The organism is Pseudoalteromonas sp. GABNS16E, from assembly GCF_028598715.1.
Classification (GTDB): domain Bacteria; phylum Pseudomonadota; class Gammaproteobacteria; order Enterobacterales; family Alteromonadaceae; genus Pseudoalteromonas; species Pseudoalteromonas atlantica.
Map to the genome: position 1 here is coordinate 1 of NZ_JAQREZ010000002.1, position 115,343 is coordinate 115,343.

Here is a 115,343-nt window from a genome sequence, read left to right on the forward strand (position 1 = left end):
TTTCGAATTTACCTTGTTGATACCAATGCTTAGCCATCTTCTTAAAGGATTGTTCGACAGCGTTGGTTCCTAGGCGCTGTCGAGCCTGAACCATCGCACTGGGTGCAACAAGCGGTGCTTTACCTGGTAGTGCAATATCCATCTTAGTCGCAATATTCCACACTGACTCTTGCCTAAAAAGACTCATCCCCATGACGCACCACATCACAGATTCAAGAGGTAAGCGACGCTTTCTGACGGTTGCGACTCCCGCTTCAACAAAAGCCTCATCAATAATAGATGGATCTAGAAGTGATGAGAGTTTTTCAAACGAATGAAATTGGGTACTGGCATTAAATGCGGTGTCTAAAGCTGTTTTAATATTCATAAAAAAATCCGATGGCAAATGCTCATCGGATTCTTACATCTATAGAAGATCGGTCAACTGATCATTAAAATATTTCTTAACTGATCGGCATTAGGGTTAATCCCCGTTTAAAGTGGCTTTTTAAGCACTTGAGTAAACTGTTCAATAAGTGCAAGTTCACATAATTTGTAATCAATAGCGGCTTGGCTGGCATTTGGCAGTTTTAATATGTAGCGCCATTGGCAGCTTGCTTCAATATACTTTTGGTGGTTGTCGACGCTGCGCTTAAACAACATCAGTATTTGCGTATTTCCGCTTTGCTCTTCTAATTTAGTGAGTTCATATTTACGTTTTTGAACCCAAGTACCCTGATTGTATTTAGCCTGATTTATTTGGGTGTCTAAACACTGCGTATAGCGTTTAGTTTGGCTTGGCGTTGCGCTTTGCTCAAGCGTACACTGTGCTTGCGCACTGACATTAGCACTTAGTGCTAATAGGCTCGCAAGTGTGATTAAAAGGCTATTTTTTATCATTGTAATTAAACTCTAAAATAAATTGTGCGCCGCCCAAGGTGTCCGACTTATTAATCGTTAAGTGTCCGTTATAAGATTTAACCAAGTCCGAGACTATCGCCATACCAACACCGTGGCCGCTTTCGTAAGTATCAAGGCGGGTACCACGGGTTAATAAAGACTCGCGTTTATCCTCGGGTACACCGGGTCCATCGTCACTAATGCCTATGCACAGTGTTTTACTTTGAATGACTTGTATTTCTACTTGTGAGCGACACGCTTTACAGGCGTTATCAATTAAATTACCCAGTAATTCCATTAAATCTGTTTGGTCACCTAAAAAGTAATCTTTATCGGTCACGGTACAATTAAATATAATGTCTTTATCGCGGTATACCTTGGCCATTGCACTTAAAATAGAATCAACCACAGGTTTAACTGGAGTTTGTTTTTTCCATGTATCTGAGGCGCCAGTAGCTGCACGCTTTAACTGATGCTCGATCATCACATTTATTCTATCAAGTTGCTCTTGGGCATCGGCATCATTAGCAAGCGGGCTTGATTTTAATACTGCAAGGGGGGTTTTTAATGCATGTGCTAGGTCACTTAAAGAGGCTCTGTAGCGCTCTTTTTGACGTTGCTGCGACTCTAGTAATAAGTTTAGGTCTGATTTAATTGTTTGCAGCTCTACAGGGTATAAGCCTCTAATTTCTTGAATATCGCCCGACTCAATGGCTTTTATTTCTTTATCAAGACGTTGTAACGGCCGGCCGCTCCAAATAAACCCAATTGCCATTAAGCCGGCAATCGCTATACCCATTATAAACATCCAATCGACTAGTGTTTGCTTAAAGCCATCCATTAACCTTAGCAATGCATCGTTTCGTTTAAGTAATATAAAACGTGCCTGCTCAGATTGGTCAATATTATTTAAAATGACTGTTAGGCTTAACTGCCAGTAAACCGCATTGTTGTAAACCACACGTCTAAAGTCGGCCGCACCGGCTTTAGGCTCTATGTACTCGGGTTTAAAGTTTACGTTTACTGCCGACTCTGAGTGCCACACAGGTACATCATCGCGGTAAATCATGGCGTAGGTATCTGAATTTAAGTTATTTAGCTCAGGCGTTAAAATTGTGCTGGGCATAATAATGCCGCGCTCAGTAAAGTCGACTTCAGAAATAAGGGAGTATAAGTGGGCTTCTAGATTTTTTTCGGTGGTTTCGACTAATGAGGCGTAATACGCTTTACCAATCGAGTAAAACAAAATAGGCAGTGCCACCAATAAAACAAAGACAAGGATAAATCCTTGCCTTATTTTAAGCGATATTTGCGATGCTACCACTGACTTTTAAGCCTGTAACCACGCCCACGTAGTGTTTCTACTGGGTTTAATGTGCCTTCAGGGTCTAATTTTTTACGCAGACGAAGTACAAATACTTCGATAACGTTAGAATCAAGATCGAAATCTTGGTCGTAAATGTGCTCAGTAAGTTCTGATTTAGAAATTACTTTTTGCGGGTTAACCATCAAATACTCAAGTACTTTGTACTCATAAGCCGTAAGGCTAAGTTCTTTGTCGTTAACCCAAACTTGTTGTGAGCGAGTATGAATTTTAATTGGACCCGCTGTCATTTCAGGGTTTGCTTTACCCGCACTGCGGCGAATAAGTGCGTTACAACGCGCAATTAATTCTTCAACATGAAACGGCTTGGTTAAGTAGTCGTCGGCACCTGCATCTAGGCCTTCAACTTTGTCTTGCCAGCGGTCGCGCGCCGTTAAGATTAAAATAGGGATTGTCACGCCTTGTGCACGTGCTTTATTGATTAGCTCAATACCGTCAATTTTTGGTAAGCCTAAATCAACCACCGCCATATCTAGCGGGTACTCTGTAATATGGAATAGGCCAGCTTCGCCATCGTGACATAAATCAACACTGTAACGTTCTTTCTCTAAAGCATTACGTAGGTTGTCTGCTAAGTGTAAATCATCTTCTATAACTAAAATTCGCATTTGCTAATCCTTTTTCACTTCGCCGGTTTTTTTATTTATATGTAAATCAACGACGTGGCCGTCAGATTTGAGTATACGTACAGTATAAAATTTTGCTTGTTCTGTAATTTTTAAGGTTTTACCGTCAGTTTCTTCTTTTGCAAGTATTACGGCTTTCTTTTTGCTGATCTCAGTTTTTTTAACTGCTTTGGTAACAGTCGAACTTGCGTGTACGGCGCCACTGACGCTAATACAGGCAATTAAACCAAGGGTTAATAATACACGCATGACGGGAACTCCTAGATCAAACCCAGCTATTCTAATTAACTAAGCTACTAAAACTCAAGTAAAAACGTCCAATATGCGCTTTTACGTTCGCCAGCTTAATTAATTAGCAGTGAACCAACCCTGAATTAAATAACGTTTTAAATTCAGGGTGTTCGTTACGCTGGTAATACTTTTTTATATGGTTTTACAACGGTGTTTGCGTAAACGCCGGCTGCAACGTATGGATCAGAGGCTGCCCATTCACGTGCTTTTTCAAGTGAATCAAATTCGGCAATGACTAATGAGCCTGTAAATCCAGCATCTTGCGGGTCTTCACTGTCGATTGCTGGCAGTGGGCCGGCAACAAGTAAACGGTTTTGAGAGTCAAGTTCGCTTAAACGTGCTAAGTGGGCGGGGCGGGCTTCTTTTCTAAGCGGTAAGCTGTTTTCAACGTCGGTTGAATAAATCATGTACAACATAGTAATTCTCAAAAAAATGTTAAGTTTAATAACGCAAATACTAGCACAACGTTGATAGTTGGTGAACAAATTACCGTTAAAGCTAGGTTTACAGTTATTAATTATTTTTAGTGTGTAATTGCTTGAAAAGCGCGGCACAACACTGGTAGAGTCGCTTGAATAACTTAAAAATAACAAGGTTAATACATGAGCAATAATAGAGAGCATTTTAGCTCCCGTCTTGGCTTTATACTTGCTGCAGCAGGTTCGGCAGTGGGTATTGGCAACTTAGTAGGTTTTCCTGTGTCGGCAACTAAAAATGGTGGTGGTGCATTTTTACTTGTATACGCTTTGTTTGTTGCTTTTATTTGTTTACCGGTAATGATGGCTGAAATGGCCATGGGTCGTAACGCGCAAAAAGATCCACTTGGTTCGTACAAAGCGCTGGCAAATAACGACAAAAAATGGAAGTTTGCAGGCTTTTTGGCTGTATTAACGCCGTTTATGATTGCCGTATTTTACATGGTTATTACCGTGTGGATTTTTGGTTACTTAAGCCAAACCGCCATGGGTAATTTAGATGCATTGGCAGATCCGAGCCATTTTGGCAGCTTTATAAATAGCTACACCGTTTTTGGCTACATGGCTGTGGTCGTTATTATAGTTAACCTTATTTTATTGGGTGGGGTTAAACAAGGCATAGAAAAAGCCGCTAAGTTTTTAATGCCGGCTTTATTTGTTATGTTGCTTGCCCTTGTAGCGTATGTATTAACGCTTGATAACGCCATGGCTGGTGTTAAATATTATGTTATTCCTGACTTTTCTAAAATGAGTGCCAGCGTGCTTAATGGTGCACTAAGCCAAGCGTTTTTCTCACTATCGCTAGGTATGGGCATTTTAATGACGTACGCCTCTTACATATCTAAAAAAGATGATATTGTTGGCAGTGCTAAAATGGTAGCTATTACCGACTCATTAGTGGCATTTGTTGCCGGTTTAATGGTGTTACCGGCAATATTTAGTTTTGATCCTAATACTGACCCAGCCGCGCTTTCTGACTCGTCTGTATCGATGATATTTGTATACTTACCTAAAATTTTATTAGCACTACAAAATGACATTGGTTACTTTGGCGCGTCTGCAGTGGCGTTTTCGTTCTTTTTATTAGTGTTTTTTGCTGCGATTACTTCGCTTGTATCAATTGTAGAAGTACCTACAGCGACCCTTAGCGACCGCAAAGGGATCAGCCGTAAAAAAGCCTTAGGTATTTTAACGCTAGCCACCGGTGTGTTAACTATATTATGTACTATGTCGTTTGGTATGGTTGATAGCCTAACGTCGTTTACTAGTTACGGCAGCGGTAATAAAAGCTTTTTTGATATTGTTTATGATGTATTTTACGACACTATATTGCCACTGAATGGTTTAATGGTGTGTTTATTTGTTATGTACCGCTGGAAAAAAGCGCGCCTAACAGATGAGCTAAGCCAAGGCTCACCAAATTACGCCGGTAGCTTTATGGAGAAATACGTTAACTTTTCGCTTTCTACGTTTATTCCGGTTATTTTATTAGCCATATTTATTAACACAGTAGCGACTAAGTTTTTTGCCTTTAAGTTATTTGGATTTTAGGCTAAAAGAAAGTTTTCAAAAGCCGCGTATTAACGCGGCTTTTTTGTGTTTAAAATAGCGGCTTAGCTTGTTAGCTGATAGCTCCTGAGTCTAATGAACTGCCAATCCCCAGTGTAAACATCCACAATCCCCATAAGCTATGCTCTATTACACACACTATGGTTGAGCGGCTTTGCGCGTAGGTAAACGAAAATAATAACCCGCCTAAAAATGCTAAGCCTACAGCCACCCAATTGGCATACACAATATGGGCAAGGGCAAACACCGTTGCGCTTACCACTATACGCACTCTTTTTTTGGGCATAATGCGTTTATAGCGATGAAAAAAGTAGGTTCTAAAAATTAGCTCTTGTGGTAATACCGACAGCAGCGGGTATAGAAGCAGTAAAAGTAACCAGTTATAAAATGAGTGCAGCGGCATACTAAACCAGTTTTCTTGGTGAATAATGCCGTAAAACACGCCTGAAAAAAGCGCTCCTAAAAAAAAGAAACTAAATAAACGTCGCTTTACCGCAGAAAACTGCCCCATGCTTGTGAGTCTAAATCGCTTAAAGTGAGGGTCGTTCAGTAATAACATGCAGCACACACTCATTAAAACAATCAGTGCGGGTATTAGCCAGTTAGCTAGGTAACTACGAAGGGTAAAGCCTATTAAAGGCAATAAAACAAATATTAGGGTAAATTCAAACCAGCGGTATTGATTGGCGTTCAAGGTCGTCTCTGATTGATTTTTTTTACACGCTATCAAGCAAAGACGACATTTTTATGACGAAGGTGTTTTACTTTGCGGGTTCTTCTTCATCAGGGAAGTACTTATACAAAGCAAAAATAGTGATTAAAATACTCACAAAGGTAATGGCCATTAAGCCAAACACTTTAAAGTTAACCCAAAAATCGAGTGAGAAATTATACGCAATGTAAATATTCAGCACTGCAATACCTGCGGTAATGGCAACCCACATTAAGTTAAGCTTATTCCACACCGGCTCAGGTACTTCAATCGCCTGTTTAGAGTCGTTGGCGTTTTCGAGAATTGAGCTAAGGGCTTTTTTAACAAGATTTTTATTCAGTACGTAACGGCTAATTAATAAGGTAAGGCTTAAGCCGGCATAAATTAACGTGGCTTTCCATTTTATATACTGCTCATCGTGGAGTACTAAGGTTAATGTGCCAAACACCGCTGCAATAGCAAAAAATAGCCATTGGCGGGCAGGTACATGGCCGTGCTTAAAGTAGCTATACGCAACTTGAATAAGCGTAGTGACCATTAAAAGGCCTGTTGCCCAGTAAATATCAACTAATTTAAATACCGCAAAAAATAATATTAGCGGGATGTATTCAATCAATGCGTGCATATACTACCTAAATTATACAAAAAGAAGTCAGGGAAGTTTTTACCACATAACACTAGGCAACTACAAGGTTGACTTGTTGCCCTGTAAGCCTTAGCCTGCGTGGCTTTAATTATCCATCATCATATTCCCACGCTTAACCAACACTGATTAAGTGTGCATTTAGGAGCCTACAATGAACAAAGCACAACTTGTTGCCCAAATAGCAAAACGCAGTGAACTAACAAAAAAAGACACACAAGCAGCCCTTACTAGCTTACAAAAAGTAATTACTAAATCGTTATCTGTAGGCGACCAAGTGCAAATTAATGGATTTGGTACATTCGCTTTAAGCTACTACCCAGCGCGCACTGGCCGTAACCCACAAACAGGCGAAAGCATTGAAATAGAAGGCGCTAACAAGCCCGTATTTAAACCAGCCAAAGCATTAAAAGATCTCCTTTAAATAGCAACTTGCATTGACCGGTACCAGTGACCAGTACCAGCGACTAGTTCCTGCAACCAATACTTGCTAAGCCCGGTTACCTTTTTAGGTTTAGTTAGCGCTATTAATCATAAAATTATAGTTCGGCGCACCCCGCTAATAGGGTGCGTCTACAAAATAAATCCCCAGCTTTTAGTTAATGCCTAACTACTTAATCTTGTAAGCAAAGCTTGTGTGCTGGTTTTTAATACGCACTTTAAATTAAGCTATGTAGATTGTTCAAACCCTCTAAATGATTTACATAGCTTTGATAGCTTTAATTTATATAATCCATAATTTTCAAAAGGTTAAATTTGGCATCGCTTATGCTTTTAATAGGGTGATTGAAACATTTTATTAAACGCAATAAGGAGATCTATATGTCTACATTACAAACAAGCACTCGTTTACAAGGTAAAAAAATTGCTATTTTAGCCACCGATGGCTTTGAGCAAAGTGAGCTATTATCTCCACGTGATGCTTTACTTAATGCTGGCGCCGATATCGATATTGTGTCGGTAAAAGAGGGTGAAATCACCGGCTGGGATGAAGATAAATGGGGCGACAAAGTAAGCGTAGATAAACTTGTTACAAATGCCAGTGCCAGCGATTACGATGCGCTTATGCTGCCAGGTGGCTTATTTAACCCAGATACGTTACGCCAGGATAAGCACGCAAAAGCGTTTATAGATGGTTTTTTTGGCGCCGAGAAAAACAAACCCGTTGCAGCTATTTGCCATGCCCCTTGGTTACTTGCCGAAATTAATAAATTACGCGACCGTACCGTTACATCATTCCCAAGCATTAAAAGTGATTTAATCAATGCTGGTGCAAACTGGGTTGATGAAGAGGTGAGTGTAGACCAAGGTTTAGTAACAAGTCGCAGTCCTGCAGATTTAGAAGCATTTAATGCAAAATTTATTGAAGAAATTTTAGAAGGTAAGCATCAAGCTCACTAAGTGTAGAGCTTAATAAAAAAGGGCATTTTAAATGCCCTTTTTTAAGGCGTAAATTTTAAGCTTTTACAGTGCGGTGGCCGCTTTCATATCAGCTACAAACGCTTTTAACTGCGTTGTCATCGCGTCTAAATCATTTAGGTTGGCCTCAATGATTTTAACAACGGCTGAGCCTGAAATAGCACCAGCTGCGCCGGCGTTTAGAGCGGCTTTTACATCATCGGGAGTAGAAATACCAAAGCCTAATAAAGCAGGGGCTGCATGGTATTCTTTTAGCTTAGTTACTATGTTACCCGCTGGCATTTGCGCTTTAGTATCAGTGCCGGTAACACCCGCACGCGATAATAAATACGTGTAGCCACGGCCGTAAGATGCACATTGGCGCAGAGTATCGTCATCGGCATTTGGTGTGGCAATAAATATTGGGTCTACACCGTTTGCCATGGCTGCTTTTCTAAACATTTTAGACTCATGAAGTGGTACATCAGCAACTAAAATAGAGTCTACGCCCGCTGCTTTAGCATCTTTATAAAATGTTTCTAAACCGCGTTTAAACACAAGGTTTGAATACAATAATAAGCCAATTGGAATATCTGCATTGTAATCGCGTATTTCTTTAATAATATCAAAGCAATCTTGCGTGTTAATGTTTACATCGAGAGCGCGAATATTCGCCGCTTGAATAACTGGGCCATCGGCGATTGGGTCCGAAAACGGAATACCTAGCTCCAGTGCATCCGCGCCGCCATCGATTAAGCTTTTAATAATGGCAATACTTTGCTCTTTACCTGGGTCGCCAATGGTAACAAATGGTACAAATGCACCTTGTTTTTGCTCATTAAGTGCAGCAAAGGTTTTACCGTAACGATCTGTATTTAACTGGCTCATAGTTGACCTCCTTGTGATAAAACACTGTGTACGTGGGTTAAATCTTTATCGCCACGGCCACTTAAGTTAACCACCAAAATGCTTTCTTCTGTTTGCTCTTCGGCGTATTTAAGCGCATAAGCAAGGGCATGGCTTGATTCAAGAGCTGGAATAATACCTTCGTTTTTAGCCAGTGCTTGGAACGCGTCAAGCGCTTCTGTATCGGTAATACCCACATATTGAGCACGGCCTGTTTCGTGTAAAAACGCGTGCTGTGGTCCAACTGCTGGGTAATCAAGACCGGCAGATACTGAGTATGACTCTTCAATTTGACCATCGTCGTTTTGCATAATGTACGTATAGGTACCGTGCAAAATACCTTTAGTACCTTTACAAATTGTAGCGCCGTGCTCGTGGGTATCTAGGCCTTTACCTGCAGGCTCTACACCAATAAGTTTTACACTAGGCTCGCCAATAAAGTCAGTAAACATACCAATGGCATTAGAGCCACCGCCAACACAGGCTAGTACGGCATCTGGTAAGCGTCCTTCTGCTTTTAGTACTTGTTGTTTAGCTTCTTCACCAATGATTTTTTGATACTCTCGTACAATTGTTGGGAATGGGTGAGGACCCGCTGCGGTACCAAGTAAGTAATGAGCGTCTTGGTAGTTTGCAGACCAGTCACGTAGCGCTTCGTTTACCGCATCTTTTAATGTGCCAGAGCCAGCGGTTACCGGAATAACCTCTGCGCCCATTAATTTCATCCTAAATACGTTAGGCTGTTGGCGCTCAACGTCTTTAGCACCCATATAAATGCGGCATTTTAAGCCAAGTAATGCACAGGCTAGGGCTGTTGCCACGCCGTGTTGGCCCGCTCCAGTTTCGGCAATAACTTCTTTTTTACCCATACGTTTAGTTAGCAACGCTTGACCAAGTACTTGGTTGGTTTTGTGTGCGCCGCCGTGCAGTAAATCTTCACGTTTTAGGTAAAGTTTTACTTTAGGGTTTTTAATTAAATTACGCGTTAATGTAAGCGGCGTAGGGCGACCGGCATACTCGTTTAATAATTTTGTAAACTCAGCCTGAAATTCAGGGTCTTTTTGTGCTTTGTTAAATTCGTTCTCTAACTGCTTAAGCGCAGGGACAAGTAGCTCAGGTACAAACATACCGCCAAACTCGCCAAAATAAGCTGGATTTTGCATTATAACCTCAATAATTTCTGATGCTTGTAAAAGCATTTTGTAATTTGATAGGGCACTTTTTACCCGCAGATTCTTCAACGCCTGAATTTAAATCAAGGCCTAGGGCGCCTTGAGAAAGCGCGTCTTTTATATTGTCTGGATTTAAGCCACCCGCTAGCGTAAAGGGGGTTGTTGCGTCGCGCAGTACTGCCCAATCAAATGCTTTACCTGTACCACCGGCTTGTGTATCGCTGTGGGTATCATAAAGATGGCGGTCTACGCCCGTAGCTGGGGTTGGCAATGTATCTTTAATTGCCTGTGCTTTCCAAATTTCACAACCTTTAGGTAACTGTGTACGTAATGCGGCAATGTAATCGTCACTTTCTTGACCGTGTAATTGTACTGCGGCAAGTTTTAGTTCGTGCGCGTATAGTACCACTTGCTGCGGGCTTGCATTAACAAAAACACCGACAAATTTAAGTGGCGCACTTTGGCTCAGCTCAATCGCACAATCTAAATCAACATAACGAGGCGACTTAGGGTAAAAAATGAGTCCACCGTACACTGCGCCGTTGTTGTAAGCGGCCTGTACGTCTTGTGCTCGGGTTAAACCGCACACTTTGTTATCACCTAAAATCACTTTTTTGCAGGCTTGTTCTAAATCGCGCTCAGCCATTAAAGAACTGCCAATTAAAAAGCCATCACATAATGGCGCTAGGCGTTTAACATCTTGATGAGTGTAAATACCTGACTCTGAGATAACCACGTTATCTTGTGGGATGAGTTTACGTAGCTTTTCGGTGGTTGCTAAATCAGTGCTTAAATCGCGAAGGTCACGGTTATTAATACCAATAATTTGCGCATCAAGTGCAAGGGCACGGTGCACTTCTTCTTCGTTACTTACTTCGGTTAATACCGACATGTTAAGCGAGTCGGCAACTGCATGTAGCGCTTTATATTGTTCATCATCAAGCACTGAAAGCATTAGTAATATAGCATCGCCGCCATAAATACGTGCCATGTAAACTTGGTACTCATCAATAAAAAAGTCTTTACAAATAAGTGGTTGCTCTACTTGGCTACGTACAAACTCTAAATAATCAAAACTACCTTGAAAGTATTTAGTATCTGTAAGTACGCTCATGCAGCTGGCGTATTTTTTATAAACAGAGGTGATCTCGGTTAAATCAAACGGCTCTCTTATTAGCCCTTTTGAAGGAGATGCTTTTTTACATTCTAAAATAAACTGCGTACCCGGCTTTGCTAACGCTTTATAAAAGCTGCGGCTGGTTGGCACTGCTAGGTGTTTAAAGCTCTCTAGTGGGCGCGCGGCTTTACGCTCTATTAGCTCTTGTTTTTTATCAGCAACAATTTTGTCTAATACATTAGCCATGACTTACCTCAATAATTGCATTTAATGTGTTCATGGCTTTGCCTGAACTTAGTAATGTTTGTACCTGTTGTGCGCCTTCTTTTAATGACTGTACTTTACCGCTTAGGTATAAAAGTGCAGCCACATTGACCACGATTGCAGCATTGTGCGCATCACTGCCTTTACCTTGTAAAATAGCAAGGCTCGCATTTGCGTTGTATTGTGGGCCTTCACCGGCTAGTTGTTCAAGTGAATAGTTTGCAAGGTCAAAGTCGCTTGGGTTTAATGTGTACTGCGTTATTTCGCCATTGTTTAGCTCAACTACGTTAGTTGGGCCGTGCAGGGCTATTTCATCAGTGCCAGAACCATGCACTATCATCGCGCGCTTAGTGCCTAATGTTTTAAGTGTTTGCGCCATTGGCATACATAAAGACTCATCGTAAACACCCAGTAATTGCACGTGTGGTGCAGCAGGGTTAGCAAGCGGGCCTAAAATATTAAAAATGGTACGTGTTTTAAGCGCAGTACGTACGCCCATCGCGTGGCGTACACCACTGTGATAATGCGGTGCAAACAAAAAGGTAAAATGGGTTTGTTCAAGGCACTGTGCAGCCTGTGCTGGGCTCATATCAATATTAATGCCCAGTGCTTTTAATAAATCAGCAGAGCCCGAATTACTCGATACACTGCGATTACCATGTTTTACCATATTAATACCCGCGGCAGCTGCAACAATCGCAGCGGTAGTACTAATATTAATCGTGTTTGATCCATCGCCCCCGGTGCCGCAGCTATCGGCAAGTTGCGTGCTAGCGGTTGGAAATGCAACGGCGTTTTCTCGCATTGACGCTGCAGCGCCGGCAATTTCATCGCTTACTTCGCCTTTTATTTTAAGGCTGATTAGCAATGCAGTGAGCTCTATTTCGCTCATGTTACCTTGCATTATTTGGTTAAATAATGCGTTTGATTGGGCATAGTTTAACGACTTGCCTTGAATAAGTTGCTCAATAGCGTATTGAACATTTATGGTCTCTTGTGATTGGGTACTCATAATGTCCTCTATTAGTTGGTGCGCGTTAAGTACGCAACACTTTGTTGAAGTAGCATTGCACCATTTGGCGTAAGTATTGACTCAGGATGAAATTGATAACCTAACGCTTTATCGTCGTGGTGATATATGGCCATAGGAATATCGTCAAATTGTGCAATTACCTCAATATTTTCAGGTACCTTGGTTGCCATTAATGAATGATAACGTGCTACGGGCATGGTGTTGCCCATTCCTTCAAACACCGGGTGCGGGTTTAAATTAATGATTGATGACTTACCATGTACGGTTTCGCCCGCGTGGCCGATTACTCCGCCATAACTTTGTGTAAGTGCTTGTTGCCCTAGGCAAATGCCCAGCATGGGAAAGTGGCCTTTAGCCAGTTCGATTAATTCCATTAAGCAACCTGCATCACTGGGTGCACCAGGTCCTGGCGAAAGCACTAATAATACTTGCCCAGGCTCTTGGCGCATTTTATTAAAAATAACCTCTGCGCTTATGTTATTTCTGTATACCACAAGCTCACAGCCCAGCATGGTTAGTTCATCAACAAGGTTGTAGCTAAACGAATCAAAGTTATCTAAAAAGTATATTTTCATTGGGTTTGCTGTGCTCATTTTATACCGCCTCATAAGTCGATTTTATGGCGGTGATCACCGCTTGGGCTTTAGCGCGGGTTTCGTTAGCTTCGGCTTGTGGATCAGAATCGTAAACGACACCTGCACCAGCTTGCACATACGCGGTATTATTTTTAACAAACGCTGAGCGAATAACAATGCAGCTATCCATTGCACCATCGCCTGTTAAATAGCCTACTGCGCCACCGTAGCTGCCACGGCGTTTGCCTTCGGTTTGGCGTACAAGTTCGGCGGCACGTACTTTAGGAGCGCCTACCAGCGTGCCCATGTTCATACACGCTTGGTAAGCATGTAGTGCATCAAGCTCAGGCTTTAATGTGCCCACCACGCGAGAAACCAAGTGCATTACTTGCGAGTAGCGGTCTACTTTTAATAGCTCTTTTGCATGGCGCGTGCCGGCTACACTAATGCGTGCTACATCGTTACGGGCTAAATCAACTAGCATTAAATGCTCGGCACGCTCTTTTTGATCGTTTCTTAGTTCAAGCTCTATACGGCTGTCTAAATCTGGGTTGATTGTGCCATTGGCAAATTTTCCACGAGGGCGAGTACCGGCAATAGGGTAAACTTCAACTTGATTGCTTTGTACTTCGTATTTAAGCGCAGACTCAGGTGAGGCGCCAAATAAAGCAAATTCTTCATCGCGCATATAAAACATATAAGGGCTTGGGTTTTGCTTTTTAAGCTGGCTATATGCGTGCAACGAATCAGGGCAGGGCAGTGAAAACGTACGCGAAGGCACAACCTGAAAAATATCACCATCAACGATGTTCTTTTTAAGCTTAACCACTTGCTCGCAGTAAGTTTCATCGCTTATATCAACATTTACATCGCAGGTGCCTGTTTGCATAGGCGCACTAAACTCTTCTGCTTTATCGCATAGGGCATTTAATCGTTCTAGCTCTTTACCTACTTCAAAACAATTAGCGTGTACGTCTGGGCCATTAAACACATTACCAATAAGCTCAGTGGTTTGTTTTTGATGGTCGATAACCACTAAGGTTTCGGCTAAGTAAAATACGTAGTCTGGGCAGGTGTTTTCGCCATCGGGTACGTCGCTTAGCTGCTCAAAATTAGCCACCATGTCGTAGGCAAATACACCGCCTAAAAATACCGAAAACGGGTTTTCGGTGGTGCTTTTGATACTGTTTATACAGGTGCGTAGTGCGCTAAATGCATTATCGGCAACCAGTTTACTTGCCTCGTCAATGTCATTAGAGCCGCCTTTATAAACAAGATTTAGGCTTGTGTCGGTTAAGGTTGCATCGCAGCTTTGTACATTGGCTCTTAAATATGGCAGTAACTGTTTACCGTTATTAGATTGAGCACTTACCGTGACGGTTTTACCTTGGCAAACAATGCGCAGCGCGCAGTCAACTAAAATTAAGCTTTTAACACTGTCTTTAGAATCAATCTCGGCTGATTCAAGCAGTAGCGAATTAGGCTTATCAAGTGCTGCATAAAGTGCAAGTGGGCTACTAATGTAGTCGCGCACTTGCGTTATGCTAGTAACTTCGCCTGGTGTGGTAGTTATATGACTAAAAATCAAACCTCATTCCCTCAAAAAATAAAACCCCGCAATGCTTTTGCAATGCGGGGTTTGAATAACGATATCTAAATTACAAACAGATCATTACCGTCCCGCTATATCAGGCGCCACCACCAACGATGTGTAAGAGTAAGACCGTTATTCATGTTTTTTTGCCTCAAAATAAAAAATTAAATACGTAAAATTTAGTTATAAAAAAACCCGCATAGTTGCGGGTTTTGAATATTTGCTAGACACGACAATTCATCACCCAAAAATTATGAGTGCCACCACCAAATAGTGTGTTGAATTGAATTGATCATTTTTATTAATTCTTAATGTGTCTTAAAGTGGCTACAGTAAAACGTATTTAGCGCTTTTGTGTCAAGTGTTTATTTAAAACAATTTAGTCAAAAAAGTTGTTATACTTATATAAACATCTATTACCCTTAAATTTAAGCAGTTTTCTTTTGATAAAATACGATTTACACAGCCATACAACGCATTCAGACGGACATTTAACAGTTGAGCAATTATTAAACCGCGCCGTAGAAAAAAACATTGATGTGTTTGCGATAACCGATCACGACACTGTGGCTGCTATTACGCCGGCAAAAGCGTTTATCGAAACAGAAAACCTACCGCTTAAGCTTATATCTGGCGTAGAAATTTCTACCAAGTGGGAAAGCTTTGAAATACATATTGTTGGGCTAAATATTGATATAAATAACAATGCCCTTACATCATTGTTATCGGCGCAGCAGCAAAAGCGTGATGAACGCGCCATTGAAATTGGCAAAAGGCTGGCAAAAAACGGTTTTGATGGCATTTACGAACAAGCCAAGGCGCTGGCAGAAAACGCCCAAATTACCCGTGCACATTTTGCGCGTGCATTGATTGAAAGAGGCGTAGCTAAAAATTTTCCTGGGGTATTTAAAAAGTACTTAGGGCGCAGCAAAACAGGTTATGTTCCAAGCAATTGGTGTGATATGCAAACAGCCATTAGCGCCATTCATGCTGCGGGCGGGGTTGCAGTACTTGCACACCCAGGGCGTTATCAAATGTCTAATAAATGGTTACGTAAGTTACTTGTGCAATACAAAAGTGACGGGGGCGATGCCATGGAAGTTGCGCAGCCGCAGCAAGCGCCTACTGAACGCCAATTTTTAGGGCAATTGAGCCAAGAGTACGGTTTACTGTGCTCGCAAGGTTCTGACTTTCATTTTCCAACTAGTTATTTAGAACTAGGTAAAAACTTATACTTACCCAAAGACTGCCAAGGGGTTTGGCAAGTGTGGGAAGGGCAAGAAGGAGTATTATCATGAGTCAATTAATTCATATTCACCCAGCAAACCCACAGACACGACTTATTAGCCAAGCGGTTGATATTATTAAACAGGGCGGAGTTGTTGTATACCCAACAGATTCAGGCTACGCGATAGGGTGTAACCTCGGTAATAAGCAAGCAAAAGAGCGCATTGAGCGTATTCGTGGAATAGAAAAACACCATAACTTTACGCTGGTATGCCGTGATTTATCTGAGCTGGCAACTTATGCCCGTGTAGATAACCAAATGTTTAGGCTTATTAAAAATAATACGCCAGGGCCATACACCTTTATTTTTAAAGGCACAAAAGAGGTGCCAAAGCGGTTATTAAACGATAAGAAAAAAACCATTGGTATGCGCGTTATAGAGCATCCAATTGCATGTGCATTACTTGCAGAGCTTGGGGAGCCGTTAATGTCGTGTTCGTTAATTTTACCAGGAGAAGAGTTCACAGAATCAGACCCAGATGAAATCTTAACGCGTTTAGATAAACACGTAGATTTAATTATTGACGGCGGACACCTTGCAGAACAAGCAACCACGGTTATTGACCTATCAGAAGATGATATTCACATTTTGCGTGTAGGGTGTGGCGATACCAGCCCGTTTGAGTAACCTTGGTGAGTGATACAACACAGGGCGAAAAAAAGACTCAAAGTGAGCCAGTGCAGCAAAAGCTGCCACTGGCTTTTTTGCATGGCAAAGCCGTTGTAGATAAACCTGAAGATTTATACATTCCGCCCGATGCACTTGAAATTATTTTGGAAACCTTTGAAGGCCCGCTTGATTTACTGCTGTATTTAATAAAAAAGCACAAGTTAGATGTGCTCGAACTCTCTATTTTTAGCATTACTGAGCAATATGTCAGTTATGTAGAAATGATGAGTGAGTTTCAGTTAGAGCTTGCCGGTGAGTACTTAGTAATGGCAGCGTTATTGGCACAAATAAAATCGCGTCTGTTATTGCCTGTGCACGAGGAGCTCGAAGAAGAGGAAGACCCCCGCGCAGAACTGATCAAGCGTTTACAAGAATACGAGCAGTTTAAAAAAGCAGCCGAAAATATAGATGCCATCCCCCGTGTAGGCCGTGATATTTTTGTCGCACATGCAACTATGCCGGTTATTGAAAATACCGCTCAAAACCTGCCAGAGCTTGAGTTAAAAGATTTAATGTTAGCACTGAGCGACGTGATGGCGCGCGCCAAAACATTTGAGCATCACAAAGTGACAGCAGAAACCCTCTCTACCCGTGAGCGGATGAGCAAAATTTTAGCCCAGCTGAGTAACGCAAAAAAAGCGCTGCCGTTTAACGATTTATTCACCCTTAGTGAAGGGCGAAGCGGTGTAGTGGTTAGCTTTATTGCTATGCTTGAGCTTATAAAAGAAGGCTTAATTAGCTGTTTGCAAGTCTCACCTGATAGCCTAATTTACATAAACCTTACTGACACACCAAATAGCTAATTAGTAAAACTGTAGCTCAAGTTGTATGTGCGTATATGCACAGATGCTGTTTGTATACGCTATTTTAGTTTTTCTTCACCCTCTATATTCTTAAATTATTGAATTTAGAGGAACCCACATGTTTAAAAATACGCCCACATCTTATGGCCTTATTGCCATTACTTTACACTGGTTGATGGCTTTTACCGTGTTTGGTTTATTTGGCTTGGGCTTATACATGGTTGAGCTAACCTATTACGACAGCTGGTATAAAGGCTCACTGGATTTACATAAAAGTATCGGTATAACGCTCGCCGCAGTGCTTATTTTTAGAATTTTGTGGCGTGTATTCAGCCCCAAACCTCGCCCCCTTAGTCAAAATAAAACAGTAAACCACATTGCACATACCGCGCATATTGTTATGTACCTAATTTTAGCAGTCATTGTAGTGGCGGGATATTTGATTTCTACCGCCGATGGCAGAGCAATCGCCGTTTTTTCGATATTTAATGTACCTGCTTTGGATTATAGCTTTGATGGACAAGCCGATATTGCCGGAAAAATTCATTACTACGGTGCGTGTACATTAATTGGCTTGGCTGTTTTGCATGCACTGGGGGCATTAAAGCACCACTTTATTGATAAAGATAAAACCTTAACAAGAATGATCAAACCAAAGGAATACTAACATGAAAAAAAGACTAGTAAGTGCAGCTCTATCGGGTGTAATGATGTTATCGGCCACTGCAAATGCAGCAGATTATGTAATTGATACGCAAGGGGCGCATGCATTTATTACCTTTAAAATTAAGCATTTAGGCTACAGCTGGCTGCACGGGCGATTTAACCGTTTTGATGGCAGCTTCAGTTACGACGCTAAAGCGCAAACAGGGTCTAATATTTTAGTAAATATAGATACAGCAAGTTTAGACTCTAACCATGCTGAGCGTGATAAACACTTACGCGGTAAAGACTTTTTAAATGTGGATAAATACCCAACAGCAACATTTAAAAGCACCAATGTGAAATTTACCGATGATGATACAGCCACAGTAACGGGCGACTTTACTTTACATGGCGTAACTAAACGCATTACGTTTAAAATGGATAAAGTGGGTGAAGGGCAAGACCCTTGGGGTGGCTACCGTGCTGGTTTTGAGGGCGAAACCAGTTTAAAACTGACCGATTACGGCATTGATTATAATTTAGGCCCAGCGTCTACCCATGTTGATATTGGGCTGTCTATTGAAGGTGTGCGTAAATAATAAAGTGTAGATTAAATTAAAACGCCACTTTAGTTAGTGGCGTTTTTGTTTTTAGTAGCGTGAATTCTTGATTCTAATAAGGGTTTTAAATGTGGGGGTAACCAGCGTAACATTACTTGATGGTATTGCTCGGTTTGCTTAATTTTTTTTAATTGCTCATCTAATAGTTGAATATTTTTAGCTCCTTGCTCATTTTTAGTGCAGCCAATATAGCCATAACTTAACGGTGGCGCTTCAACAATCGCTCGCTGAGTTAGGTTCTCTTCAAAGTACATAGATTTAGCTAAGTAATGGTGCTCACTTGGGTAACCTAATAAAATATCTAAGCGCTTTAAATTAAGCATATAGGTAAGGCTGGCTAAACTATTTCGCGTTGGGCGAATAACAATATCAACATCGGGGGTGTTATTTATTACATTGTCGAGTTGCTCGCCGTATGAGCGGTTCATAGATACACCTAACGTGAGCTTTTTTTCTGCTAGTAAATCCTGCAACGACACCGGCTCTGAGTTAGGCACTTCTAGTGAATGCGCCAAACCTTTATGCATAGCAATGGAAGGTGAAAGGCCCGTGGTTGAGCTTTGCTCACTAAAGTGAATAAACTTTTCTCTAAATGCATTTTTATAAAGTGATAGGGCACAATGTGTGGCTGATTTATTGGCTAGTTCTTGCGTTACTTTGCCAGAGGGGATAACAAGGCGATTAAACGTGATGTGCTCAAGTTGTTGCTCGAGTAAGGTTATAACACTTTCATCACGCCCCTGGTGTTGGTATTTTCCATTTAAAATGTAATAGGGCGCAAAGTCGTGCGTTAGCCAGTTAATCGTGTGGGCGTAACTGACTGAAGAAATGCTTAAATATAAGGTGATACACAAAAATGCACGGAGCATTACTACAACTACCTAAAACAATGAAAGTATCGCTATTGTAGTCAATTAAGTGCAACAAAGTAAAATGCCAGCTACAAAGCTGGCACATTTTATTAACATTAACTGCTTAAGCAGTTAATTGCTCGCAATGATTAGTTGGCTTTTAACCATTTTACAAATTCGCGCGCTTCGCTTGCTTTTTGAAACATTGCGTTTTTCAAACCTTGTGTATCACTAAAAATAACACGTTGTTTGTTTACAGAAATTGATTGCACCGGATGGGCAATTTGGATCATAGATCCATTGTATTTATAAGACATAATAAAACTCACTTTATTCTTGTTATTTACTCTGCGCTATTTTTTTATAGCCAAATGCAGTTAATAAATTAACGATGTTGTGTTTAGCTTCATTACAGTGTTGACGATCTTTATGACACTTTTGCGATGATATTAAAAAAATCATCAAGGTATTAATAGGGGTTCTCGCCGTACAATAACTTAGCTTTAAAATATACGTTTTGCGGGGCTTACTGGATCAGGGTAAAAAGGTTAACCGCGGTGGTTTTTTAAGACCAGAGAGGAAATATAACCTAAATAAAAAATGTGTGCAAGCTATTTATTTAAAAATTATTTATACTTAATTTTATCAACTGCTTAAACGCATGGATTTTAACCCTAAAAAGGTAAGTATGAATTACATAATAGTCAGCGATATTTATGGTTTAACAGTACCTTTAGTGAGGTTGTTAGATATTATGCAAGCCAATACAGAGGTTATAGACCCCTTCAAAGGAGAACTGCAACCCCTTGATAGTGAAAAGTATTATTATAATAAATTTATAAATGACTGTGGCCATGACAATTACGTAGCTAAGCTCTTAAATGTGTTTAATAACCTTACAGAGCCAACAGCCTGTATAGGGTTTAGTGCAGGCGCAAGTGCCGCGTGGCGCGCACAGTTATTAACAGGCAATCCACACCTAAAAAAGCTGATTGGCTTTTACCCTTCACAAATTAGAAATCATTTAGATATTGCGGCAAAAGTACCTTGTACGTTTATTTTTCCACATACCGAAATGCATTTTAATGTAGATGAAGTGATAAGTACTTTAGCCAGTAAAAGCCAAGTTACGTGTAACAAAACACCGTTTTTACATGGTTTTATGAATGCTTACTCAACTAATTACAATGTAAAAGCATATGATGAGTATTGCGCACTTATTAAAAGCACTTAAAGTGTATTTAACTGCGTTTTAGTAATAACAGGAAAGTCGGTACGCGTATTATATTGCGCGTACAAGGTAGTAAAAATACTACTGCGTGAGAGCTTATCTAACTCTTTTATGAGCGTTTTAGCACTTGTGCGCGCAGCTCTGCAGCATAGTTGGTATTGTTTTATTATAGCGGCAACGCTTTTACCTTGTTTTTGAAGGGCTAAATCGGCTTCTACAAAAAATGCTGCCCCTGTCCAATAAACCCGCTGTTGTGCACGTTGCTTCCACATATCACTTGAAAGTTTATTAAGTGGCTGCTGCTTTGTTTTAGTTTGTAAGCGTGCTCGCTCAAACCCTGCGTTTAGGCGCTGAAAAAATTGCGCTTGGCTAATGACACCGCTGTTGCGCATTATTACGTTTTGCATGTAACTGGCAAACCCCTCGCTTAACCAAAAGCCAGAGTAAGGCAGTAGTGGTAAATATAAATGAGAGAGCTCATGGTAAAGCGTCCAATCTTTTGTAAATGCATTTAAACTTGCGTAGCGGTCAATATGCAGCTCTAATCCATCGGGATTATTTCGTTTTACGCTAGCCCATGGCACGGGTTCAAAAGCAAAGTATTGTGGCTTTAAATAAATAGGGAGGGTACTTTGTTGCAATGGGCCTAAGGTATTTTGTGTTTTTTTAAGGCTTTGATTTACCCAAGTAGCTACCGTTTTTTGACCCTTAGCAGTCAGTGCGTCTAAATTATGTATAACCACATCAACAGCTGAGGCTTTTAAAGAGCACATTAATAGCAATAACAGCCAAAATAACTTCATTTATACCTCCTAAATACGCGCTTATTACGCGCTTAATACTAGACCCACTATTTACGTAATTAAGCACATGTTATTCGTTATTTTTTTAACTAATATCAATTATAAAAAGCAAATTGCATACATGCTCAATCAAGCATGATTTAATCAGGTAACACTATTTTTAGTATAGGTATTAACCATGGCTTATCAGCATATTAAAACCCCTGAGCACGGACAAAATATTACTATTGATGCTAAAGGCCAATGGCATGTGCCTGTAAATCCTATTATTGCTTATATTAATGGTGACGGGGTTGGGCAAGAGGTCACACCGGCCATGCAGCATGTGGTGAATAATGCCATTACACACTGTTATGCAAAGGAGCGAAAAATTCACTGGATGCAAGTATATAACGGCGAGCAAGCAGCAAAGTTATATGATGGCGATTGGTTCCCAGAGGAGACGATTAACGCAGTACGTGCGTGTAAAATAGCAATTAAAGGGCCCTTAACTACACCTCTTGGCGGCGGTTTTCGCTCATTAAATGTGGCGCTAAGGCACGAAATGGATTTATTTGTAAATATGCGCACTGTTAAAGGGCTAAGTGCGTTGCCATCGCCGTTAAAAAATCCATTTTTAACTAACATAACAGTGCTGCGTGATAGCAGCGAAGATGTATATTCAGGAATAGAGTGGCAAGCTGGCAGCGTAGAGAGCGAGAAAATGCTCGACTTTTTATGTGAAGAAATGGGAGTAACGCGCCTAAGGTTTTCTCAAGAGTGTGGCATTGGTATAAAAAATATATCTAAAGAAGGCTCCGAGCGCCTAGTACGCTATGCAATTAATTACGCCCTTAAAAATAACAGCGAATCGTTAACGCTTGTACATAAAGGGAATGTACTTAAATTTACCGATGGTGCCTTTAAACGTTGGGGGTTTGCCTTAGCCCAAAATGAGTTTAACGCTACCCCACACGAAAACGGACGCTGGCTTGAAATAGCACGCGCTAATAAATCGCCTTTAATTATTAAAGAAGTGATAGCCGATAACATGCTGCAACAATGTTTAATGAACCCAGAGCAATTTGATGTGGTAGCAACCACAAACCAAAATGGCGACTTTTTAGCAGATATGCTCAGCGCACAAGTTGGCGGAGTGGGCATTATGCCGGCTGCTAATTTAAATAACGATGTGGCATTTTTTGAACCAACTCATGGTACGTTTGAGAGAATAGCAGGGCAAAACAAAGCAAATCCAAGTAGCAGTATTTTAAGTGCCGTTTTAATGCTTAAGTTTATGGGCTGGGATGAGGCAGCAACGCTGATTGAACAAGCGCTCGAACAAGCACTCAAAAGCGGTAATGTAACTTTTGATTTAGCGCAAAATATTAATAACTCGACAACCCTAAGCTGCAGTGACTTTGCACAAAAGGTTATCGAGTATTTTTAAGCAACTCCATTATTAGGCCGCTGTGGCTGTTTTTGCCTTGTGTACACATGGGCGATTAGTAAGCTGTGCAGCGCGGTGGTAAATATCGTGTGCGTTAGGTTCATCGCACTGAGTACCACTAAGCGTATCCATTAATGCAACTACAATAATAGCCGGTACTTGGCAGCAGTATTCATCAAGTACTGCCTCGGTTGTTTGTGCATCTACATGGCAAAGCGGGTGGTTTTTACGCTGATACGCATGCAGTAGCGTATCTACTTCTAAAATGTCATCTGGTTGGTGCTTTGTTTTACGGCATTTACAACCAAACTCATCAACCAAGGTAGCAAGTGCTTGGTATGTCTCAGCGGCATTGGTTTTAGTGCATAACTGTTGGGTAATAAACTGATGTAAATTAGCGTCAATAAATAACCCGTCTTGTTGTGTGAAGCTTGATGTTGTCATAATCATTACTCTTAGTTTGTTGGCTTAACTTCACTTTAGCGCTAAGTGTATTATTAATGAAATTGTTGTTTTCAATAACTGACATTGATTTTATCAATAGTAAATGACAACAAACCAAAAACCACTTAGCATGCTTAATTAAAGTGGTGCAAAAACCTATAAAAATGCACAAAACTGGGACACACTAAATAATAATTAAAAGCATAGTTTAATTAAGTATTTGATTTTAAGTGTTTTTTTATTTTTGTGGTGGGTTGGCATCAAGGTTGCTAAATATAAAGGGTAGGGTTCACTCCTATTTCTACGATTTCAAAAGCGCCATGGTATTTTCCCAAAGTTGAATACCATGGCGCTTTTTTATTTTTAAAAGAGCAATGCGCATATAATAGTTGTGATAAAAACGACAAAATAAAGTTTATGATGCCAGTTTTTCTTATAATTTTTACGATACTGTTTGATCATAATATCAACATCTTCTTTAGGAAAAACATGTTCACACCGATAGCACACGTGCATTCCCTTTTTAATAAATGCGCCACATTTTATACATCTATAAATATAGCTAAGGCGGCTTTCGCATAGGTAAGGATATTCTTTTTTATTTTTCATAATTGTTATTTTTGAGCGCTTTGTTTTGTTTTACTATCGTTTCTATACCGTGCGCGACGGTTATACACCCTAAGCCTATTGCACCAAAAATAAAAAAATAGAATTTTTTAGGGCTCGATTCGATAGAAGCAATTACCCGTTCCCCTCCTTTATTATGTATAACGCCATCATTATAAGTAAAGTAGCTCCATAGAATGAAAAACAAGCCTAGTAAAATAGTTACGTATGCTTTGGTTTCTTTCTTTGAGTTTTGCTCTGTTATTTCTAATTGCTTTATAACCTTAGGGTCCACTCTCTTTGGGTTGTTTAGCTCTTCTATTAGATGTTTGTATCTTTGCGGGTATTTGTTTGCATCAATAGTTTCAAGTGCTTCATGTAATTCTTTAAGTGAATAATTAGAGTAATCAATGTTGATAGTGATTTTCCTTAAATCTTTTTTAATACATTTTGAGCTGTAATCAGAATTTTAAATTAAAGAAAATTACTAACTACCTATCCGCAATTGTTTTAGCAAACTCAAGCAACTCACGGCGTAACCACTGGTGTGCGGGAGCATGGTGAAGTAGTGGGCTCCATATCATTTTTACCTCAATAGGGACTATTTGAAACGGTACTGGGCTAATGACTAAATCGGTATGCGTGGTTAATAATTTAGCCTGCCTGCGCGGTAAGGTGGCAATAAGTTGCTCTGATTGGCATAGCAAACTTGCAATCATGTAGTGGCGTGTAAACACCCGTATTTTACGTGTTTGTTCTAGCTGCCAAAGTGCTTCATCAACCCAACCTAGTTTTTGCTTGCCTGACTTATTGGTAACGGCAGCTTCTGGCCCCCAGCCAGCGCGGTTTACCCAAACATGTTCTTTTTGCAGATAATCATCAAGGCTTGAGTGCTGTAAAAAGGTATTTTTAGGGTGGGTTAAACAGCAGTAATTATCGCGCCAAACACTGGCTTGATGAAACGAGCGAGGCAAGCCATTAAAACGGTTTATGGCTAAATCAATAGTGCCTTTTTCCATATCTTGCAGGTTTACATCGCTTGGACTCAGTACATCAAAATTAACCCCCGGGTTTTTAGATAACTGCTCAGTAATAAAGGGGGCAATTAAGGTCGACTCCATGTAGTCGTTTGCCATTATTCTAAAAGTCACCTCTGCCGTTGCTGGGTTAAATTGCTCACTGGGCTGAGTAATCGCCTCTGCCATTTTTAAAAGAGACTCTATTTCAGGCTTTAAGCTAAGTGCTTTGCTGGTGGGGGTCATAGAGCCTGCGGCACGCACAAGTAGTGGGTCGTCAAATAAATCACGTAATCGTTTAAGTGCGTTACTCATGGCAGGTTGTGTTAGTGCGAGTTTGTTAGCCGCTTTTGAAACACTTTTTTCATCAATGAGCACATTTAAGTACACTAATAAGTTGAGATCGACGTTACGTATATTCATATGATCAATTTTATTTATATGCTTTATTAATTACCTAAATTAAAGCCTGCTTGCTAAGGTGTAAACAATTAATAAAAAATAACCGCTATAAGTGGTAAAAATAAAAGTGCTGTAACCATGTCAAAATTGTTAACTAATCAAACCAATAATGCGCTACAGCAAGTTATTGCTACTAAGTTAGCCCGCGCTGTTTTTGCAGGCTTTGAAGCAATGTTTGCGCAGTTTTTAAATATTACGCTAGGTGCGCAAAGCCGGTTTGAACAACAAAAATATCACAATGTGCAAACTGCCATGCGCGAACGCTTACAAGTGTACGAACGTGAAGTAAAAAATGTCAGTGAAGCTGTGAGAGTTATTGCTTACGCTGAACTGACTTGTCCGCAAACATGGCAACTAGCTAAAAATATATACGGCGATATGGTGCAAAATCATGAAAACAAACCCATAGCGCATACCTTTTTTAATTCTACCTTTGGTGCTATTTGGGACGATAAAAAAATTCGAACCGTACATTTGTTTGTATTAAAAGCAAAATACAGAAGCGAGCCGCGTTCGTATGAAAACTTAGTTAGGAGAATATCGTTTAAAGATGGGTTTAACCATGCTGTAAAAACGCTCATTACCCGCCAAGCATTTAGAGTACCTTTTAGTCAACTAAACGCCGATTTACAGGCATTGCAAACAACGTTAATGGCCGGTGCAAAGCAGCAATGTAAACAAGTGTATGAGCTTATAAATTTAAACGACGGGTTTATAGAATACGCAAATTCATTATTTTTTAGAAACAAAGCCTGCTACTTAATAGGGCGCTGTATAGCTAAAAATGGCGATAATATGCCTTTTGCTATCGCCATATTAAATACTAATAAAGGGTTAAAGCTTGATGCCGTAATGATGGGCGCCGATCAGTTAAGTTTGCTGTTTGGTTTTGCTCGTACCTATTTTATGGTTGATACCGATCAACCCGCGCGCTATGTAGATTACTTAAGCGTGCTGATGCCACATAAAAAACGCTTTGAGTTATTTAACGCCATTGGCTTTATTAAGCACGCTAAAACAGAGTTTTATCGTTACAAAGTTGATACCACTAAAAATAGCCCTACTAATTTTAAATACGTGACAGCCCCAGGTACTCCCGGCATGGTTATGCTGGTATTTACCATTGAAGGGCTAGACTACGTTTATAAAGTAATAAAAGATAAATTTAGTGCACCAAAAACAGCCACCAAAGCGCAAGTAAAAGCCAAGTACAACTTTGTAAAGCAAGCCGACCGCGTAGGACGCTTAGTAGATACACACGAATTTAGGTATTTAGCGTTCGACCTCAGCCGCTTTAGCGACGAGTTACTTAAGCAAATGAAATCACAAATTGGCAGCAGCATGGTTATATCGAGTAAGGCGCTTATTTTAAAGCATGTGTATGTTGAGCGAAAAATGACGCCGCTTAATTTATACATTAATCACTGCTCTAACAAAGCATTACAACAGGTTATGACCGACTACGGTAAAGCGATTAAAGACTTAGCCGGCGCAAATATATTCCCAGGCGATATGCTAATGAAAAACTTTGGCGTAACCCGTTGGGGGCGCGTTGTTTTTTACGACTTTGATGAAATTTGCCCATTGACTGATTGCCACTTTAGAGATGTACCTAGTGCACAAAACGACCTAGAGGAGCTAAGCGCCAACAGTTATTTTGATATAGCAGAAAACGATATTTTCCCCAGTCAGTTTAAGGTGTTTTTTAGCGCAAACGAAACGGCATTTAACTATTTTAACTGCGAACATAACGAACTGTTTTTAGCCGATTTTTGGCAAGCTTGCCAACAACAAATTAAATCAGGCTTTTTACCTGACGTATACCCTTATAAACAAAGCTGGCGGTTTAAATAAAAATAACTAACCCCATGTCTAGCTAGGGCCTGTTTATCTTTCGAGGTTAAATTTGCAGCCGTCTGTTTGGTAATTAGGCAAGGCAGAGCCTATGTAGTGTGGTTGTTCCCCATAAATAGGCGATAACGTAGCATAAATGCCAAACAGGCGCTGCCCGAAGGGTTTCTGCCTAGGGGCCATTGACTCTTTGTTGCCTACATGGATGTAGGTAAGGGGCGTGAGCAGGACGCGGAAGCTTTGCTTGGTTTTTACTTAGCCCACTAGGTTACAAACCTCGCGCCGCGATTAAATGGCCCCTAGATTGAACAAATTTTAATCCTGAAAGGTTATCAGGCCCTAATTAAAAGGCTAAATACGGAGCATTAATGAAATATATTTCTCATGAGGGTGGCACCCTTGCATTTAGTGAAACCGATAAACCGGTTTTAAAAAGCCACGAAGTGCTAGTAAAAGTGTCTGCTATAGGTGTAAATCGCGCTGATTGCATGCAGCGCCAAGGTAAATACCCAGCGCCAGCTGGGGATAGCCCCATTTTAGGTTTAGAGTGCGCAGGCACAGTGGATGAGCTTGGTTTTGATGTTGATAAAAGCTGGCTTAATAAACGTATTTTTAGCTTGTGCGCAGGCGGGGCTTACAGCGAATACGTTGCCATAGATGCTAAACAATTAATGGTATTGCCAGATGATTTAACCATGGTTGAAGGTGCAGCTATTAGCGAAGTGTACCTAACAGCATTTGGTGCGCTTTTTGAACTTGGTAAATTACAACAAGGCCAAACAGCGCTTATTCATGCAGGGGCAAGTGGTGTAGGCGGTGCGGCTATTCAAATGGCTAAAAGTGCAGGTGCAACGGTGGTTATTACTGCCGGCTCAGATGAAAAATGCGAGCATGCAAAAGCCCTTGGCGCCGATCATGCCATTAACTATAAAACAACTGACTTTGTAGAATATATGCAAGCAAATGAGCTTTTAGCAAATGCAATTGTAGATCCTGTTTCGGGCAGTTATTTAAATAAAAATGCGGCTATTGCTGCCATGGATTGCCAAATTATTATGCTCGCTTTTTTAGATGGGCGTTTTGCTGAGGTTGATTTTGCAGCGCTACTACGCAAACGTATTTCGTTTCATGCATCAACACTTAGAAACCGTAGCATTGAGTTTAAACGCCAATTACGCGATGACTTAGTTGCGCGTTTTTACAATGATATTGCTACTAAAAAGTACGACTTTAACGTGTATAAAACACTACCGTGGAGCGATGCAAACGAAGCGCATGCTATTTTAGAGCGTAATGAAAATGCCGGTAAAGTGGTATTACTTGTAGAATAACCACCCAATGTAACACTGAGGCGTGTGTTGGCGTTGTTAATGCATGGCTCAGCTAATATAATTTAGTAAATATAAAATACGTACAAAACACACAAGGTTAAAAATGAACCCAATACTAGCAATACTTAAAGAGCACAATGTAAGCGACGAAAAAGTAAAAGCATTGTTCGAGGCCTTTACACAAAACCCAATGATGGCAATGGCATTAGTACAAGAGCTTGGTATTCCGCCTGAAAAACTACAGCAGTTAATGGCCGTGGTTATGACTCAGCCGCACTTAATTAAAGAAGCCACCGACGAACTCGGCCTAGACTTTGAAAAAGTAAAAGAAGCGAAAGACAAGCTAAACCAACAATAAGCTTCACAGATTACTCCTTACCAAGGCATAAGCCTTGGTAATTCTACCTAAAATCACCACACTTTTTGTTACATTATTCATTGAACTGCTTGGTATTAAGCTAGTCATACTATTACTTATGATAGGTAGGGACTAGGTATGAAGCCACTTTATAAATTTTGGAAAAATAACCGTTCGTTAATTTTATTTATTGCGCTGATGAGCGTGTTTAGAAGCGCAGTTGCCGATTGGTATGAAGTACCGACAGGCTCGATGAAACCCACCATATTAGAAGGCGACAGAATCTTAACCGATAAAATGGCTTATGATATACGCATCCCTTTTACGCATATTCCTTTAGTTAAATTAGCCGACCCACAAACAGGCGATATTATTGTATTTGACTCACAAGCTGCTGATAACCGGTTAATTAAACGCGTAATTGGTGTGCCAGGCGATACGGTAGCGCTTTATAACAACGAGCTAGAAATTAATGGCGTTAAACTTAAATACAATAACTTGCAAAGCAATATTGATTCTTTAGATAAAATAGAAGATTTAAATGGCCACAAACACACGATTCGTGTTGCGCATACGCCTTCACAGCTATCGGGTTTTAATAAAATAACTATTCCTGAAGATTATTATTTAGCAATGGGTGATAACCGCGACCACAGTGCTGACTCGCGTGTTATTGGTCTAATCCCCCGCAGCGAACTACTTGGCAAAGCAGAGCGTATTATTGTGTCGCTTGATTACGACGATTATTACTTACCTCGTAAAAACCGCTTTTTAAAACCCTTACTTTAAGGGGGTTTGTGCGCTAACCACACGCCAGATTTTAATCGCTTAGCTCTACAATTTTTTGCGCAATATTATAAAGCGAGCAGTGCGAGTCCATTGCTTGCTTTTGCAACTTTTTATGAGCTTGCTCTTCGCTAAGGCTTAGCTGCTCTATTAAAATATACTTTGCCTGATGTATTATTTTTTGCTCTGTTATTACCCGTTTAGCATCAACTAAAGCCTGGTTTATTTGCTTAATATGTTGGCTTTGCTCCATGATTAGGTCGTACATGCTTTTATTACTATTGAGTTTATTAGCAGCGGTATTTTGGGGGGTATTTTGTTTAAACGCGAGTTGGCCGTCGGTCATTGGCATGTATTGTTCTTCAAGGCTGCTTATAACCTGTTTATTTGAATTTAAAGTGCGCTGCGCCTGAGCAATTTGCATTGCTGCAGAGTCAATAAGGTAGTCGCTGAGGTTTTGCTCAATTTTGTGCATAATATCGATACGCGTTGTTGTTACCTCGTACCACACCTCACTAAGCTGAGAAAGCGGCTGCGCATTTTCGTCATCTAGATTTTGTAAAAGCCCGCGTAGCTGATCCACCTGCTTATTTACGGGGTGATCAGTTAACGAGCGATAGCATTTTAATACGTGTTCGTCGGCGTATTCGTTAAAAAACGTAAAGCTGTGGTGCTGTTGTTGAACAAAATGAGCAAGCTGTTGTTTTTGCTCCACGGTAAACTTACTTGACGCAAACGCTTGCGCGCCACAGGCACGTTCTTGTCCGGCGTATTCTTTACCTTGCATAAAATTAAAATATGCCACTAACAATCGTGTAACGCGCGGGTCGCTGGCGCCATCGGCGGCTTCTAAAATTATATTTAGCAAACACGAAATAAGCTGCGTATACGATTGAGTTGCATGCACAGGGGTAATTTTTTGATTTGCTATTTGTTGTCGCAGCTCTGGCAGCGCCTCTAACGATTGCAAACTATGGGTAATTAAATTGTACAAACGGGTGTGGCCCGTGTCGGCGTTATCGGTAATAAAGGTCGTTTTAATTGAGTGGTAAAACTGCGTTTGTGTTTGCTCTGTTAAGCTAATTTGTTGTTTTAACTGCGAAGCAAAACGTTTGCGGTTAGAGGCTAAATAAATATTGCTCATTCCGCGCTCTTTTTGTAACTGATGTATAAAGTCGCCCAGTTTAGTAAGCGATGCACAGCTTTTTTGAAGCTGTTTTAAGGCATGAATTTCTTGGTATTTTGCTGCTAATAAAAACTGTTTTATGAGAGGATTGCTCGATAACATAGGACTTGTTCCACACTTTTTTGTATATAAAGTGCAACCACCGTTCCAATCATTTAAAAAATTCTCGATTGAATTTAAAATTAAATTAAAACAGCCGCTTAAAGCCATACTTGTTATTTGTTCCCATTTTAACTTATCTGTCCTTATTACAGGAATAAACCTTTTTGGTGCAAAAATAGTTGTTTTTGCACTCGATTGCGCCCTTCATGAACGAGGGGAAAAAAGTGTTTACTCTGTAAACTGCACAGAGCAAACACCAGAGGGGGAATTTATGCGTTGCTACATTGCAGCAACGCTGGGCTGATAGCCATTTGATGATTTATTACCTCGCCAACCATAATTAGCGTAGGGCCCGTTAATGTGTGCACCGCACTCTCGCTAGTAATTTTCTCAAGCGTGCTGGTTATTATTTTTTGCTGGTTGGTGGTGGCATTTTCTATCAATGCGATAGGGGTTGTTTTAGGCCAGCCAACCGATTGCAAACCAGTACTTAATGCGTTTAATCGTCCTAATCCCATATAGACGACTAGCGTGGGGTTATTAGAGCCTTGTACATAGGTGTAGTTGTGCCAATTAGGGAGTTTATTAGGATCGGCAAATTGCGCCGTTAAAAATGTAACACTTCGAGCCACATCGCGAGCAGTAAGCGGTATACCAGTATAAGCCGAGGCTGCACACGCGGTAGTAACGCCCGGGACAATGGCAAAATTAATATTGTGCTCTGATAGGGCGTTGGCTTCTTCATTAATGCGCGCAAAAATACTCGGATCGCCACCTTTTAAACGAACAACTTTAAACCCTTGTTGTGCGTATTTTACTAATAAGGCACTAATGGCAGCTTGTGGCATAGAGTGCTTGCCTGCGCGTTTACCTACATACACTCGCTGCGCATGTTTAGGCAGTGTATTTAAAAGCGCTTCACTAACTAGGCTGTCGTACAATACCACGTCGGCTGCTGCAATCAGGCGCTGCGCTTTTACAGTTATAAGCTCAGCATCGCCCGGGCCTGCCCCTATTAAATACACGTGGCCGTTTTTTTGATGTTTAGCTTTGTGCTTTGCATCTTGAGTTTGTTTATTAATAAACTTGTTTAGCCATGGGCTGTCAATACCCGAAAAATATGAAAGAACACTCATTTTATTGCTCCTTATGCTAATGCTGTAATGGCTTTTGGCTCAGCGCTAACAAAGACATTGCTATTGTCTATTTTGGCTTCAAATACGGGGAGCTGTATTGCCTCTGCTTCTAGGCACTCGCCGGTATTTAAACAAAAATGTTGCTTATACAAAGGGGAGGCCACTACTAATTTTCCATCAATAGAGCCAATAATGCCGCGCGATAGTACATTGGCTTTGCCTATCGGGTCGTAGTTGCTAATGGCTAACACAGGCTCACTATTTTGTGGAACATAAAATATGGCCACTTGCTGGTTGTTTACTAATGCGCATACGCCACTATTAGCAACTAGGTCGTCGGTTGTTCCAATTTTATGCCAATACATCAGCTTGCTCCTGCTCAATTTCCATTACGGGGATACGGTTTGTCGAATTTTGCTGGTTACGTTTTTCAGACTCTGTTGCGGGGCGAATTTGGTTGCGCTCTTGTACAAATAAAATATTGCTATCGGCATCTGGGCTATTAATAAATTGGCGGAACCGTTTTGAGGCCTCTGGACTTTCAACTGCTTTTTTCCATTCGCAGGCATAAGTTTTAGTTATAAGCGCCATTTGCGTTTCAAGCTCATGGCAAATACCTAGGCTGTCGTCTATTACTACGCTTTTTAAATAATCTAACCCGCCTTCTAAATTTTCCATCCACACTGAGGTGCGCTGCAGTTTATCGGCGGTTTTAATGTAAAACATGATCACGCGGTCAATGTATTTAATGAGTGTTTCGGTATCTAAATCGGTAGCAAATAAATCAGCATGGCGCGGGCGCATACCGCCATTTCCACATACGTATAAGTTCCAGCCATTTTCGGTTGCTATTACGCCTATATCTTTGCTTTGTGCCTCAGCGCATTCGCGAGTACAACCCGATACGGCCATTTTAAATTTATGCGGGGCGCGTAAACCTTTGTAGCGGTTTTCAATTGCAATCGCGTGGCCAACACTGTCTTGTACGCCATAGCGACACCACGTACTGCCAACACACGATTTAACGGTTCTGAGCGATTTACCATAAGCGTGACCGGTTTCAAAACCGGCTGCAATAAGTCTTTCCCAAATAATAGGGAGCTCTTCAAGGCGTGCGCCAAATAAGTCGATACGCTGCCCACCGGTTACTTTACAGTACAGGTTAAAGTCTTTGGCAACTTGGCCAATAACAATAAGTTTGTCGGGGGTAATTTCGCCACCCGCTATACGGGGAACGACAGAGTAAGAGCCATCTTTTTGCATATTTGCAAGGTAAGTGTCGTTGGTGTCTTGCAGGCCAACATGAGCGGGTTCTAAAATAAACTCATTCCACGTTGAAGCTAAAATAGAGGCCACGGCAGGTTTGCATATTTCGCAGCCGTGATGACCGCTGCCATGTTTAGCGAGCAAATCATCAAAAGTTTTAATGCTTTCTACTTTTACTAAATGCAGTAACTCTTGGCGCGAAAAAGCAAAGTGTTCACATACATGGTTGTTAACTTCAACCCCACGGCTTTCAAGTTCACTGTCGACTACCGATTTTAATAATGCGGCACAACCACCACAGCCGCTGGCGGCTTTGGTACAAGCTTTAACTGCAGATAAATCGCATGAGCCGCCATCAATTGCACCCACAATGTCGCCCTTGCTTACATTGTGGCACGAACAAATAGTGGCGGTATCGGGCAGGGCATTTCCCGCTAAAACAGGTGCTCCTTCGCTATCAGGTAAAATGAGGCACTCAGGGTGTGCGGGTAATTCCATGTCGTTTAACATGTACTGCAACAGTGTGTCGTAATCGCTAGTATCGCCAACAAGCACTGCGCCTAATAACTTGTTGCCTGCCTCATTTAAAATAATTTTTTTATAACAATCACGAATAGGATCTTGATAAATTAACTCTTTGCAATCGGGGGTTTTAGCGTGGGCATCGCCAATTGAGCCTACCTCTACCCCGAGTAGTTTTAATTTTGTGCTCATATCGGCGCCTAAAAACTCAAGTTCGCCGCCTGTAAGTTGGCTTGCAACCACGCGAGCCATATTATATCCTGGGGCGACTAGGCCAAAAAGCTTTTTGTCCCACAAGGCACATTCGCCAATAGCATATATATCTGGGTTTGATGTCTGGCATTGGTTATTAATTACAATGCCGCCACGTTGCCCTAATTCAAGTTCGGCCACTTTGCCAAGCTCATCGTATGGGCGAATACCGGCCGAGAACAAAATTAAGTCGGTTTCTAAAAACGTGTCATCTGAAAAATTTAATCTGTAACGGCTCGTTTCGCCTTTTACTATTTCGCTGGTGGCTTTAGCGGTATGCACGCTTACGCCCAATTTTTCAATTTTGTTTTTTAACAGCGTGCCACCTTGTTCATCAAGTTGTACCGCCATAAGTTGGGGTGCAAACTCAACTACATGAGTATCAAGCCCAAGTTGCTTAATTGCATTGGCTGCTTCAAGCCCTAACAAGCCGCCACCTATCACTACGCCACTTTTACTTTGTGCAGCGCTAGCTTTTATTTGCTCTAAATCTTCTAGGGTACGGTAAACCAAGCAATGGGGTTGGTCATTCCCTTTAATTGGCGGCACAAACGGGTACGAGCCTGTTGCTAAAATAAGTTTATCGTAACTAAACGTATCACCAGTTTGAGTGCTAACTACCTTGTTTGTTTTATCTATTTCATTAACCCACTGGTTAGTATGCACATTTATATTTAACTGATGATAATTATCAAAGGTGGTTAGGGCTAAATCGGCGGCTGTTTTACCATCAAACACGCTGGATAAGTAAACACGGTCATAAGCTAAATTTGCTTCTCCACACAGTACGGTAATGTGCGCGTTAGCGTCGCTTTGGCGCATTTGCTCTACAAAATGGTGCCCAACCATCCCATTACCAATAATGAGTATTTTTGTTGGTGTTTGCATTGGTATCCCCTCAATGACGGTTTAATTTAAAAACAAAAAAGCCCGCCACAGATACAAATTAATGCAACTGCGAGCGGGCTTCTTTGCCTGTGGTCATAACAACCTAAATGTGTGTCGTTTTAATAACGAACGGTATGGTTATAATATAAGCAAAAACGCGGCCATTTTTATAAGTATCTGTTTTTTAATAGCTACATTACTTTTAAATTGTTTTACTTACACATATTTGAGTTGTTTTGGTGCGGTACTAGCACTATGGGAGTGCACAAAATGAGGCTACAATGTGCTGTTTAGTCAACAAAAGTGCATTTTGTGCCGTTAACTAATAACGAGGGGTAGGCGTTTAGGCTATAAATAAAAAATGCGCTTTGTTATTTTGAGATAAAAATAACAGTGAGCGCATTAATACTGTAAAGCGGCTTTACTTACTTTGTTTTGCCAGGGTTTCTACATCGGTATCTTCAACAGGTTTAAAGCTGCCCGTTGCTTCATCGTAGGTTTTAATTTCTGCAGATTCTATATCATATACCCAGCCGTGTAGCTTAACTTGACCAGTTGCAATTTTTGCAGCCACAGCAGGGTGTGTTTTTATATGCTGTAGTTGTTGTACTACGTTTTCTTCAATTACTAAGCCTAGGTGGTCGTTATTGTTTAGCTCTGCGCAACCGCATTTTTCTTTTACAACTTCAGTTGCTACGCGGCTGTGGCCAAGCCACTCTTTAACGTGCGGTAAGCTTGATAAACCTTCAGTATTTATAGCGCCTTTCATTGCGCCACAATCCGAGTGCCCACAGATGATAATGTGCGATACGCCCAGTGCAGCCACCGCAAATTCAATTGAGGCTGTCATACCGCCGGTTTGATTACTATGTGGCGGGATAATATTGCCCGCGTTACGACAAATAAATAATTCACCGGGTTCAGTTTGAGTCACTAAGTTAGGATCGATACGCGAGTCGGCACAGGTGATAAATAACACTTCTGGATTTTGACCATTGGCTAGTTTTTGAAACGCTGCTTTTTTTGATGGGTAAACTTCTTTTTGAAACTTAGCCACGCCCGAAATAATATGTTCCATGTACAACTCCTATTGGTGTAATTTAATCGTGTTATTTATAGCTTTATTCGCCTGACAAATTAGCGCCATTATAACTTTGTTCTTATTTTTTTTGTACTGTTTAGCCGTTTAATAAATTTCATGTAATTTAATTAAATGCTGCATAAGGGGCGGTAGGTTATCAAAGTCATTACTGGCAAGTTTTATAATGAATAAACGTGGATAGGGATTTGTAAGGTTATTTAAATAAATTGGCAAAATAGGGAAGATAGGAGCGTGTTAAACGCCCCTATTAAATTAGAGTGTATTAAAAGTCATAGTTAAAGCTTAGAGTAAGCCTTCTACCATCTAATACAACGCCATAAGTCTCGTTGGTAACTACACGGTCTGTTACGTTATATAAGCCAGCCATGAGTTTTAAGTCATCAGTAATCCAATAACGTGCACCTATATCCATCATGGTGTAACCGGGTGTACCATCACTTAGGCTGGTACGACTTAAGTAGTCGGTTGTTTCGCTACGATAATTTACACGGCTCCATAAATTTACAGTATCGCTGGCATCCCAATTTAAGCTAATGTTAGCCATGCTCTTTGGTATTTTATTTAAAGGTTCGCCTGCAAAGTCACCGGTTTTTTGCTCAGAATCAGTGTAAGAATAGTCGCCTTTAACACGTAAACTTTGGTTAATACGGTAGCTTATCGTTGCTTCTAACCCTTGCATCTGCGCTTTTGAGATATTTTTTTGCGTACTTAAAAACTGATAGGTATTGCCACTGAATTCACATTGGTAGTTTTCAAAGTCATTCCTATCAATATTTGCGCTAACACAGTATCTATCTTCTGCAATTTTATCATCAAAGTTTGTCTGATAAAGCGTTAAGCTAGTGGATAGACCTACTTTGGGGTCGTTATAAATAAAACCTACTTCGTAGTTTACGCTGGTTTCAGGCTCTAGATCAGGATTACCTATGATCAAGGCACGTGAAATCGATGTCCCATCTGCAGATAAATTAGGCGACCCGCCGCCACCAGTACCGCGTCCAAAGCCAGCTGTGGCTTGAGAGAGTGAAGGTTGCGTATACCCTGTAGAAACACCCCCCTTAATAGTAAAATTATTAGTGGTATGCCAGTTGGCATACAGGCGGGGTGACCAATGCGAGCCAAATTGCTCATCGTTATCGTATCTTAAGCCGGTTGTTATGGCTAAGTCGTCAATAAAGTTCCACTCAACCTCTGTGAATAAAGCACCAATCCACCGATCTACCGTGTCACTTGCAATAGCAACATTAGCATCAAGTAAACCGTTGGTTTCATCAACGAGCTCTTCTGTTTTATAGCGTGCGCCAACAGTATAAATGTGCTTATCGCCTGCGTAAGTTGCCGAACTATTTAGCGTGATCACTTCTTCTTTTTTATCTTCATTTTGAACACGTTCCGATAAGTCTTGTTGAAGATACGTATTTGTAGTTAGCTTGCCATAATTACCATTATGAGTAACCACATACATTTGCTTCTCATATTCGTATTGAGACCCTTCGGCATCAGCCGCAATAGACTCACCTGGCGTATGCTTAAAATCAATGTTTGATGTATTGTAAGCTATGCTCATTCGGTTTTTAGCATTTACAGCCCAATTAAATTTTACACCTAATTGCGTTGTATCCGAATCAGGGCGGCTTGCAGCAGAGTCGCCACCGCCTGAATAACCACTTTCATCGGTATGCTGTAAAGACCCTGTAAGCTCAACGCCTAATACGTCTTTTATTAAAGCGCCGCCCAGATAAAAGTCACTATTGTACTCATCATTACTTACATCATTCATCGATGAGGTATAACTGGCCGCCAAACTGCCTGACCAGTGTTGAGGGGCTGCACGGGTAATAATATTAATTACACCCCCCATTGCCTCTGAGCCATAAAGCGATGACATAGGGCCGCGAATAACTTCTACACGCTCAATCATTGCAAGCGGCGGTATACCAATTTGTTTGCCTCCATCGGCACCGTTGGTATTAACAGAGCGTCCCGCTGAAATAGGGCGGCCATCAACAAGGTATAGGGTGTACTGATCATCCATACCGCGAATACTAATATCTTGCATATTACCGCCACCACTGACGTATACGCCGGGTATATCGCGAACAGCATCCACCACAGTGGTATAAGACTGTTTACGTAACTCTTCTTGTAATATGACAGAGATAGAAGCAGGGGCGTCTATAATTTTTTGTTGGTAACCGGTTGCTGTTACAACCATTGTTTCCATTTCGTTGTTATTTTCTGTGGCCGAAGCTCCCATGGCTAAAGGGATAAAAATAGCCAAAGGTAACTTTTTACAGGTCAATGGTGCTTGCTTAAACAATGAGCGGTTGCACATTAAAATGTTCTCCTTTACGTGTAGACCTTTATTTATAAAGTGCAAATGATAATTCTTATTGTTATCATGTAAAGGGAATTGAATGGAACAATGTGTTGCAAAAGCCGCAACACATTGCACTCGTTTGTTTATGACAAACAGGTTTAACTGAAGGTGTAAGCCTGTTTTGTATTTCAAACGTTGCAGGAGGTTATAGTGTTACAGTTTAAAGAATTACATAGTTTTGTGTCTGTTGTCAGTTCGGGCAGTTTATCAAGTTCTGCAAAAACGCTTCAGTTATCTAAATCTACTCTTAGCCGACACCTAAAAAATTTAGAGCAAGATACAGGTTATACTTTATTAAAAAGAATGCCTAAAAGCTTAGTCCCTACGGAGGCAGGGCTGCGTTTTTATAGTTATTGCGAGCAAATACTTCGCATTGCTAATGAGGCCAAACATGAACTAGCTACACTTGATGAAAAGATACAAGGTGAGGTGGTTGTGTATGTTGATAATGGTTTATTAAGAGGTTGGCTTGGCGATTTGGTTGCTCAGTTTTTAACGCGCTTTCCTGATGTGAGCGTGACTTTAAAAACAGATATAAAGGCAAATTCAAATCAGTGGCGAGATCATATTTTACTTTGTATGGGCTCTCTCCCAGAGACCAGCCAACGCCAAGAAAAACTCTGCATGTTATGGCAAGGAGTATTTGGTAGTAAAAAGTATTTTAGCCGTAACGGCTACCCACAATCACCGGAAGATTTGATAAACACACAATGGCTTCAATTACTTGGGAATAAAAGCGAGCAGCTAGTGATGACTGATCAGCGTGGGACGACATTAAGTGTGCCAGTTCCTTCGTCACGTATTCAGTCTGATCAGCTAGTGTTACAGGGGGATGCAATAAGCCACGGGCATGGGCTGGGTTTATTACCGTTGTGGCAAGCCAGCATGCGGCTAAATGCTCATCCTGGGTGTTTTGAGCGTTGTTTAAACGACTGGGTAGCGGATCCACTGCCTATTCGGCTATGTTACCCATTTGGTAAATTAGCGAAAAAGCAACGCGCCTTTATAGATCATATTAAAGGTAATTTACCTAAAGCCTGGAATACTGAAATATGCCAAAGTATGTAATAGTAATCAGAGTATGTTGAGCTTTTAAGTTAACTTCTCATCTGTCTGTTTGGTATTTAGGCAAAGCCGAGCTTATCTCGTTATTCCCTATAGATAGACGCTAACGTCGCATTAACACCCAACAGGCGCTGCCTAAAGGGTCTCCCTGGGGACTATTTACTCTTTGTAACGTGGCTTTTGCTTAATCCATCATGTTACAAAAATCGCGCCGTGATTAAATAGCCCCTAGTTTAAACAAATTTTAGTCCGCAAATATCAACAGACCCTCATAAACGCGAAGAAATGTCTTAGTGTTTTAGAAACTGCAACGCAAAAAACCGCTTTTATACCAAATCAAGCAAATGCGACTCATTATCATTTTCGGGTGTGCGTGATAGCATGGCTTACCAATTACCTATACTTACACAAAAGGAAATAGTAATAATGTACGGTCAATTTTTAAATATACTTATAATTTTAGTGTTCGGATTTTATTCAGTGGCAAGTTTTGCCAACTACCCTTTAACAATAGAGCATGCAGGAAAGAAGCCTGTTGTTATAAAACAAAAACCTAAAAAAGTGGTTGTTTTTGATTTAGGTGTACTCGATACCTTAACAGCGCTTGATGTTGAAGTAACCGCTGTAGCTAAGGGCGTGTTCCCGGATTATTTGGCAGGTTATAACACCTGTGATAAAGCAATAGCGGGTAGTTTATTTAAACCCGACTATGCAAAGCTCAAAGATATAAAACCTGACCTTATTATTGTGGGTGGCCGAAGCAGTAAGGCCCTTGATAAATTATCGGGTATTGCGCCAACTATTGATTTAACCGTTAATGCCGATACCTTTGTGCCTAGCGTTAAAAGAAATGTTTTATTACTGGGCAGTATTTTTGATAAAAAACAACAAGCAAAGTCACTGTGGGAAAAGCTAAACAGTAAAATCCTAACTTTGCAGGCTAAAGCAAAAAATAAAGGTGCAGGGCTAGTTTTATTTACCGTAAAAGATGTGTTTATTGCACATTTACCTGGCGATAGGTTTGGTATGGTGTATGACCTATTAGGTATTCCAAGCGTTGGTAAAATTAATAAACAAACCGATAGCAAAGCAAATAAAAAGCAAACTAAAGCACAAAAAGCCAAACATGCTGCAACCCTTACAAAAGCATACATAGAAAAAAAACCTGATTGGTTATTTATACTCGACAGAGGGCTAGCAACCGCAGGACAAAGTAATATTAAGCAAGCATTATCTAGTTCACCTTATATAAAAAATTCCAACGCTTGGCAAAAAAATCATGTTTATTATTTAAATCCAACACAGTGGTACGTAGTTACTGGTGGATACACGAGTGTACTTAACACGGTTAATGATCTAAATACACTATGGTAAGTAACAAACCCAAAAGCGAACACTATTAACTCAGCATACTTTGAGTTTATGGGCTGATTTTAAGTTATACATGCGCTGATCCGCTAAGGTTAAACACTCGGTATGGCTTTGGCACTCATCGCTAGATGCTATGCCATAACTAATACCTGATTGCGGCCATTGACGCTGTATAGTGTTATGTAATGCGGTGAGCTTTTGGCTGAGCGTGGTTTTTAGCTGGGGGAGGTGTGATTTGTTTTTGACTTTACATAACAAAATAAATTCATCGCCCCCGGTTCTAAATACGGTGCCGTCTTGCGCTAGATGCTGTGTCATTAATTTTGCTGCATTAATTAAAAACGCATCACCTTTGGCGTGCCCAAGCGCATCGTTTATTTTTTTTATTCCATCACAATCTATAAACACAATGATGTAAGCACTATGTGCAAGTTTAATCAGCTCATCATTTAATAGTAGTCGGTTGCCAACTTGGGTTAGAGGGTCAAAGCGAGATTCATGTAACAAGGTACTAAATTCGTGCTGTTTTAACTTTAGCCACTCAGACAAAGACAGCACAATACACACACAATCTATTGCTAAGGCTAACAGTACAAGTATTTCTGATGAGGTCGCATTTATTAAATCAAAATGAAACGCAACGTATACTACTAATGACAGGCTATAGAGCATATTTCCAAATAAAAAATACTTGGCTCTAAAATCGTTCAGGCTAAGCATAGCAAACCCGGTGGTTAAGCTAAGCATAACCCATACAGCTGCTAAAAAGTGCGCGATATAAAACACTAAATAAAAGGGCATAAATAGGCTGCAGATACCGCATACAAATGCGCTAACGGTAAAGTATTTTAAAGCACTCCCAAGCTTATTGGCTTTTTCTTTATCGAAGTTAAACAGGTAGTAGGTAAATGCTGCTGCGCAACTTACAGCAAAGGCAAATAAATAAATACCTAAGTAATGTTTATTAAAAGAGGGGCTGGCATAAATTGTATTTACAGCGCCCGAAGCAAACGCCCAGCCAAGACCGTGCAAACCGACATACCCAGCACAAAACAAGGCCACTTTTTGCTTTACTCTTAAAAACATTACAAAGGCCATCATTGCTAAAGTAAGCATGATAGAAATAGCAATAAGGCGTAATGAGTTTATATAAAACTGATGATGCAAAAATGCACCTTCGCTTAAAATACTTAAATCAACCGGCGTTGGATAGTGTTTGGCTTCTAAATATATCCATAAATAGCCACTGCTTGGCGCATAGAAGGGCAGTTTAAATGCTTGTCCATGCATTAAAATAGCCGGTTGATTAACGTGAGACTGCGAAAAATCAGCAAGCTTAACTATATCTCCCTGTTCGGTTTGCCAATAGGCTAAACCAACGTCGATAAAGTTGGCTTGCGGCAGCACATACCAATCTCCAGTGGTGGGGTTATTTAGCGCAATTTTTGTTACTACAGCGCCACTTTTACCGAGCAGGTTACTCGTTTCACTAGCGTTTTTATAAGATGTAATTACTTGCTGTGCAGAAGGAGGCGCATTGAATGCTGTGACAGGGCGCCACAGGTTATCATCCTCTAGGGTAATGTTGTTATTAAGTGTATAAGCATATGTTAGCGGGCTAAACAAAGCACAGAAAAAGAATACTGTTAATATACCAACCCGCACCATACCTAAACTCACTTTAAAAACCCACTAAGCGATTATAATCAAATTGTAAACAAATAGTATATAAATCAAACAAAATTATCGCCTTTAAGTAATGGCTTAATTTGGCTTTAAATATCGAACTGCATTAATAAATAAGTAATACGAGGGCGTTTTTGTTTAAACGAATTTATAAACACCGCGGGTGTTTGCAGTATTAGTTAGGATTTAAGTTGGGTAGCGCGCTAACCAACTGAGTTACAGTCGTACAAATAGGGATTCTTAAATATAATTTATTCAAAGAAGTCAGAATAAATTTGGTACGACTGGGTGGATTCGAACCACCGATTTCGGCGTGGGCATAGAGAGTAGGTAGCGCTCTAACCAACTGAGCTACAGTCGTACATATAGTATCTTAATTATATTTATTAAGAGGGGAGAATAGTTTTGGTACGACTGAGTGGATTCGAACCACCGACCTCTACCATGTCAAGGTAGCGCTCTAACCAACTGAGCTACAGTCGTACAAATAGTAACTTAATTATATTTATTCAAAGGGGAGAATAAATTTGGTACGACCGAGTGGATTCGAACCACCGACCTCTACCATGTCAAGGTAGCGCTCTAACCAACTGAGCTACGGTCGTATTACCTAATTAAGATGCGATAAATTTAATTATCAGCGGCCGCTAATATATAGCGTGGTGAGTGGTGAATCAAGCAAGTTTGTTGCTTTTACGTTTATTTGCCGTTTTTTTATTCATATTGGGCTGATTTCACACGTTTTGTAAAAGTTTTGCCACCAGGTAACGTGTTTTTTGGCTGAGCCTTTAAGCTGGTTTAGTAGATTGTTTTGTGAATCAAGCGCTATCAAAGTATTTATTTGCTTATTTGTTATGGCTTGGTTAAACCACAGTTGGTTATACAAAGGTAAAAGTGTTTCAAGGTAGCCTGCTAAATTAGCCTGATAAGGCTGTATTTCTTTAAGGAAATACTTTTGAAACACGTTATTGACGATAGTGGCTACTTTTTTATTTTTTCCTGCTGGGCATATTTCATCAATGGATTTTGATTCAATAAATTGCGTGGCTAAATTATTAAACGCTATTTGCAGCCGTGCAGAATAAATGAGTAATTGGTTAAAACGGTACTTATTAAGCTGCTCTAACGCGTTAAAAATGTCTGCGGAGTTAATTTTTAAGTAATGTTTATTGAGTATGTGTTGTTTTATGAGTGCAAGCTGCTGCATGGCCGCTACCGTGTCGCTAAACCCTGCCGGGGAAGCAGAAAGCTCTGCGCTGGTAGCTTGCCACGTGTTTTTTAGCTCAAATTCGTTATACAACATTAAATTAAAGTAGTGGTTTAGTGTTTGCTCTTTATGTGTTTTTGCTTTTAACAAGGTTTTATAAATTGCTGAGTCAGGCTTAAGCGTGCTTAAGCACTGCTGTGCATTTTGCACAAACTCTATTTGATACTTTAAAACACCGGCATGTCCGGCTGTTTTACCTAGCTGATTGTTGTGCTCACTAATAAGTAAGCTGAGCTTACAATGGCTTAAGCTTGCAAGTTCAATCAAGCTTATGGTGGTGGTGTTTAAAAGCGTGTTAGTGGGTAAAAGCAGGCTAATTGCTACAGGTTTACTTAAACTTGGGGCTTGGGTTTCAAGGGGATTACTTAAGCGTGCTATGTATGTGTGATAAGTGTTGCTGGGCGCTTTTGAACACCCAGCAAGCACGGCGCAACACACAGCTAATAAACAACTTAACCATGTTTTGCTTGGTATTAATGTAAGTGCTTTTTTATACAAATGGCGCCTGCTTTAATCGCTTATTAACGGTGAACATAAGCCATACAGCAGCTACGGTTAAACCAAAAATAATACCTATCCAAAAACCGTGCGGCCCCATGGCGGGCACAATTAAATCTGTTCTTCCCAATACGTAGCCTAAAGCAAAACCGATTAACCAGTAAGATATAAACGTTATATACGATATAGGCTGTGTGTGTTTTAAACCTCTTAAAATGCCGTTCGCAGCGACTTGAAGTGCATCAGGTATTTGATAAATACATGCCAAAATCATAATTGAGGTCGCTAATGCAATAACGGCTGGGCTGTCGGTGTAAAGTTGGCTTATTAAATCGCGGCCAATAAAGGTTATAAAAGCTAAAAATAACGCAATAGCAATGGCTAAAATGTAGCTGGTTGATATAGCAGTTTTTAATTGGCTTAAATGGTTTTGACCAAATAAATTTCCAATACGAATACTAATGGCGATAGATAAGCTCAGTGGCATCATAAATAATAACGCGGTCACGCTTCCCGCAATTTGATGACCCGACACAGCAACAGCACCTAAGTGTGCAATAAATAAAGGTATACACGCAAATAGCGTAATTTCAAAAAAGGTGGCCAACGAAATAGGTATACCTAATTTAGTAATAATTCCAATGGTTTTAATATTGGGCTTTTCAAAATTTGCCAGCAGGGCTTTTGCATCGATTTTTTTACTAAACTGGCAATACGTTACTTGTGCAACAGCCATTACAGTTAGTACCAATGCCGTAGCAATGCCACAACCAGCGCCGCCGTAGGCTGGTAAGCCAAATAAACCATTTATAAAAATATAGTTAGCCGGAATATTAACGCCAAGGCCCAGTAAACTGATATAAAAAGCGGGTTTTGTCATCCCCATGCCTTCGGTCATATTTCGATAAACGGTAAAAATTAAAAAGCCAAAGGCTCCCCATTTCACAAAATGGATATAGTCGTACGCGAGGCTTGCGATAGCGGGGGTTGTATCGAGTTTTAAAATCACTATATCGGCTAGGTTGGCTATACCAAAACCAATTGCGCTTAAGATAGCGGTTAAATACAGAGCTTGCTGAAAATAATGGCTAATGCCTTTTTTATCATTAGCGCCCGCAAATTGGGCAATAATACCGGTTAACGCGAGCAAAATACCTTGCAGTGCCAGTAATAACGGGTTCCATATACCGGTTGCAATCGACAGCGCAGCCAAATCTGTTGGGCTTACTTGGCCTGCCATAATGGTGTCGACCACTGACATTAAAACGAGTGTTACTTGTGCTAAAAATACAGGTACGGCAAGGGTGATTAAACGTTTGGCTTCCCAGCTACTAAAGGTCATAAAAACAGCTATTTGATAAAACAGGGCGCAATTGTAATCGATTGTGTTTCAAATAAAAATCACTGTTGTGAATGATTTTACGAGTTGATACGTTAAACTAGCACTTTGTAATAATTTTAAGTGATTTTATGTTTACAGGAATCGTTCAAACTCAAGCTACTGTTGTATCTACCACGCACACAGAAGGGGTTTTACGTTTAGTTGTATCGGTAGGTGATGAATACGTTAAACATTTAGATTTAGGCGCGAGCATTGCAATTAATGGCTGTTGTTTAACAGTGGTTAAAGTTGAATTAAGTAACCACGATGTAGTGGCACAAGTACATTTTGATGTAATTGATGAAACACTATTACTAACTAATTTAGGCAAGCTTGCACTAGGTAGCTTAGTTAATTATGAGCGCTCAGTAACCTTTGGTACTGAATTAGGTGGGCATATTGTGTCGGGGCACATACACTGCACTGCCCATATCGGGCAAATAGTTAAGCAACAAAATAACTGTAAAATTCAGTTAAGCTTACCTACTAAATGGCAAAAGTATGTTTTGTACAAAGGCTTTGTAGCAATAAATGGCGCAAGTTTAACCGTGGGCGAAATTGACGAGCAGGGGTTTTGGTTACACCTGATCCCCGAAACGCTGGCCATTACAAATTTAGGTAACGCTCAAGTGGGTGATGAACTAAATATAGAAGTTGATCAGCAAACTTATACCATTATTAACACGGTAGAAAATTACTTACGCCACCAAGGCTAAAAAATTTGTTCATCGTCGCTGTCTATGTGTAACTCTAATTTTTTATGAGCATGGTCTATGTGCATGTTTAAATGAATAGGGTTACAACAGGCACTGCATTCTTCTACGTAGTCTTGATCCCCCATACTTGCGTCAATGTCTAGGTGTATGTGGTTGCCACAGTGTGGGCACGTGATACGTTGTGATAAAAAATCTTTCATAATCACTCCAATAGTACCAAGGTAAGAATTAACTTATTGATACACATTAATTAAGTTGTGCAGTTATACTAGCAACAACTTGATGGCTCAAAACTGAACTAAACAACAAGGTATTGAGCCTAAATAACATCCTTTTTAAATATAGTGCTGAAGCAACGATTATGACAGTTATTTTACGCCTTATGAGGCGTTATTATTTAAAGCGATAGCAGCTCATCAATATGCTGCTTAGCCTGAGTAAGGTAGTGCCCTGCAAATATATTTGCGTGATTTAAAATAGGGTAAAGTTGGTATATAGCTTTGCGCTTTTTATAGTTTTCGCTTAATGGGTATTGCGCGTTATAGGCGTTATAAAAATCATCAGGTAAGGGGGCAAATAGCTCGCTCATTGCAATATCTACCTCGCGGTCTCCGTAATAACATGCGGGGTTAAATAAGGTCGGTACATTTTTAATAAAGCCCATATTTCCTCGCCAAAAGTCGCCATGTACTAAAGAGGGCTCCACAATATGGCTGTGCAATTGCTCTCTTACCAAATTAATTAATAGCTCAGGCTCTACAAGCTGAATGCCTTTTTCGGCTAATAGTTGCAGTTGCCAACCTATGCGCTCTTCTGCGTAAAATAAGTCCCATTTTTTATGCCATTGGTTTGGTTGCACGGTAGTGGCTAGGTAATTATCTACATCAAAGCCAAACATTGCTTGGTCGTGCTTTTGGTGCAGCATAGCCAGTTGTTTACCCATATCGTGCCAATGCGTGTGGGGCTGTTTATCAAGTACTAACCATTCAAGTACAATAAACGAAAATTCAATATTAGCACCTGTTACAATACAGTCGGGCACCATAAAAACACTATTTTGGGTGAGCTGCTTAAGTCCTATCGCTTCGCTTTCTAGACGATCTAGTTCGCTTTTAAGGGCAATTTTAACCAGGTAATTGTGTTTTCCATCGGTGAGTTGATAGAGTTTATCGGTATTTGTACTTTGCAGCTGACGTTTGTAAGTATGTTTAAAGTCATAATGAATGGCTTGGCTAATGTGCTCGTTTACTGTTTTCCACATATCAATTGCTCGCCTTTTAAACAGATACTTAAACTATGGCAAAAAAGTATTAATTTAACAAACTAATCGTTGTAAAATTAACGATATAAAAAATGCTAATGGAGTAACAATGAACAAAAGTTTTATCACCAATTTGCTTGCTGTCTTGTGTGTAGTTATAGGCTACTTTTTTAACCATGCAATTGTGTTATCGGTGGGGTTATTTGCGCTATCTGGTGCTGTCACAAACTTATTGGCTGTTCATATGTTATTTGAAAAAGTACCTTTACTATACGGCTCGGGTGTTATTGCTCTAAAATTTGAAAGTTTTAAAGTGGCTATTCGTAATTTAATTTTGACTGAGTTTTTCTCTGAGCAAAAAATTAATAACCTACTTAGCAAAGCACAACCTAATATCGACTTTGAGGGCATTATTACTAAGGTTGATTTAAACCCTGCATTCGACAACCTACTTCAAGTAATAGAGCAATCTCAGTTTGGCAGTATGTTAGGTATGTTTGGTGGCACAGCGGCTATAGAGCCAATGCGAGAAAAGTTTATTGAAAAAATGCAGCTATCACTTGCGCAAATTAGCCAAACAGACGATTTTAAAGCGCTAGTAAACGATACGTTATCGCAAGGGAATAGCGCACAAAGCTTACATGCTACGGTACTTAAATTAGTTGATGAGCGTTTAAATGAACTCACCCCAAAAATGGTTAAAGACATTATTCAAACTATGATACGTGAGCATTTAGGTTGGCTAGTAGTATGGGGCGGTGTGTTTGGCGGTTTATTTGGCTTAATTGCGGCCATTATTTAATAACTAAGCCTGCTTACAAAGCAGGCTTAATTTTGTGTTAACGCCATACTATTTTGGCCCTGTGATGATTACTTTTTCTGGGTTGTACGATTTAGCTAAATCCTTAATTGAAGTGCGAGTACTGGTATCAATATTTAAATAATTTGCGCTTTTATCAAGATTATACAAAGTAACAAAGTCGCCCATTGATAAGTTATTACAGTGCAGCTTTTTGCTCATTACCGCTTTGCTTATATTCAAATCGCGTGACGCTTTACGTACTACGTACGATTTATTAGCTGCAACAGCCATACAAGCCTGTGTACCTGGCGATGAATCGGCCGCGACAAATTGGGTGGCTAATGCTGGTTTTGCAATTAGTAAAGTTGCGCCTAGTACCATTGTTGTGCATAAAGTAGCTTTTAACGTGTTCATAATTAGTCCTCATTGTTTGTGGTTCAGCTTTATTATTGAGCGATTTAAACTAAAAAGCTGTTAACCAAACGCAACAAGGTGTAAGCAGGTATGTTTAAAAATACACATTTAAGCTAGGTGACTGAATTTAAGCCCTAATAAATGTGTTTTTTGACACACTTAGGCAAAATTATTTTATAGCTACTGACATATTTTCTCAGCCTGCTATTATCGCCCCCATTATTTACGCGCTTAATTTTTAGGAGAACCAGTGAGCAAAACGTTAGCCAGCTATTACCAGCAAGCGTATGCCTGCGAGCACAAGCATTTTAACCAATGTTTTTATTGTGGATGCGAAGCCACAGAGCGCGATCATTGCCCGCCGTTACATATGCTACAGAGCATTATTGATTTAGGCGAAGAGGCCGACTTTGTCTCTATTGCCGCGTGTTATGAGTGCCATGCCTTATTGCATAATGAAAGGCTAATGACGATAGATGAGCGTTTTACAAAACTTAAAAAAAAGCTCTCTAATAAGTACGCTAAGGCGCTGCGTGTTTATAACATGTGGGAAGAAAACGAATTAAGCGAAATGAGTGACGAATTTGCGCACAGCATTCAAGCGGGTATGAAATTAGGTAAAGAGGCATCTGAGCGTTTAGCGTTTACAGGCTTTACATATTCCACCGAAGAAGCCCGCGTGACCGTACGCGAAAAAACCAAAGAGTTTGATGTTGAAGGCACCGTTTTTACCGACTTTAAAGAGGCATTAAATTACTGTATTAACGTACTTAAAGTTCAAAAAAGTGACTTTTATAAAATATTGGTAGAGGATTATAACGGCGACTTTAATAGGGCACTTAGCCAGTATCGTCATCGCCATGATAAAGTAACAGCAGCAAGCGATGGCAATACATTAATTAAGGATTTTGCTAAGCAGCATAAGCAAAACTCAGACTTTGTAACTCGCACCGTAAAACACTTTATAAATAAAGACCCATCGCTTACTACCGAAGGCGCACTTGAAAAACTGTATAACAATTATATAAAAAAATAATTACAGCCGTTTAACTCATTTAATCGCTTTTTTACCTGTTTTTTTAGCTTTATTACGCCGCTTTAGCTAAAGTAGCAAAAAAACAGGAGAACCTAACAACATGCAAAAATTTGCTCCCTCATTGTTAGCAGTTGGTTTAGCTGCTGCCCTTGTTGGTTGCCAAGAAAACGGCCCACAAGATGCAAAAATTACCATTAATAAAAACCCATACCCAAGTACCTACACACCGCTTGCAAGTAAAAGCACATTAATTATCAATGCAACAGTACTTACTGGCACTGGCGAGCGCTTAGATGACGCCGATGTTTTACTTGTTGATGGTAAAGTACAACAAGTAGGTAAAGACTTATCGGCCAATGCAGATGCAACCATTGATGCACAGGGAAAATGGGTTACCCCAGGTATTATTGACGTACATTCTCACTTAGGTGCTTACCCAAGCCCATCGGTTGAGTCTCATCAAGATGGAAACGAAATGACCAGCCCAAATACTGCTGAGGTGTGGGTAGAGCATTCGGTATGGCCTCAAGATCCTGGCTTTAACCGCGCGCGCGAAGGCGGTATTACTTCACTACAAATTTTACCAGGCTCAGCTAACTTATTTGGTGGCCGTGGCGTAACACTTAAAAACATTCCTGCGCATACCATGCAAGCAATGAAATTCCCTGATGCGCCTAATGGCTTAAAAATGGCCTGTGGTGAAAACCCAAAACGCGTATATGGTCGCCAAGGTACTTTGCCTTCCACCCGTATGGGTAACATGGCCGGTTACCGTATGGCATGGGCAGAAGCACAAGAGTACAAACGTGCATGGGATAAGTACGACGCCGATTACGAAGCAGGTTTAAACCCAGAAGCACCAGTTCGCGATATTAAGCACGATACTCTTCGCGCGGTAATTGAAGGTGAAGTGTTAATTCATAATCACTGTTATAAAGCTGAAGAAATGGCGATGATGATCGACCTTTCAAAAGAATTTGGCTATCACGCAGGTACGTTCCATCACGGTGTAGAAGCTTATAAAATTGCAGATTTATTAGCTGAAAATGGTTCGTGTGCTGCACTTTGGCCAGATTGGTGGGGCTTTAAAATGGAAGCCTACGACATGGTTCAAGAAAACGTAGCTATTGTTGATGCGGTAAAAAATTCGTGTGCCATTGTGCATTCTGACTCAGACACCACTATTCAGCGCTTAAACCAAGAAGCGGGTAAAGTAATGTACCGTGCAAACGAAAATGGGTTTGATATTTCGGAGCAGCACGCGATTAAGTGGATCACCTCAAACGCGGCTAAATCATTAGGTATTGAAGATAAAACTGGTTCGCTTGAAGCAGGTAAGCAAGGCGATGTGGTTATTTGGAACCAAAACCCATTTAGCGTTTACGCAAAAGCTGAACAAGTATTTATTGATGGCGCAAAAGTTTACGATAGAAACGATAGCGCATTTCAAGCACAAAGTGATTTTATGTTAGGCCAACAATAAGGAGCCCAGAATGAAAAATTTATCACGTTCGTTTTCGCTATCTCTGGTTGCTGCCGGACTATTAGCCTCAGGTGCAGCTAATGCACAATCGCTTGCAATTATTAATGCCACGCTGCATACGGCAACCGAGCAAGGTGTTTTAGAAAACGCCAGCATTGTTATGGATAACGGTAAAATTACCGCTATTAATCCACAGCAAGTACAAGCAGATAAAGTTATTGATGCAAATGGGCAAATTGTAACCCCAGGTTTTATTGCTAGCATTAATCAACTTGGCTTAGTGGAAGTAAGTGCAGTTGCAGGCTCACGCGATGCAGGCGAAGAAAAAGCAGGCATTGATTTTGATGTAAGCCTTGCTTATAACGCTCACTCAAGCCTTATCCCGTATGCACGTAAAGGCGGTGTAACCCGCGATGTAATTACCCCGCATGGTGGCGATAGTATTTTTTCGGGCTTAGCAAGCGTGGTTGATTTAAGCGGTGATTTACAAGGCGACATACAAAAACAAGCTGCATTAGTGGTTTATTTAGGTGAGCGCAGTAAGGGCTCGCGCGCATTTACATTGCAAACGCTAATTAATAAGCTTGAAGAGCACCAAACAAAAGCAGCTAAAAAGCCTAAAAAAGACGACGACAGCACCCCAAATACTGAAGATAAAGTAATGGTTAAAGTACTTAGCGGCGATATGCCACTTGTAGTGGGTGTATCTCGTGCGGCTGATATTATTGAGCTACTTAAAGTTAAAGAGCAATTTGGTATTAATTTAGTGCTCAATGGTGCACAAGATGCTGTTGTTGTTAAAGAGCAGATTGCTAAAGCGCAAGTACCAGTAATTATGAGTGCTATGGATAGCTTACCTTCAAGCTTTGACTCTTTACATGCCAGTTTAGATAACGCAGCCGCGCTTGAAAAAGCTGGGGTAAAAGTTATTTTAACTGTGGGCGGCGATGCCAGCCATAATATTTACCAGCTTCGTTTTGATGCCGGTAATGCAGTTTCGTACGGCATGAGCCAGCAAGGTGCACTTAATGCTGTTACATCCAATGTAGCCGACGTATTTGGCATAAATGCAGGTAGCCTTGAAGTAGGTAAAGCTGCCGATGTGGTTATATGGAGTAACGACCCATTTGAGCTAAGTAGCCATGTAAGTAAAATGATTATTAACGGTGAAGAGGTTTCTACACAGTCGCGCCAAGATAAACTGCGTGAGCGTTACACTACAGATTCAACAATGCCGCGTGCATATACAAAATAATTAATATAGCTTTAATTATCCAAAATTCAGGTTAATTATTAAAGGCCGCTACTTTAAAGTTAAAGTAGCGGCCTTTTTATATAAAATAAAGACACAAAAAAACCGCTTACTTTAAACGTAAGCGGTTTTTTAATTTAATCTAAAATTATACTAATTTAGATAAAATTTCGTTAAACGTTGCACTTGGGCGCATTGCTTTAAACGCTGCATCATCATTTGGTTGGAAGTAACCACCAATATCCATTGAAGGACCTTGCGCATCGTTAAGCTCGCTTACGATTTGCTCTTTTTGCGTTTCTAAATCGCTCGCAATTTGTGTAAATTGCGCTTTAAGCTCGCTGTCTTCGTCTTGCTTAGCCAGCTCTTGTGCCCAGAATAAAGATAAGAAGAAGTGAGAACCACGGTTATCAATTTCTTTTACTTTACGTGAAGGCGACTTGTTTTCAGCTAAGAACGTACCTGTTGCTTTATCTAGTGTGTCAGCAAGTACTTGTGCTTTTTTGTTGCCTGTATTCACGCTTAGGTGCTCAAGCGAAGCCGCTAGTGCTAAAAACTCGCCTAACGAATCCCAACGTAAGTGGTTTTCTTTTTCGAACTGTTGAACATGCTTAGGTGCTGAACCACCTGCGCCAGTTTCAAATAAGCCACCACCGTTCATTAGTGGCACAATAGAAAGCATTTTAGCACTGGTACCCAGCTCTAAAATTGGGAATAAATCTGTTAGGTAGTCACGTAATACGTTACCCGTTACAGAGATAGTGTCTTTACCTTCTTTAATACGCGCTAATGAGAATAAAGTTGCTTCAAGCGGTGCTAAAATTTGAATGTCTAGGCCATCAGTATCGTGATCTGGTAAGTATTTGTTTACCTTTTTAATAAGCTCTGCATCGTGAGCACGGTTTTCATCTAACCAGAAAATAGCTGGTACGCCCGTCGCACGTGCGCGGTTTACAGCAAGCTTAACCCAATCTTGGATTGGTGCGTCTTTAACCTGACACATTCTCCAAATATCGCCTTGCTCAACAGTGTGCTCAAGTAATGTTGTGCCATTTGCATCAACAACACGAATAGAACCATCCGCTTTTGCTTCAAACGTTTTATCGTGAGAACCGTATTCTTCTGCTTTTTGAGCCATTAGGCCTACGTTTGGTACGCTACCCATAGTGGTAGGATCGAACGCGCCGTTTTCTTTACAAAAATCAATTGTAGCTTGGTAAACGCTTGAGTAGCTACGATCTGGGATCACAAAGCTAGTGTCTTGTAGTTTACCGTCGTTGTTCCACATTTGACCGCTTGAACGAATAGCAGCAGGCATAGACGCATCAATGATCACATCGCTTGGAACGTGTAAGTTAGTAATGCCACGGTCAGAATCAACCATTGCAATAGCAGGACGCTCAGCGTAAACCGCTTGAATGTCTGCTTCAATTTCTTCGCGCTTAGCATCATCTAATGTTTGAATTTTAGAATAAACGTCGCCTAAACCGTTATTTACATCAACACCTAGCTCTTCAAAAAGCTCGCCGTGTTTAGCAAATACGTCTTTGTAGAAAACTTTTACCGCATGACCAAAAATAATAGGGTCAGATACTTTCATCATTGTCGCTTTCATGTGAAGCGAAAATAATACGCCTTTTTCTTTAGCTGCATCAATTTCTGCTGCTAAAAACGCTTGTAGTTTAGCTGCGCTAATGCGTGATGCATCAATTACTTCGCCAGCAATTAGCGGCGTGCTTTGTTTAAGTACAGTCACATCGCCATTACTCGCTACGTGCTCAATACGTACATCAGTTGCTGCATCAACAGTTACAGATTGCTCAGAACCAAAGAAGTCACCTTCGCTCATGCTTGCAACGTATGATTGTGAGTCTTTGCTCCACGCACCCATTGAATGAGGGTTATTGCGTGCATATTCTTTAACAGAACCTGGTGCACGACGATCTGAATTACCTTCACGCAATACTGGGTTTACAGCACTGCCTTTAATTTTGTCGTAAGTTGCTTTAATTTTAGCTTCTTCATCATTTTTAGGCTCAGCAGGGTACTCTGGTAGTGCGTAGCCTTTTTCTTGAAGCTCTTTAATGACAGCGCGTAATTGCGGTACAGACGCACTGATGTTTGGTAATTTGATGATGTTTGCTTCTGGTGTTTTTGCAAGTTCGCCAAGCTCTGCAAGCGCATCGCCGATGCGTTGCTCTTCAGTAAGGTAATCAGCGAAGTTTGCAATTACACGACCTGCTAATGAGATATCGCGAGTTTCAACTTCAACACCTGCCGCATTTGTATAGGCTTGGATAATTGGTAGCAACGAGTAGGTTGCTAGCGCCGGAGCTTCGTCCGTTTTAGTGTAGATAATTTTTGATGTCATCATCATTCCTAGATAGTAGGCCGCAGTGGCCGTATTCAACAATGCAAAGAAACTCATTAGCGCATGGTTGCGTTAACAAGCAGTTTGTTAGGTGTCGGTACTCTTAATATGCCAAAAGGCAGAATAGTCACACCTGACTAACTGATTTTTATAGGTTGCAAAGTACACGTATTTTAGCCGCGTAAAAGCATAAGCTAAAATGTAACCGCGTAATTTAGCAACAAGAGTGTAACAAGCTTGTTTAAAAAGGGCTAGCGCTTGCGCTTTTGAACAGCCTTAATTAGCAGGTAACTGTTAGAACATTGGGGTATATAAAATAAAATCAAGGAAAAGGGTTGAATTTAGCGTGTACAGGGGCAATTTAGTAATAAGAAGAGAGTTGAGTGGTAAGTGGGGAATTAAGCGAGGATCTAAATTAGGTCGCTCGCTTTAGTCGAACAAATTTTTGATCACTCTAAAATGTCGCCGTTAGGCGCAATGTTTTTAGCGTGCAAGCCCTTAGGGCCTTGTTCTAGCTCGAATGTTACATCCTGACCAGCTTTAAGTGTCTTATAACCGTCCATTACAATCGTTGAGTAATGAGCGAAAATATCATTCTCGCAGCCGTCTTCTACGATGAAACCAAAACCTTTGGCGTTGTTGAACCATTTGACTTTACCACAAGCCATACTTCTACATCCTTCTATAAGTTGACTAATTTAGTTATTCTAAACCGTATAATTTGCTAGACTGACTAAGGATTAATCAATCTACTTCTGACTGTAGTTTATTTGGCCAGTCAGTCAAGTGTTTTGTGGTATTTTTTTAACATTTAATTTATTTTTTATTCAAGTTTGCTTGAGTTCTAAAGACAAGACTATATTTAATTATGAGTGGTATGAAAGATTCAGGTGTCATCGACACAGTTCGCGATAGTGAAAAGCAAAAGCTGCAGCCACCGCGAAAATACAAAGTTGTTTTAAATAACGACGACTACACGCCAATGGACTTTGTAATAGAAGTTCTAATGACGTTTTTCAATATGGATAGCGATAGAGCAACTGATGTGATGCTACAAGTTCACGAAAAAGGTAAAGGGATATGCGGTGTATTTAGTGCCGATGTAGCCCATACCAAAGCGGAACAAGTTAACCGTTATGCACGGGATAACGAGCATCCACTGCTTTGTAGTTGTGAGCAGGAATAAATACCAATTAGGTGATCAATCATCTCATTGTTGTGGTATAAAATAATTATCTCAGTAAGGGGTTGCCAATGCTAAACAAAGACTTAGAACTAACGTTAAATGCCGCATTTCGTGAAGCGCGTACACGCCGCCATGAGTTTATGACGGTAGAACACCTTTTACTTGCGCTTTTAGATAACCCTTCAGCAGGCGAAGCGCTAAACGCCTGCGGTGTTGATATTTCTGGTTTAAAAACCGAACTATTAGAATTCATAGACGAAACCACACCGGTTATTCCCGATTTAGAAGAAGAACGCGAAACCCAACCAACACTGGGCTTTCAGCGCGTGCTTCAACGTGCGGTTTTTCATGTTCAATCATCTGGTAAAAACGAGGTTACAGGCGTTAACGTGCTCGTTGCTATTTTTTCTGAACAAGAAAGCCAAGCGGTTTATTTACTTAAGAAAAGCGATATTTCTCGCTTAGATATAGTGAATTTTATTTCTCATGGTATTTCTAAAACGGATGATGAGTTAGGAGATGACACTGACGATATTCATGAAGAAGTACAAGAGGTTCAAAACGAAGAGGCAAGTAAGTTAGATAGCTTTACCACTAATTTAAATGCACAAGCCAAAGACGGTAACATTGACCCATTAGTAGGGCGCGACAGCGAAGTAGAGCGCACCGTGCAGGTTTTATGTCGCCGTAAAAAGAATAACCCACTACTTGTTGGTGAAGCAGGGGTAGGTAAAACAGCCATTGCAGAGGGCCTTGCGTACCGCATTGTTAATGAACAAGTGCCTGAAGTAATTGCCGATGCTGTTGTTTACTCGCTTGATATGGGCGCATTGCTTGCCGGTACTAAGTACCGCGGCGACTTTGAAAAACGCTTTAAGAGCTTATTAAAAGAGTTACAAGCAAAACCTAATTCAATTTTATTTATTGATGAAATACACACTATTATTGGTGCAGGTGCTGCATCAGGTGGTGTTATGGATGCCTCTAACTTACTTAAACCGCTGCTTTCAAGCGGGCAGTTACGTTGTATGGGCTCAACCACTTACAATGAATACAAAAATATTTTTGAAAAAGACCGTGCGTTAGTACGCCGATTCCAAAAAATTGATGTACTTGAACCAAGTGTGGCCGATACCACTAAAATTTTAAATGGTTTAAAAGAGCGTTATGAAGAACACCATGGTATTCGTTACACGCAAAAAGCGTTAAAAGCAGCTGCTGAGCTAAGCGCTAAATACATTAATGAGCGTCACTTACCTGATAAAGCCATTGATGTGATAGATGAAGCCGGTGCCAACCAACGTTTGCAGCCAAGCTCTAAGCGCAAAAAAACCATTGGCGTATCAGATATTGAATCGATTATTGCTAAAATGGCACGTATCCCAGCTCAAAGTGTGTCATCGACCGATAAAGAAACGCTTAAAAATCTTGATCGTAATCTTAAAATGTTGGTGTTTGGGCAAGATCAGTCTATCGACGCGTTAACATCTGCGATTCGTTTATCTCGCTCTGGGCTTGCAAACGAAGATAAGCCTGTAGGCTCGTTCTTATTTGCGGGGCCAACGGGTGTAGGTAAAACCGAGGTTACTAAACAGCTTGCTAAATGTATGGGTGTTGAGTTTATTCGCTTTGATATGTCAGAGTACGTTGAGCGCCATGCAGTAAGCCGTTTAATTGGTGCGCCTCCGGGGTATGTTGGTTTTGAACAAGGCGGCTTACTTACCGAAGCCGTTATTAAAAACCCGCATGCAGTTGTATTATTGGATGAAATTGAAAAAGCCCATCCAGATATTTACAACATATTACTGCAAGTAATGGATCACGGTACGTTAACCGATAACAACGGTCGTAAAGCTGACTTTAGAAACGTGGTGGTGGTTATGACAACCAATGCCGGCGTGCAAGAAACCACACGTAAATCGATTGGCTTTACCGAGCAAGATCATACGCACGATGCAATGAGTGAAATTAACAAGGTATTTTCACCTGAATTTAGAAACCGCTTAGATAATATTATTTGGTTTAACCACCTTGAAAAAGACGTTATCTTGCAAGTGGTCGATAAATTTGTAGTTGAGTTGCAAGCACAGTTAGATAAGAAGTCAGTTAACCTTGAGCTGACCTCTAAGGCCCGAGAGTGGTTAGCAGATAAAGGCTACGATAAAGCAATGGGTGCACGTCCAATGGCACGTGTTATTCAAGATGAGCTTAAAAAACCATTGGCTAACGAAATACTCTTTGGTGAACTGGTTGATGGCGGTACTGTTAAAGTATCAGTTAAAGATAAGAAAATTAACTTTGACTATGAAAGTAATTTAACACCCGCTTAAACAAGTGTACTCACTTATCATACCAATGCGCAAATTATGCGAATGGGTATATAAACTAACCTGCGCGATACGCGTGGGCTTTTTTGTGCTTTTTTATAGGCAACAAAAAACCCAGCAAAAGCTGGGTTTTTTGTTTATTAAATGTAATTGCTAGTCAGTACCATCAATTACATTTAATAAACGCTTTAAGCTAGTTATTCACTAGCCAAAAACTAAATCTCGTTTACGCACTTAGCGAGCACGGAATACGATACGTCCTTTCGATAAATCGTAAGGAGTCATTTCTACCGTTACTTTATCGCCGGTTAAAATACGGATATAGTTTTTGCGCATTTTACCTGAAATATGAGCCACAACTACGTGACCATTTTCTAGCTCAACTCGGAACATTGTATTTGGTAAAGTATCAAGGACTGTCCCTTGCATTTCGATTACGTCTTCTTTCGCCATGTTTAGCGTAACACCTCTTTAATAGTTAAACGCTGCAGATTTTGCCCAAAATACGCCAATAAGTAAAGGCGCAGCGGGCATTTTTGCAAATTAAATAGCCAACCACTGGTCATTAACGTGTTTTTGCGCGGGTAAAAACTGAGTTTTGTATTTCATTTTGGTGCATTCATCGATTTGGTAGCCCAAATACACAAATTCTTTATTTTGCTGTTTGGCAAATTCGAGCTGTTGTAAAATCATCACAGTCCCTAAACTGTAGTGTTCAAAGTCGGGATCGAAAAACGTATAAATAGCCGAAACAGCGTTATCCATGCAGTCTGTTACGGCCACTGCAACTAAAGTGTCTTGGTGCCAAAGCTCAATAAACGTTATTTCTAACCAGCTACAAAATAAAAAACTTTGAAACTGTTCTAAATTAGGCGGAAACATAGTGCCATCGCTGTGGCGCATTGAAATGTATTTACTATAAAGTGGGTAATATTCTTCGCGCTTAGCGTGTGTGTATTTAACTTCAAAGTTTGCTTTTACTTTATTTAGTTTTCTTTTTTGTGACTTTGAAGGGGTAAACTCTTGGGCTAACACGCGCACCGAGTTACAGGCGCTACACGAAGGGCAGTGCGGTCGATAAATTTGGTTACCACTGCGCCTAAAACCGAGCGATAAAAGCATCTCAAATTTATGCGTGCTGTAACAGGTTGGGTCAAGTATTACCAATAATTGCTCTTGCCTGTCAGGTAAATAGCTACAAGCAAACTCTTGGCTAAGGCCAACGCGTGCAGGAATGTGTTCACTCATAAATTGCTGTTAACTCCTGTGGTTGCCACATGGTTGAGTTGAGGGTGTAAGCATTTGCTCGTTTAAGTTTAGTCAAAAATTCTGAGCGAGGGATCACTTTTGCGCCTAAAGAGGTTAAATATGGGTTTTCTAGTTGGCAGTCAATAAAATGTGCGTTATGGCGTTTTAACCAATTAACTAACGCCCACATGGCCAGTTTTGAGCAATTAGTTTGATGATGAAACATCGACTCGCCACAAAAAACGCCATTTTGCATAATGCCATACAGCCCACCGGCAAGTTCGCCGTCTTGCCATACCTCAACACTATGCGCAATATTAGCGTCATGTGCAGCAATATAAGCGCTTAACATGTCGTTTGTTATCCATGTGCCTTCGGTGTCTATACGTTGCTCACAGCACGCTTCTATCACCTCAGCAAAGGCATTGTTAACAGTTACTTTAACAGGATGTTTTTTTAAATGTTTACGTAAGCTTTTACTTATATGAAAGTCATTCAGCTCTACAATGCCGCGTTCACTTGGCGACCACCACATAATGGGTTCACCTTCGCTAAACCATGGGAAAATACCCATTTTATAGGCAATACTTAAGCGCTTTACAGATAAATCGCCGCCTATGGCAAGCAGTCCATCGGGGGAGGTAAGTGCATATTCGGGATTTGGAAATGCTATATCGGTTTCACTTAGTTGGTATAGCTGGTTTCTCATAGAGGGCTTAACTTATTAATTATCATAAAAGTGTAACTATATTTTAGGCATAAAAAAAGGCTGAACTAACAGCCTTTATTAATTTTGTAGCGTTTATAGGTTATCTAAGAAACGCTCTGCATCTAGGGCTGCCATACAGCCTGTACCTGCAGATGTAATTGCTTGACGGTAAATATGATCAGACACATCACCTGCGGCAAATACGCCAGGTACGCTTGTTTGTGTAGCGTTACCGTTAAGACCAGACTCAACCACTAAATAGCCGTCTTTCATTTCTAGTTGGCCTTCAAACATGTCGGTGTTTGGCTTATGGCCTATAGCAATAAACACACCCGCTAAATCAAGCTCTTCGGTAGCATCAGATTGCGTATCTTTAATGCGTACGCCAGTTACGCCCATGTCATCGCCAAGTACTTCGTCTAGCGTACGGTTGTAGTGCATTACTACGTTACCATTTTGCGCTTTTTCGTTAAGGCGATCAGCAAGAATTTTTTCACTGCGGAAGCTATCACGACGGTGAATAACGTGTACTTCATCCGCAATGTTAGATAAGTAAAGCGCTTCTTCTACAGCAGTGTTACCACCACCTACAACGGCAACTTTACGCCCTTTATAGAAAAAACCATCACACGTAGCACATGCAGATACACCACGACCTTGAAAATTAGTTTCAGACTCTAAGCCTAAGTATTTAGCCGATGCACCAGTGGCAATAATTAATGCATCACATGTGTAAGTACCTTGGTCGCCAGTTAGCGTGAAAGGGCGCTTAGACACATCTACTTTATTAATGTGGTCAAACACAATTTCCGTTTCAAAGCGCTCAGCGTGCTCTTTCATACGGTCCATTAATGCAGGGCCTGTTAAACCGTGCGCATCGCCTGGCCAGTTTTCAACTTCAGTAGTGGTCGTTAATTGGCCACCTTGTTGAATGCCGGTAATTAAAACGGGGTTTAAATTTGCGCGTGCGGCGTATACTGCGGCAGTGTAACCCGCAGGGCCAGAGCCTAAAATTAGTAACTTAGAGTGTTTTGCTTCAGTCATGATCTTTTCCTAAACGTTTAATACTGAACTTAATGGCTTCGATTCTAAGAAAAACAAGGCACAAGTAAACAAATTATGTGAATATTTTTTTCTCACAAAATTAAAAGCTGTGCAATATTATGTACTGACTTTGCCTGGAACGATAAAAAAGCCCGTGTAAAGGCTAAAAAACAAACAGATGAGCAACAAAGCTTCGTTAATTCATGACCCGTTAGTATTTTTTTGATATGTTTTACCTAATTTTATTTGTCACTGATAGATTATGTGACCTTAGTGAATAGGCAACTATGTTATTTTGGCAGGAAAAACCCGCATTTGGGTTGACTTCAAAAGACGTTAACGTCTTAACCAACGCACAAGAGTACCGTACGCAATTGCTACGTTTAATTAGCAATGCAAAAAAAAGAATCTACATTACGGCACTTTATTTACAAGATGACGAAGCAGGGCGCGAAATACTGGAAGCGCTGCATCGTGTGTCGTTGGCAAACCCCAACCTTGAAATAAAAGTGTTGGTTGATTTTCATCGTGCTCAACGTGGTCTTATTGGTGCAAAAAAATCAGACGGTAACGCAAGTTTATATTGTGACTATTTAGAAAAATTTAAATCGAACGTACAAGTTTACGGTGTGCCAGTTAAAGCCAAAGAGTTGTTTGGTGTGTTACACCTTAAAGGTTTTGTTGTAGATGATACTTTATTATACAGCGGCGCCAGCTTAAATAACGTGTACTTGCAATACAACGAACGCTACAGGCTCGACCGTTACTTTTTAGTTGACCAAGCAGCACTGTGCGACTCTGTGGTTGATTTTATTGAGTCTAAGCTAATAGGCTCGCAAGCCGTGCCACGTATTGATACACGCCCGCTTAGGCGCCTAATAGACTTTAAGTTTGAACAAAAGCAATTAATGCGCGAGCTAAAGTCGGCCAGTTATGCAAACCCAACTACGCCCAATACCGACCCACTCGGTGTGCGTTTGTTTTTAGGTTTAGGGCGTCGTAATAATAGCCTTAACCGATTAATTAAAAACTTGTTTGATACCACAGAGCAAGAGCTTGTACTTTACACACCGTATTTTAATTTTCCGGCGCCGCTTATGCGCTCACTACGTCGATTATTAAAACAGGGCAAGCAAGTAACCATTGTAGTAGGTGATAAAACCGCAAACGATTTTTATCTGCCGCCAAGTGAGCCGTTTTGTAAAATTGGTGCACTCCCGTATTTATACGAAACTATTTTGCATAAATTTGTAAAATCGCAAAAGCGCCATATAGATAACGGCAATTTAAACGTGTATTTATGGAAGCACGAGAGTAACTCGTTTCACTTAAAAGGTATTTGCGCCGACCGACAACGCCACTTATTAAGCGGCCATAACCTTAATCCACGAGCGTGGGGCCTTGATATCGAAAACGGTATTTTAATTGAAGATCCACAGCAAAGTATTATGCAAGCCATAGATAACGAAAAGCAGGAAATTTTAAAACACTGCCGCCGTTTAACTGGGCCAAATGATTTAGAAACAGTAGAAAATTACCCGCAACCGGTTAAAAAGCTACTTGGTCAGGCTAAACGCGTAAAAGTAGACTTTATAATTAAGCGTTTTATATAAATTATTTTATATAGTCGAAATTTAGATACAAAAAAAGCAGCTAATTAGCTGCTTTTTTATTGCTTGTAGTTAGGTAACTATTTTATTCAATAACACCTAACGACTAAACGCAAAATTACGCGTTTTCTACTGCAGTACGAGGGTCAACATATTCCATGTTGAACGCTTCAGCTACTTCTTTGTAAGTTACTTGGCCTTTAATTACGTTTAAGCCTTTTAAGAAGTGCGCGTCATCTAGTAGTGCCTTTTTGTAACCTTTGTTTGCAAGGTTAATAATAAACGGCAATGTTGCATTGTTAAGTGCAAAGGTAGAAGTACGCGGTACTGCACCTGGCATGTTAGCAACACAGTAGTGAACAACTTCATCAACAATGTATGTAGGATCAGCGTGCGTTGTTGCTTTAGAAGTTGCAATACAACCACCTTGGTCAATAGCAACATCAACAATTGCAGAGCCTGGTTTCATTGCTTTAATGTGATCGGCTGTTACTAGTTTAGGTGCTGCAGCACCTGGAATTAGTACGCCACCAATTACTAAGTCAGCTTCTAGTACGTGTTTTTCAAGTGCGTCAGCTGTTGAGTAAATCGCTTTAACTTTGTTACCAAATTGCGCGTCTAGTGCACGAAGTACATCGATGTTGCGGTCAAGTACTACAACGTCTGCGCCCATGCCAACAGCCATTTGCGCTGCGCTACGACCAACCATGCCGCCGCCAATAACAACTACTTTAGCTGCTTCAACGCCTGGAACGCCACCTAGTAACATGCCACGGCCGTGGTTAGATTTTTCAAGCGCTTGTGCACCGGCCTGAATAGACATACGACCTGCTACTTCACTCATTGGTGCAAGAAGCGGCAAGCCGCCACGTGCATCAGTCACTGTTTCGTAAGCAATACAAATCGCTTTGCTTTTAACAAGGTCTTCAGTTTGTGGAAGATCAGGTGCAAGGTGAAGGTAAGTAAATAAAATTTGGTCTTCGCGTAGCATTGCACGCTCAACAGCTTGTGGCTCTTTTACTTTTACGATCATGTCTGCTTTTGCAAAAACATCAGCTGCAGTGGCTAAAATTTCAGCGCCAGCTTGTGTGTAATCTTCGTTAGTAAAACCAATGCCGATACCTGCATCTGTTTCAACAATCACTTGGTGGCCGTGATTTACTAATTCACGAACACTCGCAGGAACCATACCTACACGGTATTCATGGTTTTTTATTTCTTTTGGTACACCAATAATCATAAAATTTGCCTTATTAAGAACGGATTAACATTTTTCACTATTATATTCATCATAAGGCAGTGTGTCTCACCTTTTTTAAAAGGCTAGGTAGTGTTATTATCTAAATAATAAAAATAAACAGAATATTAAACTAGTTGGGTGTATGCATCAGTTATTAGATAGAATTGACCGTAAAATTTTAATGGAATTACAGCACGATGGACGCCTTTCTAATGTAGAACTGGCCCGACGAGTTGGCCTGAGCGCCACGCCCTGTCTAGAGCGCGTAAAAAAGTTAGAACGTGAAGGTTATATACTTGGCTATAAAGCGGTGGTTGATCCAGCAAAGCTTGGGCAAGGCTTATCTGTGTATGTTGAGGTAACCATTACCAAAACATCGCCCGACGTATTTGATGAGTTTAGTGCGGCGGTTAAACAGCACGAAGAGATAATAGAGTGTCACTTGGTATCGGGTAATTTTGATTTTTTATTAAAAACACGCGTAAACGATATGTCAGAATACCGCGGTGTACTAGGCGACATTCTTTTAAAGCTGCCAAACGTGAGTGAAAGCCGCACCTATGTAGTAATGGAAGAAGTTAAAGGTGAAGACGGCGTAATAATTCGCCCTTACATTGCGTAAATTTAACCGCAAAAGATAAACACACTCTAATTTATAAAAACTTGTTCATAATCAGGCCATACATATTAAGATAAAGTGCATCAAATTGCATTTCCTGCTAAGGTATTTGATTGCAAGCAAGTGCCAATAGAACAATAAAGAGGGATAGGAAGTTATGCGCCTAAACGGTGTGCAAAGACTATTAGAAACAGGGCTGATCATCAGTACCTTTGCGGCAATATTCATTTTATGTGCTTTAATCAGCTTTGATCCCGCTGACCCTGCGTGGTCGCAAACGGGTGAATTTAGAAACGTAAAAAATATTACAGGCACTGCCGGTGCTTGGGTAGCCGATATATTATTACTGTCATTTGGTTGGCTTGCTTATTTAGTGCCGGCCGCTATTCAGCTGTTTGGCTATTTATTATTTAAACAACCTCATCGTATTTTACAGCTCGACTACACCACACTTGCTTTGCGTGTTATTGGCTTTGCTTTATTTATTACCTCAGCAACGGCAATCAGCAGCATTAACTTTGATGATATTTATAACTTTTCATCCGGTGGGGTAGTGGGCGATGTGATTGCATCGGCCATGATGCCGGCATTTAACTTTACCGGTACCTCTATACTATTATTGTGCTTCTTTTTTGCTGGGCTTACTTTATTAACCGGTGTGTCGTGGGTTGAATTTGTAGACTACCTCGGCGATTTAGTGGTTAGAGGCTACCGTTACATTGCTAATTACGCCCAAGGTTGGATGCAACGAGAGCGTATTGCGGCAAATCCGGTGCAAGCCGATGCGCAATTTAATGATGACCCTGACGATTATGAGCAAAGTGATACCACACTTGAGCAATCATCAGAATTTGAACAAGAACCTGCTAAAAGTAAAAAGCCAGCTAAACAAAAAGCCATTACGAAAGAGCAGCCTACCTTTAGCGAGCCGCAAATTAGTGATGACTATAGTCCATTTGATGAGCTAGACGATATACTCGACCAAGAAATTGGCTTTAGCGCCATAGATGACGAGCCTATGGATACAGCGGCTGCGCTAAATGCACTAGATCAAAGCCAAGTTGTTGAGCCTGAAAAACCGGTTACCACGGTGGTATCGCCAGCAAGGCCTATGCCTAAGCCAAAACCTGCATATCAGCCACCGCCAACAGCAAAAGAAAAGTTTGAAGAGTTACTTGATAAAGAGCCACCGCCAGGGCCATTACCGTCGCTTGATTTACTCGACAGACCGGATAAAGCAAAAAACCCGATATCGGAAGAAGAGCTTGAAAGTGTATCGCGTCTTGTTGAAACAAAATTACTCGACTTTAACGTACAAGCAAAAGTGGTTGGCGTATACCCAGGCCCAGTTGTAACACGTTTTGAGCTTGATTTAGCACCGGGTATAAAGGTGTCTAAAATTACTGGTTTATCAAAAGATTTAGCCCGTTCGTTATCGGCAATTAGTGTACGTGTGGTTGAGGTGATCCCAGGTAAAACTTACATAGGGATAGAGCTGCCTAATAAGTACCGTGAAATTGTACGTTTATCTGAGGTAATTAACGCCCCTAAATTTGAGCAAAATCCATCGCCACTAACCATGGTGTTAGGTAAAGATATTGCAGGGCAACCTGTGTGTGCCGATTTAGGTAAAATGCCCCATTTACTGGTAGCCGGTACCACAGGTTCAGGTAAGTCAGTGGGCGTTAATGTAATGATATTAAGCTTACTGTACAAATCGGGCCCTGATGATGTTCGTATGATCATGATTGACCCGAAAATGCTTGAGCTTTCGGTTTACGAAGGTATTCCGCACCTATTGTGTGAAGTTGTTACCGACATGAAAGAAGCGGCTAACGCACTACGTTGGTGTGTAGGCGAAATGGAACGCCGTTATAAATTAATGTCGGCGTTGGGTGTACGTAACTTAAAAGGTTACAACCAAAAAGTACTTGAGGCCAAAGAAGCGGGTTACCCAATTCTTGACCCATTATTTAAAGACACCGACGGCATGAAAGAAGGCCCAGACGAGTTAGATAAACTACCGAGCATAGTGGTAGTAATAGACGAATTTGCCGACATGATGATGATTGTAGGTAAAAAAGTTGAAGAACTTATTGCCCGTATTGCGCAAAAAGCGCGTGCCGCAGGTATACATTTAGTACTTGCAACACAGCGCCCATCGGTAGATGTAATTACCGGCTTAATTAAAGCCAATATACCTACGCGTATGGCGTTTCAGGTGTCGAGCAAAATAGACTCGCGTACCATATTGGATCAACAAGGCGCAGAAAACTTACTCGGTATGGGTGATATGCTTTACTTACCGCCAGGCACAAGCGTACCAGAGCGTGTGCATGGCGCATTTGTAGACGACCATGAAGTACATGCGGTAGTAAACGATTGGAAAGCACGCGGTAAACCTAATTACATTGATGAAATTTTAAATGGTGATGCAACAGAAGATGTTTTATTACCAGGTGAAACCAGTGAAAATGCAGATGAAGAGTCAGATCCGCTATACGACGAAGCCGTTGCGTTTGTAATCGAAACCGGCAAAGTATCGGTATCATCAGTACAACGTAAATTACGTGTTGGCTATAACCGCGCAGCACGACTAGTAGAACAAATGGAAACATCGGGTATCGTGAGTTCACCAGGCCATAACGGCGCTCGCGATGTATTAGTACCTAATGGAGCAAATTAATGAAAAAATTAAACAGTTTATTATTAGTGCTTGGCAGTTTAATTGCCACGCCTAGCTTTGCTGATGACAGCCAAGCACTGCAAGACAAACTCGCAACCCTTAAAAGTTTTAAAGCGCAGTTTTCTCAAAACGTAACCGATCCGCAAGGCCAAGCGGTTATGCAAGGCGAGGGCACAATTGCCCTTAAACAACCTATGATGATCCGCTGGCAGCAAACAAACCCAGACGATACCTTATTTGTATCCAATGGTGACAAAACCTATTACTTCGACAGCTTTGCTGAGCAAGTAACTATTATGGATACCCATAGCCTTATAGATTCAACACCGTTTGTACTGCTTACTTCAAAAGATCCCGCACAATGGGAAAAATACAGTGTTCAAGCCACAGACTCTGGCTTTAGTGTAACGCCAAATAAAGGCGTAGAAAGCCAAGTAGAGCAACTTGATATTACCTTTGCAGGTAACGAGCAAGGCCTTGCTAAGTTAGTTGTGACGGATAATTCTGGTCAGCTTTCGTCGTTTAGTTTTAACAATGCACAAGTAAATACCGCGCTTGATACAAGCACCTTTGAATTTACCCCACCAGAGGGTGTAGAAATAGACGATCAGAGTAACGGTGAATAATTTAGGCTTTAACTTTGGGCCCGATGTACGCCCACTTGCGGCGCGCATGCGCCCAACAACGCTTGACGAATACATAGGTCAGCAGCATTTACTAAGTAGCGACAAGCCCTTGCACCAAGCCATTGTTGCAGGGCGTTGCCACAGCTTAATTTTGTGGGGGCCGCCTGGGGTAGGTAAAACCACCCTTGCGCAAATTATTGCAAACCACGCCGATGCCGAACTTATACAAATGTCGGCTGTGGCCGCAGGCGTAAAAGATATTCGCGACAGCGTAACGCAAGCGCACGATAACCTACAAAGCCGCGGGCAACGCACCTTAATGTTTGTGGATGAAGTACACCGTTTTAATAAATCGCAGCAAGATGCATTTTTACCACATATAGAAGACGGCACTTTTATATTTGTAGGTGCGACAACCGAAAACCCTTCATTTGCACTTAATAATGCGATTTTATCGCGTGCACGCGTGTATGTTTTAAAGTCGTTACAAGAGAGCGACCTATACACAGTGATAGAGCGCGCACTTAAGCAAGATGAGCAACTAAACCAAAAAAATATTGTTATTGCCGATAACGCCAAACAGGCGCTTTGCCAAGCAAGCGGCGGCGATGCCCGTAAAGTGTTAAACCTGCTTGAGCAAGCGGTTGATTTAACGAGTGAGCAAAACGGCACATACAACGTAGATGAGCACGTATTAAGCCAAGTACTGCCAACCCATTTAGCTAAATACGATAAAGGCGGCGATGAATTTTACGATTTAATATCGGCTTTTCATAAGTCAGTACGAGGCAGCTCACCCGATGGCGCGCTGTATTGGTATTGCCGTATTTTAGCCGGCGGCGGCGACCCACTTTATGTAGCAAGGCGTTTACTTGCCATTGCCACAGAGGACATAGGTAATGCCGACCCACGGGCAATGGAAGTGGCGTTAAACGCATGGGATATATTTCAGCGTGTAGGCCCAAGCGAGGGCGAACGCGCCATTGCACAAGCCACTTTATACTTAGCCAGCGCACCCAAAAGTAATGCGGTTTATATGGCATTTAACCAAGCAAAAGCTGATGCCAAAAACGAGCCAAGCTACCCAGTTCCAGAGCACTTACGAAACGCGCCCACAAACCTAATGAAAGATTTAGGCTATGGCGCCGAGTATCGCTACGCACATAACGAAGAGGGCGCCTTTGCCGCCGGTGAAAAATATTTACCGCCAGAAATTCAAGACAAACACTATTATTTACCGAGCGATCGCGGCCTTGAGCAAAAAATTAAGCAAAAGCTTGATTACTTAAAAGAACGCGACGCGCAAAGCCCACTTAAACGATACGAAAATGATTAAACTTTATATGATGATCGCCCTTGGTGGCGCCTCAGGAGCCTGTTTACGATTTTTTATTAGCGAAACCATGCTAAAACTCCTTGGTAGGGGATTCCCTTTTGGCACGTTGACGGTTAATATTCTGGGTTCATTGTTAATGGGCATTTTGTACGGTTTGATAGAGAAAGAAATTATCGCCACAAGCCCCGCTAAAACCCTTATTGGTATTGGCTTTTTAGGTGCGTTAACCACCTTTTCAACATTCTCAATGGACTCGTTGTTGTTATTACAACAAGGTCACTTTATTAAAATGGCCCTCAATATCATCTTAAATGTGATGATCTGTATTTTTATGGCTTGGCTGGGCCTTCAGCTGGTAATGCAAAAAGGTTAAAAAACTAACATGTTAGATTCTAAATATTTACGACAAGACGTTGGGCAAACTGCAGCACGCTTAGCGGCTCGTGGCTACGAGCTTGATGTTGCAAAAGTGACAGAACTTGAAGAACAACGCAAAACATTACAAGTAAAAACGCAAGAGCTTCAAAGTCAACGTAACGCCAGTGCTAAAGCCATTGGCCAAGCAAAAGCAAAAGGCGAAGACGCACAACCACTACTAGACGCAGTGGCAAATTTAGGTAGCGAATTAGACGCAACTAAAAAAGCGCAAGACGAAGTACTCAACGCCATTAACGAAATTGCTTTAGCAATTCCAAACTTGCCAGACGAATCAGTACCAGAAGGCGCTGATGAAGACGACAACGTTGAAATACTTACCTGGGGCACGCCTAAAAAGTACGACTTTGAAGTAAAAGATCACGTAGACGTAGGCCAAGACCTAAACGGCCTAGACTTTGAAATGGGCGTTAAAATTAGTGGCGCACGTTTTACAGTAATGCGTGGCCAAGTAGCGCGTATGCACCGTGCACTTACGCAATACATGCTAGATACCCACACAGATAAAAACGGCTATACAGAAATGTATGTACCGTACTTAGTAAATAGCGCAAGCCTTTACGGTACAAGTCAATTACCTAAATTTGCAGGCGATTTATTCCATACATTAGGCCTAGTAAACGACGACGGTGAACAACAAGCTGGCTTTAGCTTAATCCCAACAGCAGAAGTACCGCTGACTAATAGCGCACGCGACGAAATATACGAAGAAAGCGATTTACCGATTCGCTTAACTGCGCACACGCCGTGTTTTCGAAGTGAAGCGGGCAGCTACGGTCGCGATACACGCGGCTTAATTCGCCAGCATCAGTTTGATAAAGTTGAACTAGTTCAACTAGTAAAACCAGAAGATTCAATGCAAGCGCTTGAAGAGCTAACAGGCCACGCAGAGCAAATTTTACAAGCACTAGAACTACCATACCGTAAAGTAATTTTATGTATGGGCGACATGGGCTTTGGCGCAGCTAAAACATACGACTTAGAAGTATGGTTACCGGCGCAAGATACCTACCGCGAAATTTCGTCTTGTTCAAATATGGTCGATTTCCAAGCGCGCCGTATGCAAGCACGTTTTCGCCGTGAAGGTGCTAAAAAGCCAGAGTTACTACATACACTAAATGGCTCAGGTTTAGCGGTTGGCCGTACACTCGTAGCCATACTAGAAAACTACCAACAAGCCGATGGTTCAGTAGTAGTACCTGAAGTATTACGCCCATACATGGGTGGACTTGAAGTGATTGGGAAAGCTTAAGGTTTAGCTATTAGTTTTTAGCTATAAGCTATAAGCTATAAGCTATAAGTAGAAAAGCCGCTGTTCTAAACGAACAGCGGCTTTTTTCTAAAGCTAAGTTTAAAATTGCAGAACATTTTTTAAAAAGTGTACACTTTGGAACATTTAATTTAGATTCATTGTATTACGTAACTAGAACACGTAAACTTTTATTAATATAGATATTTAAATACGAATGACTTATAAAATGAACAAATTAAAAAAGTTAGAAATTTTGAACCTTTGGGATTCTGAAAATGTAACCCTTGAATTCAATGATAATGTAACATTTCTGACCGGAATAAATGGTTCAGGGAAAAGTACCGTTTTAAATATCATATTCGATAGTCTAACTTCATATAAAGAGTTAAGTAGAAATACTTCAAAGAGTCGGTTTTGGAGTACAAAGTCATCATTTTCTAATTGTTTTAATTATTATTCTGCGGTTTTTCCAAATGTCTCAAATAATTCTGAGGCAGAAAAGCATCTAATAGATCTTCTACCTGGAGCTGCTTATCACGACATTGATAAGGTTAAAGGCTTCGAAAAGCTATGTTTTAAAGATAGTGAATTAGCTTCTAGAAAAAACATTACATATTCAGATGATCTCGAAAAATGTCGTGTAGCATCAGTGCATAGTGCTTTTTTTTCAGGTGACGATATTTCAGGTGATTTTGAAAGAATTAAAGAACTAATTCCAAATTGTTTTCTTTACCAAGAAGATCGCTGCTCACTTCATAAGCGAACAGACAAACTCGAGCCATTTTCAAAGTCATTCAATTACCATAATTATAAAAACAGTATTGATGATAGACTTATTTATATAAGAAATGCTTTACAGAATTATGAGTCACAAATAGTTGAGAAACTCTCAGATTTTTCAAAGAAAAATAACGATCCACATAGTATCGTAAGCTTTATAAAAGAATATACAGAAACAAAAGATAATGTCTTTGAGATATTAAATCGCTACTTTAAGCAAACAAATAAAGAAATTACTAAAGACGAAGACAACATGATAACCGCTAGAAAAGTTGGTTCAAACAAACCAATTCCCTGGTATCTATTATCTCGGGGAGAAAAGACAATAATTTATCTTTTCCTTGTAGTATTGATATATCGAGATTCGGTCTTCCTTTTTGATGAACCTGAAATTAGCCTTCATGTTAATTGGCAAAAGAACTTAATTGCTGATCTAGTCTCTCTCGCTCCAAATTCTCAATTCATCATTGCAACACACTCTCCTGACTTAATTGGCGGTGAGTGGCTTCCAAACTGTTTGTTGTTATCAGAGGACTAAATTAGTGATAGTTCAAAAAGGGATACCAAAGCAAAGGATTGATACAGGTAGAATTGAAGCAAAGTCTTTTCTTGCTAGAAAAAAAATTATCGAAATTTATGTCGAATCTCAAGAAGATGTAACTTTTTGGAGAAAAATATTTAGTTATAAGGACATTAGATCTATTGATGTTAAACCCGTGAGACATCTAAAGGGCTCTAATGGTAAGGGTGAGATCCTAAGAAGTATTTCAGATGGTGATTTGACTCCTGGTAGAAGCCTATTAGTTGCAATTGATAGTGATTATGACTATCTAAAATGCACCAATTCAAAATTTTATAACAGCCCTTACGTATTCCAAACTTATGCTTATTCAATAGAAAGTTACTATTTTTACCCTCAGCACGTCTTAGAGGCATGTTTAAATGCAACTAATACAAGTAATATCCCACCAGATATGTTTAAAGTTACTGAGGCTTTCGAATGTTGGTCTGCTAAAAATTACGCTAATTTTATTTCATTCCTAAAAGATGATAACAAGGATTCTAGTAAAGCAATTTATAGCTCTCTTTCTAATTTAGATATTACTACCGCTGAAGAAGCTCCTGAATTGGGAGACTGTGATGAATTTAGAGCTAAGGGCTTAAACAATTTAAATCTCTATCTATTTATCAATGGGCATAAGCTTGAAGAAAAAGTTAAGCTTATTACTAAAAGAGTTACAAATTGGCTTATTAATAGAGAGCACCAATCGATTAAAGGTAAGAGTAAAGAGGCTACAGTAGATTTAAGAAAACAATTTACTAACAGTCTGAATTGCCCAAATCAAGTATTGCGTTCTACAGACCTCAACGGTGTTTTGCTTATGCAGTTAATTTACAGAGATTTAGACGAATATATGGTTCAAGCAAAAGATATACTGTAATTAGGCATAACCCCTAATACATACTCTTCTCAAAATACTTCAAAGTAATGGGTCAGGTCTTTTCTTTTGACATTAGCTTTATTATTGGTTATTTCATGCAAATTAATTCGATATAAACAACATCAGCTCAGCATCTTTCCCATCGGTTAATATTGCTACATTACCTTGCGTGGTCACATACACATCTCTTAATCTTCCTGTTGCTTCTGGAAATATGTGTGACTGGGTGAATTCGCCATTAGCCAGATTAACGCTGTAGAGCTTTTTATCTACAAGTGTAGTGATGAGCACATGTTGTGCAAGTGAAGGGAATGTGGCGTGTTTAGAGCCGTAATACGCCATGCCTGACGGGGCGATTGATGGCGTCCAATCTACGCTTGGCTTTTGCATACCGGGGTAGTCTCTAAATGGAGAAATACGTGCTTGTGAATAATCGTCACCATAGGTGATCACCGGCCAGCCGTAGTTGGTAGCTGGCGATAAGTAATTTAACTCATCGCCACCGGCGGGGCCGTGCTCGTGGCTAACAATTTGCTCGGTATCGTAATCATACACTAAGCCCTGTGGGTTTCGGTGACCGAGTGAGTAAACAGCGTGTGCATTGGGGTTTTTGTGATTAATAAATGGGTTATCTTTTGGGATAGTGCCATCTAGGTTTATGCGTAATAGTTTGCCAAGTTGGCTGGTTATTACTTGTGCTTGCTCTCTAAAATCAAAGCCATCACCAGTTGAAAACAGTAGAGTGTTGTCGGGTAAAAAGAGGGCGCGGCCAGCGTAGTGTTGTGGGGTATTTTTATCAGTCGCTACTGTGTAAATAATAACAGGCGTTGAAAAGCCGGTACCATTAAACGTAGCTTTTGCAATTACTAGGCGATTAGCCTCAGCTGTGCCTTGTGCGTAGGTAAATATAACTTCTTTGCTGGTGTTAAAATTAGGCGAGAGCACTATATCGAGTAAGCCGCCTTGGCCTGCAACGTATAAACCTTCAAGGTTTAAATTTACTCTAGTTTGCTGATTGTTTTTTACAATAACAACGTGGCCGTCGCGCTCTGTAATTAGCCATGACCCGTTTGGTAGCTTAACCATGCTCCACGGCGAATTTAATTGTGCTGCGAGTGTGTGAGTGCTGTATTGCTCTTTAGGTAATTCGGCAGCACTGGCGGTAGATGCAAAAAGCCCTACAAACAGCCATAGCGCTAATAGAGAGAGTCGTTGTTTACATTGCAAGCCTTTGCTACTGTAAGAAAAAAGCTTCATTTTAAGTTGAGATAACCATGCCATTTTTAACACGTTTACTCCCTATATTTTTAGTTTCTTGGTTATTTACCTTTACTCTTGCTAGCTTGTTTCATAGCCAATACGTTGTCAATCAATTAGTTGATGTGGGCGTTGTGGTCAGCTTAAGCGACCGTATTAATTTAACGCTAGATGATTGGTTAGGGCTATTACCTACCTATGGCGCTATTATTGCCATTGCTTTAGCTATCGCTTTTTTTGCTGTTGTGTTACTTGTTAAAAAGTTTGAAAAATACAGCATGGTGTTATTTGTGGCATCGGGTATCACTGCTTTTGCCGTGGTGTTAGTGGCGATTGAGTCGATTATGAATATTCATATTATAGCGGGCGCACGTGGATGGGGGTTTTATTTGCAGTTACTAGCAGGTGCTTTAGGTGGCTTGCTGTTTGCCCTGTTAACCAAGGCGTTAGCCCCTAAACAGTACGTTAAATAAAAAACACAGTGGCTAACGCTAAACGTTAACCACCACGTTAAAATACGATGTAAACCGTTAATTAAAGCGCTACATAATAAGCGCCTTAATAGCCTCTAAGCCTTTTCTGAGTGTGGCTTCATCGTTGGCGTAGTTAATGCGTACGCACTGGTGTTTGTGCTCCCAGCTATCTTCAATGCCAATAAAAAAGTTATGCCCAGGAATTATATATACATCTTGCTCTTTGAGTTTTTGATAAAGCATTTCGCTGGTTATTTTTGAGTCTTTAAACCATAGCCACATAAAAAACGCGCCTTCGAGTTTATGTAAATAGACAGGCAAGTCGGCAAAAATTTCATCAAACAGGTTTATGGCTATCTCTGCTTTATTTTTATAAAAAGGCAATACAGTATTTTTACACAAAGGCAATAATTCGCCTTCGTTAATTAAGCGGGTTACTAAGCTTGGGCCAATAGCGTTAGGCGATAACACCATAGAGCCGTTAACACGGCCAATGGCTTTAATTATTTCGTTATTGGCAACCACAATACCAGTGCGCAGGCCTGGCAAGCCCAGTTTTGAAAGCGACATACACAATATAATGTTTGAGTTCCACGTAAGGTTTGCATCGGTGTAAATACAGCCCGGGAAGGGGTCGCCGTAGGCGTTATCAATAATTAGGGGAATATTGTACTTGTGTGCAAGGGCGTCTAGATGGCGTACTTCCTCATCGGTAATGACATTACCAGTTGGGTTGGTAGGGCGCGATACGCACAGTGCACTAATACTGGTATCGTTGGCTAATACGTTTTCTACCGCGTCAAAATCAATGACATATTTAAATTGCTTAGAGCCACTGGGGGTATTTAAAATTTCGATGTCGGGCTTTATTGCCACAAACATATCATCAGATAAACCTTGGTCGGCGTAACCTACGTATTCAGGCGCAAGCGGAAACAATATACGCTTATTAGTGCCATCGCTCATTTTGCCCGCAAGCATATTAAATAATACAAAAAAGTTAGCTTGGCTGCCGTTACCCAGTGCTATGTTTTGTGGTGTTAAGCCCCAGTCAAACTCGCTATTGAGCTGTTTGGCAAGGGCCGCTCTAAATTCGTCATTGCCAGTTGGCCCGTCGTACAAACCAAATACTTGCGATACTTTATTACTGGCTACTAGCTTTTGTAATTCATCTAAAAATACAGCATTAACCTGGGGTACGTGTGCGGGGTTACCGCCACCTAGCATAACAATATTTGGATTATTGCTTGCGTTAGCGCTGCCTAAATCTTCCATAAGCTGCGTTATTCCGTTGGGTTGTGTAAATTTAGTACCAAAATTTGAGTAGTTCATAATACCTATGTGTGCGCTAATAACGAGGAGGGCAGTATAGCGTAAATAAAGGGCTTTATTTGCATGTTGAGAATAATTCACGGTTTAGAACTTTAAACCCTTTAGGGTATAATTAACGCACTTTTATTCGCTAGGCTATTGTTATCAGTAATTTTGAATCGACATTACATCACACTACGCTTGGGGCTGAACCTGCCGCTGATTTAAACGAGCCTGTAGTCAAAAACACGCAATTTAAAATAGCCACGTTTAATTTATTTAACTACCTTGAGCCGCCTAATGCGTATTACGATTTTGAAAAAATTTATACCGCAGAGCAATGGGCACGCAAACAGCGCTGGATTGTAGATTATTTAAATGAGTACGCGCCTGATGTAATAGGTTTTCAAGAAGTATTTAGTATTGAATCGCTAAAAGCGTTAATGGCGCAGCAAGGCTATACATATTTTGCTGTGGTTGATACACCAGAGGTGATTGATGATTTTATTTTTAAGCGCCCGGTCGTGGCAATAGCGTCTAAATTTGAGATTGTTGATGTTGCTGCGGTTAAGCACAATACCGAGCTTGTTGAAATGCTTGGCCTTAATAGTAATTTTACGTTTAGCCGTAAGGTGTTAAGAGCCACCATTAGATTACCCCATGTAGGTAATACCGACTGTTATGTGGTTCATTTTAAGTCAAAACGAGCCATGATTGAGAGTGATGAAAGTACTACTAGCTCAGCCAAAACCGAGACACCCTCAAGCGAAAAAAACATAATAGACACTCTTAAAGCAAATGTGGCCGGCTCGTGGGGCTCAACCATTCAGCGCGGCAGTGAAGCCACACTACTAATGATAGAAATGATTGCCCGACGCGAAGCTACACAACAGCCTATGGTGTTAATGGGCGATTTTAATAACGACCTAGCCGATGGCGTATTGACCCATTTATTAACGAATACATTGCGATTTGCCCCAGCGTTTGATGTTAAAACATACCTTGCTAAATATTGTTTAAATGACGCATGGCAGTTATTTAAAACACTAAAAATGAGCCAATTTACGGCGCACAACACCCAGCAAAACGCTGGCAGCCATGCAGATGCTCAACAAAGTAATGCCCCCGCTGCGCCGCTATTAAATCGCAGCCCTACCCATTACTATGGAACGAGTAGTACGGTACTTGATTATATTTTACTTTCGTGTGAATTTGACCCAAGTTACGATGATAGCTTTTATGAAGTGAGTGATTATCATACATACGACAGGCATTTAATAAACCCAGAATACGAACGAGACGATTTAACAACCGATCACGCAGTGGTATTAATTACGCTAACGTTAAGGAGTTAATTCGTGGGTAACATTTATAAATAGCTTTGCAGCTTTTACATTATTATTGAACCTATAAATTACAAGTTATTAATTATAATGAACTTATTTTAGGCTTGAAACTTGCTATAACTACTGAGTTAAAACAATTTTAAGGACATAAAAATGACTGAAGTTGCGCTTTCTGCCTATATGGCGTTTTACGTTTACTTAATAATGTTAGTGGTACAGTGGTCGGTAGCTACCTTTAGCAAAGCTAAACAACCTAAAGCTGTACCGGGTAAAATAAGCGATGATTTATCGCACGACAGTTTTATATTTAGAGCCCATCGTACTTTTCATAACACACTAGAAAACAGCGCGTTGTTTATTGGTACTGTGTTGTTTGCATTTGTTATAAATTACCAAAGCCCTATATTTGCCATGTGTGTTTGGGTGTATGTAATAGCGCGATTAATTCATATGGCGCTGTATTACGCTATAGCCACAGAGAAAAACCCAAGCCCACGCACGTATTTCTTTTTAATCAGTTTTATAGCCAATATTGTTATGCTAATTTTAATTGGCTTGAGATTAATGGCTTAATATCACGCGATTAAAGGCTATTAAGCCGCTAGTATAAAAACGAAAAGGGCTGTAATTAGCCCTTTTGCTTTTTAGTTTTTAGCTGAGATTAGGGCGTGTTGACCTTTGGCGTTTGAATTTGCAGCAGTATGTTTGGTTTTTAGGCAAGGCAGAGCCTATGAAGTGTGGTTATTCCCCATAAATAGGCGATAACGCAGCATAAATGCCAAACATACGCTGCCCTTTGGGTTCTGCCTAGGGGCGATAAACTCTTTGTTGCTCGGTTTTTACTTAGCCCACTAGGTTGCAAACCTCGCGCCGCGATTTGATCGCCCCTAGATTGAACAAATTTCAATTCGCAAAGATCAACACGCCTAATCTACACCAATAAACCCACCGGTTTGATGCGCCCAAAGCCCAGCATAAATACCATTTTGCGCAATGAGAGATTCGTGGCTGCCTTGCTCTACAACGCGTCCTTCATCAAGTACAATAAGTCTGTCCATTTGCGCAATGGTCGATAGCCTGTGAGCAATGGCAATCACAGTTTTACCTGTCATTAAATCATCTAGGCTTGCTTGTATTGCGGCTTCAACTTCTGAGTCGAGTGCGCTGGTGGCTTCATCGAGTATTAAAATAGGTGCATTTTTCAGTAATACCCGCGCTATAGCGATACGCTGGCGTTGCCCACCAGAGAGGGTTACACCGCGCTCGCCTACTTGAGCATCAAACCCTTTATTGCCTTTGCTATCTTCTAAATCGCTTATAAACTCGAGTGCTTTAGCTTGCTTGGCTTACATCGGTAATGTTTTGGCCATCAATTTTAATCGTCCCCGAATCGGTATCGTAAAAGCGCAGGAGTAAATTAACTAACGTTGATTTACCAGCGCCAGAGCGACCCACTAAGCCAATTTTTTCACCGGGTTTGATATGGAGGTTTAGGCCGTTCATTACCGGTCCGCGATTGGTTTCGTTAGCGGCTTTGCCGTAGTTAAAGTGAACATTTGAAAACGCGATTTCGCCCTTAGAAACGTTAAGCGTTTTTGCATCGGGTTTGTCATCTACTTTAATGGGCGTAGATAAGGTTTTCATGCCATCGGTGGCGGTACCAATGTTTTCAAACAAGCTGCTTATTTCCCACATGATCCACTGCGCCATGCCATTTAATCTAAGCGATAAACTAACCGCAACTGCAATGGCGCCTGCGCTAATTGCACTTAACGACCATAAATAAAGGGATAGTGCGGCCACACTAAATACTAATAAGTAATTTAGGCTATTAATGGCAAAGTTAAGGCTGGTTACTAAACGCATTTGCTTATAAACAGGCTGCAAAAATACATCCATACTTTGTTTAGCGTATTGCTCTTCACGTTGTGTGTACGAAAAAAGCTTAATGGTCGATATATTTGTATAGCTGTCAACTATACGGCCGGTCATTTCAGAGCGCGCATCGGCCTGCGAGCTGGCAATTTTTTTAAGTTTTGGCACAAAGTACATTTGAATGGCGGCATAAATAATTACCCACACTAAAAGCGGTAGCATTAAACGCCAATCAGCTTCTGCAACTAAAAACACCATAGCGCCAAAATAAACCACAATATACATTAGTACATCGAGCAGTTTCATTACGGCTTCTCGTACGGCCAGTGATGTTTGCATTACTTTTGTGGCAATACGCCCTGCAAACTCGTTTTGATAAAAGCTAACACTTTGGCGTAATAAGTATCTATGCGCCGACCAACGAATCGACATAGGGTAATTACCCAGTAATGCTTGGTGTAAAATAGCCGAGTGAAAAAACACCACTATAGGCAACACCACTAAAAGCACTACTGCCATTTTTATAAGTTCGGCTTTTTGCTCTTCAAATAGTGTTTGCGGTGTGTAGGTGCCCAACCAGTCAACCAATTGGCCCATATAGCTAAATAACGATACCTCTAAAATGGCAAGCAGGGCAGCACTAACAGACATTAAAACTAACGACAGCTCCATACCTTTAGTGTAATGACGACAAAACGCAAATAAGGTAGAGGGCGGCTGCGTTGGCTTTTGCTCAGGAAATGCGTTGGTCATTTTTTCGAATAATCGATACATTTTATAAACTTAAATGACAAAAAATAGAAAAGGATCATACCATTTAAGTGGCGCGCTGTAGATCTTTAGCGACTAATTTACACTGCTACTTTTATCGAATAGGGTTTGTGAGGTTTACGCCTTTAATCATGTAAATGTCGTCATAGCGTAAACCGCCATTTCCGTAGGGCTTTTTATGTGGGCCCGTATTACAGTTAGCTAAAAAATAGCTAAGTGGGCGTTCGCGTTTCATTCTAAAGGTGGCATTTTTATACACTAAGGTTTGGTTTTTAAATTCGCCGCCTTGTACATATACATTGTATTGCTGGCCTTGCATTTTTACCGATGCATTATTAACAACGTACCAAATGTTGTACCAACTGTTTGTATCAAGTGGTTTAGCCGATTGCGCTTGTGCATAGTTTTGGATATTACTATAGCCCTTATCAGTTTTGACCATTAGCGCCCCGGTATTAACTAACCCATTTGATTCGGTTTTATCGGTGACTCGTAGAGTGGCTTCGAAGGCATCGTAGCCATGAACGTTTATTTGCTCTGGCTCTAAGTTACTTAATCCAAAAGCATGGTTATTTGGAAAAGAGGCAACGTTAATGCGGGTAAAAAAAAGTGTAGGTTTCGCCAACGGGCACTGTTTTTGGAAGCTTTTTATAGCTGAGGGCTTTGCGGTTGCCGACAATACCCTTTTCGGCAGGCTTTTTAATTAAAATGTGGTTAATCCCTTTGGCTGTCTCCTCAACTTCTATTTTAGTTACTTGTGGGTTAGCGACATAAGGTTGAGTTTGGTTGTCTGTGTCGGCCTTTGTCCAGCCTTTTAGCGGCTGTTCAAAGTTATCTACTAATAGCCATTTTGCAGAGGGGGCATTTTGATTGTTTTGGCTACAGGCTAATAATCCTGAGCAGGCCACTAACAGTAAGCTGTATTTAACGCGCATAATCCCTCTTTTACTAATGTAAGTATAGGCATATAAATTGGTAAACCAATATGTGACTTTTAATTTTTCAAACTTAAAATCCATATAACCAATTTGGTTTAAATTAGTCAACCAATATTGTGTTTTATCTATTCTACTGACGTTTATATTTTAAACGCGTAAAATACCTAATTACACGCAATTAAAAATAATAAAAGGGATTATATGTATACTGGAACGTGCCTATGTAAAGCGGTAAGTGTTGAAATTAGAGGGGCTATTTCTCAAATTATTCATTGTCACTGCTCACTATGCAGAAAAAACAGCGGGACTGCTTTTGCTACTAATGGTTTTGTAAACACTCACGAATTTACACTTACCAAAGGTGAAGATAATTTAACTGAATTTAATTTCAAACTTGGGCGTGCGCGCTTTTTTTGTAAAACATGTGGCTCACCTATTTACAGTGCTAATGCAGAGGATAAATCTCGCTTGCGAATACGCCTAGGGTTGATAGATGACGATATTACTGAACAGGTAATGTCGCATAATTTTGTTACCTCTAAAGCCAATTGGGAGCAATTAGAAACCCATTTGCCGTGCTATGAAAAACACGAACCAGGGCGCTAAATTACTCTATGTGATAAATGCTGTTTATGTCGCTGTGAAGGGAAGGCGCCCACGTTTTAAATAATGGCGAATGGGCTATTTCTTCTTTATTAATGTGCACTAAACTTTGCTGAGAAAGCATCACGACAATATTTTTGTATTCGTTAAACTCTATAAGGGCAATACAGCTAAAGTGTTGCCTAAACAAGACGAGTAAAGCTTGGAGCTCTTTTCCTGTTTTAGGGTTTAAATTTATAATAATTTGCGCATTTAGCCCGCTGCAGCGACGTATGTTTTGCCAAAATACGCTGTTAGATAAAAAGTCTTGATGTACATCGCCACTAAAAATATCAATTGTAATGACATTGTATGTGCGCGTGCACGTTGCAACAAACAGCTCTGCATTTTGTAAGTGCACCGTATGATTAGCGGGCAAGTTAAAATGGTGCTTAGCAACGCTTATCATCGCGGGGTTTATTTCTACACTGTCAAACACAGCTAAGTTATTTATATAAGCCGTTTTGTTATGTAAATAATGAATGGCTCGCTCAATGCCCGCAGTACCTAAACCTAAATTTAAAACCCGTAGTGGCTCAGCTGTTTTAAGTAAAAATAACAGCATACATTGATTAACCGCAATCAGTAATTGCTCATTCTTATTAAGGCTCATCACCCCTTGAATAGTGATATCGCTTTGTGCATTTTGGGCAAGTGTTAACCAGCGATAGGCAGCATTTTGATAAACACAAATAGGCCCATATTGATTGTTACTAGAGGCTATTAAATTGGCAGAGACAGTGTCGGCTTTAAGCTGGCGCATAGGTTACAAATACAAATAAAACACCCCATTAGTTTGCCACGAAAACACGCTATGTATATAGCGTATTTATGTAACAAGGTTTGTAATACGCTTGGTTATTTAAAAGAGGGGAGTACTTATGTGTGGTTAATTTTTACAGTTGAGCTTACTTGTATAAAGCTTTAACTCAAAATAGTTGCACTAAATAGGGTGTTGAGTAATGGTAAGGTAAAAAATAAGGAGCTTATAATGCGCAAAACCCCTTTTTCTATTACAACTAAACTTATTAAATTGAGTACGTTAGCCTTTGCTTGTACGGCAGGGTTATCAGCACAGGCTCATGCCAGCATAAAATATGAAGAACAACAAAAGCTACATGATATTGCAGCGCAGGTATCAGCTAAACGTATTGAGAGCGACATACAAACGCTGGTGGATTTTGGTACCCGCCATACGCTTTCTGAAACTAAGTCAGATACACGGGGCATAGGTGCTGCACGGCGTTGGATCAAAAAAGAGTTTGAAAAAATATCAGCGCAATGTGGTGGTTGCCTAGAAGTTATTGAAGTTAAAGACACTATATCAGGTGAAAAACGAATTCCTAATCCTGTTGAAGTGGTGAATATAGTGGCCATTCAGCGTGGTAGTACTGAGCCAAACCGAATGGTTATTATGTCGGGCGATATTGATTCGCGGGTGAGTGATGTAATGGACTTTACCAGTGATTCACCGGGTGCTAATGATAACGCTTCAGGCGTGGCAGGGGTTATTGAAGCTGCACGTGTACTAAGCAAGCATAAATTTAATGGCTCAGTTTTGTATGCAGCGTTGTCGGGCGAAGAGCAAGGTTTATTTGGCGGTAAAATACTCACAGCGTATGCGCAAGAGCACAATTGGCAAGTACATGGCGTTTTAAATAACGACATGATTGGCAATATTACTGGTATTAATGGCGTTACCGACAATACAACGGCGCGTATTTTCTCAGAAGGCACGCGTGTAGTAGAAACGAAACAACAAGCAAGAACGCGCCGTTTTACAGGTGGTGAAGTCGATTCGGCGAGCCGTAATTTAGCGCGGTATATAGATACAATTGCCGATAGGTATATTCCAAATTTAGATACGATGTTAGTTTACAGGTTAGATAGGTTTGGCCGGGGCGGGCACCATAGACCATTTAACGATGCGGGTTTTGCAGCAGTCAGAATTATGGAAACTAATGAGCATTACGACCGACAACATCAAGATTTACGTACAGAAAATGGGGTGGTTTATGGCGATACCATAGATGGCGTTGATTTTGACTACACAACAAAGCTTACATCATTGAACGCAGTAACAATGGCTTCAATGGCTTGGGCGCCAGCTCCTCCTAAGCAGGTAAAAATTGAAGGTGCGGTTAAGGCCGACACTACGCTTTCGTGGCAAAGTTCTGATGATGATAATATAGCCGGTTATCGTATTTATTGGCGCTATACCAGTGAGCCACAATGGCAATTTAGTCAAGATGTGGGCAATGTAAGTAAAGCTACACTTAAAAACGTTGTTATAGATAATTACTATTTCGGTGTTGCAGCGATAAATAAAGACGGGATTGAATCGCCAGTGGTGTTCCCAGGTGATGTAGGCTCGTTTGATCACAATATAAAATAACAGCGATTTATTATTGCTTAAGCGCAATTGTGATTAAAAACAAATCAAATGGTGTATTTAAGGTGCAAAGCAGGTGTTTTATGCTTGCACCTTATTTGTTATGCACTTAGAGTGTAGAAAAAAAAGCAGTAAAGGTTAATAAAATGCAGCAAGAAGAAAAAAAACCATTAACAGCGCAAGAGCAAGCACAAATAGAGCAACAACGGGTTGCTTGGCAACGCGAGTGTTTTCAAAACGCCCAAAAATACTTAGCAGAAAAAGGCATTATGCCTAAATCAGTAATAGACAAAGACAGCCGCTTTTTAGCGCCATTGTGTGCTATGTGGAAATTTAAAGCGCAAAATGGCAAGAGCTACTGGGTAATAACAGGGCGCTTACCCACTGATCATGCAGAAGTCAGTGCAGCAAAAGATGCGCGCGATGCTATGCGATATTTTTCTTTACAATGGCAGTTAAAAGCAGATCAAATAATGAGTGTTGGCGCACGCGATAAAACCCAAGTCGACTTTGCTAACTTACTTATAAACCGTGCTCACGGCTTATACGAAATGCATGAAAACGAGCAACTTTGGGCTAATGAACCAAAATAAGGTATTGCTTGTATAAACGTAAAAAAGGGCTATTAACGGCCCTTTTTTAATGTACTAATGTAAATGGTTTAGTGACAAACTCAGACACATGGCATTGCATTCGCTGCCTAGGTATACCTGCTTCCATAAAAACACCGCCTTGTTGTATAAAGCCGTTTCGTTTAAAGCGCTCAACTTCGTTTAAAATACAATTAATACTAATAACTTGGTGCCCATCGTTAGCGGCAAGATTAACAATAAAAGTAAGTAATGAAGTATAAACATGGCGATTACGGTGTGCGGGTAAAACGGCTATTCGGCCTATTAAGCCATCTGTACACAGCCTACCTGTGGCTACGGGGGCGTTACTGTTGTGAGTAACTAGCACATGGTGTGCTAGTTTGTCTTGGCTATCAAATTCTATTCGTTTGGGTATGTGTAGCTCATACACAAATACTTTTTCACGTATTTGTTGTAGCTGGTCTTTTTGCCTATCCCACTCGACCTTATTAATTTGATAGCCCATAGCGCACCTCTAATTAAACCACATCCCCTCATTAACTAGTGTAGTAAAGGTTTGAATAAAAACTAGGCTGGGCTGCGCTGCGTTTAAATCGTCGGTATTAACATAATCATGATCTGTTAATAGTGTAACGGCATTTAAGTCGCAAAGTGGTAACGGGTAGTTTTCGCCATTAATACTTAATAATAGGGCGTCTTCTAGCTGCTGATAGATTGCACGTACGCCGCCTAAACGCTCAAACTCTTCTGCATTATTTGTTATTAAATCACTCATTTGCTCGCAGGTTATAGGCTCTTCAAGTGGGGCTAAGTCCATTTCGTGCTTGGCTTGGCTTAAGGTATTACCAAGCCAATGCTTAAATAGCTCATCGTTATTAAGTAGCGCTTGCATAAGGGTTTTAACTTTATCGGTTTCGCTCTGTAAAAGCTCACCTTTTGAGTCCCTAAGGGCTAAAGTGTGATCGGTATAGCGTTTTTGGCCGCTGTCGGTATCTATAACATGATCGGCAAAACTAGAAAATAAGTCTTGTTGATTAGGCGCTCTAAATCCAACCGAGTAGTTAAGGGCGTTTTCTATTGCATAACCTTCGTGAGGGCACCCAGGTGGTATATATAAAATATCGCCGGGCTCTAAAATACAATCTATAACGGCTTCAAATTGCTCAACTTGCAGTAGTTTTTTATTTTGCGCAAATTGTTTAAGTGTTGGATCAGGCAGGCCAACACGCCAATGACGCTTACCCTCGCCTTGAATAATAAATACATCGTACTGATCTAGGTGTGGACCAACGCCACCTTTAGGGGTTGAGTAGCTGATCATTAAATCATCTATTCGCCAGTTAGGTATAAACCGAAATGGCTGAAGCAGTTGTGCTGCATCGCTATGCCAATGATCAACCGCTTGTACCAATAAAGTAGCGTGTTGCTCAGTTAATTTTTCAAAGTCTTCAAATGGGCCTTGGTATGCTTGCCAATCGTTATTGTGGTTGGTAACAATTCGCGACTCTATACTTTCTTCCATAGCAAGACCGGCAAGCTCTTCTGCCTCTATTGGGTCTTGAAAGTCTGTAAAGCCTTGTTTAATTAATAGCGGTTTTTTTTGCCAGTATTGGTTTAAAAATTCTTGCTCACAGAGGTTGTTTATTTTTAATTGGTACATAGAGTTGGCCTATAATTTTTAGTACAAAAAAAGCGAAAGGGATTATCCTTTCGCTTTTTATATGCGCAATTTAGTATTTAAACTAAATCGTCAATAAACTCAACAGCGCGGCCAATGTAGTTGGCAGGTGTTAGTTTTTTCATTTCTACTTTAGCGTGCTCTGGCAGGTCTAAACCATCGATAAAGTCGGCCATAATCTCTTGATTTACACGTTTACCACGCGTTAAATCTTTAAGTTTTTCGTATGGTTTTTCAATACCGTATTTACGCATAACCGTTTGAATTGGCTCAGCAAGTAATTCCCAGTTTTGATCAAGCTCATCAAGTAAACGTTGCTCATTTACTTCAAGCTTGCTTACGCCTTTAAGTGTAGATTGATACGCAATAAGCGTGTAGCCCATACCCACACCTAAGTTACGTAAAACGGTTGAGTCGGTAAGGTCACGCTGCCAACGAGAAACAGGCAGTTTTTGTGCAAGGTGAGCAAATATAGCATTTGCTAAACCTAGGTTACCTTCTGAGTTTTCAAAGTCGATAGGGTTTACTTTATGCGGCATTGTTGAAGAGCCGATTTCGCCAGCAATGGTTTTTTGCTTAAAGTGGTTAAGGGCAATGTAACCCCAAACGTCACGATTAAAATCAAGTAAAATAGTGTTAAAGCGAGCAATAGCATCAAATAGCTCGGCAATGTAGTCATGCGGCTCTATTTGTGTAGTGAACGGGTTAAAGGTTAAACCAAGGCTAGTTACAAAGTTGCTTGCGTGGGTATGCCAATCGTAATCTGGGTAAGCACTCAGGTGAGCATTGTAGTTACCTACAGCACCGTTAATTTTACCTAGCATTTCTACCTGTGCGATTTGGTCGCGCTGGCGTTTTAAACGCATGTATACGTTAGCAAACTCTTTACCCATTGTTGAAGGCGTAGCTGGTTGGCCGTGGGTACGCGTCATCATAGGTACTGCTTTGTACTCAATGGCTTTTTCTTTTATAGCGTTAAGTAGTTGGTCGCAGTATGGAAGGAGCACATTATCACGAGCTTCGCTTAGCATTAAACCATGAGATAGGTTATTAATATCTTCTGATGTACAGGCAAAATGGATGAACTCGTTAATAGCGTTAATTTCGCTGTTATCGGCTACTTTTTCTTTTAGTAAATATTCTACCGCTTTAACATCGTGGTTTGTGGTGCGTTCAATGTCTTTAACACGCTGTGCGTCTGCTTCGCTGAAATTATCAACTATGGCATTTAAAAGTGCATTGGCTTGTTCGCTAAATGCAGGTACTTCTTTAATATCGCTTGCTGCAGCTAAGGCTTGCAACCAACGCACTTCAACGGTTACGCGGTATTTGATTAAGCCAAATTCGCTGAAAATACTGCGTAGTTCAGTGGTTTTGCTGCCGTAGCGACCATCCACTGGAGAGATAGCGGTTAACGCTGAAAGCTCCATAATAACTCCTAAATTTTAGTTTTGAACGATAATTAAATGTTTGTTTTTGCAATAGCGAGAATTTTTCTTTTTGCAAAGAAAAAGTGACGGCGTTTACCGCCCATTTGTCGCCATAATACAGCACTGCGAATTCCTGCTAATAAAAGGGCACGAATTTTATTTTGCGTTTGCTGCTGTTTTAATAACTCGGGTTTACCATAAACCTGAATTCGGTGCCCAAGGGGGCTCAGCACCGACGAGTATATATCTGCTAAACCGGCAACTACGGTGTCATCGGTTATGGCAAAGTGATCTAAGCGACGATGAATGTCGTCGATACGGCGGCCAAGTTCAGCTAAGCTTTTTGGCTCGTTATTTAAAATACGTTCAAGCTGCATTAAACCACCTACGTACTTAACTATTTCAACATCTTTTTGAGCGCCAGCAGTAAGCTGCGCCATTAATGTTTTATAGCCGTCGCGCAAGTTATGCGTACCTTGATAAACATCAACCGGCGATGCGGGTGATGTTTGTACAATACTTGTAAATAACACGTCTAAGTCTGAATCGTTTGCGCTGCCGTATTGCGCAATTTTTTGTACTTGTTTAGCCACTTGGCACATGGCGGCAAGCGCCATGACTTGGTGTTGATTCATTACTTAATCACCGAATCTATAATACCGCCACCTAAACACACATCATCGGCATAAAATACAGCTGATTGACCTGGTGTAACGGCTTTTTGTGGTTCATCAAACAATACGCGTGCCATACCATCTTCCCCAACGAGAAGGGTACAATTAATATCTTCTTGGCGGTAACGGGTTTTAACGGTGCAGCGCGTTGTACCTTGAGGACCAACACGGTCTACCCAATGTAATTGATTGGCGTTTAGGCCATTGCTGTAAAGGCGAGGGTGGTCTTTACCTTGTCCGACAACGAGCACATTGCGCTCAACGTCTTTATCTACAACGTACCATGGCTCGCCAGAGCCTTCTTTCATGCCACCAATTAACAAGCCTTTACGTTGGCCAAGTGTATGATACATAAGCCCTTCGTGCTCACCTACGTTGTTGCCGTCAGTATCTTCAATCACACCTGGTTGAGCAGGTAAAAACTTTTGTAAAAAGTCTTTAAATTTACGCTCACCAATAAAACAAATACCGGTGCTGTCTTTTTTATCGTGGGTGATTAAGTCTTGTTCTTCTGCAATACGGCGTACGTCTGGTTTAGCTATATCGCCTACTGGGAAAAGCGTTTGGCCTATGTGTTCATGGCTTAAGGTATATAAGAAATAGCTTTGATCTTTATTATCGTCTAAGCCTCGGCACATAACGTATTTGTCGTCTCGTAGTTCACGACGAACATAATGGCCTGTTGCAATATAATCGGCGCCAAGTGCTTGTGCTGCAAATTCTAAAAATGCTTTAAATTTAATTTCTTTGTTACACATAATATCTGGGTTTGGCGTACGGCCCGCTTTGTACTCTTCTAAAAAGTACTCAAAAACGTTATCCCAGTATTCGGCTGCAAAGTTAACGGTATGAAGCTCGATGCCTAATTTGTCACACACTGCTTGTGCATCTTTTAAATCTTCAGCGGCTGCACAGTATTCGTCATTGTCGTCTTCTTCCCAGTTCTTCATAAACAGGCCTTCTACTTGGTAGCCCTGTTGTTGTAATAAATATGCAGATACAGAAGAATCAACACCGCCGGACATACCAACGATGACTTTAATGTGACTATTTTCGCTCATGAATAATTTCGCTTATACAGATTGCTGTTAACTTGGAAAGGCCGCGATTATAGCACGCATTTTGTTTTTGCTTAAAGGGAGGAGTGGCGCAAACACACGATTTTGTAGTTATTTTATTCATATAATAAATAGCAAATAAGACTTAAACGCATTTAACATAAAAAATGATGAAAAATTTAAATAAGCCATTGTAAAAAGATATTTCGGTGCCATTATTGTCTGAGCGCATAATAATAGCGTCTGTATTACCTTGTGTTTGTTGTACAATTAAGGAACAGGCAAGACTTTTGTATTAAATTTGCATTTTATTGCCTTAATATTTTCAACGGAATGAATATATGAATTACGCCTTTCAGGTAAAAAAACTTACGACCCTAATTACGTTTTATACGACTAACTCAAGCTTTCATGTAAAGCAGCTACTTGAAAACCCGACGAGTGAGTTTAAGCAATCTGCCTACAAACTTTTTCATGAAATATTTAAACACAGCGTACCCGTAGACTCTCAACAGATTAGCCCCGTTGATGCTATTTTTGATTCAGTTACCGCATCTTTAGATTTAATTAACCAATCTGAAGTGGCGTTAATTGAAGCAACACAAAAATGGTGGAACGAGTGGTACTTTGTATTAACTATGGAGCATTCGCTTTCTCACGAAAAAGAAGATGTGCCATACAGTTTCCTTTCTAAAAAAATGCATCATCCTATGAAGCGCCACGAGATGAGCCACTACGCCCATTTATTTACTATTTTGCCTATGCCTATCTCTAATGTGTGTGCTAAAACCGGTGATATTATTAGAGTTAATCAGCGCTTTATAGATGTATTTGGTTATACCGTTGATGACTTACCTAATTTAGAGCAGTGGTGGGTTAATGCATACCCAGATCCTCACTATCGAGAGTCCGTGAAAAAAACGTGGCAATCGGCGTTAGAAATTGGCAATGAAACAGGGCAAGACATCCCCGCGAATGATTACCATGTTACTTGTAAAAACGGTAATACAATTACCATGGAAGTATCTGGAATCAATTTGGGCGAAGAATATATTGCTGTATTTAATGATGCGACCAAGCGTTTAGAAGATCAAAATATTTTACGCGACATGGCATTTTTAGATTCGCTAACACAAATAGCAAATAGACGTCGTTTTGATGAAAAGCTAAGTAAAGAGTTTGAAAAAGCCGTTGAGTGTGGTGACGATTTGGCGATTATATTAATCGATATTGATCACTTTAAACTCTTTAACGACCGCTACGGGCATGTTGAAGGTGATTTATGTTTGTATAACGTGGCGCAAGCAATAGCGTGCACGGTAAGCCGCACCGAGGACTTTGTGGCGCGTTATGGCGGAGAAGAATTTGTTGTATTGCTGCCTCAAACCGATAAACAAGGGGCCTTATTTATTGCTGAGCATATTCAAAAGGCAATTGAAGAGCTGCACATCCCTCATGAAGACAGCTTTACCGGCTACTTAACCCTGAGCATGGGTATTCACGCAATTAATAAAGAGGATAGTTGCGATCAAAAAGAGTTTATTAAGGCCGCCGACAGCGCACTTTATTATTCAAAAAGGCAAGGACGAAATTGTTTAGCATTAAGTTAATTTATAGCCTTGGACTATTTATATAGCTTTGAGAATTATATAAAGCGCAGATGTTTAATTATCGTCGTAAATAAAGTCTACGTCTTGAATAGGGCGGTTTAGGCTGTCTTCAATACATTTTAAAACTAAATGGCTTCTTAGAGGCAGTACTTTTATGTCTTCTAAACTGTGCCAGTTGGCACTAATTATATCTGCATCTTTTGGGCAGGGCTCAGTGGTAACTTGAGTGCCATCAAACATAAAACAAAAGCGTAAGTAATGCACCCCATTAGCCGCATGTAAGTTATAAATACCGATTAAACCAGTGGGCGTTAGGGACAAACCTGTTTCTTCAAAAAGCTCTCTACTGGCTGCTTGAGCCAGTGTTTCGTTTACTTCTAAATGGCCAGCAGGTTGGTTATAACAAATATTAGAAGTAAATTTATCTCGCTCTTTTACCAGTAAAAAATGCTCTCCTTTTTTTACTACAGCAGCCACCGTTACATGGGGTTTATGCATTTACCTCACCTTTTATAACACTGTACTGTGCGCTGTTTATGCCATCTAGCGTGTAATTGCCAATACTGTAGCGAATAAGCCTTAATGTAGGGTGCCCAACATGGGCGGTCATACGGCGAACTTGCCTATTACGTCCTTCATTAATTGTAATACTTAACCACGTTGTAGGAATCGACTTTCGCTCTCTTACCGGCGGCACGCGAGGCCAAAGTTTTGGCTCGTCAATAATTTTTACGTTTGCGGGTAAGGTCATCCCATCTTTTAGTTCAACACCTTTACACAGGGCATTAATGGCCTCTTTACTAGGCTCGCCTTCAACTTGCACCCAATAGGTTTTATTGGTTTTTTTATTCGGTGCGGTAAGGGTATTTTGAAGCTTTCCGCAGTTTGTTAAAAGTAACAAGCCTTCACTGTCTCGGTCGAGTCTGCCTGCAGCGTATACATCTTTAATGGGAATAAATTCAGCCAAGGTTTTTCTATTGGCATCGTCTGTAAATTGGCAAAGCACATCGTAAGGCTTGTTAAATAAAACAATTTTTCTATCTTTAGGCGCTATAGCGGGTTTAATTTCACGCGAAGTTGTACATTTTTTAGTGAGCGCACTGCGTGAGTAAGTTCTACCCGTGGTTCGTTTAGTGGTACTTTTACTTGCGCGATTATGCATTGGTTTGTTCGCCATTAAATACACCTAGCGGGCTTGGGTAAGCCGGCAATTTTTGTGGCTTGTTTTGCAGGCCCCTTGGGAAATAATTTATACAAATAAATACTATTGCCTTTGTCCTCGCCAAGCGATTTAGCCATGGCTTTAACAAGCATTCTTATTGCTGGGCTGGTGTTATATTCTAAGTAAAAATTGCGCACAAAATTAATCACTTCCCAGTGTGGTTCGCTCAAGATAATGTTTTCTTGCTCGGCGATAATGGGGGCTAACTCTTTTGTCCACAAGGTGTAATTTAGCAAGTAGCCTTGTTTATCAGTGTCGATTTGTTGATTATTAAATTCAAGCATGGATTACCAGGTAATAGATTGGTTAGTAGATAGAGTAAGGGCAACAAACTCATCGTAATTAATAAGTGTTTGGCCTGAGCTTAGTTTAACTGCGCGTGCCTGCGCATCCTCTAAAAGCAACAATAGCGAATCGTTTAATTGAAAATACTGCTTAGCGGCATAACAGGCATCACCAACAAGGAGTACTTTATCGGTGTATTTAATTAAGTTTTCAAGCTGAGTAGAGTCGTAATAAGCCAGTGGCTTTGAAAAAATGTGTAATGTACTCATAGGTTCACCACAAAATCTTGCTGGCCGATCAGCTGCTGTTGCTCAGTGTAATTGAGGCTGGTTGAATCAATAATTAATTGAGATTTGCTTAAGTTATAATCGAGTAACGATTTTTCACATACATATATGTTTTCTACTTCATAGATTTCAAGCGTTTTGATGTTTTTAAAAAAATCTTTTACACCAAGTTGCTGTGTTGATTGATTATGTTTTAAAGCAAGCACTGCAGGGCCGCTAAATAGCCAGCTAATATTTTGATCAACTGCGGCAAATATCAGTGCCATGTCTAGGGCATCGCGGGTATTAAGCTCATCAAAGGGGCTGGATTGGCTCATTACTAAAACGTTTTTCATTTAAACTGTATCCATTTATCTGCATCACTCGCTAGCATGGCAAATTCTGCAAGCCCGGCTACAGTAAACACACCTGTTTGGCTTGTGTTTAAGCCACGTTTTTCTGCTGCAGTAATACATAGCATTAAGTTGACGTTTTTATCTGCAAGTTGTTGCCATTGCGTAGGAATTTGCAGTTCGTCAGAGGCTAGCTCAAAGTGAGCTGATGCGTGATAAATCCCATTTTGATACAAAAATATCGCATCTATGGTGTGGCCTTGTGCTAAACATGCATTCGCAAACTTTATAATACGTTGCGTTGAGTCATGATCTGAAGGAGGAGTATGTAAAGAAAGAACAAATCGCGCCAAAACAATTCCAATAAAAAAGCCCCAATAAAGGGGCTATTTTAACAGAACTATTTAATTAGTCATCACTTGCGCCAAGAAGGTGCAGTAAAGAGGTAAATAGGTTATATACGTTTAAGTATAGAGCGACCGTCGCGCGAATGTAGTTAGTTTCGCCGCCATTAATAATACGGCTAGTATCAAATAAGATTAAGCCAGACATAATTAACACAACAGCAGCGTTAAGCACCATAAACATTAGCGAGCTGCCAATGAAGATGTTAACTATGCTTGCAACAATAACCACTAGTAAGCCTACTGTTAAAAAACCACCCATAAATGAGAAGTCTTTTTTAGTGTTTAATGCATAAGCCGATAGACCAAAAAATATTAATGCAGTAGAACCAAGCGCCTGCATAATAAGCATAGGGCCATTAGGCATAGCTGCATAATAGTTAAGTAGTGGGCCAAGGCCTGCGCCCATACAGCCTGTAAAAGCAAACACCCAAAACACGCCTGAGGCTGAGTCTGCTTTTTTGTTTACAACAAATAATAAACCAAACGAAACCAGTGTGAACACAATTCCCATAAAGTAAGGTAATTGTAATGCCATTGAAATACCCGCCGTAACAGCACTAAATGCTAATGTCATGGCCAGTAAGAAATAGGTGTTTTTAAGTACCTTGTTTGTTTCAATGGTCGACATTACCGGTTTAGCGGTATTGTACGAATGATTAAATGCCATTGTAGAGCTCCTTTAAGTGAAACATGTTTGTTTCGATAATTTAACTAAAATTAGATTACCAACTCTTATATGTTTGGGCAAACCTTTGTAGATCAATAGAGTGTTATTTTTTAATTAAAGTTCATTTAAGCATCAAAAAGAAATTATTTGTTTTATCTTTAAACAAATTAATTGTTTTTTAAGCACTTAAACAATTTTTTAAAAAAAAAGCTTCACAAAGCCAATGGGTTTCCCTATTATGCAGGCCGTGCGGAGAGATGGCAGAGTGGTCGAATGCACCGGTCTTGAAAACCGGCATAGGTTTGTAGCCTATCTAGGGTTCAAATCCCTATCTCTCCACCACCTTATTACAATAATTATGAGTACACTCTTACTTGTAATTTATAGCACTTTCGGAGAGATGGCAGAGTGGTCGAATGCACCGGTCTTGAAAACCGGCATGGGTTTGTAGCCCATCTAGGGTTCAAATCCCTATCTCTCCACCATTATATTAAAGCCCGCTTTTAGCGGGCTTTTTTGTTTTTACGCTTTCTTATCAAGCCACTTTAGGTTTCCTCGCTTATTTGCCCATTTCGGTTTGCTATTAACCGCTATTAACATATCGATGTACTACTATTATTTTTTTAGATTTTAAAATTGGTCATTAAAATAGTATGTTGTGGCTCAAGGATGATTTACCTTCAAGAAAACTTATTATTTATCGTGCAATGATTCTCATTGATAACGGTGTTTGTTTTATTTGTATTCCAACCTTTTGACACAATTAACGATACATCATCACTTTTGCAGCTTTGCTGTGCTGTATACCTACGACGCTGGCTATGCGTAAATCAGTCATTAATTGAAGAACGTATTTAATATTGAAATCTAATGGTTAGGTTTTATTGACGATAGCGCCTATAAGGTAGTTAACTTTGTCTTATAGGCGACTAAGCAGCTCAAAGTAAGCGTGGGCTGGCAGCACAATGCGTGTTTGTTTTTAGTTCACAAAACCATTTATTAAAATCATTTGCAAAACATTATTAAACCCACCCACTAAACAGCCCAACAGAAGTTAAATCTTCAAATTATCAACCTTGCAAAGGGGGTTAAAGACCTTTGCTAGAAACGCTAAGATATAGTTTTATAAAATTAAAATGCCTAGTTACAGCAGTTTAAAGAGTGCTTGTTTTCCCATCATAAATTACGACCATAGTCTCTGTTTCTAACCTTAAGAACTTGGTGCATGCTTAAGATAATGTTTGTAGTGTGTATTTAGGAACTTATATGAAACATCAACTAGCCAAAAGTGTCGCGCTTTCTTTATTATCCCCTGTGATTGTTGGTAGTTTACTTGGCCTTTATTATGGGCTCACTATGAATGGCGATGCGGTTACCATTTTTTTACAACTACTGATGAGTGCAATCGCGAACGCACATATTGTTGGGCTTACTATGGCCGCTTTTGTTGTACCGGGTTATTTGCTTATGTTTAAGTATGCAAAAGTGAATTATTCAGGTGTATTAACACTTGGTCTGCTTGGTGGTGCAATATTTAGTTATTTACTCAGTGCTACAACAGGCGAGATATTTCTAATTAATAGTGTAATGGCCGCTTTTGCCGCAGGACTATTTTTATTTGGCCTGCGTAAAACATCAAAAAAATAATTGCAGAAATATTAATCAAGCGTGCTGAAAAACGGCGCTATTTCTGTTTTTTTGCCTGTAAAAGGTTTCAATTTTTCACGACAAAGAGTACCTTTAGCTACTGTCTGTTTAATAAGAAGTAGTTTGGTATGCAAAAGCACGATTTTTACCAGTCATTAGTTAAGCAAACTGAATCACTAATTGCTGGTGAATCTAATGTCATTGCTAATATGGCTAACGTAAGTGCGCTATTATTTACCTCATTAGAAGATGTAAATTGGGCGGGCTTTTACTTTATGGATTCGCCAAGTGAATTAGTGCTTGGGCCTTTTCAAGGTAATCCAGCGTGTATTCGTATCCCTGTTGGTAAAGGGGTGTGTGGTACGGCTGCAGCAACGTTAGAAACTCAACTAATCGAAGATGTACATGCGTTTGATGGCCACATAGCCTGCGATGCAGCGTCTAACTCTGAGATTGTTGTACCTATCATGAAAAATGATAAAATAGTTGCTGTTCTTGATATCGATAGCCCAACTATTGGTCGATTTGATACTGATGACCAAGCAGGTCTTGAAGCATTAGTTAAATGCTTAGAGGCAAGCTTATAATGAAAGACTTGCTAAATGTTCAAGACTACCTATTCGCAGTACAAGATGTAGGCGATTGGGAAGGGGAAGAAGAACATGTAGCGGAAACGCTCAATGATTTGATTCACATAGCCTGGGATAAACTTCCAGATGATTTAGATTGTGAATCAATCGATGAAATAATAAATGGTATTTGGGAACACCTTCGAGGTGATTTGGCTGTACTTGAAGCCGACTTCGAAGAGTTAATCGACTGGGTAATACACTACGTTGACTCGTCCCTTGATGAAAAGATGTGAAAAATAGGTTCTAAAATGGAAACCACAAACAAGCTAAAAGATATTAATGAAGTGCTGGAATTTCTTTATCAAGAATTTCCACAATGTTTTAAACAAAAAGACGGTATTAAACCGCTTAAAGTCGGTATTTTTAAAGATATTGCCGAGCGTATAGAAGGGTCTGAAAAAGTAAGTAAGACTCAAGTACGTCAAGCGCTTAGAAAATACACGTCTAACTGGCGTTATTTAGAAGCTGTGACTAAGTCAGAGTTTCGTATTGATCTTGATGGCAATCAAGGTGAAAAAGTTGAGCAAGAGCACATTGACCACGCTCAAAAAGCACTAGAAGAAAGCCGTGCTAAAATGGCAAAACGCAAAAAACAACAGCGTCCACGCCAAGATTCAGATTCTAAATCTTTCAAGAAAAAACCAGCCCACGCTAGCAAAAACAATGCACAAGCTAACAAACCAGCTAAAGCAGCCCCTGCTAAACGTTCAGGAAAAGTTGAACCTTTACCTGCAAGTGAGGTCAAGGTTAATAACAAGGTTAAGGTTAAACTTGGCCAAGCACTTGTAAATGCGGTAATTACTGAAGTAAACAAAGACGAAGTTCATGTTGAATTAGTAACAGGCATGCAAGTTAAAACCAAAGCTGACAGCTTATACATTATTTAAGTTGTAAATAAATTAAGGAGTTGTGTATGAGTAAAAAGTTTACGCTCATTCCGTTAGTTGCTGCCCTGTTTTCGGGTTCTTTATTCGCTTCCGTAGAAGCGGCAAAACTTGAAGACTTGCCTGTACTTAAACAAGAAAGTCAACATGGCACTGCCAGCAAACGAGTGGCTAACTTATTTGCTCGTTCACACTATACACCGGTTCGATTTAACGATGGGCTTTCTAGCAAAGTGTACGATCGTTATATCGAATCCCTTGATTTTAATAAAAGTGTGTTTTTAGCAAGCGACATTGCTGCGTTTGAAAAATACCGCAACGATTTTGATAATGCGATTACCACCGGTAAGCTTGGCTTTACGTTTGATATTTTTAACTTAAGCTTAAAGCGCCGTTTTGAACGTTATGATTACTCTTTATCACTACTAGATAAAGAAATGACGTTTGATAAAGACGATGAATACTTTTTTGACCGTGAAGATTCAGCATGGCCAGCATCGCAAGCTGAGCTTGATGAAATTTGGCGTGAACGCGTTAAATACGATGCCTTACGTTTAAAAATGACAGGCAAAGATTGGGAAGGGATCAAAGAGGTCCTTACCAAGCGTTATAAAAATGCACAAAAACGTTTAGTGCAAACAAATTCAGAAGATGCATTTCAAATTGTAATGAACTCGCTAGCGCGAAGCATTGAAGCGCATACGTCGTACTTATCGCCGCGCCGCGCAGAACAATTTAAAATGGATATGGACTTAGAGCTTGAAGGCATTGGCGCCGTTTTAAGCCCAGATGAAGATTACACCGTTATTCGTAGCTTAGTTCCAGGTGGTCCTGCCGATAAAACAGAGCAGCTTAAAGCTGACGATAAAATTATTGGCGTTGCCCAAGATCAAAAAGAGTTTGTTGATGTTATTGGCTGGCGTTTAGATGATGTAGTTGATTTAATCAAAGGCCCTAAAGGCACTAAGGTACGTTTACAGTATCTTAAAGGTTCTGATGCACATGGCACGCCTAAAGTAGTTGAAATCACCCGTGATAAAATTCGCTTAGAAGATAGGGCTGCTAAATCTGAAGTATTTGAAGCGAGTTATTCAAATTTAACTTCAAAAATTGGTGTTATTGAGATCCCAGGCTTTTACAACAATCTTTCAAAAGACGTTAAAGTTGAATTAGCTAAACTTAAAGAAGAAAACGTAGACGGTATTATTATTGATTTGCGCCAAAATGGCGGTGGATCATTATATGAAGCTACACAGCTATCAGGCTTGTTTTTTGACCAAGGTCCGGTTGTACAAATTCATACATTAAATAACCGTATCGAAGAGCAAAAAGACCGTGACGGAATTACCTACTACGATGGCCCATTAACTGTTTTAGTTGACCGTTACAGTGCTTCAGCCTCTGAAATTTTTGCCGCCGCAATGCAAGACTATGGGCGCGCAGTAATTATAGGCGAGCAAACCTTTGGTAAGGGGACGGTCCAGCAACACAAAGGCTTAGGTCGTGCGTACGATTTATACGACAACGACTTAGGTAGCGTACAATACACTATTGCTAAATTTTACCGTATAAACGGCGGCAGTACCCAGCATAAAGGGGTTATTCCTGATATTTCATTCCCTTCGGCGATAGACCCAGCAGAATGGGGCGAGAGCAAGCAAGATAATGCATTGCCATGGGATAGCATAGTACGAGCTAAGTACAATAGGCAGGGTAATTTAACGCCTGTAATCACTTATCTTGAAAAACAGCACGAAGTACGTATTAAATCAGAGCCAGAGTTTGGTTATGTATTTGATGATATTGCCCGTTACAATGAAGAAAAAGACCGCAAAACTATTTCTTTAGTAGAAGCAGACCGTATTAAAGAAAAAGATGAAAATGAAGCACGTACTCTAGCGCGCACTAATGAGCGTTTAAAGCGTTTAGGTAAAGAGCCAATAGAAAACCTAGATGATGTACCTGAGGTAATTGAAGAGCTTGACCCTTTCTTAGAAGAGGCAGCACTGATCACTCAAGATTACATTAACTTTGGCCGCATCGCTAAAAAATAAACACGTGTTTACCCCGTTTAAAAGGCGCTTTTTGCGCCTTTTTTGTTACCTAAATTTCGCTAAATTGCTATAATCGCGAATTACTAAATTGAGTTACATTACTGTGGCTTAAAAAAGCACTGATACGCTAAAAATAATAAATAACCACGCCACGATTTGTGGTGTGCAGGAGTCACTATTTTGAAGCCTTTAGAAAAACCGATTAAACCCGCCTCGTTTTTTGATGCACTTGTTCCTATCACTGTTTTAATTTGCCTTTTAGGCGCAGCGGTATATTTATTTGGCGATAACTCGTCATCAGGTCCTAACCAAATAGCGTTATTATTTGCCACTTTTGCTGCGGCATTAATAGGGCTAAAAAATGGCTACACGTGGAAAAAGCTTGAAGAAGCCATGATTGAAGGTATTACCTTATCATTGGGGGCTATTTTAATTTTATTAATGGTGGGTGCCTTAATTGGTACTTGGCTGTTGTCGGGTACCGTGCCAACGCTCATTTACTATGGCTTACAGGTTATTAACCCAAGCTGGTTTTACGCCGCAAGCTGCTTAATTTGTGGCATTGTTGCAATGAGTATAGGTAGCTCTTGGACCACAGCTGCCACCATAGGTGTGGCGCTTTTAGGGGTGGCCACCGGGTTAGGGCTTGATCAAACTGTGACGGCAGGGGCGGTTATTTCGGGTGCTTACTTTGGTGACAAACTCAGTCCGCTTTCTGAAACTACTAACTTAGCACCGGCTGTTGTTGGAGCTGATTTATTTGAACATATTCATCACATGTTATGGACTACTGTTCCTAGCTTTGTCATTGCATTAATCATTTTTATATTTATGGGCTTTAATGCAACGGCTTCTAACGAAGCCGGCAGGATTGACGAAATAACAGCGATTTTAGAGCAAAACTTTAATATTGGCTTTGAAATGCTAATTCCATTAATTGTGCTGCTAGTTTTAGCTATTAAAAAAATGCCAGCGTTTCCGGCAATTTCAATTGGCGCTGTAATTGGTGCTGTGTGGGCAATGTTGTTTCAGTCTGATTTAATTGCGACACAAATTGACCTTTCTCAGGGTGAGTTGGTTGGTTATTTTAAAATTATTTGGACGACTTTCTTCGATGGTTTTAGCATCGACACGGGTGATGACAAAATGGATTCATTGCTCAGTGGTGGCGGTATGGCAGGGATGTTAACTACAACATGGCTGATCATGACAGCTCTTATGTTTGGTGCCATTATGGAAAAAACCGGCTTATTAGATATTTTTGTTAAGAGCATTTTAAAAATTGCAAAAAGCACGGGCTCGCTTATTACATCAACCATTGCTACTTGTGTGGGCACCAACTTAATAGCGGCTGATCAATACATTGCTATTGTAGTGCCAGGTCGTATGTATAAAGAAGAATATAAAAAGCGTGGATTAAAGCCCGTTAATTTATCGCGTACTTTAGAAGATGGCGGCACAATAACAAGCCCGTTAATTCCGTGGAATACCTGTGGTGCGTACATGCAAAGCGTTTTATTAATAAACCCATTTGACTATGCCTTGTATGCTTTCTTTAATTTAATTAACCCTTTCTTAGCCATTATTTATGCGTACGTAGGCATTAAAATTTTACGCATTGAACCCAAGCAACCTGCTTAAATCTAAATAGCTCCTTTTTAAGGAACTTTAGTTGGAGTAACTATGACTGTTTCAGCAAAGCCAAAAGCGCAATACTTAAAAGACTACACTGCGCCTAATTTTTCTATAGAGCACACTGAACTCACTTTTGACTTACAACCACTAAATACAAAAGTGACGGCGCTACTAACGCTTAAAAGAACAACAAATCAAAACTCAGCGCTTGTGTTAGATGGCATAGACTTACAATTAGTGGAGCTGCAAGTAGATAATGTTGCTTATACTAATTATAAGATTGAAGGTGAGCACCTAATCATTAATGATTTACCTCACACATGCCAGCTTAAAATTGTTACTGAAATTTCTCCTGATACAAATACCTCTTTAGAAGGCTTGTATTTATCTGGTGGAGCATATTGTACGCAATGTGAAGCGCAAGGTTTTAGAAAAATAACCTACTTTTTAGACCGCCCTGACGTGCTAAGCACGTACGATGTGACGATTATTGCTGATAAAAGCTTTAAGCATTTACTGTCAAATGGTAACCAAGTTGACAGTGGTGAAACAGCTGATGGCCGCCATTTTGCTAAATGGCAAGACCCATTTAAAAAGCCAAGTTACTTATTTGCATTAGTAGCGGGTGATTTTGATGTACTAAAAGACACTTACACAACAAAAAGTGGGCGCGAAATTGAGCTTGCGTTATTTGTTGATAAAGGCAATTTATCTAAAACACCGCATGCAATTAACTCATTAAAAAAAGCCATGCATTGGGATGAAACACGCTTTAACCTAGAATACGACTTAGATATTTACATGATTGTTGCCGTAGATTTTTTCAATATGGGAGCAATGGAAAACAAAGGGCTAAATGTATTTAATAGTAAATGCGTATTGGCTAACCAAGAAACCGCCACCGATAAAGATTATCACACGATAGAGTCGATTGTTGGTCATGAGTATTTTCATAACTGGACGGGTAACCGTGTTACCTGTAGAGATTGGTTTCAGCTATCGTTAAAAGAAGGGCTCACAGTATTTAGAGACCAAGAATTTAGTAGCGATTTAGGCTCTCGCGCACTTAACCGTATTGATGCTGTTAAAGTAATGCGCACACATCAGTTTAGTGAAGATGCGGGGCCAATGGCGCACCCAATTCGCCCTGAAAAAGTTATCGAAATGAATAACTTTTATACCGTAACGGTGTACGATAAAGGGGCTGAAGTTATCCGCATGATGCACACCCTGTTAGGTGAGGTTAACTTTCAAAAAGGGGTGCAGCTTTACTTTGAACGCCATGATGGTCAAGCGGTTACCTGTGATGATTTTGTTGCTGCAATGAGTGATGCTTCAGGCATAGATTTAACGCAGTTTAAGCGTTGGTATAGCCAATCAGGTACACCACGATTAAATGCAACACAGCACTATGATCACGATAAGCAACTTTATACTTTAACAATTGAGCAATCAGCTCCGCTAAATCAGCCAGATAATAAGAGCCTTCACATTCCATTTGCCATCGAATTATTAGATGAAAAAGGGCAAAGTATTGCACTTACTTATCAAGGTGAAAAACGCGACCACGTGCTTAACGTAACTGCGCCAACGCAAACGTTTTACTTTGATCAAATACCTGCTCGCCCAGTGGCTGTACTACTTGAAGATTTTTCAGCGCCCTGTATTTTAAGCCAGCAAAATTCAGAACCTGATTTACTGCATATTATGCGTTTTGCGCGCAGCGATTTTTCGCGTTGGGATGCGCAGCAGCAATTATTTATTAATGCAGTTAAGCAAGCAGTCAACGCACCTGAACACGCAACATTAAGTGAAAACGTTATTAATGCACTACGTGTGTTAATAAGCGCACAAAGTGGTGATTTAGCACTGGTAGCAGAGCTTATAAAACTGCCAAGCTTTGACACCTTTGCCGCTGAGTTTGACATAATTCCTGTTGACGAAATCATTACAATCACAAGATTGTTTGAGCAACAGATTGCCGAGCAATTATCTGATGAGCTTTTACATTGTTACAGTTCGTTAGTAGATGATGGCAGTATAAATCCAGATGCAGTGGCTATAAGAGCGCTTAAAGGTGTTTGTTTACATTACTTAGCTAAAATACCTTCTGAGCAAGTTGACCGCTTTATTAAAGAATCGGCAGATTCACCGAATATGACCAATGTTTTAGCCTCATTAAGTGCGGTAGTAAAAGCATCACACCCATTAAGAACAACGTTGTTAGATCACTTTGATAGCCAGTGGCGTCATGATGTTTTAGTTATGGATAAATGGTTTGCGCTGCAGGCTATGCAATCTGGTGATGATGCTATTGATAATATAAAAGCGTTGTACGCGCATCCTAGCTTTGATTTTTCAAACCCAAATCGTGTACGCGCATTAGTGGGTAGCTTTAGTCATTTTAATACCGCACAATTTCACCGAAAAGATGGTGAAGGCTACGCATTATTAGGTGATTTACTTATTAAGCTAAACGCGATAAATCCGCAAAATGCCTCTAGAATGTTAACGCCTTTCATGTCGTGGAAACGCTTTGACACAACCCGTGCTCAAGCAATGAAAGCACAGTTGCAACGCTTAGCAAACCTTGAAGGATTAAGTGCTGATTTATTTGAAAAGGTTGAAAAAGCGCTTAATTAAATGATTGAGTATTACTTTTCTTTACACCTGAGCTATAACAAATGCATGGACTACTACCATGGTCGTTTTAGCTCAGTACAAGTGGTTGAGGATAACGGTAAAACAATACGTTTTGCCGCCTCTCACTTACGCCCTTACATTTCATCTATTGGAATAAGAGGGCGTTTTAGACTTTTACTTACCCCCGAGAATAAATTTATTCGCCTCGAACGTATCGCCTAACCTGCTGTTTTTATGTTATAGATACATAAAAATATTATCTTTTTGTTAATTTCAATTTGTTCTATTGTTAATTTACGTGTATAAATTATCTGGTATGACGTCTTACCAATACGTAAACGTCAGCTCAAAAAATATAAAAATTGATTGAACGCGACCATTTGTAATTTTTTATAATCGCTTCTATCGTTAAGATTACACTAAAAACAATAACTTGATCACACATAATTACCCACGACAGGGGGGATACACAATGATAAGAAGATCGCTTTTTGTTAAAAACAAAATAGCTATAGGTTTAGCAGCCGCAAGCTTAGGTTTATCTGCAGCAGCGAATGCAGCAAATTTTGAAGTAGGGGGCTTTGATGTCACCTTCGACTCAACTTTTTCCTATGGTCAAAGCGTCCGTGTTGAAGACAGAGATTTCGACATTATTGGTAAAAGCAATAATCCTGCATTTGATTGGACTGGGTATAATCCTTCATTAAATACAATTTATTCTTCTCAAGATGTTTGGGCTCAACCAGGCTCTTACTCTAATAATGGCGATGCAGGTAATCTTAATTTTGATAGCGGTGATTCGTTTTCAAAATTATTGAAAGGAACACACGACCTTTCAATTAGCAAAGATAACTACGGCTTATTCACACGTTTTATGTACTTTTACGATTTTGAGTTAATGGATGGTGATAGAGCCTACGTTAACCCAACCTCAGGACAAGGCGTAGATCCATGTGATGATGACGACACAAAAGAGCAAAGCTGTGCCGACATCCGTTTATTAGATGCTTACGTTTGGGCAAATTTTGACTTAAACGATGGCAATAACCCGCTGTCAATTCGCCTTGGTCAACAAGTAGTTAACTGGGGTGAGAGTACACTTATCTCTCATGGTATTAACGTAAACCCGGTCGATATTGACCGCTTAAAAGCGCCAGGTGCTGAGCTTAAAGAAGCATTTATTCCTGTAGGTATGCTTTGGGCGTCATTAGGGATCACTGAAAATATTACTTTAGAAGGTTTTTATCAGTACCAATGGCATGAAACACGCCTACCGGCTGCGGGTACTTATTTTTCTACCAATGACTTTGCAGCAGAAAACGGCTATCAGCAAAATGTACAGTTAGGTTTTACTTCAAACCCTGACATTGATGTGGCCTTTTTAACCGACAGCCTTAATAACCTTTATACTAATTTTGCTCAGGTAGCCGCTGCACAGGGTATTGACCCAACAAGTGCTGAAGGCCAAGCCCTGCTTGCAAACATGTATTTAGCTCATCCAACTAAAGTTGCGCTTAAAGGTAAAGGCGATAACGGTAAAACAGAGCCAGATGACGGCGGCCAATATGGTCTACGTTTAGGTGTATTTTTACCAGAGTGGAACGACACAGAAGTGGCGTTATACCACGTTAACTACCATAGTCGACGTCCGCTAATTTCTGGTCGTGTTTCTAACTTTTCGCAAGCTGCCATCGCACAAGATCTAGCGATGATTGCAACAACAGAAATTACAAATGACAACGTGGCAGATTTAGTTGCGTTTTCAAAAGCAGAAAATGATTACCCAGAAGATATTAAACTTTACGGTTTAAGCTTTAACACCACAATTGGCGAAACCGCGTTTGCTGGTGAGTTTGCATTTCGTAAAGACGAACCGTTACAAATTGATGATGTAGAGCTACTTTATACCGCCATGCCTGAACAATTGGCGCTTGCCGGTATTCGCCCAGACTTTGCGGGTATTTCGCAAATGAGTTTTGGTGATGCGATTAGCTCTGTAGCGGCAGGTGAAGTTGCACAAGGTTATATTGAACGCGACACATCACAAATTCAGTTTACTGCAACACATTTATTTGGCCCGTCATTAGGTGCTGATAGCTGGGCTGTAGTAGGTGAAGTAGGTGCTGTGAAAATTCATGATATGCCTGATTATGACGAAATGCGTTTAAATGTGTCGGGTACAGGTCGAAGTGGTGTGATCACAGGCCCAGGCACTACTGACTACACAACATTACAACTAGGCCTTTCTAATGGGCCAGAAGAAAAGTCGTTTGCAACGGCCTCATCTTGGGGTTACCGCCTAATTGCTAAAGGTGATTACTTTAACCTTTACAATGGCATTAACTTCTCTCCACGATTTGTATTTTCTCATGATGTAAACGGTAACACACCTGATCCTATGTTCTTGTTTATTGAAGACCGTAAATCGTTGGGTGTAACAATGAACTTTAATTACCAAAATGCATGGTCACTTGATGTGAGCTACAACTCATTTTGGGGTGGTGGCGATATCAATACTTTCTCAGATCGTGACTACGTTTCTTTCAATTTAAAATATTCAATTTAGGGGTAATATTAGTATGATTAAAAAACCTACCCTCATCGCTACCGCTTTGTGTAGCATGTTTTTAAGTTCAGCGGCAATGGCAAAAATGAGCGCTGAAGAAGTTGCACGTTTAGGACAAGACTTAACGCCATTTGGCGCAGAAAAAGCAGCCAATGCTGATGGGTCAATTCCAGCGTGGAATGGCGGTATTACATCTGCACCAGAAGGTTATGAGCCAGGCATGCACCATTTAGACCCGTATTCTGCGGACAAAGTGTTGTTTACCATTGATAAAACAAACCTTGATAAGTACAAAGCTAACTTAAGCCCTGGTCAAATTGCTTTATTTGAAGCATACCCAGATACGTTTAAAATGCCTGTTTATGAAACGCGCCGCTCTGCGTCTTACCCACAGTTTGTATACGATGCAACAAAAGAGTTTGCTGCAACGGCTGAGCTTATTGAAGGTGGCAACGGAATAAAAAATACCGCAATTGGTATTCCATTTCCTATTCCTAAATCTGGCTTAGAAGCTATTTGGAATCACTTATTACGCTATCGTGGACAATCAATAGAGCGTTTTGGTGGACAAGCTGCACCCACCGCATCGGGTTCGTATAATTATGTTGGCTTTGATGAACAACTATTGGTTAAATATTCAGATCCTAAAGCGACTCCTGCAGAGCTTCAAGACTCAAACATTTTGTTTAAATTTAAGCAAAAGGTGACAGAGCCAGCACGCCTTGCCGGTACAGCGCTACTTGTACACGAAACCATGGATCAAATTTTAACGCCTCGCCAAGCGTGGACATATAACTCAGGTCAGCGGCGTGTTCGTCGTGCACCAAATGTTGCATATGACGCTCCAGGTACAGCCGCAGATAGCTTACGTACTACCGATGATTTTGATATGTTTAATGGCTCACCTAACCGTTACAACTGGACGTTAAAAGGTAAGCAAGAGCTATATATTCCGTACAATAGCTACAAGTTACACATTGATAAACTAGAGTACGATGATATTTTAAAACCAGGCCACATTAACCCAGAGCATACGCGTTATGAAAAGCACCGTGTATGGGTTGTTGAAGCTAACTTAAAAGATGATACACGCCATATTTATAAAAAACGCGTGTTTTATATTGATGAAGATAGCTGGCAAGTACAAGTGACCGATATTTATGATAATCGCGACCAGCTTTATCGTGTAGCAATGGCATATGGCTTAAACTACTACGAAGTACCTACGCAGTGGAGTACCTTAGAAGTGTATCATGATTTAAATTCGCGCCGTTACTTAGCTATTGGTTTAGATAACCAAGAAAAAATGTACGACTTTTCAGAGTCGTTTAACGATAACGAATTTACTTCAAGCGCTTTACGCCGTGAAGGTAGATAACAACGTAATATGCAGCTAACAGCCCGTTAGCTGCTTTTTTCTTTCTCATCGCGTTTGTCTATACGACACGCAGGATTTTCCTCAGCAAACAGACAAACAATTCTTCAGTTCAAGGCGATTAAAATTTATGAAGTATTTGGTATATGCCAGCCTGATCATAAGCGGTGCGAGTATTGCACAAGATGCACCTCAGTATGCTATTAGCGCAATCAACGCAAATAAAACCCTACTAACTGATATTACCAATACAGGTACAGGTTTAGTGGCTGTAGGTAAGCACGGTACGGTAATAACAAGCAAAAACGCTGAGCAATGGCAGCAAGCGCAAAGCGTCCCTACACAGGTATTGTTAACGGCTGTCGATTTTTCTAATGAAACCCACGGGTGGGCGTGCGGGCACGATGCCACAATAATTAATACCACCGATGGTGGTTTAAATTGGCAATTACAACAAGCAAAGCCAGAGCTTGATAAGCCGTGTTTAGATATTTACTTTGAAGATGACTCAAATGGTTTTGCTGTTGGCGCTTATGGTATGTTTTATCAAACCAGTGATGGCGGCAAGCACTGGCATAAACGCTTTTTAGACTCTTTACTGTTTAGTGAAGATAGAGAGTATTTGAATGATTTAAAAGAAAATGATCCTCAAGGCTACGAGGCTGAAACAGCATCTATACTGCCACATTTTAACCGTATTGAAAAAACAGACAGTGGTTTGATGTTAGTCGGTGAAATGGGGTTAATGGCCAAAAGCAGTGATAATGGCCAAACATGGCAACGCCTTGATGAAATTTACCCAGGTTCTTTTTTTGCGGTAGCATCAGATCCGCAGCAAGAAATTGTGGCAGGGCTCAGAGGAAATGTATTTGCTAAAAATAAAAATGAACAACAATGGCAGCATTTTGAAAATGTTAAAACGGCCACGGTTAATAACATTATAAATGATAATAATGAGCATTGGTTACTGCTGGCAAATAGTGGTGTGATCTTTCATTTAAAAGACGGCTTACTTACACATGAACAACGCCCCGATGGTAAAGCTATTCTTGATGGCGTAATAATTAATAATAAATTAGTCATGGCAACAGAAGATGGCATTAAAGTGAAGGAGTTGAACCCTTAATGCATACGTTTTTAGATTTTTTAGAAAAGGCGGTGTTTAGACACCGTACTATCATGTTGATCGCTTTTGCGCTAATCACATGTTTTTTAGGCTATAAAGCCACTCATATTGAATTAGACGCCTCGTTTAACAAAAATATTCCGCTGAATCACGAATACATGAAAGTGTACACCAAACACGAAAAACAATTTGGTGGCGCAAATAGCATTTTAATTTCGGTGTGTGATGACAGTGGCAATATTTTTAACCCCGAATTTTTCACCCAGTTAAAAGCAGTACACGATCAACTGTATTTTATTCCTGGTGTAAACCGCCCATTAGTTAACTCTATTTTTGCGCCCAGTGCGCGCTTTGTCGAAGTGGTTGAAGATGGTTTTGCTGGCGGCCCGATTATTCCTGCAAACTTTAAAGCTGACCAAAAAGGTTTAGCGGTAGTTAAAGAAAACATTGAAAAAGCAAAAGTAGTAGGGCGAATGATTGCCAGCGATTACTCATGTGCCATGGTGACCGCGCAGCTACTAGAAACCGACCCGCAAACTCAGCAAAAGCTAGATACACTCGCATTTGCAGATAAGTTAGAAACGCAAGTAAGAGAGCCTTTAAGTACAGATAAAGTCAGTATTCATATTATTGGATTTGCCAAAATGGCCGGCGATATCGCTCAGGGGGCAAAAGGCGTTGTGCTATTTTTTGCTATTGCCATTGGTTTTACCTTTATTATGGTATGGCTATTTTGTGGCAGTTTAAAGCTCACCATTTTACCTATAGCGTGTTCAATTATTGCCGTAATCTGGCAAATGGGTTTATTGTCGAGTCTAGGTTTTGGTCTCGACCCTATGTCTATATTGGTGCCGTTTTTAGTATTTGCGATTGGTGTAAGCCACGGCGTGCAGATGATCAACGCCATTGGTAAAAAAGTAGGTGAGGGCAAAAGTACCCGCATTTGTTGTCAATCAAGCTTTAGAGCATTACTTGTACCTGGTGGTATTGCGCTGCTTTCAGACACGGTGGGCTTTTTAACCCTGCTGACTATTGATATAGGTATTATTCGTGAACTTGCAATCACAGCAAGTTTAGGTGTTGCGGTTATTATATTTACTAATTTAATTTTATTGCCAGTGTGGGCCTCGTATATGAATTTTGCCAACACTGTGCATATTCAATCAGGCGATGCGCAAAAGCCAAATATGCTAGATGCGATACGCGATTTATTAGTAAAAGCCACAGACCCTAAAACCGCAAAAATGATTATTGGTTTTACGCTGGTGTTATTTGCCTTAGGTTACTGGCAAGCAGATAAAATGCGAATTGGTGATTTACATGCAGGTGCGCCTTCGTTGCATCAAGATGCTCGCTACAATCAAGATACATTTTTAATATCGGATAAATACACCATTTCGTCGGATATTTTAAAAGTGATTGTTGAGGCTTACCCTGCGGCGTGTACAGAGCACGATGTGATGGCGCGCATTAGCCGTTTTCAGTACAAGGTAGAAAACGTGCCAGGCGTACAATCGGCGGTTAGTTTAAGCTCTGTGGCGCAGTCGGTTAACGCAGGTTACAACGAAGGTAACTTAAAATGGCAAAGCTTGCCGCGTAATTCAGCCAGCTTAGTGCAATCAACAGCCCGTGTAGAAACAAGCACAGGATTACTCAATGGCGATTGCTCAGTCATGCCGGTGATTATATTTTTAGATGATCACAAAGCAAATACAATCGATACCGTTATTCAACGTGTTAAGCAATTTGCACAAGAAGAAGGTACAGACAAGTTAGCCTTTAAGTTAGCGTCTGGGCCTGTAGGGGTTATGGCGGCAACAAACGAGTCTGTTTCTGCGGCGCAAATTCCGATGATGCTTTACGTTTACGGCGCAGTTATTATTTTGTGTTTGTTAAGCTTTAAGAGTGTGAAGGCGACAATCGCAGTGGTATTACCTCTGTATATTGTATCAACTCTTGCACAAGCACTTATGGTGCAATTAGAAATTGGCTTAACGGTATCTACTTTACCTGTCATAGCCTTAGGTGTAGGTATTGGTGTGGATTACGGTATTTATATACTTTCTTCGATGATGGGCCAACTTAAGCAAAACGTACCGCTGAGCGTGGCGTACCGTAATGCCCTTGTTGAGCGTGGCAGTGCTGTATTGTTTACCGGTATTACCCTTGCGATAGGTGTTAGTACGTGGATATTCTCTGATCTTAAGTTTCAAGTAGATATGGGAATACTGCTTACCTTCATGTTTTTAGTAAATATGTTAGGTGCGGTACTGCTATTACCCGCAATTGGTAGTCTGCTGTGGACCGACCAGAAAAAATAAAGTGAATAATTGTGCTCCTAAATGACCTGTAATGGTCATTTATATCTATATTTTGTGAATAGATGACCAAATAGCTGAAATGCTTAAAATGTTTTCATCGAAAAGGCTGTTTATTAGCGCTAAAAGGGTTAGAATTTAACTGACTCCACGCTAATAAATGGCTGTACAAATATTCTGCTTAACTAAAAGCAGTAATAGATTAAGGAACATACAATGACACGAAATGAAGGCCAAGCCTCGGTTATCCTAGATAATGTCTGTAAGCTTATCCAGAAAAAAGTTCACGCTGATAATGTGTTACTCGTTGAGAAATTCGCCAAAGCCTTGTACAGCAATATGTCTAAAGAGGATTTGGCAAATCGCAATGATAGTGACCTATACGGTGCTGCACTCAGCCTTTGGAATGCACTAGAAAAAAACACCACGGACGACGCAGTAATTCGCGTTTTCAACCCTGAAGTAGCAAAAGATGGCTGGCAGTCATCACATACAATTGTAGAAATTATTGCTAAAGATATGCCATTTTTAGTTGATTCTGTTCGTATGGCTATGACCCGTGAAAATATAGCTTCTCACTTATTACTTCACTGCCCACTAAAAATTCAGCGTGACAATAACGCTAAAATTTCTGGTTTATCAAATTTAAAAGCAGAGCAAGAATCAACCTCTACTAAAACAGTGTTCTTTATTGAGATTGACCGCCAAACCGATGCATCTGTTATTGCTTCTTTCAAAAAAGAGCTCGAATCAGTCTTGGTTGATGTTTCTATTGCGGTAGATGATTGGCAGCCAATTCGCGAAAAATTAGTCTCTGTTACTAAAGAAGTACCAAAACGTAAGCACAATAAAAATAAGAACGAAGTATCTGAAGCCGTAGAGTTTTTAGATTGGCTGGCTAAAGATAACTTTACTTTAATGGGTTATCGCGAGTACGAGCTTACCCCTGTACAAGGTGATTACCAGTTAAAAGGTAAAATGGGCACAAGCCTTGGCCTGATGAAAAATTCAACCGATGAGCACACACGTTTATTATCTGAATTACCTGAATTTGCTCGCCAAGAAGCCCTCAGCAGTAACTTATTAGTATTAACAAAAACGAACTCTGTATCGCGCGTTCATCGCCCAGCCTACATAGATTACGTTGGTATTAAACGCTTTGATGATGAAGGCAATGTGGTTGGTGAAGACCGTTTTATCGGCCTATTTTCATCAAGCTTTTACAACAACAGCGCAGCAGATGTGCCTGTTCTAAAAACTAAAATTAACCGCATCATGGATATGTGTGACTTTGCTAAAGGCACCCATGCATACAAAGCGGTACTTAATATTTTAGAAACGTACCCACGTGATGAATTAGTTCAAGCTCGCGAGAGCGAGTTACTTGAAGTAGCAATGGGTGTTTTACAAATTCAAGAGCGTGATATGTGTCGCTTGTTTGTTCGTAAAGACGCCTACGGACGTTTCTTCTCTTGTATGGTGTACGTCCCGCGTGAGCGATATAACACAGCGCTGCGCCGAGAAACACAAGACATTTTAGCTAACGCCTTTAATTCTGACGAAAAAGTCGAATTTACTACCTATTTCTCTGAGTCAACACTGGCGCGTACACATTACACCGTTCGTGTGACCGATAACAATATCGAATATAACGTGAAAGACATCGAAAACAACCTAGTAGAAGCTGCTCGTACATGGGAAGATAAATTACAATCTGCACTGTTAGAGTCAGCAGGGGAAGCCCGCGGTAATGAGCTAAATCGTAAATATTGCAACGCGTTTGCACGCTCGTACAAAGATGAAGTACTACCGAGTGCTGCGGTTGTCGATATTGAAAAACTAGAATTATTAAACGACGAGAACAAGCTAGAAATGCTGTTCTACCGTCCGCAAGAAGAAGCTAACAGCAATATTGTACGCTTAAGCTTGTTTCATAAAGATGAGCCAATTCACTTATCTGATGTTATGCCAATGCTAGAAAACTTTGGTTTACGCGTTGTAGGTGAAACGCCATATTCTGTTAAAACAAGTGATGGTCGTATCAATTGGATCATGGACTTCTCTATGCTGATTGACAGCAAAGGAATGGCCGACTTTGATAAGATTTCTGCTCGTTTTCGCGCTGCATTAACTAATGTATGGGGCAACCGCCTTGAAAACGACGGCTTTAACCGCTTAGTATTAATGGGTGGTTTAACAGGTCGTGAAGCCTCTATATTACGTGCCTATGCAAAATATATGCGCCAAATTGGGGTTACCTTCTCACAGACCTACATTGAGAGCACGTTTGCAAATTACCCGCATATTGCTGCGCAAATAGTTAACTTATTTGCTAAAAAATTCTCAGTAAAAAGCCCTGCAAGTCCTAAAACACTTGAAAAATTAAGTGCACAAATTTACTTAGAGCTTGAAAACGTAGCGAACCTTGATGATGACCGTATTATACGTTTATACGTAGATATGATTGTCGCAACACTGCGTACTAACTACTTCCAAAAAGATGAAACAGGTCAGTTTAAATCTTACGTGTCGTTTAAAGTACAGCCTAGCTTAATTCCTGATATGCCGCTTCCGTTGCCAGCATTTGAGATTTTTGTATACTCTCCGCGTGTAGAAGGTGTACATTTACGTGGGGGTAAAGTTGCTCGTGGTGGCCTTCGTTGGTCAGACCGTCGTGAAGATTTCCGTACTGAGGTACTGGGCTTAGTAAAAGCACAACAAGTTAAAAACACCGTAATTGTTCCGGTAGGTTCTAAAGGTGGTTTTGTATGTAAGCAGCTACCGAGTGAACGCGAAGCCTTTATTAAAGAAGGTCAAGAGTGTTACAAGATTTTCATTCGTGGTTTATTAGACATTACCGATAACATTGAGCGTGGTGAAATTGTACCGCCAACTAATGTAACACGTCACGATGAAGACGACCCATACCTAGTAGTTGCAGCCGATAAAGGTACAGCTACCTTCTCTGATATTGCTAATGGTATTGCTAACGAATACAACTTCTGGCTAGGTGATGCGTTTGCATCAGGTGGTTCAGTAGGTTATGACCATAAGAAAATGGGCATAACAGCAAAAGGTGCATGGGAGTCTGTTAAACGTCATTTCCGTGAAATGGATATTGACTGTCAAACTACCGATTTCACTGTGGTTGCTATTGGTGATATGGCCGGCGATGTATTTGGTAACGGCATGTTATTGTCTAAGCACATTCGCTTACAAGTCGCGTTTAACCATATGCACATATTTGTAGACCCTACACCAGATGCAGCGACCTCTTACCCAGAGCGTGAGCGCTTGTTTAACCTGCCTCGTTCATCATGGGAAGATTACAATAAAGATCTGATTTCAGCGGGTGGTGGGATTTTCTCGCGCGCAGCTAAATCGATTTCTTTAAGCCCAGAAATGA

Annotated in this window: 105 protein-coding genes, 5 tRNA genes and 2 pseudogenes (1 of these 112 running past the window's edge); 54 read left to right on the forward strand and 58 right to left on the reverse strand. The window is 40.4% G+C overall.

Features of this window, described 5'->3' with window-relative positions; all coding sequences use genetic code 11:
* From PSI06_RS00995 to PSI06_RS01020, 6 genes are all read right to left on the reverse strand, one after another.
* Positions 1-367: transposase domain-containing protein (locus PSI06_RS00995; protein ID WP_273602690.1), on the reverse strand; the 367-nt coding region annotated here is incomplete at its 3' end.
* A 107-nt stretch (positions 368-474) separates the two neighbouring features.
* Positions 475-879 carry a hypothetical protein gene (locus tag PSI06_RS01000; protein ID WP_273602689.1) on the reverse strand — a complete coding sequence of 135 codons (405 nt, stop codon included), beginning with the start codon at positions 877-879 and terminating at the stop codon, positions 475-477.
* Positions 866-2,203, reverse strand: coding sequence for an ATP-binding protein (locus tag PSI06_RS01005; RefSeq protein WP_273602688.1), 1,338 nt, complete (start codon positions 2,201-2,203; stop codon positions 866-868). The genes PSI06_RS01000 and PSI06_RS01005 overlap by 14 nt, the downstream gene beginning before the upstream one ends.
* On the reverse strand, positions 2,197-2,871 hold the full coding sequence (locus tag PSI06_RS01010; RefSeq protein WP_004586804.1) for a response regulator transcription factor: 675 nt from the start codon (positions 2,869-2,871) through the stop codon (positions 2,197-2,199). Before PSI06_RS01010 ends, PSI06_RS01005 begins: the two co-directional genes overlap by 7 nt.
* A 3-nt stretch (positions 2,872-2,874) precedes the next feature.
* Positions 2,875-3,138, reverse strand: coding sequence for a PepSY domain-containing protein (locus PSI06_RS01015; RefSeq protein WP_024033445.1), 264 nt, complete (start codon positions 3,136-3,138; stop codon positions 2,875-2,877).
* A gap of 155 nt (positions 3,139-3,293) precedes the next feature.
* Positions 3,294-3,596, reverse strand: coding sequence for a YciI family protein (locus PSI06_RS01020; RefSeq protein ID WP_004586802.1), 303 nt, complete (start codon positions 3,594-3,596; stop codon positions 3,294-3,296).
* A gap of 186 nt (positions 3,597-3,782) precedes the next feature.
* Between PSI06_RS01020 and PSI06_RS01025 the strand changes: the two genes are divergently transcribed.
* On the forward strand, positions 3,783-5,207 hold the full coding sequence (locus tag PSI06_RS01025; RefSeq protein WP_054982639.1) for a sodium-dependent transporter: 1,425 nt from the start codon (positions 3,783-3,785) through the stop codon (positions 5,205-5,207).
* 70 nt (positions 5,208-5,277) lie between these two features.
* Here PSI06_RS01025 and PSI06_RS01030 read toward each other — a convergent pair whose 3' ends face one another.
* Both PSI06_RS01030 and PSI06_RS01035 read right to left on the reverse strand, forming a co-directional pair.
* The gene (locus PSI06_RS01030; RefSeq protein WP_273602687.1) at positions 5,278-5,919 is read right to left on the reverse strand and encodes a CPBP family intramembrane glutamic endopeptidase; all 642 of its coding nucleotides are present in this window, start codon (positions 5,917-5,919) and stop codon (positions 5,278-5,280) included.
* A 67-nt stretch (positions 5,920-5,986) separates the two neighbouring features.
* Entirely contained in the window at positions 5,987-6,562 is a 576-nt protein-coding gene (locus tag PSI06_RS01035; RefSeq protein ID WP_004586799.1) for an inner membrane-spanning protein YciB, read from the reverse strand.
* Between the two features lie 172 nt (positions 6,563-6,734).
* Here PSI06_RS01035 and PSI06_RS01040 point away from each other — a divergent pair, with 172 nt between their 5' ends.
* Both PSI06_RS01040 and PSI06_RS01045 read left to right on the forward strand, forming a co-directional pair.
* Positions 6,735-7,004 (forward strand): HU family DNA-binding protein, encoded by a 270-nt coding sequence (locus tag PSI06_RS01040; RefSeq protein ID WP_273602686.1) that lies wholly within the window; start codon positions 6,735-6,737, stop codon positions 7,002-7,004.
* 398 nt (positions 7,005-7,402) lie between these two features.
* Entirely contained in the window at positions 7,403-7,981 is a 579-nt protein-coding gene (locus PSI06_RS01045) for a type 1 glutamine amidotransferase domain-containing protein (RefSeq protein ID WP_004586797.1), read from the forward strand.
* A 63-nt stretch (positions 7,982-8,044) separates the two neighbouring features.
* Here the strand turns inward: PSI06_RS01045 and trpA are convergent, their stop codons facing one another.
* The 6 genes from trpA to PSI06_RS01075 are packed head-to-tail and all read right to left on the reverse strand — an operon-like array spanning position 8,045 to position 14,633.
* Positions 8,045-8,866 carry a tryptophan synthase subunit alpha gene (gene trpA, locus PSI06_RS01050; protein WP_004586796.1) on the reverse strand — a complete coding sequence of 274 codons (822 nt, stop codon included), beginning with the start codon at positions 8,864-8,866 and terminating at the stop codon, positions 8,045-8,047.
* Complete coding sequence (gene trpB, locus PSI06_RS01055; protein WP_273602685.1) at positions 8,863-10,047, reverse strand: tryptophan synthase subunit beta; 1,185 nt, start codon at positions 10,045-10,047, stop codon at positions 8,863-8,865. Before trpB ends, trpA begins: the two co-directional genes overlap by 4 nt.
* Before the next feature lie 7 nt (positions 10,048-10,054).
* A complete protein-coding gene (gene trpCF / locus PSI06_RS01060; protein WP_273602684.1) occupies positions 10,055-11,419 on the reverse strand; it encodes a bifunctional indole-3-glycerol-phosphate synthase TrpC/phosphoribosylanthranilate isomerase TrpF in 1,365 nt (454 codons plus the stop codon).
* Positions 11,412-12,449 (reverse strand): anthranilate phosphoribosyltransferase, encoded by a 1,038-nt coding sequence (trpD, locus tag PSI06_RS01065; RefSeq protein ID WP_273602683.1) that lies wholly within the window; start codon positions 12,447-12,449, stop codon positions 11,412-11,414. The genes trpCF and trpD overlap by 8 nt, the downstream gene beginning before the upstream one ends.
* A gap of 11 nt (positions 12,450-12,460) precedes the next feature.
* Positions 12,461-13,063, reverse strand: coding sequence for an aminodeoxychorismate/anthranilate synthase component II (locus PSI06_RS01070; RefSeq protein ID WP_004586792.1), 603 nt, complete (start codon positions 13,061-13,063; stop codon positions 12,461-12,463).
* A 1-nt stretch (position 13,064) separates the two neighbouring features.
* Entirely contained in the window at positions 13,065-14,633 is a 1,569-nt protein-coding gene (locus PSI06_RS01075) for an anthranilate synthase component 1 (RefSeq protein ID WP_273602682.1), read from the reverse strand.
* 449 nt (positions 14,634-15,082) lie between these two features.
* Between PSI06_RS01075 and rnm the strand changes: the two genes are divergently transcribed.
* From rnm to PSI06_RS01100, 5 genes are all read left to right on the forward strand, one after another.
* Entirely contained in the window at positions 15,083-15,937 is an 855-nt protein-coding gene (gene rnm, locus PSI06_RS01080) for an RNase RNM (RefSeq protein WP_273602681.1), read from the forward strand.
* Positions 15,934-16,554 carry an L-threonylcarbamoyladenylate synthase gene (locus PSI06_RS01085; protein WP_273602680.1) on the forward strand — a complete coding sequence of 207 codons (621 nt, stop codon included), beginning with the start codon at positions 15,934-15,936 and terminating at the stop codon, positions 16,552-16,554. Before rnm ends, PSI06_RS01085 begins: the two co-directional genes overlap by 4 nt.
* A 5-nt stretch (positions 16,555-16,559) precedes the next feature.
* On the forward strand, positions 16,560-17,399 hold the full coding sequence (locus tag PSI06_RS01090) for a segregation and condensation protein A (protein WP_273602679.1): 840 nt from the start codon (positions 16,560-16,562) through the stop codon (positions 17,397-17,399).
* A gap of 118 nt (positions 17,400-17,517) precedes the next feature.
* Entirely contained in the window at positions 17,518-18,066 is a 549-nt protein-coding gene (locus PSI06_RS01095) for a cytochrome b (RefSeq protein WP_248442125.1), read from the forward strand.
* A gap of 1 nt (position 18,067) precedes the next feature.
* Positions 18,068-18,643 (forward strand): YceI family protein, encoded by a 576-nt coding sequence (locus tag PSI06_RS01100; protein WP_273602678.1) that lies wholly within the window; start codon positions 18,068-18,070, stop codon positions 18,641-18,643.
* A 29-nt stretch (positions 18,644-18,672) separates the two neighbouring features.
* Here PSI06_RS01100 and PSI06_RS01105 read toward each other — a convergent pair whose 3' ends face one another.
* Together PSI06_RS01105 and PSI06_RS01110 are read right to left on the reverse strand one after the other, a co-directional pair.
* Complete coding sequence (locus tag PSI06_RS01105) at positions 18,673-19,533, reverse strand: transporter substrate-binding domain-containing protein (RefSeq protein WP_273602677.1); 861 nt, start codon at positions 19,531-19,533, stop codon at positions 18,673-18,675.
* Between the two features lie 131 nt (positions 19,534-19,664).
* On the reverse strand, positions 19,665-19,832 hold the full coding sequence (locus PSI06_RS01110; RefSeq protein ID WP_024033460.1) for a hypothetical protein: 168 nt from the start codon (positions 19,830-19,832) through the stop codon (positions 19,665-19,667).
* 371 nt (positions 19,833-20,203) lie between these two features.
* Here PSI06_RS01110 and PSI06_RS01115 point away from each other — a divergent pair, with 371 nt between their 5' ends.
* Positions 20,204-20,749 carry a dienelactone hydrolase family protein gene (locus tag PSI06_RS01115; protein WP_273602676.1) on the forward strand — a complete coding sequence of 182 codons (546 nt, stop codon included), beginning with the start codon at positions 20,204-20,206 and terminating at the stop codon, positions 20,747-20,749.
* Here PSI06_RS01115 and PSI06_RS01120 read toward each other — a convergent pair.
* Positions 20,746-21,549: a M61 family metallopeptidase gene (locus PSI06_RS01120; protein WP_273602675.1), complete on the reverse strand. Its 804-nt coding sequence runs from the start codon at positions 21,547-21,549 to the stop codon at positions 20,746-20,748. The genes PSI06_RS01115 and PSI06_RS01120 overlap by 4 nt on opposite strands.
* Before the next feature lie 178 nt (positions 21,550-21,727).
* Here PSI06_RS01120 and icd point away from each other — a divergent pair, with 178 nt between their 5' ends.
* Positions 21,728-22,978: an NADP-dependent isocitrate dehydrogenase gene (gene icd / locus PSI06_RS01125; protein WP_273602674.1), complete on the forward strand. Its 1,251-nt coding sequence runs from the start codon at positions 21,728-21,730 to the stop codon at positions 22,976-22,978.
* A gap of 12 nt (positions 22,979-22,990) precedes the next feature.
* On the opposite strand, the gene PSI06_RS01130 is transcribed toward icd, so the two are convergent.
* The gene (locus tag PSI06_RS01130) at positions 22,991-23,422 is read right to left on the reverse strand and encodes a hypothetical protein (protein ID WP_004586781.1); all 432 of its coding nucleotides are present in this window, start codon (positions 23,420-23,422) and stop codon (positions 22,991-22,993) included.
* A gap of 1,097 nt (positions 23,423-24,519) precedes the next feature.
* On the reverse strand, positions 24,520-25,467 hold the full coding sequence (locus PSI06_RS01135) for a LysR family transcriptional regulator (protein ID WP_273602673.1): 948 nt from the start codon (positions 25,465-25,467) through the stop codon (positions 24,520-24,522).
* Positions 25,468-25,584: 117 nt separating this feature from the next.
* Here PSI06_RS01135 and aceK point away from each other — a divergent pair, with 117 nt between their 5' ends.
* The 4 genes from aceK (at position 25,585) to lepB (ending at position 29,835) form a co-directional block, all read left to right on the forward strand.
* Complete coding sequence (aceK, locus tag PSI06_RS01140) at positions 25,585-27,360, forward strand: bifunctional isocitrate dehydrogenase kinase/phosphatase (RefSeq protein WP_273602672.1); 1,776 nt, start codon at positions 25,585-25,587, stop codon at positions 27,358-27,360.
* A gap of 365 nt (positions 27,361-27,725) precedes the next feature.
* Positions 27,726-28,688: a zinc-binding dehydrogenase gene (locus PSI06_RS01145; protein WP_273602671.1), complete on the forward strand. Its 963-nt coding sequence runs from the start codon at positions 27,726-27,728 to the stop codon at positions 28,686-28,688.
* Positions 28,689-28,791: 103 nt separating this feature from the next.
* Complete coding sequence (locus tag PSI06_RS01150) at positions 28,792-29,046, forward strand: DUF2999 family protein (protein WP_004586776.1); 255 nt, start codon at positions 28,792-28,794, stop codon at positions 29,044-29,046.
* A gap of 138 nt (positions 29,047-29,184) precedes the next feature.
* On the forward strand, positions 29,185-29,835 hold the full coding sequence (gene lepB / locus PSI06_RS01155; protein ID WP_004586775.1) for a signal peptidase I: 651 nt from the start codon (positions 29,185-29,187) through the stop codon (positions 29,833-29,835).
* A 31-nt stretch (positions 29,836-29,866) separates the two neighbouring features.
* Here lepB and PSI06_RS01160 read toward each other — a convergent pair whose 3' ends face one another.
* The 6 genes from PSI06_RS01160 to PSI06_RS01185 all read right to left on the reverse strand — a co-directional run bounded on the left by PSI06_RS01160 (position 29,867) and on the right by PSI06_RS01185 (position 38,621).
* Entirely contained in the window at positions 29,867-31,120 is a 1,254-nt protein-coding gene (locus tag PSI06_RS01160; RefSeq protein WP_273602670.1) for a nitrate regulatory protein, read from the reverse strand.
* Positions 31,121-31,389: 269 nt separating this feature from the next.
* Positions 31,390-32,256: a uroporphyrinogen-III C-methyltransferase gene (cobA, locus tag PSI06_RS01165; protein WP_273602669.1), complete on the reverse strand. Its 867-nt coding sequence runs from the start codon at positions 32,254-32,256 to the stop codon at positions 31,390-31,392.
* 11 nt (positions 32,257-32,267) lie between these two features.
* Positions 32,268-32,621: a nitrite reductase small subunit NirD gene (gene nirD / locus PSI06_RS01170; RefSeq protein WP_273602668.1), complete on the reverse strand. Its 354-nt coding sequence runs from the start codon at positions 32,619-32,621 to the stop codon at positions 32,268-32,270.
* Positions 32,608-35,184 (reverse strand): nitrite reductase large subunit NirB, encoded by a 2,577-nt coding sequence (gene nirB / locus PSI06_RS01175; protein ID WP_273602667.1) that lies wholly within the window; start codon positions 35,182-35,184, stop codon positions 32,608-32,610. Before nirB ends, nirD begins: the two co-directional genes overlap by 14 nt.
* A 421-nt stretch (positions 35,185-35,605) precedes the next feature.
* The gene (locus tag PSI06_RS01180) at positions 35,606-36,262 is read right to left on the reverse strand and encodes a carbonic anhydrase (protein ID WP_055255729.1); all 657 of its coding nucleotides are present in this window, start codon (positions 36,260-36,262) and stop codon (positions 35,606-35,608) included.
* 286 nt (positions 36,263-36,548) lie between these two features.
* On the reverse strand, positions 36,549-38,621 hold the full coding sequence (locus PSI06_RS01185) for a TonB-dependent receptor domain-containing protein (RefSeq protein ID WP_273602666.1): 2,073 nt from the start codon (positions 38,619-38,621) through the stop codon (positions 36,549-36,551).
* 195 nt (positions 38,622-38,816) lie between these two features.
* Between PSI06_RS01185 and PSI06_RS01190 the strand changes: the two genes are divergently transcribed.
* Both PSI06_RS01190 and PSI06_RS01195 read left to right on the forward strand, forming a co-directional pair.
* Positions 38,817-39,734, forward strand: coding sequence for a LysR family transcriptional regulator (locus PSI06_RS01190; protein ID WP_273602665.1), 918 nt, complete (start codon positions 38,817-38,819; stop codon positions 39,732-39,734).
* A 477-nt stretch (positions 39,735-40,211) separates the two neighbouring features.
* On the forward strand, positions 40,212-41,105 hold the full coding sequence (locus PSI06_RS01195; RefSeq protein ID WP_273602664.1) for a siderophore ABC transporter substrate-binding protein: 894 nt from the start codon (positions 40,212-40,214) through the stop codon (positions 41,103-41,105).
* A gap of 30 nt (positions 41,106-41,135) precedes the next feature.
* Here the strand turns inward: PSI06_RS01195 and PSI06_RS01200 are convergent, their stop codons facing one another.
* From PSI06_RS01200 to PSI06_RS01225, 6 genes are all read right to left on the reverse strand, one after another.
* Positions 41,136-42,782, reverse strand: coding sequence for a sensor domain-containing diguanylate cyclase (locus PSI06_RS01200; RefSeq protein ID WP_273602663.1), 1,647 nt, complete (start codon positions 42,780-42,782; stop codon positions 41,136-41,138).
* A 282-nt stretch (positions 42,783-43,064) separates the two neighbouring features.
* A tRNA-OTHER gene (locus PSI06_RS01205) sits at positions 43,065-43,149 on the reverse strand.
* Positions 43,150-43,194: 45 nt separating this feature from the next.
* Positions 43,195-43,271 (reverse strand) — tRNA-Val (locus PSI06_RS01210).
* A 45-nt stretch (positions 43,272-43,316) separates the two neighbouring features.
* Positions 43,317-43,393: transfer RNA gene (locus tag PSI06_RS01215), tRNA-Val, on the reverse strand.
* Between the two features lie 113 nt (positions 43,394-43,506).
* Entirely contained in the window at positions 43,507-44,553 is a 1,047-nt protein-coding gene (locus tag PSI06_RS01220) for a DUF3080 family protein (protein ID WP_273602662.1), read from the reverse strand.
* Positions 44,546-45,895 (reverse strand): MATE family efflux transporter, encoded by a 1,350-nt coding sequence (locus PSI06_RS01225; RefSeq protein ID WP_024033477.1) that lies wholly within the window; start codon positions 45,893-45,895, stop codon positions 44,546-44,548. Before PSI06_RS01225 ends, PSI06_RS01220 begins: the two co-directional genes overlap by 8 nt.
* A 128-nt stretch (positions 45,896-46,023) precedes the next feature.
* Between PSI06_RS01225 and PSI06_RS01230 the strand changes: the two genes are divergently transcribed.
* Entirely contained in the window at positions 46,024-46,650 is a 627-nt protein-coding gene (locus PSI06_RS01230; RefSeq protein WP_273602660.1) for a riboflavin synthase subunit alpha, read from the forward strand.
* Here PSI06_RS01230 and PSI06_RS01235 read toward each other — a convergent pair.
* Positions 46,647-46,850, reverse strand: a complete 204-nt coding sequence (locus tag PSI06_RS01235; RefSeq protein WP_004586763.1) for a CPXCG motif-containing cysteine-rich protein — start codon at positions 46,848-46,850, stop codon at positions 46,647-46,649. The genes PSI06_RS01230 and PSI06_RS01235 overlap by 4 nt on opposite strands.
* A gap of 197 nt (positions 46,851-47,047) precedes the next feature.
* On the reverse strand, positions 47,048-47,911 hold the full coding sequence (locus tag PSI06_RS01240; RefSeq protein ID WP_273602659.1) for a fructosamine kinase family protein: 864 nt from the start codon (positions 47,909-47,911) through the stop codon (positions 47,048-47,050).
* 109 nt (positions 47,912-48,020) lie between these two features.
* Here PSI06_RS01240 and PSI06_RS01245 point away from each other — a divergent pair, with 109 nt between their 5' ends.
* Entirely contained in the window at positions 48,021-48,713 is a 693-nt protein-coding gene (locus PSI06_RS01245; protein WP_096739530.1) for a DUF445 domain-containing protein, read from the forward strand.
* A gap of 48 nt (positions 48,714-48,761) precedes the next feature.
* Here the strand turns inward: PSI06_RS01245 and PSI06_RS01250 are convergent, their stop codons facing one another.
* Positions 48,762-49,127 carry a DUF3718 domain-containing protein gene (locus PSI06_RS01250; protein ID WP_054982616.1) on the reverse strand — a complete coding sequence of 122 codons (366 nt, stop codon included), beginning with the start codon at positions 49,125-49,127 and terminating at the stop codon, positions 48,762-48,764.
* A gap of 250 nt (positions 49,128-49,377) precedes the next feature.
* Between PSI06_RS01250 and PSI06_RS01255 the strand changes: the two genes are divergently transcribed.
* The 3 genes from PSI06_RS01255 to PSI06_RS01265 all read left to right on the forward strand — a co-directional run bounded on the left by PSI06_RS01255 (position 49,378) and on the right by PSI06_RS01265 (position 52,901).
* On the forward strand, positions 49,378-50,163 hold the full coding sequence (locus tag PSI06_RS01255; RefSeq protein WP_273602658.1) for a hypothetical protein: 786 nt from the start codon (positions 49,378-49,380) through the stop codon (positions 50,161-50,163).
* A gap of 100 nt (positions 50,164-50,263) precedes the next feature.
* Positions 50,264-51,646 carry an amidohydrolase gene (locus tag PSI06_RS01260; RefSeq protein ID WP_054982614.1) on the forward strand — a complete coding sequence of 461 codons (1,383 nt, stop codon included), beginning with the start codon at positions 50,264-50,266 and terminating at the stop codon, positions 51,644-51,646.
* Between the two features lie 10 nt (positions 51,647-51,656).
* Positions 51,657-52,901, forward strand: a complete 1,245-nt coding sequence (locus PSI06_RS01265) for an amidohydrolase family protein (protein ID WP_273602657.1) — start codon at positions 51,657-51,659, stop codon at positions 52,899-52,901.
* 145 nt (positions 52,902-53,046) lie between these two features.
* On the opposite strand, the gene PSI06_RS01270 is transcribed toward PSI06_RS01265, so the two are convergent.
* Both PSI06_RS01270 and cspD read right to left on the reverse strand, forming a co-directional pair.
* A complete protein-coding gene (locus tag PSI06_RS01270) occupies positions 53,047-55,269 on the reverse strand; it encodes an NADP-dependent isocitrate dehydrogenase (RefSeq protein ID WP_096041613.1) in 2,223 nt (740 codons plus the stop codon).
* Between the two features lie 449 nt (positions 55,270-55,718).
* Positions 55,719-55,937, reverse strand: a complete 219-nt coding sequence (gene cspD, locus PSI06_RS01275) for a cold shock domain-containing protein CspD (protein ID WP_004586755.1) — start codon at positions 55,935-55,937, stop codon at positions 55,719-55,721.
* Between the two features lie 209 nt (positions 55,938-56,146).
* Between cspD and clpS the strand changes: the two genes are divergently transcribed.
* Both clpS and clpA read left to right on the forward strand, forming a co-directional pair.
* Complete coding sequence (gene clpS / locus PSI06_RS01280) at positions 56,147-56,455, forward strand: ATP-dependent Clp protease adapter ClpS (protein WP_004586754.1); 309 nt, start codon at positions 56,147-56,149, stop codon at positions 56,453-56,455.
* A gap of 68 nt (positions 56,456-56,523) precedes the next feature.
* Positions 56,524-58,785 (forward strand): ATP-dependent Clp protease ATP-binding subunit ClpA, encoded by a 2,262-nt coding sequence (gene clpA, locus PSI06_RS01285; protein WP_004586753.1) that lies wholly within the window; start codon positions 56,524-56,526, stop codon positions 58,783-58,785.
* A 231-nt stretch (positions 58,786-59,016) separates the two neighbouring features.
* Here the strand turns inward: clpA and infA are convergent, their stop codons facing one another.
* The 4 genes from infA to trxB all read right to left on the reverse strand — a co-directional run bounded on the left by infA (position 59,017) and on the right by trxB (position 61,783).
* Positions 59,017-59,235, reverse strand: a complete 219-nt coding sequence (gene infA, locus PSI06_RS01290) for a translation initiation factor IF-1 (RefSeq protein ID WP_002962494.1) — start codon at positions 59,233-59,235, stop codon at positions 59,017-59,019.
* Positions 59,236-59,325: 90 nt separating this feature from the next.
* Positions 59,326-60,030, reverse strand: coding sequence for an arginyltransferase (locus PSI06_RS01295; RefSeq protein ID WP_064385091.1), 705 nt, complete (start codon positions 60,028-60,030; stop codon positions 59,326-59,328).
* On the reverse strand, positions 60,023-60,739 hold the full coding sequence (aat, locus tag PSI06_RS01300; RefSeq protein WP_273602656.1) for a leucyl/phenylalanyl-tRNA--protein transferase: 717 nt from the start codon (positions 60,737-60,739) through the stop codon (positions 60,023-60,025). The genes PSI06_RS01295 and aat overlap by 8 nt, the downstream gene beginning before the upstream one ends.
* Before the next feature lie 93 nt (positions 60,740-60,832).
* On the reverse strand, positions 60,833-61,783 hold the full coding sequence (trxB, locus tag PSI06_RS01305; RefSeq protein WP_024033489.1) for a thioredoxin-disulfide reductase: 951 nt from the start codon (positions 61,781-61,783) through the stop codon (positions 60,833-60,835).
* A gap of 287 nt (positions 61,784-62,070) precedes the next feature.
* Here trxB and pssA point away from each other — a divergent pair, with 287 nt between their 5' ends.
* Positions 62,071-63,396, forward strand: coding sequence for a CDP-diacylglycerol--serine O-phosphatidyltransferase (pssA, locus tag PSI06_RS01310; protein WP_273602655.1), 1,326 nt, complete (start codon positions 62,071-62,073; stop codon positions 63,394-63,396).
* A 115-nt stretch (positions 63,397-63,511) separates the two neighbouring features.
* Here pssA and ald read toward each other — a convergent pair whose 3' ends face one another.
* Entirely contained in the window at positions 63,512-64,633 is a 1,122-nt protein-coding gene (gene ald / locus PSI06_RS01315; protein WP_273602654.1) for an alanine dehydrogenase, read from the reverse strand.
* 142 nt (positions 64,634-64,775) lie between these two features.
* Here ald and lrp point away from each other — a divergent pair, with 142 nt between their 5' ends.
* The 8 genes from lrp (at position 64,776) to PSI06_RS01355 (ending at position 73,809) form a co-directional block, all read left to right on the forward strand.
* Positions 64,776-65,255 carry a leucine-responsive transcriptional regulator Lrp gene (lrp, locus tag PSI06_RS01320; RefSeq protein WP_004586747.1) on the forward strand — a complete coding sequence of 160 codons (480 nt, stop codon included), beginning with the start codon at positions 64,776-64,778 and terminating at the stop codon, positions 65,253-65,255.
* Positions 65,256-65,409: 154 nt separating this feature from the next.
* Positions 65,410-67,938, forward strand: a complete 2,529-nt coding sequence (locus PSI06_RS01325) for a DNA translocase FtsK (RefSeq protein WP_273602653.1) — start codon at positions 65,410-65,412, stop codon at positions 67,936-67,938.
* The gene (gene lolA / locus PSI06_RS01330; RefSeq protein ID WP_004586745.1) at positions 67,938-68,564 is read left to right on the forward strand and encodes an outer membrane lipoprotein chaperone LolA; all 627 of its coding nucleotides are present in this window, start codon (positions 67,938-67,940) and stop codon (positions 68,562-68,564) included. Before PSI06_RS01325 ends, lolA begins: the two co-directional genes overlap by 1 nt.
* Positions 68,557-69,900, forward strand: a complete 1,344-nt coding sequence (locus PSI06_RS01335) for a replication-associated recombination protein A (RefSeq protein ID WP_273602652.1) — start codon at positions 68,557-68,559, stop codon at positions 69,898-69,900. Before lolA ends, PSI06_RS01335 begins: the two co-directional genes overlap by 8 nt.
* Positions 69,893-70,273 carry a fluoride efflux transporter CrcB gene (gene crcB / locus PSI06_RS01340; RefSeq protein WP_004586743.1) on the forward strand — a complete coding sequence of 127 codons (381 nt, stop codon included), beginning with the start codon at positions 69,893-69,895 and terminating at the stop codon, positions 70,271-70,273. Before PSI06_RS01335 ends, crcB begins: the two co-directional genes overlap by 8 nt.
* 9 nt (positions 70,274-70,282) lie before the next feature.
* The gene (serS, locus tag PSI06_RS01345) at positions 70,283-71,587 is read left to right on the forward strand and encodes a serine--tRNA ligase (RefSeq protein ID WP_273602651.1); all 1,305 of its coding nucleotides are present in this window, start codon (positions 70,283-70,285) and stop codon (positions 71,585-71,587) included.
* 226 nt (positions 71,588-71,813) lie between these two features.
* Complete coding sequence (locus tag PSI06_RS01350; RefSeq protein ID WP_273602650.1) at positions 71,814-72,905, forward strand: AAA family ATPase; 1,092 nt, start codon at positions 71,814-71,816, stop codon at positions 72,903-72,905.
* A 4-nt stretch (positions 72,906-72,909) separates the two neighbouring features.
* The gene (locus PSI06_RS01355) at positions 72,910-73,809 is read left to right on the forward strand and encodes a DUF4435 domain-containing protein (RefSeq protein ID WP_273602649.1); all 900 of its coding nucleotides are present in this window, start codon (positions 72,910-72,912) and stop codon (positions 73,807-73,809) included.
* A 102-nt stretch (positions 73,810-73,911) separates the two neighbouring features.
* On the opposite strand, the gene PSI06_RS01360 is transcribed toward PSI06_RS01355, so the two are convergent.
* Positions 73,912-75,099 (reverse strand): PQQ-dependent sugar dehydrogenase, encoded by a 1,188-nt coding sequence (locus PSI06_RS01360; RefSeq protein ID WP_273602648.1) that lies wholly within the window; start codon positions 75,097-75,099, stop codon positions 73,912-73,914.
* Between PSI06_RS01360 and PSI06_RS01365 the strand changes: the two genes are divergently transcribed.
* Complete coding sequence (locus tag PSI06_RS01365; protein WP_004586738.1) at positions 75,084-75,539, forward strand: hypothetical protein; 456 nt, start codon at positions 75,084-75,086, stop codon at positions 75,537-75,539. The two genes, PSI06_RS01360 and PSI06_RS01365, sit on opposite strands and share 16 nt — an antisense overlap.
* 69 nt (positions 75,540-75,608) lie before the next feature.
* On the opposite strand, the gene PSI06_RS01370 is transcribed toward PSI06_RS01365, so the two are convergent.
* Positions 75,609-76,871 (reverse strand): valine--pyruvate transaminase, encoded by a 1,263-nt coding sequence (locus tag PSI06_RS01370; protein WP_055253823.1) that lies wholly within the window; start codon positions 76,869-76,871, stop codon positions 75,609-75,611.
* Positions 76,872-77,110: 239 nt separating this feature from the next.
* Between PSI06_RS01370 and PSI06_RS01375 the strand changes: the two genes are divergently transcribed.
* Positions 77,111-78,205, forward strand: a complete 1,095-nt coding sequence (locus PSI06_RS01375; RefSeq protein ID WP_273602691.1) for an endonuclease/exonuclease/phosphatase family protein — start codon at positions 77,111-77,113, stop codon at positions 78,203-78,205.
* Between the two features lie 144 nt (positions 78,206-78,349).
* Positions 78,350-78,769 carry an MAPEG family protein gene (locus PSI06_RS01380; protein WP_273602647.1) on the forward strand — a complete coding sequence of 140 codons (420 nt, stop codon included), beginning with the start codon at positions 78,350-78,352 and terminating at the stop codon, positions 78,767-78,769.
* A 353-nt stretch (positions 78,770-79,122) separates the two neighbouring features.
* On the opposite strand, the pseudogene PSI06_RS01385 reads toward PSI06_RS01380, so the two are convergent.
* Both PSI06_RS01385 and PSI06_RS01390 read right to left on the reverse strand, forming a co-directional pair.
* Positions 79,123-80,845 (reverse strand): annotated as a pseudogene (locus tag PSI06_RS01385) (ABC transporter ATP-binding protein).
* 91 nt (positions 80,846-80,936) lie between these two features.
* Positions 80,937-81,777: pseudogene (locus PSI06_RS01390) on the reverse strand (hypothetical protein).
* A 204-nt stretch (positions 81,778-81,981) separates the two neighbouring features.
* On the opposite strand from PSI06_RS01390, the gene PSI06_RS01395 reads away from it, so the two are divergent.
* Entirely contained in the window at positions 81,982-82,386 is a 405-nt protein-coding gene (locus PSI06_RS01395; RefSeq protein ID WP_138684616.1) for a GFA family protein, read from the forward strand.
* Position 82,387: 1 nt separating this feature from the next.
* Here the strand turns inward: PSI06_RS01395 and PSI06_RS01400 are convergent, their stop codons facing one another.
* Positions 82,388-83,185 carry a hypothetical protein gene (locus PSI06_RS01400; RefSeq protein WP_273602646.1) on the reverse strand — a complete coding sequence of 266 codons (798 nt, stop codon included), beginning with the start codon at positions 83,183-83,185 and terminating at the stop codon, positions 82,388-82,390.
* 228 nt (positions 83,186-83,413) lie between these two features.
* On the opposite strand from PSI06_RS01400, the gene PSI06_RS01405 reads away from it, so the two are divergent.
* The gene (locus PSI06_RS01405) at positions 83,414-84,817 is read left to right on the forward strand and encodes a M28 family metallopeptidase (protein WP_273602645.1); all 1,404 of its coding nucleotides are present in this window, start codon (positions 83,414-83,416) and stop codon (positions 84,815-84,817) included.
* Between the two features lie 143 nt (positions 84,818-84,960).
* Positions 84,961-85,407: a DUF4826 family protein gene (locus PSI06_RS01410; protein ID WP_029772653.1), complete on the forward strand. Its 447-nt coding sequence runs from the start codon at positions 84,961-84,963 to the stop codon at positions 85,405-85,407.
* Between the two features lie 46 nt (positions 85,408-85,453).
* On the opposite strand, the gene PSI06_RS01415 is transcribed toward PSI06_RS01410, so the two are convergent.
* The 5 genes from PSI06_RS01415 to mnmA all read right to left on the reverse strand — a co-directional run bounded on the left by PSI06_RS01415 (position 85,454) and on the right by mnmA (position 90,250).
* A complete protein-coding gene (locus PSI06_RS01415) occupies positions 85,454-85,912 on the reverse strand; it encodes a GNAT family N-acetyltransferase (protein WP_138579295.1) in 459 nt (152 codons plus the stop codon).
* A 9-nt stretch (positions 85,913-85,921) separates the two neighbouring features.
* Positions 85,922-87,067 (reverse strand): cupin domain-containing protein, encoded by a 1,146-nt coding sequence (locus PSI06_RS01420; RefSeq protein ID WP_273602644.1) that lies wholly within the window; start codon positions 87,065-87,067, stop codon positions 85,922-85,924.
* A 77-nt stretch (positions 87,068-87,144) separates the two neighbouring features.
* Complete coding sequence (purB, locus tag PSI06_RS01425) at positions 87,145-88,515, reverse strand: adenylosuccinate lyase (protein ID WP_273602643.1); 1,371 nt, start codon at positions 88,513-88,515, stop codon at positions 87,145-87,147.
* A 32-nt stretch (positions 88,516-88,547) separates the two neighbouring features.
* Entirely contained in the window at positions 88,548-89,150 is a 603-nt protein-coding gene (gene hflD, locus PSI06_RS01430; protein WP_004586725.1) for a high frequency lysogenization protein HflD, read from the reverse strand.
* The gene (gene mnmA / locus PSI06_RS01435; protein ID WP_004586724.1) at positions 89,150-90,250 is read right to left on the reverse strand and encodes a tRNA 2-thiouridine(34) synthase MnmA; all 1,101 of its coding nucleotides are present in this window, start codon (positions 90,248-90,250) and stop codon (positions 89,150-89,152) included. Before mnmA ends, hflD begins: the two co-directional genes overlap by 1 nt.
* 338 nt (positions 90,251-90,588) lie before the next feature.
* Here mnmA and PSI06_RS01440 point away from each other — a divergent pair, with 338 nt between their 5' ends.
* Positions 90,589-91,857, forward strand: coding sequence for a sensor domain-containing diguanylate cyclase (locus PSI06_RS01440; RefSeq protein ID WP_273602642.1), 1,269 nt, complete (start codon positions 90,589-90,591; stop codon positions 91,855-91,857).
* 54 nt (positions 91,858-91,911) lie between these two features.
* Here the strand turns inward: PSI06_RS01440 and PSI06_RS01445 are convergent, their stop codons facing one another.
* From PSI06_RS01445 to PSI06_RS01475, 7 genes are read right to left on the reverse strand one after another with little or no spacing between them, the layout of a single operon-like run.
* The gene (locus PSI06_RS01445; RefSeq protein WP_273602641.1) at positions 91,912-92,355 is read right to left on the reverse strand and encodes an NUDIX domain-containing protein; all 444 of its coding nucleotides are present in this window, start codon (positions 92,353-92,355) and stop codon (positions 91,912-91,914) included.
* On the reverse strand, positions 92,348-93,034 hold the full coding sequence (locus tag PSI06_RS01450; protein ID WP_273602640.1) for a pseudouridine synthase: 687 nt from the start codon (positions 93,032-93,034) through the stop codon (positions 92,348-92,350). The genes PSI06_RS01445 and PSI06_RS01450 overlap by 8 nt, the downstream gene beginning before the upstream one ends.
* Entirely contained in the window at positions 93,034-93,363 is a 330-nt protein-coding gene (locus tag PSI06_RS01455) for a TusE/DsrC/DsvC family sulfur relay protein (protein ID WP_273602639.1), read from the reverse strand. The genes PSI06_RS01450 and PSI06_RS01455 overlap by 1 nt, the downstream gene beginning before the upstream one ends.
* A 3-nt stretch (positions 93,364-93,366) precedes the next feature.
* Positions 93,367-93,633 (reverse strand): sulfurtransferase complex subunit TusB, encoded by a 267-nt coding sequence (gene tusB, locus PSI06_RS01460; RefSeq protein ID WP_273602638.1) that lies wholly within the window; start codon positions 93,631-93,633, stop codon positions 93,367-93,369.
* Positions 93,630-93,986 (reverse strand): sulfurtransferase complex subunit TusC, encoded by a 357-nt coding sequence (gene tusC / locus PSI06_RS01465; RefSeq protein ID WP_055253730.1) that lies wholly within the window; start codon positions 93,984-93,986, stop codon positions 93,630-93,632. Before tusC ends, tusB begins: the two co-directional genes overlap by 4 nt.
* Positions 93,983-94,336, reverse strand: a complete 354-nt coding sequence (tusD, locus tag PSI06_RS01470; protein WP_004586717.1) for a sulfurtransferase complex subunit TusD — start codon at positions 94,334-94,336, stop codon at positions 93,983-93,985. Before tusD ends, tusC begins: the two co-directional genes overlap by 4 nt.
* 55 nt (positions 94,337-94,391) lie before the next feature.
* A complete protein-coding gene (locus PSI06_RS01475) occupies positions 94,392-95,057 on the reverse strand; it encodes a Bax inhibitor-1/YccA family protein (protein ID WP_004586716.1) in 666 nt (221 codons plus the stop codon).
* Positions 95,058-95,308: 251 nt separating this feature from the next.
* Between PSI06_RS01475 and PSI06_RS01480 the strand changes: the two genes are divergently transcribed.
* The 15 genes from PSI06_RS01480 to PSI06_RS01550 form a co-directional block, all read left to right on the forward strand.
* Positions 95,309-95,399 (forward strand) — tRNA-Ser (locus PSI06_RS01480).
* 52 nt (positions 95,400-95,451) lie between these two features.
* Positions 95,452-95,542: transfer RNA gene (locus tag PSI06_RS01485), tRNA-Ser, on the forward strand.
* A gap of 781 nt (positions 95,543-96,323) precedes the next feature.
* Positions 96,324-96,704, forward strand: a complete 381-nt coding sequence (locus PSI06_RS01490) for a hypothetical protein (RefSeq protein WP_024033524.1) — start codon at positions 96,324-96,326, stop codon at positions 96,702-96,704.
* Between the two features lie 128 nt (positions 96,705-96,832).
* Positions 96,833-97,291: a GAF domain-containing protein gene (locus tag PSI06_RS01495; RefSeq protein ID WP_004586714.1), complete on the forward strand. Its 459-nt coding sequence runs from the start codon at positions 96,833-96,835 to the stop codon at positions 97,289-97,291.
* Positions 97,291-97,569 (forward strand): hypothetical protein, encoded by a 279-nt coding sequence (locus PSI06_RS01500; protein WP_004586713.1) that lies wholly within the window; start codon positions 97,291-97,293, stop codon positions 97,567-97,569. The genes PSI06_RS01495 and PSI06_RS01500 overlap by 1 nt, the downstream gene beginning before the upstream one ends.
* 15 nt (positions 97,570-97,584) lie before the next feature.
* Positions 97,585-98,223, forward strand: coding sequence for an RNA chaperone ProQ (gene proQ, locus PSI06_RS01505; protein ID WP_004586712.1), 639 nt, complete (start codon positions 97,585-97,587; stop codon positions 98,221-98,223).
* 26 nt (positions 98,224-98,249) lie between these two features.
* On the forward strand, positions 98,250-100,274 hold the full coding sequence (gene prc / locus PSI06_RS01510) for a carboxy terminal-processing peptidase (protein ID WP_248442228.1): 2,025 nt from the start codon (positions 98,250-98,252) through the stop codon (positions 100,272-100,274).
* A gap of 180 nt (positions 100,275-100,454) precedes the next feature.
* Complete coding sequence (gene nhaC, locus PSI06_RS01515) at positions 100,455-101,915, forward strand: Na+/H+ antiporter NhaC (RefSeq protein WP_273602637.1); 1,461 nt, start codon at positions 100,455-100,457, stop codon at positions 101,913-101,915.
* 42 nt (positions 101,916-101,957) lie between these two features.
* Positions 101,958-104,552 carry an aminopeptidase N gene (pepN, locus tag PSI06_RS01520; protein ID WP_273602636.1) on the forward strand — a complete coding sequence of 865 codons (2,595 nt, stop codon included), beginning with the start codon at positions 101,958-101,960 and terminating at the stop codon, positions 104,550-104,552.
* Positions 104,553-104,774 (forward strand): DUF2835 domain-containing protein, encoded by a 222-nt coding sequence (locus PSI06_RS01525; protein WP_024033528.1) that lies wholly within the window; start codon positions 104,553-104,555, stop codon positions 104,772-104,774.
* Positions 104,775-105,024: 250 nt separating this feature from the next.
* Positions 105,025-107,118 carry a DUF1302 domain-containing protein gene (locus PSI06_RS01530; protein WP_273602635.1) on the forward strand — a complete coding sequence of 698 codons (2,094 nt, stop codon included), beginning with the start codon at positions 105,025-105,027 and terminating at the stop codon, positions 107,116-107,118.
* Positions 107,119-107,131: 13 nt separating this feature from the next.
* Complete coding sequence (locus PSI06_RS01535) at positions 107,132-108,496, forward strand: DUF1329 domain-containing protein (protein ID WP_273602634.1); 1,365 nt, start codon at positions 107,132-107,134, stop codon at positions 108,494-108,496.
* A 127-nt stretch (positions 108,497-108,623) separates the two neighbouring features.
* Positions 108,624-109,619 carry a WD40/YVTN/BNR-like repeat-containing protein gene (locus PSI06_RS01540; RefSeq protein ID WP_273602633.1) on the forward strand — a complete coding sequence of 332 codons (996 nt, stop codon included), beginning with the start codon at positions 108,624-108,626 and terminating at the stop codon, positions 109,617-109,619.
* The gene (locus PSI06_RS01545; protein ID WP_096041646.1) at positions 109,619-111,940 is read left to right on the forward strand and encodes an efflux RND transporter permease subunit; all 2,322 of its coding nucleotides are present in this window, start codon (positions 109,619-109,621) and stop codon (positions 111,938-111,940) included. Before PSI06_RS01540 ends, PSI06_RS01545 begins: the two co-directional genes overlap by 1 nt.
* A gap of 213 nt (positions 111,941-112,153) precedes the next feature.
* Positions 112,154-115,343, forward strand: partial view of an NAD-glutamate dehydrogenase gene (locus tag PSI06_RS01550; RefSeq protein WP_273602632.1) — the 5' portion only. It continues 1,652 nt past the right edge of the window; 3,190 of the gene's 4,842 nt are visible here — the first part of the coding sequence; its start codon is at positions 112,154-112,156; its stop codon lies beyond the right edge, outside the window.

Excerpts from the sequence above, each read along its gene's own strand:
- PSI06_RS01000 (WP_273602689.1), bottom strand. The coding sequence starts at position 879 with ATGATAAAAAATAGCCTTTTAATCACACTTGCGAGCCTATTAGCACTA.
- PSI06_RS01010 (WP_004586804.1), bottom strand. The coding sequence starts at position 2,871 with ATGCGAATTTTAGTTATAGAAGATGATTTACACTTAGCAGACAACCTA.
- PSI06_RS01015 (WP_024033445.1), bottom strand. The coding sequence starts at position 3,138 with ATGCGTGTATTATTAACCCTTGGTTTAATTGCCTGTATTAGCGTCAGT.
- PSI06_RS01020 (WP_004586802.1), bottom strand. The coding sequence starts at position 3,596 with ATGTTGTACATGATTTATTCAACCGACGTTGAAAACAGCTTACCGCTT.
- PSI06_RS01025 (WP_054982639.1), top strand. The coding sequence starts at position 3,783 with ATGAGCAATAATAGAGAGCATTTTAGCTCCCGTCTTGGCTTTATACTT.
- PSI06_RS01035 (WP_004586799.1), bottom strand. The coding sequence starts at position 6,562 with ATGCACGCATTGATTGAATACATCCCGCTAATATTATTTTTTGCGGTA.
- PSI06_RS01040 (WP_273602686.1), top strand. The coding sequence starts at position 6,735 with ATGAACAAAGCACAACTTGTTGCCCAAATAGCAAAACGCAGTGAACTA.
- PSI06_RS01045 (WP_004586797.1), top strand. The coding sequence starts at position 7,403 with ATGTCTACATTACAAACAAGCACTCGTTTACAAGGTAAAAAAATTGCT.
- trpA (WP_004586796.1), bottom strand. The coding sequence starts at position 8,866 with ATGAGCCAGTTAAATACAGATCGTTACGGTAAAACCTTTGCTGCACTT.
- trpB (WP_273602685.1), bottom strand. The coding sequence starts at position 10,047 with ATGCAAAATCCAGCTTATTTTGGCGAGTTTGGCGGTATGTTTGTACCT.
- trpCF (WP_273602684.1), bottom strand. The coding sequence starts at position 11,419 with ATGGCTAATGTATTAGACAAAATTGTTGCTGATAAAAAACAAGAGCTA.
- trpD (WP_273602683.1), bottom strand. The coding sequence starts at position 12,449 with ATGAGTACCCAATCACAAGAGACCATAAATGTTCAATACGCTATTGAG.
- PSI06_RS01070 (WP_004586792.1), bottom strand. The coding sequence starts at position 13,063 with ATGAGCACAGCAAACCCAATGAAAATATACTTTTTAGATAACTTTGAT.
- PSI06_RS01085 (WP_273602680.1), top strand. The coding sequence starts at position 15,934 with ATGAGTCAATTAATTCATATTCACCCAGCAAACCCACAGACACGACTT.
- PSI06_RS01095 (WP_248442125.1), top strand. The coding sequence starts at position 17,518 with ATGTTTAAAAATACGCCCACATCTTATGGCCTTATTGCCATTACTTTA.
- PSI06_RS01100 (WP_273602678.1), top strand. The coding sequence starts at position 18,068 with ATGAAAAAAAGACTAGTAAGTGCAGCTCTATCGGGTGTAATGATGTTA.
- PSI06_RS01105 (WP_273602677.1), bottom strand. The coding sequence starts at position 19,533 with ATGCTCCGTGCATTTTTGTGTATCACCTTATATTTAAGCATTTCTTCA.
- PSI06_RS01110 (WP_024033460.1), bottom strand. The coding sequence starts at position 19,832 with ATGTCTTATAAATACAATGGATCTATGATCCAAATTGCCCATCCGGTG.
- PSI06_RS01115 (WP_273602676.1), top strand. The coding sequence starts at position 20,204 with ATGAATTACATAATAGTCAGCGATATTTATGGTTTAACAGTACCTTTA.
- PSI06_RS01120 (WP_273602675.1), bottom strand. The coding sequence starts at position 21,549 with ATGAAGTTATTTTGGCTGTTATTGCTATTAATGTGCTCTTTAAAAGCC.
- icd (WP_273602674.1), top strand. The coding sequence starts at position 21,728 with ATGGCTTATCAGCATATTAAAACCCCTGAGCACGGACAAAATATTACT.
- PSI06_RS01130 (WP_004586781.1), bottom strand. The coding sequence starts at position 23,422 with ATGACAACATCAAGCTTCACACAACAAGACGGGTTATTTATTGACGCT.
- PSI06_RS01135 (WP_273602673.1), bottom strand. The coding sequence starts at position 25,467 with ATGAATATACGTAACGTCGATCTCAACTTATTAGTGTACTTAAATGTG.
- aceK (WP_273602672.1), top strand. The coding sequence starts at position 25,585 with ATGTCAAAATTGTTAACTAATCAAACCAATAATGCGCTACAGCAAGTT.
- PSI06_RS01145 (WP_273602671.1), top strand. The coding sequence starts at position 27,726 with ATGAAATATATTTCTCATGAGGGTGGCACCCTTGCATTTAGTGAAACC.
- PSI06_RS01150 (WP_004586776.1), top strand. The coding sequence starts at position 28,792 with ATGAACCCAATACTAGCAATACTTAAAGAGCACAATGTAAGCGACGAA.
- lepB (WP_004586775.1), top strand. The coding sequence starts at position 29,185 with ATGAAGCCACTTTATAAATTTTGGAAAAATAACCGTTCGTTAATTTTA.
- PSI06_RS01160 (WP_273602670.1), bottom strand. The coding sequence starts at position 31,120 with ATGTTATCGAGCAATCCTCTCATAAAACAGTTTTTATTAGCAGCAAAA.
- cobA (WP_273602669.1), bottom strand. The coding sequence starts at position 32,256 with ATGAGTGTTCTTTCATATTTTTCGGGTATTGACAGCCCATGGCTAAAC.
- nirD (WP_273602668.1), bottom strand. The coding sequence starts at position 32,621 with ATGTATTGGCATAAAATTGGAACAACCGACGACCTAGTTGCTAATAGT.
- nirB (WP_273602667.1), bottom strand. The coding sequence starts at position 35,184 with ATGCAAACACCAACAAAAATACTCATTATTGGTAATGGGATGGTTGGG.
- PSI06_RS01180 (WP_055255729.1), bottom strand. The coding sequence starts at position 36,262 with ATGGAACATATTATTTCGGGCGTGGCTAAGTTTCAAAAAGAAGTTTAC.
- PSI06_RS01185 (WP_273602666.1), bottom strand. The coding sequence starts at position 38,621 with ATGTGCAACCGCTCATTGTTTAAGCAAGCACCATTGACCTGTAAAAAG.
- PSI06_RS01225 (WP_024033477.1), bottom strand. The coding sequence starts at position 45,895 with ATGACCTTTAGTAGCTGGGAAGCCAAACGTTTAATCACCCTTGCCGTA.
- PSI06_RS01230 (WP_273602660.1), top strand. The coding sequence starts at position 46,024 with ATGTTTACAGGAATCGTTCAAACTCAAGCTACTGTTGTATCTACCACG.
- PSI06_RS01235 (WP_004586763.1), bottom strand. The coding sequence starts at position 46,850 with ATGAAAGATTTTTTATCACAACGTATCACGTGCCCACACTGTGGCAAC.
- PSI06_RS01240 (WP_273602659.1), bottom strand. The coding sequence starts at position 47,911 with ATGTGGAAAACAGTAAACGAGCACATTAGCCAAGCCATTCATTATGAC.
- PSI06_RS01245 (WP_096739530.1), top strand. The coding sequence starts at position 48,021 with ATGAACAAAAGTTTTATCACCAATTTGCTTGCTGTCTTGTGTGTAGTT.
- PSI06_RS01250 (WP_054982616.1), bottom strand. The coding sequence starts at position 49,127 with ATGAACACGTTAAAAGCTACTTTATGCACAACAATGGTACTAGGCGCA.
- PSI06_RS01260 (WP_054982614.1), top strand. The coding sequence starts at position 50,264 with ATGCAAAAATTTGCTCCCTCATTGTTAGCAGTTGGTTTAGCTGCTGCC.
- PSI06_RS01265 (WP_273602657.1), top strand. The coding sequence starts at position 51,657 with ATGAAAAATTTATCACGTTCGTTTTCGCTATCTCTGGTTGCTGCCGGA.
- PSI06_RS01270 (WP_096041613.1), bottom strand. The coding sequence starts at position 55,269 with ATGACATCAAAAATTATCTACACTAAAACGGACGAAGCTCCGGCGCTA.
- cspD (WP_004586755.1), bottom strand. The coding sequence starts at position 55,937 with ATGGCTTGTGGTAAAGTCAAATGGTTCAACAACGCCAAAGGTTTTGGT.
- clpS (WP_004586754.1), top strand. The coding sequence starts at position 56,147 with ATGAAAGATTCAGGTGTCATCGACACAGTTCGCGATAGTGAAAAGCAA.
- clpA (WP_004586753.1), top strand. The coding sequence starts at position 56,524 with ATGCTAAACAAAGACTTAGAACTAACGTTAAATGCCGCATTTCGTGAA.
- infA (WP_002962494.1), bottom strand. The coding sequence starts at position 59,235 with ATGGCGAAAGAAGACGTAATCGAAATGCAAGGGACAGTCCTTGATACT.
- PSI06_RS01295 (WP_064385091.1), bottom strand. The coding sequence starts at position 60,030 with ATGAGTGAACACATTCCTGCACGCGTTGGCCTTAGCCAAGAGTTTGCT.
- aat (WP_273602656.1), bottom strand. The coding sequence starts at position 60,739 with ATGAGAAACCAGCTATACCAACTAAGTGAAACCGATATAGCATTTCCA.
- trxB (WP_024033489.1), bottom strand. The coding sequence starts at position 61,783 with ATGACTGAAGCAAAACACTCTAAGTTACTAATTTTAGGCTCTGGCCCT.
- pssA (WP_273602655.1), top strand. The coding sequence starts at position 62,071 with ATGTTATTTTGGCAGGAAAAACCCGCATTTGGGTTGACTTCAAAAGAC.
- ald (WP_273602654.1), bottom strand. The coding sequence starts at position 64,633 with ATGATTATTGGTGTACCAAAAGAAATAAAAAACCATGAATACCGTGTA.
- lrp (WP_004586747.1), top strand. The coding sequence starts at position 64,776 with ATGCATCAGTTATTAGATAGAATTGACCGTAAAATTTTAATGGAATTA.
- PSI06_RS01325 (WP_273602653.1), top strand. The coding sequence starts at position 65,410 with ATGCGCCTAAACGGTGTGCAAAGACTATTAGAAACAGGGCTGATCATC.
- lolA (WP_004586745.1), top strand. The coding sequence starts at position 67,938 with ATGAAAAAATTAAACAGTTTATTATTAGTGCTTGGCAGTTTAATTGCC.
- crcB (WP_004586743.1), top strand. The coding sequence starts at position 69,893 with ATGATTAAACTTTATATGATGATCGCCCTTGGTGGCGCCTCAGGAGCC.
- serS (WP_273602651.1), top strand. The coding sequence starts at position 70,283 with ATGTTAGATTCTAAATATTTACGACAAGACGTTGGGCAAACTGCAGCA.
- PSI06_RS01350 (WP_273602650.1), top strand. The coding sequence starts at position 71,814 with ATGAACAAATTAAAAAAGTTAGAAATTTTGAACCTTTGGGATTCTGAA.
- PSI06_RS01365 (WP_004586738.1), top strand. The coding sequence starts at position 75,084 with ATGCCATTTTTAACACGTTTACTCCCTATATTTTTAGTTTCTTGGTTA.
- PSI06_RS01370 (WP_055253823.1), bottom strand. The coding sequence starts at position 76,871 with ATGAACTACTCAAATTTTGGTACTAAATTTACACAACCCAACGGAATA.
- PSI06_RS01380 (WP_273602647.1), top strand. The coding sequence starts at position 78,350 with ATGACTGAAGTTGCGCTTTCTGCCTATATGGCGTTTTACGTTTACTTA.
- PSI06_RS01395 (WP_138684616.1), top strand. The coding sequence starts at position 81,982 with ATGTATACTGGAACGTGCCTATGTAAAGCGGTAAGTGTTGAAATTAGA.
- PSI06_RS01400 (WP_273602646.1), bottom strand. The coding sequence starts at position 83,185 with ATGCGCCAGCTTAAAGCCGACACTGTCTCTGCCAATTTAATAGCCTCT.
- PSI06_RS01405 (WP_273602645.1), top strand. The coding sequence starts at position 83,414 with ATGCGCAAAACCCCTTTTTCTATTACAACTAAACTTATTAAATTGAGT.
- PSI06_RS01410 (WP_029772653.1), top strand. The coding sequence starts at position 84,961 with ATGCAGCAAGAAGAAAAAAAACCATTAACAGCGCAAGAGCAAGCACAA.
- PSI06_RS01415 (WP_138579295.1), bottom strand. The coding sequence starts at position 85,912 with ATGGGCTATCAAATTAATAAGGTCGAGTGGGATAGGCAAAAAGACCAG.
- PSI06_RS01420 (WP_273602644.1), bottom strand. The coding sequence starts at position 87,067 with ATGTACCAATTAAAAATAAACAACCTCTGTGAGCAAGAATTTTTAAAC.
- purB (WP_273602643.1), bottom strand. The coding sequence starts at position 88,515 with ATGGAGCTTTCAGCGTTAACCGCTATCTCTCCAGTGGATGGTCGCTAC.
- hflD (WP_004586725.1), bottom strand. The coding sequence starts at position 89,150 with ATGAATCAACACCAAGTCATGGCGCTTGCCGCCATGTGCCAAGTGGCT.
- mnmA (WP_004586724.1), bottom strand. The coding sequence starts at position 90,250 with ATGAGCGAAAATAGTCACATTAAAGTCATCGTTGGTATGTCCGGCGGT.
- PSI06_RS01440 (WP_273602642.1), top strand. The coding sequence starts at position 90,589 with ATGAATTACGCCTTTCAGGTAAAAAAACTTACGACCCTAATTACGTTT.
- PSI06_RS01445 (WP_273602641.1), bottom strand. The coding sequence starts at position 92,355 with ATGCATAAACCCCATGTAACGGTGGCTGCTGTAGTAAAAAAAGGAGAG.
- PSI06_RS01450 (WP_273602640.1), bottom strand. The coding sequence starts at position 93,034 with ATGGCGAACAAACCAATGCATAATCGCGCAAGTAAAAGTACCACTAAA.
- PSI06_RS01455 (WP_273602639.1), bottom strand. The coding sequence starts at position 93,363 with ATGCTTGAATTTAATAATCAACAAATCGACACTGATAAACAAGGCTAC.
- tusB (WP_273602638.1), bottom strand. The coding sequence starts at position 93,633 with ATGAGTACATTACACATTTTTTCAAAGCCACTGGCTTATTACGACTCT.
- tusC (WP_055253730.1), bottom strand. The coding sequence starts at position 93,986 with ATGAAAAACGTTTTAGTAATGAGCCAATCCAGCCCCTTTGATGAGCTT.
- PSI06_RS01475 (WP_004586716.1), bottom strand. The coding sequence starts at position 95,057 with ATGGCATTTAATCATTCGTACAATACCGCTAAACCGGTAATGTCGACC.
- PSI06_RS01490 (WP_024033524.1), top strand. The coding sequence starts at position 96,324 with ATGAAACATCAACTAGCCAAAAGTGTCGCGCTTTCTTTATTATCCCCT.
- PSI06_RS01495 (WP_004586714.1), top strand. The coding sequence starts at position 96,833 with ATGCAAAAGCACGATTTTTACCAGTCATTAGTTAAGCAAACTGAATCA.
- PSI06_RS01500 (WP_004586713.1), top strand. The coding sequence starts at position 97,291 with ATGAAAGACTTGCTAAATGTTCAAGACTACCTATTCGCAGTACAAGAT.
- proQ (WP_004586712.1), top strand. The coding sequence starts at position 97,585 with ATGGAAACCACAAACAAGCTAAAAGATATTAATGAAGTGCTGGAATTT.
- prc (WP_248442228.1), top strand. The coding sequence starts at position 98,250 with ATGAGTAAAAAGTTTACGCTCATTCCGTTAGTTGCTGCCCTGTTTTCG.
- pepN (WP_273602636.1), top strand. The coding sequence starts at position 101,958 with ATGACTGTTTCAGCAAAGCCAAAAGCGCAATACTTAAAAGACTACACT.
- PSI06_RS01525 (WP_024033528.1), top strand. The coding sequence starts at position 104,553 with ATGATTGAGTATTACTTTTCTTTACACCTGAGCTATAACAAATGCATG.
- PSI06_RS01530 (WP_273602635.1), top strand. The coding sequence starts at position 105,025 with ATGATAAGAAGATCGCTTTTTGTTAAAAACAAAATAGCTATAGGTTTA.
- PSI06_RS01535 (WP_273602634.1), top strand. The coding sequence starts at position 107,132 with ATGATTAAAAAACCTACCCTCATCGCTACCGCTTTGTGTAGCATGTTT.
- PSI06_RS01540 (WP_273602633.1), top strand. The coding sequence starts at position 108,624 with ATGAAGTATTTGGTATATGCCAGCCTGATCATAAGCGGTGCGAGTATT.
- PSI06_RS01545 (WP_096041646.1), top strand. The coding sequence starts at position 109,619 with ATGCATACGTTTTTAGATTTTTTAGAAAAGGCGGTGTTTAGACACCGT.